The 107,870-nt window shown below is 66.8% G+C and carries 119 protein-coding genes, 2 tRNA genes and 6 pseudogenes (1 of these 127 running past the window's edge); 66 read left to right on the top strand and 61 right to left on the bottom strand.

The genetic code is table 11. From position 1 onward, the window contains the following. From HALKA_RS19070 to HALKA_RS0104455, 3 genes are all read left to right on the top strand, one after another. A partial coding sequence (locus HALKA_RS19070; RefSeq protein ID WP_044956617.1) for an IS66 family transposase occupies window positions 1-676 on the top strand: 676 nt, incomplete at its 5' end. Window positions 677-1,046: 370 nt separating this feature from the next. Beyond that, on the top strand, window positions 1,047-1,766 hold the full coding sequence (locus tag HALKA_RS0104450) for a type 1 glutamine amidotransferase (RefSeq protein ID WP_018256850.1): 720 nt from the start codon (window positions 1,047-1,049) through the stop codon (window positions 1,764-1,766). Window positions 1,767-1,879: 113 nt separating this feature from the next. Further along, window positions 1,880-3,106, top strand: a complete 1,227-nt coding sequence (locus HALKA_RS0104455) for an acyl-CoA dehydrogenase family protein (RefSeq protein ID WP_018256851.1) — start codon at window positions 1,880-1,882, stop codon at window positions 3,104-3,106. A 70-nt stretch (window positions 3,107-3,176) separates the two neighbouring features. Here HALKA_RS0104455 and HALKA_RS0104460 read toward each other — a convergent pair whose 3' ends face one another. The 3 genes from HALKA_RS0104460 to HALKA_RS0104470 form a co-directional block, all read right to left on the bottom strand. Continuing rightward, window positions 3,177-3,650: a cupin domain-containing protein gene (locus HALKA_RS0104460; protein WP_018256852.1), complete on the bottom strand. Its 474-nt coding sequence runs from the start codon at window positions 3,648-3,650 to the stop codon at window positions 3,177-3,179. 114 nt (window positions 3,651-3,764) lie between these two features. Next, window positions 3,765-3,929, bottom strand: a complete 165-nt coding sequence (locus tag HALKA_RS21285) for a DUF6757 family protein (protein WP_015762089.1) — start codon at window positions 3,927-3,929, stop codon at window positions 3,765-3,767. 45 nt (window positions 3,930-3,974) lie between these two features. Continuing rightward, on the bottom strand, window positions 3,975-4,760 hold the full coding sequence (locus tag HALKA_RS0104470; protein ID WP_018256853.1) for a PHP domain-containing protein: 786 nt from the start codon (window positions 4,758-4,760) through the stop codon (window positions 3,975-3,977). A 117-nt stretch (window positions 4,761-4,877) separates the two neighbouring features. Here HALKA_RS0104470 and HALKA_RS0104475 point away from each other — a divergent pair, with 117 nt between their 5' ends. Further along, window positions 4,878-5,165, top strand: coding sequence for a DUF5789 family protein (locus HALKA_RS0104475; RefSeq protein WP_018256854.1), 288 nt, complete (start codon window positions 4,878-4,880; stop codon window positions 5,163-5,165). A 257-nt stretch (window positions 5,166-5,422) separates the two neighbouring features. Here HALKA_RS0104475 and HALKA_RS0104480 read toward each other — a convergent pair whose 3' ends face one another. Next, window positions 5,423-5,695 carry a DUF7520 family protein gene (locus tag HALKA_RS0104480; protein WP_018256855.1) on the bottom strand — a complete coding sequence of 91 codons (273 nt, stop codon included), beginning with the start codon at window positions 5,693-5,695 and terminating at the stop codon, window positions 5,423-5,425. Window positions 5,696-5,863: 168 nt separating this feature from the next. Between HALKA_RS0104480 and HALKA_RS0104485 the strand changes: the two genes are divergently transcribed. From HALKA_RS0104485 to HALKA_RS0104495, 3 genes are read left to right on the top strand one after another with little or no spacing between them, the layout of a single operon-like run. After that, window positions 5,864-6,562 (top strand): DUF120 domain-containing protein, encoded by a 699-nt coding sequence (locus HALKA_RS0104485; protein ID WP_018256856.1) that lies wholly within the window; start codon window positions 5,864-5,866, stop codon window positions 6,560-6,562. Beyond that, window positions 6,546-7,214 (top strand): 3,4-dihydroxy-2-butanone-4-phosphate synthase, encoded by a 669-nt coding sequence (ribB, locus tag HALKA_RS0104490; protein ID WP_018256857.1) that lies wholly within the window; start codon window positions 6,546-6,548, stop codon window positions 7,212-7,214. Before HALKA_RS0104485 ends, ribB begins: the two co-directional genes overlap by 17 nt. A gap of 43 nt (window positions 7,215-7,257) precedes the next feature. Continuing rightward, the gene (locus HALKA_RS0104495; RefSeq protein WP_018256858.1) at window positions 7,258-7,500 is read left to right on the top strand and encodes a hypothetical protein; all 243 of its coding nucleotides are present in this window, start codon (window positions 7,258-7,260) and stop codon (window positions 7,498-7,500) included. Window positions 7,501-7,980: 480 nt separating this feature from the next. Here the strand turns inward: HALKA_RS0104495 and HALKA_RS0104500 are convergent, their stop codons facing one another. The 3 genes from HALKA_RS0104500 to HALKA_RS0104510 all read right to left on the bottom strand — a co-directional run bounded on the left by HALKA_RS0104500 (window position 7,981) and on the right by HALKA_RS0104510 (window position 9,540). Then, window positions 7,981-8,343, bottom strand: coding sequence for a NifU family protein (locus tag HALKA_RS0104500; protein WP_018256859.1), 363 nt, complete (start codon window positions 8,341-8,343; stop codon window positions 7,981-7,983). Window positions 8,344-8,435: 92 nt separating this feature from the next. Then, the gene (locus HALKA_RS0104505) at window positions 8,436-9,038 is read right to left on the bottom strand and encodes an IMP cyclohydrolase (RefSeq protein WP_018256860.1); all 603 of its coding nucleotides are present in this window, start codon (window positions 9,036-9,038) and stop codon (window positions 8,436-8,438) included. Between the two features lie 46 nt (window positions 9,039-9,084). After that, window positions 9,085-9,540 carry a hypothetical protein gene (locus tag HALKA_RS0104510; RefSeq protein WP_018256861.1) on the bottom strand — a complete coding sequence of 152 codons (456 nt, stop codon included), beginning with the start codon at window positions 9,538-9,540 and terminating at the stop codon, window positions 9,085-9,087. Window positions 9,541-9,688: 148 nt separating this feature from the next. Between HALKA_RS0104510 and HALKA_RS0104515 the strand changes: the two genes are divergently transcribed. The 3 genes and pseudogenes from HALKA_RS0104515 to HALKA_RS19075 all read left to right on the top strand — a co-directional run. After that, window positions 9,689-10,408, top strand: a complete 720-nt coding sequence (locus tag HALKA_RS0104515; RefSeq protein ID WP_018256862.1) for a profilin-fold protein — start codon at window positions 9,689-9,691, stop codon at window positions 10,406-10,408. An 86-nt stretch (window positions 10,409-10,494) separates the two neighbouring features. Then, a tRNA-Gln gene (locus HALKA_RS0104520) sits at window positions 10,495-10,567 on the top strand. 206 nt (window positions 10,568-10,773) lie between these two features. Next, window positions 10,774-10,998 (top strand): annotated as a pseudogene (locus tag HALKA_RS19075) (universal stress protein); the annotation flags it as partial. Here the strand turns inward: HALKA_RS19075 and HALKA_RS20195 are convergent. Both HALKA_RS20195 and HALKA_RS0104530 read right to left on the bottom strand, forming a co-directional pair. Then, window positions 10,988-11,309, bottom strand: a pseudogene (locus HALKA_RS20195) (inorganic phosphate transporter); the annotation flags it as partial. The pseudogenes HALKA_RS19075 and HALKA_RS20195 sit on opposite strands and share 11 nt — an antisense overlap. A gap of 76 nt (window positions 11,310-11,385) precedes the next feature. Continuing rightward, the gene (locus HALKA_RS0104530; RefSeq protein ID WP_018256864.1) at window positions 11,386-12,441 is read right to left on the bottom strand and encodes a phytoene/squalene synthase family protein; all 1,056 of its coding nucleotides are present in this window, start codon (window positions 12,439-12,441) and stop codon (window positions 11,386-11,388) included. Between the two features lie 206 nt (window positions 12,442-12,647). Here HALKA_RS0104530 and leuS point away from each other — a divergent pair, with 206 nt between their 5' ends. The 3 genes from leuS to HALKA_RS0104545 all read left to right on the top strand — a co-directional run bounded on the left by leuS (window position 12,648) and on the right by HALKA_RS0104545 (window position 16,248). Then, a complete protein-coding gene (gene leuS / locus HALKA_RS0104535) occupies window positions 12,648-15,407 on the top strand; it encodes a leucine--tRNA ligase (protein ID WP_026190150.1) in 2,760 nt (919 codons plus the stop codon). Window positions 15,408-15,473: 66 nt separating this feature from the next. After that, a complete protein-coding gene (locus tag HALKA_RS0104540) occupies window positions 15,474-15,752 on the top strand; it encodes a hypothetical protein (RefSeq protein WP_018256866.1) in 279 nt (92 codons plus the stop codon). Between the two features lie 43 nt (window positions 15,753-15,795). Continuing rightward, complete coding sequence (locus HALKA_RS0104545) at window positions 15,796-16,248, top strand: acyl-CoA thioesterase (RefSeq protein ID WP_018256867.1); 453 nt, start codon at window positions 15,796-15,798, stop codon at window positions 16,246-16,248. Between the two features lie 80 nt (window positions 16,249-16,328). Here HALKA_RS0104545 and HALKA_RS0104550 read toward each other — a convergent pair whose 3' ends face one another. Together HALKA_RS0104550 and HALKA_RS0104555 are read right to left on the bottom strand one after the other, a co-directional pair. Beyond that, window positions 16,329-16,742, bottom strand: coding sequence for a GIY-YIG nuclease family protein (locus tag HALKA_RS0104550; RefSeq protein ID WP_018256868.1), 414 nt, complete (start codon window positions 16,740-16,742; stop codon window positions 16,329-16,331). A gap of 13 nt (window positions 16,743-16,755) precedes the next feature. Beyond that, on the bottom strand, window positions 16,756-17,049 hold the full coding sequence (locus tag HALKA_RS0104555) for a hypothetical protein (RefSeq protein WP_018256869.1): 294 nt from the start codon (window positions 17,047-17,049) through the stop codon (window positions 16,756-16,758). 87 nt (window positions 17,050-17,136) lie between these two features. On the opposite strand from HALKA_RS0104555, the gene HALKA_RS19920 reads away from it, so the two are divergent. Continuing rightward, complete coding sequence (locus tag HALKA_RS19920; RefSeq protein ID WP_018256870.1) at window positions 17,137-17,595, top strand: methyltransferase domain-containing protein; 459 nt, start codon at window positions 17,137-17,139, stop codon at window positions 17,593-17,595. A gap of 320 nt (window positions 17,596-17,915) precedes the next feature. On the opposite strand, the gene HALKA_RS0104565 is transcribed toward HALKA_RS19920, so the two are convergent. Then, window positions 17,916-18,101: an RNA polymerase sigma factor sigma-70 region 4 domain-containing protein gene (locus HALKA_RS0104565; protein WP_155119360.1), complete on the bottom strand. Its 186-nt coding sequence runs from the start codon at window positions 18,099-18,101 to the stop codon at window positions 17,916-17,918. A gap of 225 nt (window positions 18,102-18,326) precedes the next feature. On the opposite strand from HALKA_RS0104565, the gene HALKA_RS0104570 reads away from it, so the two are divergent. From HALKA_RS0104570 to HALKA_RS0104585, 3 genes are all read left to right on the top strand, one after another. Further along, window positions 18,327-18,713, top strand: a complete 387-nt coding sequence (locus HALKA_RS0104570) for a hypothetical protein (RefSeq protein WP_018256872.1) — start codon at window positions 18,327-18,329, stop codon at window positions 18,711-18,713. Between the two features lie 130 nt (window positions 18,714-18,843). Continuing rightward, window positions 18,844-19,332 carry a hypothetical protein gene (locus tag HALKA_RS19085; RefSeq protein WP_018256874.1) on the top strand — a complete coding sequence of 163 codons (489 nt, stop codon included), beginning with the start codon at window positions 18,844-18,846 and terminating at the stop codon, window positions 19,330-19,332. Window positions 19,333-19,356: 24 nt separating this feature from the next. Continuing rightward, window positions 19,357-19,746: a DUF2237 family protein gene (locus tag HALKA_RS0104585; protein ID WP_018256875.1), complete on the top strand. Its 390-nt coding sequence runs from the start codon at window positions 19,357-19,359 to the stop codon at window positions 19,744-19,746. Between the two features lie 138 nt (window positions 19,747-19,884). Here the strand turns inward: HALKA_RS0104585 and HALKA_RS0104590 are convergent, their stop codons facing one another. Further along, window positions 19,885-20,490, bottom strand: coding sequence for a TetR/AcrR family transcriptional regulator (locus HALKA_RS0104590; RefSeq protein WP_018256876.1), 606 nt, complete (start codon window positions 20,488-20,490; stop codon window positions 19,885-19,887). Window positions 20,491-20,733: 243 nt separating this feature from the next. Here HALKA_RS0104590 and HALKA_RS21290 point away from each other — a divergent pair, with 243 nt between their 5' ends. Next, window positions 20,734-20,886 (top strand): hypothetical protein, encoded by a 153-nt coding sequence (locus HALKA_RS21290; protein WP_018256877.1) that lies wholly within the window; start codon window positions 20,734-20,736, stop codon window positions 20,884-20,886. Window positions 20,887-21,247: 361 nt separating this feature from the next. Further along, window positions 21,248-21,766 (top strand): Holliday junction resolvase Hjc, encoded by a 519-nt coding sequence (gene hjc / locus HALKA_RS20200; RefSeq protein WP_026190151.1) that lies wholly within the window; start codon window positions 21,248-21,250, stop codon window positions 21,764-21,766. A 768-nt stretch (window positions 21,767-22,534) separates the two neighbouring features. Here hjc and HALKA_RS21800 read toward each other — a convergent pair. Next, window positions 22,535-22,705 (bottom strand): polysaccharide deacetylase family protein, encoded by a 171-nt coding sequence (locus HALKA_RS21800; RefSeq protein ID WP_245545324.1) that lies wholly within the window; start codon window positions 22,703-22,705, stop codon window positions 22,535-22,537. A gap of 89 nt (window positions 22,706-22,794) precedes the next feature. On the opposite strand from HALKA_RS21800, the gene HALKA_RS0104610 reads away from it, so the two are divergent. Continuing rightward, window positions 22,795-23,445 carry a CRISPR-associated protein Cas4 gene (locus HALKA_RS0104610; RefSeq protein WP_018256879.1) on the top strand — a complete coding sequence of 217 codons (651 nt, stop codon included), beginning with the start codon at window positions 22,795-22,797 and terminating at the stop codon, window positions 23,443-23,445. A gap of 140 nt (window positions 23,446-23,585) precedes the next feature. On the opposite strand, the gene HALKA_RS0104615 is transcribed toward HALKA_RS0104610, so the two are convergent. Genes HALKA_RS0104615 through HALKA_RS0104625 form a run of 3 tightly spaced genes read right to left on the bottom strand, consistent with a single transcriptional unit; the run spans window position 23,586 to window position 24,989 of the window. Next, window positions 23,586-24,167, bottom strand: a complete 582-nt coding sequence (locus HALKA_RS0104615; protein ID WP_018256880.1) for an L-threonylcarbamoyladenylate synthase — start codon at window positions 24,165-24,167, stop codon at window positions 23,586-23,588. A gap of 43 nt (window positions 24,168-24,210) precedes the next feature. Further along, window positions 24,211-24,726: a redoxin domain-containing protein gene (locus tag HALKA_RS0104620; RefSeq protein ID WP_018256881.1), complete on the bottom strand. Its 516-nt coding sequence runs from the start codon at window positions 24,724-24,726 to the stop codon at window positions 24,211-24,213. After that, window positions 24,726-24,989 (bottom strand): glutathione S-transferase N-terminal domain-containing protein, encoded by a 264-nt coding sequence (locus tag HALKA_RS0104625; RefSeq protein WP_015761863.1) that lies wholly within the window; start codon window positions 24,987-24,989, stop codon window positions 24,726-24,728. Before HALKA_RS0104625 ends, HALKA_RS0104620 begins: the two co-directional genes overlap by 1 nt. 118 nt (window positions 24,990-25,107) lie before the next feature. On the opposite strand from HALKA_RS0104625, the gene HALKA_RS19090 reads away from it, so the two are divergent. Next, complete coding sequence (locus tag HALKA_RS19090) at window positions 25,108-26,520, top strand: hemolysin family protein (RefSeq protein WP_044956481.1); 1,413 nt, start codon at window positions 25,108-25,110, stop codon at window positions 26,518-26,520. A gap of 655 nt (window positions 26,521-27,175) precedes the next feature. On the opposite strand, the gene HALKA_RS0104635 is transcribed toward HALKA_RS19090, so the two are convergent. From HALKA_RS0104635 to HALKA_RS0104645, 3 genes are all read right to left on the bottom strand, one after another. Then, the gene (locus HALKA_RS0104635; RefSeq protein ID WP_018256883.1) at window positions 27,176-28,360 is read right to left on the bottom strand and encodes an inorganic phosphate transporter; all 1,185 of its coding nucleotides are present in this window, start codon (window positions 28,358-28,360) and stop codon (window positions 27,176-27,178) included. A 56-nt stretch (window positions 28,361-28,416) separates the two neighbouring features. Further along, the gene (locus tag HALKA_RS0104640; RefSeq protein WP_026190152.1) at window positions 28,417-29,802 is read right to left on the bottom strand and encodes a PKD domain-containing protein; all 1,386 of its coding nucleotides are present in this window, start codon (window positions 29,800-29,802) and stop codon (window positions 28,417-28,419) included. A gap of 546 nt (window positions 29,803-30,348) precedes the next feature. Further along, window positions 30,349-31,068, bottom strand: coding sequence for a DUF5828 family protein (locus tag HALKA_RS0104645; RefSeq protein WP_018256885.1), 720 nt, complete (start codon window positions 31,066-31,068; stop codon window positions 30,349-30,351). Window positions 31,069-31,284: 216 nt separating this feature from the next. On the opposite strand from HALKA_RS0104645, the gene HALKA_RS0104650 reads away from it, so the two are divergent. From HALKA_RS0104650 to upp, 5 genes are all read left to right on the top strand, one after another. Further along, window positions 31,285-32,346 (top strand): TAXI family TRAP transporter solute-binding subunit, encoded by a 1,062-nt coding sequence (locus HALKA_RS0104650; RefSeq protein ID WP_018256886.1) that lies wholly within the window; start codon window positions 31,285-31,287, stop codon window positions 32,344-32,346. 4 nt (window positions 32,347-32,350) lie between these two features. Continuing rightward, window positions 32,351-32,833 carry a DUF1850 domain-containing protein gene (locus HALKA_RS0104655; RefSeq protein WP_018256887.1) on the top strand — a complete coding sequence of 161 codons (483 nt, stop codon included), beginning with the start codon at window positions 32,351-32,353 and terminating at the stop codon, window positions 32,831-32,833. Then, window positions 32,830-35,517: a TRAP transporter permease gene (locus HALKA_RS0104660; RefSeq protein WP_018256888.1), complete on the top strand. Its 2,688-nt coding sequence runs from the start codon at window positions 32,830-32,832 to the stop codon at window positions 35,515-35,517. The genes HALKA_RS0104655 and HALKA_RS0104660 overlap by 4 nt, the downstream gene beginning before the upstream one ends. A gap of 127 nt (window positions 35,518-35,644) precedes the next feature. Beyond that, window positions 35,645-35,872, top strand: coding sequence for a hypothetical protein (locus HALKA_RS0104665; protein ID WP_018256889.1), 228 nt, complete (start codon window positions 35,645-35,647; stop codon window positions 35,870-35,872). A gap of 58 nt (window positions 35,873-35,930) precedes the next feature. Beyond that, the gene (gene upp / locus HALKA_RS0104670) at window positions 35,931-36,608 is read left to right on the top strand and encodes a uracil phosphoribosyltransferase (protein ID WP_018256890.1); all 678 of its coding nucleotides are present in this window, start codon (window positions 35,931-35,933) and stop codon (window positions 36,606-36,608) included. Between the two features lie 150 nt (window positions 36,609-36,758). Here upp and HALKA_RS0104675 read toward each other — a convergent pair whose 3' ends face one another. Genes HALKA_RS0104675 through hisB form a run of 4 tightly spaced genes read right to left on the bottom strand, consistent with a single transcriptional unit; the run spans window position 36,759 to window position 38,840 of the window. Then, on the bottom strand, window positions 36,759-37,370 hold the full coding sequence (locus HALKA_RS0104675) for an IMPACT family protein (protein ID WP_018256891.1): 612 nt from the start codon (window positions 37,368-37,370) through the stop codon (window positions 36,759-36,761). Window positions 37,371-37,416: 46 nt separating this feature from the next. Beyond that, window positions 37,417-37,728 carry a 2Fe-2S iron-sulfur cluster-binding protein gene (locus HALKA_RS0104680; protein WP_018256892.1) on the bottom strand — a complete coding sequence of 104 codons (312 nt, stop codon included), beginning with the start codon at window positions 37,726-37,728 and terminating at the stop codon, window positions 37,417-37,419. After that, a complete protein-coding gene (locus tag HALKA_RS0104685; RefSeq protein WP_018256893.1) occupies window positions 37,729-38,256 on the bottom strand; it encodes a TrpY family transcription regulator in 528 nt (175 codons plus the stop codon). Beyond that, window positions 38,253-38,840 carry an imidazoleglycerol-phosphate dehydratase HisB gene (hisB, locus tag HALKA_RS0104690; protein ID WP_018256894.1) on the bottom strand — a complete coding sequence of 196 codons (588 nt, stop codon included), beginning with the start codon at window positions 38,838-38,840 and terminating at the stop codon, window positions 38,253-38,255. Before hisB ends, HALKA_RS0104685 begins: the two co-directional genes overlap by 4 nt. Window positions 38,841-39,081: 241 nt before the next feature. Between hisB and HALKA_RS21295 the strand changes: the two genes are divergently transcribed. Continuing rightward, a complete protein-coding gene (locus HALKA_RS21295) occupies window positions 39,082-39,258 on the top strand; it encodes a hypothetical protein (RefSeq protein WP_018256895.1) in 177 nt (58 codons plus the stop codon). A 120-nt stretch (window positions 39,259-39,378) separates the two neighbouring features. On the opposite strand, the gene HALKA_RS0104700 is transcribed toward HALKA_RS21295, so the two are convergent. Next, window positions 39,379-40,590: an MFS transporter gene (locus tag HALKA_RS0104700; protein WP_018256896.1), complete on the bottom strand. Its 1,212-nt coding sequence runs from the start codon at window positions 40,588-40,590 to the stop codon at window positions 39,379-39,381. Between the two features lie 122 nt (window positions 40,591-40,712). Between HALKA_RS0104700 and HALKA_RS0104705 the strand changes: the two genes are divergently transcribed. After that, the gene (locus tag HALKA_RS0104705; RefSeq protein WP_018256897.1) at window positions 40,713-41,786 is read left to right on the top strand and encodes a TrmB family transcriptional regulator; all 1,074 of its coding nucleotides are present in this window, start codon (window positions 40,713-40,715) and stop codon (window positions 41,784-41,786) included. Window positions 41,787-41,810: 24 nt separating this feature from the next. On the opposite strand, the gene hisA is transcribed toward HALKA_RS0104705, so the two are convergent. Further along, window positions 41,811-42,533: a 1-(5-phosphoribosyl)-5-[(5-phosphoribosylamino)methylideneamino]imidazole-4-carboxamide isomerase gene (gene hisA, locus HALKA_RS0104710; RefSeq protein ID WP_018256898.1), complete on the bottom strand. Its 723-nt coding sequence runs from the start codon at window positions 42,531-42,533 to the stop codon at window positions 41,811-41,813. Between the two features lie 93 nt (window positions 42,534-42,626). Between hisA and HALKA_RS0104715 the strand changes: the two genes are divergently transcribed. The 6 genes from HALKA_RS0104715 (at window position 42,627) to HALKA_RS0104740 (ending at window position 47,734) form a co-directional block, all read left to right on the top strand. Beyond that, window positions 42,627-43,316 (top strand): hypothetical protein, encoded by a 690-nt coding sequence (locus tag HALKA_RS0104715; RefSeq protein WP_018256899.1) that lies wholly within the window; start codon window positions 42,627-42,629, stop codon window positions 43,314-43,316. Between the two features lie 78 nt (window positions 43,317-43,394). Continuing rightward, window positions 43,395-44,591, top strand: a complete 1,197-nt coding sequence (locus HALKA_RS0104720) for an inorganic phosphate transporter (RefSeq protein ID WP_018256900.1) — start codon at window positions 43,395-43,397, stop codon at window positions 44,589-44,591. Window positions 44,592-44,659: 68 nt separating this feature from the next. After that, entirely contained in the window at window positions 44,660-45,049 is a 390-nt protein-coding gene (gene fer, locus HALKA_RS0104725; protein ID WP_015761835.1) for a ferredoxin Fer, read from the top strand. 92 nt (window positions 45,050-45,141) lie between these two features. Further along, the gene (locus tag HALKA_RS0104730) at window positions 45,142-46,146 is read left to right on the top strand and encodes a prepilin peptidase (RefSeq protein ID WP_018256901.1); all 1,005 of its coding nucleotides are present in this window, start codon (window positions 45,142-45,144) and stop codon (window positions 46,144-46,146) included. A gap of 37 nt (window positions 46,147-46,183) precedes the next feature. Beyond that, window positions 46,184-46,549 carry a phosphoribosyl-AMP cyclohydrolase gene (hisI, locus tag HALKA_RS0104735; protein WP_015761833.1) on the top strand — a complete coding sequence of 122 codons (366 nt, stop codon included), beginning with the start codon at window positions 46,184-46,186 and terminating at the stop codon, window positions 46,547-46,549. After that, window positions 46,550-47,734 (top strand): DUF7118 family protein, encoded by a 1,185-nt coding sequence (locus HALKA_RS0104740; protein ID WP_018256902.1) that lies wholly within the window; start codon window positions 46,550-46,552, stop codon window positions 47,732-47,734. 4 nt (window positions 47,735-47,738) lie between these two features. On the opposite strand, the gene glmM is transcribed toward HALKA_RS0104740, so the two are convergent. Continuing rightward, window positions 47,739-49,103, bottom strand: coding sequence for a phosphoglucosamine mutase (gene glmM / locus HALKA_RS0104745; protein WP_026190154.1), 1,365 nt, complete (start codon window positions 49,101-49,103; stop codon window positions 47,739-47,741). A 123-nt stretch (window positions 49,104-49,226) separates the two neighbouring features. On the opposite strand from glmM, the pseudogene HALKA_RS22345 reads away from it, so the two are divergent. From HALKA_RS22345 to HALKA_RS0104770, 7 genes and pseudogenes are all read left to right on the top strand, one after another. Further along, window positions 49,227-49,418: pseudogene (locus HALKA_RS22345) on the top strand (PAS domain S-box protein); the annotation flags it as partial. Between the two features lie 109 nt (window positions 49,419-49,527). Continuing rightward, the gene (locus HALKA_RS21805; RefSeq protein WP_245545325.1) at window positions 49,528-49,965 is read left to right on the top strand and encodes a PAS domain-containing protein; all 438 of its coding nucleotides are present in this window, start codon (window positions 49,528-49,530) and stop codon (window positions 49,963-49,965) included. Continuing rightward, window positions 49,851-50,645 carry a sensor histidine kinase gene (locus HALKA_RS21810; protein ID WP_245545326.1) on the top strand — a complete coding sequence of 265 codons (795 nt, stop codon included), beginning with the start codon at window positions 49,851-49,853 and terminating at the stop codon, window positions 50,643-50,645. Before HALKA_RS21805 ends, HALKA_RS21810 begins: the two co-directional genes overlap by 115 nt. Window positions 50,646-50,710: 65 nt before the next feature. Then, a complete protein-coding gene (locus HALKA_RS0104755) occupies window positions 50,711-51,403 on the top strand; it encodes a phosphoribosyltransferase (RefSeq protein ID WP_018256905.1) in 693 nt (230 codons plus the stop codon). Between the two features lie 166 nt (window positions 51,404-51,569). After that, window positions 51,570-52,130: an orotate phosphoribosyltransferase gene (gene pyrE, locus HALKA_RS0104760; RefSeq protein ID WP_018256906.1), complete on the top strand. Its 561-nt coding sequence runs from the start codon at window positions 51,570-51,572 to the stop codon at window positions 52,128-52,130. 160 nt (window positions 52,131-52,290) lie between these two features. Continuing rightward, window positions 52,291-53,691, top strand: a complete 1,401-nt coding sequence (locus tag HALKA_RS0104765) for an NCS2 family permease (protein WP_018256907.1) — start codon at window positions 52,291-52,293, stop codon at window positions 53,689-53,691. A 75-nt stretch (window positions 53,692-53,766) separates the two neighbouring features. Further along, entirely contained in the window at window positions 53,767-54,021 is a 255-nt protein-coding gene (locus tag HALKA_RS0104770) for a glutathione S-transferase N-terminal domain-containing protein (protein WP_018256908.1), read from the top strand. 194 nt (window positions 54,022-54,215) lie between these two features. Here the strand turns inward: HALKA_RS0104770 and HALKA_RS0104775 are convergent, their stop codons facing one another. After that, a complete protein-coding gene (locus HALKA_RS0104775; protein ID WP_018256909.1) occupies window positions 54,216-55,184 on the bottom strand; it encodes a transcriptional regulator in 969 nt (322 codons plus the stop codon). 171 nt (window positions 55,185-55,355) lie between these two features. On the opposite strand from HALKA_RS0104775, the gene HALKA_RS0104780 reads away from it, so the two are divergent. After that, window positions 55,356-56,618 (top strand): tRNA(Ile)(2)-agmatinylcytidine synthase, encoded by a 1,263-nt coding sequence (locus HALKA_RS0104780; protein WP_018256910.1) that lies wholly within the window; start codon window positions 55,356-55,358, stop codon window positions 56,616-56,618. 33 nt (window positions 56,619-56,651) lie between these two features. Here the strand turns inward: HALKA_RS0104780 and HALKA_RS0104785 are convergent, their stop codons facing one another. After that, a complete protein-coding gene (locus HALKA_RS0104785; RefSeq protein ID WP_018256911.1) occupies window positions 56,652-57,434 on the bottom strand; it encodes a DUF7260 family protein in 783 nt (260 codons plus the stop codon). An 87-nt stretch (window positions 57,435-57,521) separates the two neighbouring features. After that, on the bottom strand, window positions 57,522-59,201 hold the full coding sequence (locus tag HALKA_RS0104790) for a glycoside hydrolase family 9 protein (protein ID WP_018256912.1): 1,680 nt from the start codon (window positions 59,199-59,201) through the stop codon (window positions 57,522-57,524). Window positions 59,202-59,342: 141 nt separating this feature from the next. Here HALKA_RS0104790 and HALKA_RS0104795 point away from each other — a divergent pair, with 141 nt between their 5' ends. After that, window positions 59,343-59,564, top strand: coding sequence for a DUF7511 domain-containing protein (locus HALKA_RS0104795; RefSeq protein WP_018256913.1), 222 nt, complete (start codon window positions 59,343-59,345; stop codon window positions 59,562-59,564). Here HALKA_RS0104795 and HALKA_RS0104800 read toward each other — a convergent pair. Next, a complete protein-coding gene (locus HALKA_RS0104800; protein WP_018256914.1) occupies window positions 59,561-60,637 on the bottom strand; it encodes a pyridoxal-phosphate dependent enzyme in 1,077 nt (358 codons plus the stop codon). The genes HALKA_RS0104795 and HALKA_RS0104800 overlap by 4 nt on opposite strands. Before the next feature lie 42 nt (window positions 60,638-60,679). Continuing rightward, a complete protein-coding gene (locus tag HALKA_RS0104805) occupies window positions 60,680-61,636 on the bottom strand; it encodes a succinylglutamate desuccinylase/aspartoacylase family protein (protein ID WP_018256915.1) in 957 nt (318 codons plus the stop codon). Window positions 61,637-61,758: 122 nt separating this feature from the next. On the opposite strand from HALKA_RS0104805, the gene HALKA_RS0104810 reads away from it, so the two are divergent. Further along, window positions 61,759-62,016, top strand: a complete 258-nt coding sequence (locus HALKA_RS0104810; RefSeq protein ID WP_018256916.1) for a DUF7536 family protein — start codon at window positions 61,759-61,761, stop codon at window positions 62,014-62,016. Here the strand turns inward: HALKA_RS0104810 and HALKA_RS0104815 are convergent. Continuing rightward, window positions 62,013-63,230: a potassium channel family protein gene (locus HALKA_RS0104815; protein WP_018256917.1), complete on the bottom strand. Its 1,218-nt coding sequence runs from the start codon at window positions 63,228-63,230 to the stop codon at window positions 62,013-62,015. The genes HALKA_RS0104810 and HALKA_RS0104815 overlap by 4 nt on opposite strands. A 223-nt stretch (window positions 63,231-63,453) precedes the next feature. Between HALKA_RS0104815 and citZ the strand changes: the two genes are divergently transcribed. Then, a complete protein-coding gene (gene citZ, locus HALKA_RS0104820; protein WP_018256918.1) occupies window positions 63,454-64,590 on the top strand; it encodes a citrate synthase in 1,137 nt (378 codons plus the stop codon). A gap of 212 nt (window positions 64,591-64,802) precedes the next feature. Here citZ and HALKA_RS0104825 read toward each other — a convergent pair. From HALKA_RS0104825 to ilvA, 4 genes are all read right to left on the bottom strand, one after another. Then, window positions 64,803-64,884: transfer RNA gene (locus tag HALKA_RS0104825), tRNA-Ser, on the bottom strand. Window positions 64,885-64,912: 28 nt separating this feature from the next. Beyond that, a complete protein-coding gene (locus HALKA_RS0104830) occupies window positions 64,913-65,137 on the bottom strand; it encodes a DUF7981 family protein (RefSeq protein ID WP_018256919.1) in 225 nt (74 codons plus the stop codon). 25 nt (window positions 65,138-65,162) lie between these two features. After that, window positions 65,163-65,540 (bottom strand): Rid family detoxifying hydrolase, encoded by a 378-nt coding sequence (locus tag HALKA_RS0104835; RefSeq protein WP_018256920.1) that lies wholly within the window; start codon window positions 65,538-65,540, stop codon window positions 65,163-65,165. 39 nt (window positions 65,541-65,579) lie between these two features. Beyond that, window positions 65,580-66,791, bottom strand: a complete 1,212-nt coding sequence (gene ilvA / locus HALKA_RS0104840) for a threonine ammonia-lyase (protein ID WP_018256921.1) — start codon at window positions 66,789-66,791, stop codon at window positions 65,580-65,582. 375 nt (window positions 66,792-67,166) lie between these two features. Here ilvA and HALKA_RS0104845 point away from each other — a divergent pair. The 4 genes and pseudogenes from HALKA_RS0104845 to HALKA_RS0104860 all read left to right on the top strand — a co-directional run. Continuing rightward, window positions 67,167-67,498: pseudogene (locus HALKA_RS0104845) on the top strand (NAD-binding protein); the annotation flags it as partial. A 285-nt stretch (window positions 67,499-67,783) separates the two neighbouring features. Next, the gene (locus tag HALKA_RS0104850) at window positions 67,784-68,062 is read left to right on the top strand and encodes a hypothetical protein (protein ID WP_018256922.1); all 279 of its coding nucleotides are present in this window, start codon (window positions 67,784-67,786) and stop codon (window positions 68,060-68,062) included. A gap of 87 nt (window positions 68,063-68,149) precedes the next feature. Then, complete coding sequence (locus tag HALKA_RS0104855) at window positions 68,150-68,542, top strand: DUF7383 domain-containing protein (protein ID WP_018256923.1); 393 nt, start codon at window positions 68,150-68,152, stop codon at window positions 68,540-68,542. 92 nt (window positions 68,543-68,634) lie between these two features. Continuing rightward, a complete protein-coding gene (locus HALKA_RS0104860) occupies window positions 68,635-68,847 on the top strand; it encodes a hypothetical protein (protein ID WP_018256924.1) in 213 nt (70 codons plus the stop codon). Here HALKA_RS0104860 and HALKA_RS0104865 read toward each other — a convergent pair. Then, entirely contained in the window at window positions 68,844-69,932 is a 1,089-nt protein-coding gene (locus HALKA_RS0104865; RefSeq protein WP_018256925.1) for a hypothetical protein, read from the bottom strand. The two genes, HALKA_RS0104860 and HALKA_RS0104865, sit on opposite strands and share 4 nt — an antisense overlap. Before the next feature lie 293 nt (window positions 69,933-70,225). Here HALKA_RS0104865 and thsB point away from each other — a divergent pair, with 293 nt between their 5' ends. Beyond that, window positions 70,226-71,899 carry a thermosome subunit beta gene (gene thsB / locus HALKA_RS0104870; protein WP_026190156.1) on the top strand — a complete coding sequence of 558 codons (1,674 nt, stop codon included), beginning with the start codon at window positions 70,226-70,228 and terminating at the stop codon, window positions 71,897-71,899. Window positions 71,900-72,353: 454 nt separating this feature from the next. Here the strand turns inward: thsB and HALKA_RS0104875 are convergent, their stop codons facing one another. The 3 genes from HALKA_RS0104875 to HALKA_RS0104885 all read right to left on the bottom strand — a co-directional run bounded on the left by HALKA_RS0104875 (window position 72,354) and on the right by HALKA_RS0104885 (window position 73,585). After that, window positions 72,354-72,578 carry a DUF8162 family protein gene (locus HALKA_RS0104875; RefSeq protein ID WP_018256926.1) on the bottom strand — a complete coding sequence of 75 codons (225 nt, stop codon included), beginning with the start codon at window positions 72,576-72,578 and terminating at the stop codon, window positions 72,354-72,356. Between the two features lie 54 nt (window positions 72,579-72,632). Beyond that, window positions 72,633-72,929 (bottom strand): DUF8162 family protein, encoded by a 297-nt coding sequence (locus HALKA_RS0104880; RefSeq protein WP_018256927.1) that lies wholly within the window; start codon window positions 72,927-72,929, stop codon window positions 72,633-72,635. Window positions 72,930-73,174: 245 nt separating this feature from the next. Continuing rightward, window positions 73,175-73,585, bottom strand: coding sequence for a universal stress protein (locus tag HALKA_RS0104885; protein WP_026190157.1), 411 nt, complete (start codon window positions 73,583-73,585; stop codon window positions 73,175-73,177). Between the two features lie 105 nt (window positions 73,586-73,690). On the opposite strand from HALKA_RS0104885, the gene HALKA_RS0104890 reads away from it, so the two are divergent. After that, window positions 73,691-74,683 (top strand): alanine dehydrogenase, encoded by a 993-nt coding sequence (locus HALKA_RS0104890; RefSeq protein ID WP_018256929.1) that lies wholly within the window; start codon window positions 73,691-73,693, stop codon window positions 74,681-74,683. Here the strand turns inward: HALKA_RS0104890 and HALKA_RS0104895 are convergent. Further along, window positions 74,673-74,852: a DUF7535 family protein gene (locus tag HALKA_RS0104895; RefSeq protein ID WP_015761954.1), complete on the bottom strand. Its 180-nt coding sequence runs from the start codon at window positions 74,850-74,852 to the stop codon at window positions 74,673-74,675. The genes HALKA_RS0104890 and HALKA_RS0104895 overlap by 11 nt on opposite strands. A gap of 106 nt (window positions 74,853-74,958) precedes the next feature. On the opposite strand from HALKA_RS0104895, the gene HALKA_RS0104900 reads away from it, so the two are divergent. Further along, the gene (locus tag HALKA_RS0104900) at window positions 74,959-75,543 is read left to right on the top strand and encodes a signal peptidase I (RefSeq protein ID WP_080505793.1); all 585 of its coding nucleotides are present in this window, start codon (window positions 74,959-74,961) and stop codon (window positions 75,541-75,543) included. A gap of 164 nt (window positions 75,544-75,707) precedes the next feature. Here the strand turns inward: HALKA_RS0104900 and HALKA_RS0104905 are convergent, their stop codons facing one another. Together HALKA_RS0104905 and HALKA_RS0104910 are read right to left on the bottom strand one after the other, a co-directional pair. After that, entirely contained in the window at window positions 75,708-76,163 is a 456-nt protein-coding gene (locus tag HALKA_RS0104905) for a peroxiredoxin (RefSeq protein ID WP_026190158.1), read from the bottom strand. Between the two features lie 2 nt (window positions 76,164-76,165). Beyond that, on the bottom strand, window positions 76,166-76,567 hold the full coding sequence (locus HALKA_RS0104910; RefSeq protein ID WP_015761957.1) for an Hsp20/alpha crystallin family protein: 402 nt from the start codon (window positions 76,565-76,567) through the stop codon (window positions 76,166-76,168). 197 nt (window positions 76,568-76,764) lie between these two features. Here HALKA_RS0104910 and HALKA_RS0104915 point away from each other — a divergent pair, with 197 nt between their 5' ends. Continuing rightward, on the top strand, window positions 76,765-80,400 hold the full coding sequence (locus tag HALKA_RS0104915; RefSeq protein ID WP_018256933.1) for a BamB-related PQQ repeat family beta-propellar protein: 3,636 nt from the start codon (window positions 76,765-76,767) through the stop codon (window positions 80,398-80,400). A 74-nt stretch (window positions 80,401-80,474) separates the two neighbouring features. Here the strand turns inward: HALKA_RS0104915 and pheA are convergent, their stop codons facing one another. The 3 genes from pheA to lpdA all read right to left on the bottom strand — a co-directional run bounded on the left by pheA (window position 80,475) and on the right by lpdA (window position 83,484). After that, complete coding sequence (gene pheA, locus HALKA_RS0104920; protein WP_018256934.1) at window positions 80,475-81,293, bottom strand: prephenate dehydratase; 819 nt, start codon at window positions 81,291-81,293, stop codon at window positions 80,475-80,477. Window positions 81,294-81,339: 46 nt separating this feature from the next. Further along, window positions 81,340-81,954: a hypothetical protein gene (locus HALKA_RS0104925; protein ID WP_018256935.1), complete on the bottom strand. Its 615-nt coding sequence runs from the start codon at window positions 81,952-81,954 to the stop codon at window positions 81,340-81,342. 111 nt (window positions 81,955-82,065) lie between these two features. Further along, window positions 82,066-83,484 (bottom strand): dihydrolipoyl dehydrogenase, encoded by a 1,419-nt coding sequence (gene lpdA, locus HALKA_RS0104930; RefSeq protein WP_018256936.1) that lies wholly within the window; start codon window positions 83,482-83,484, stop codon window positions 82,066-82,068. Window positions 83,485-83,615: 131 nt separating this feature from the next. Between lpdA and HALKA_RS0104935 the strand changes: the two genes are divergently transcribed. Further along, window positions 83,616-84,455, top strand: coding sequence for an alpha/beta fold hydrolase (locus HALKA_RS0104935; protein ID WP_018256937.1), 840 nt, complete (start codon window positions 83,616-83,618; stop codon window positions 84,453-84,455). Here the strand turns inward: HALKA_RS0104935 and HALKA_RS0104940 are convergent. Further along, window positions 84,452-85,009, bottom strand: a complete 558-nt coding sequence (locus HALKA_RS0104940) for a MaoC family dehydratase (protein WP_026190159.1) — start codon at window positions 85,007-85,009, stop codon at window positions 84,452-84,454. The two genes, HALKA_RS0104935 and HALKA_RS0104940, sit on opposite strands and share 4 nt — an antisense overlap. 271 nt (window positions 85,010-85,280) lie before the next feature. Between HALKA_RS0104940 and HALKA_RS0104945 the strand changes: the two genes are divergently transcribed. The 6 genes from HALKA_RS0104945 to priL all read left to right on the top strand — a co-directional run bounded on the left by HALKA_RS0104945 (window position 85,281) and on the right by priL (window position 90,088). Beyond that, a complete protein-coding gene (locus tag HALKA_RS0104945) occupies window positions 85,281-85,583 on the top strand; it encodes an AbrB/MazE/SpoVT family DNA-binding domain-containing protein (RefSeq protein ID WP_015761963.1) in 303 nt (100 codons plus the stop codon). Between the two features lie 3 nt (window positions 85,584-85,586). Further along, the gene (locus HALKA_RS0104950; RefSeq protein WP_018256939.1) at window positions 85,587-86,138 is read left to right on the top strand and encodes a hypothetical protein; all 552 of its coding nucleotides are present in this window, start codon (window positions 85,587-85,589) and stop codon (window positions 86,136-86,138) included. Between the two features lie 39 nt (window positions 86,139-86,177). Continuing rightward, window positions 86,178-86,723 carry a poly(R)-hydroxyalkanoic acid synthase subunit PhaE gene (locus HALKA_RS0104955; protein WP_018256940.1) on the top strand — a complete coding sequence of 182 codons (546 nt, stop codon included), beginning with the start codon at window positions 86,178-86,180 and terminating at the stop codon, window positions 86,721-86,723. A 3-nt stretch (window positions 86,724-86,726) separates the two neighbouring features. Beyond that, the gene (gene phaC / locus HALKA_RS0104960) at window positions 86,727-88,121 is read left to right on the top strand and encodes a class III poly(R)-hydroxyalkanoic acid synthase subunit PhaC (RefSeq protein WP_018256941.1); all 1,395 of its coding nucleotides are present in this window, start codon (window positions 86,727-86,729) and stop codon (window positions 88,119-88,121) included. Window positions 88,122-88,206: 85 nt separating this feature from the next. After that, window positions 88,207-88,947: a beta-ketoacyl-ACP reductase gene (locus HALKA_RS0104965; RefSeq protein ID WP_018256942.1), complete on the top strand. Its 741-nt coding sequence runs from the start codon at window positions 88,207-88,209 to the stop codon at window positions 88,945-88,947. A 55-nt stretch (window positions 88,948-89,002) separates the two neighbouring features. Beyond that, on the top strand, window positions 89,003-90,088 hold the full coding sequence (priL, locus tag HALKA_RS19100) for a DNA primase regulatory subunit PriL (protein WP_044956483.1): 1,086 nt from the start codon (window positions 89,003-89,005) through the stop codon (window positions 90,086-90,088). 18 nt (window positions 90,089-90,106) lie between these two features. Here the strand turns inward: priL and HALKA_RS0104980 are convergent, their stop codons facing one another. From HALKA_RS0104980 to HALKA_RS0104995, 4 genes and pseudogenes are all read right to left on the bottom strand, one after another. Continuing rightward, window positions 90,107-90,316: a DUF7472 family protein gene (locus HALKA_RS0104980; RefSeq protein WP_018256945.1), complete on the bottom strand. Its 210-nt coding sequence runs from the start codon at window positions 90,314-90,316 to the stop codon at window positions 90,107-90,109. A gap of 55 nt (window positions 90,317-90,371) precedes the next feature. Further along, a pseudogene (locus tag HALKA_RS19105) lies at window positions 90,372-91,004 on the bottom strand (maltose acetyltransferase domain-containing protein). Then, entirely contained in the window at window positions 91,004-91,180 is a 177-nt protein-coding gene (locus HALKA_RS0104990; protein ID WP_015761970.1) for a ribbon-helix-helix domain-containing protein, read from the bottom strand. Before HALKA_RS0104990 ends, HALKA_RS19105 begins: the two are co-directional and overlap by 1 nt. A 101-nt stretch (window positions 91,181-91,281) precedes the next feature. Then, a complete protein-coding gene (locus tag HALKA_RS0104995; RefSeq protein ID WP_018256947.1) occupies window positions 91,282-93,444 on the bottom strand; it encodes a twin-arginine translocase subunit TatC in 2,163 nt (720 codons plus the stop codon). A gap of 110 nt (window positions 93,445-93,554) precedes the next feature. Here HALKA_RS0104995 and HALKA_RS0105000 point away from each other — a divergent pair, with 110 nt between their 5' ends. Then, the gene (locus HALKA_RS0105000) at window positions 93,555-95,351 is read left to right on the top strand and encodes a twin-arginine translocase subunit TatC (RefSeq protein WP_018256948.1); all 1,797 of its coding nucleotides are present in this window, start codon (window positions 93,555-93,557) and stop codon (window positions 95,349-95,351) included. Here the strand turns inward: HALKA_RS0105000 and HALKA_RS0105005 are convergent. Together HALKA_RS0105005 and larE are read right to left on the bottom strand one after the other, a co-directional pair. Then, the gene (locus tag HALKA_RS0105005; protein ID WP_018256949.1) at window positions 95,348-96,328 is read right to left on the bottom strand and encodes a sensor histidine kinase; all 981 of its coding nucleotides are present in this window, start codon (window positions 96,326-96,328) and stop codon (window positions 95,348-95,350) included. The two genes, HALKA_RS0105000 and HALKA_RS0105005, sit on opposite strands and share 4 nt — an antisense overlap. A 171-nt stretch (window positions 96,329-96,499) precedes the next feature. Further along, window positions 96,500-97,369, bottom strand: coding sequence for an ATP-dependent sacrificial sulfur transferase LarE (gene larE / locus HALKA_RS0105010; RefSeq protein ID WP_018256950.1), 870 nt, complete (start codon window positions 97,367-97,369; stop codon window positions 96,500-96,502). 198 nt (window positions 97,370-97,567) lie between these two features. Between larE and HALKA_RS0105015 the strand changes: the two genes are divergently transcribed. Continuing rightward, the gene (locus tag HALKA_RS0105015) at window positions 97,568-98,317 is read left to right on the top strand and encodes a ribonuclease H-like domain-containing protein (protein ID WP_018256951.1); all 750 of its coding nucleotides are present in this window, start codon (window positions 97,568-97,570) and stop codon (window positions 98,315-98,317) included. A gap of 155 nt (window positions 98,318-98,472) precedes the next feature. On the opposite strand, the gene HALKA_RS0105020 is transcribed toward HALKA_RS0105015, so the two are convergent. Both HALKA_RS0105020 and HALKA_RS0105025 read right to left on the bottom strand, forming a co-directional pair. Next, window positions 98,473-99,108 (bottom strand): rhomboid family intramembrane serine protease, encoded by a 636-nt coding sequence (locus HALKA_RS0105020; protein ID WP_018256952.1) that lies wholly within the window; start codon window positions 99,106-99,108, stop codon window positions 98,473-98,475. Window positions 99,109-99,182: 74 nt separating this feature from the next. Beyond that, window positions 99,183-100,310: an ORC1-type DNA replication protein gene (locus tag HALKA_RS0105025; RefSeq protein ID WP_018256953.1), complete on the bottom strand. Its 1,128-nt coding sequence runs from the start codon at window positions 100,308-100,310 to the stop codon at window positions 99,183-99,185. Between the two features lie 132 nt (window positions 100,311-100,442). On the opposite strand from HALKA_RS0105025, the gene HALKA_RS19110 reads away from it, so the two are divergent. Both HALKA_RS19110 and HALKA_RS21580 read left to right on the top strand, forming a co-directional pair. Further along, entirely contained in the window at window positions 100,443-100,778 is a 336-nt protein-coding gene (locus HALKA_RS19110) for a DUF8059 family membrane protein (RefSeq protein ID WP_018256954.1), read from the top strand. Beyond that, complete coding sequence (locus HALKA_RS21580; RefSeq protein ID WP_018256955.1) at window positions 100,775-100,939, top strand: DUF8059 family membrane protein; 165 nt, start codon at window positions 100,775-100,777, stop codon at window positions 100,937-100,939. Before HALKA_RS19110 ends, HALKA_RS21580 begins: the two co-directional genes overlap by 4 nt. 70 nt (window positions 100,940-101,009) lie before the next feature. On the opposite strand, the gene HALKA_RS0105035 is transcribed toward HALKA_RS21580, so the two are convergent. Beyond that, complete coding sequence (locus tag HALKA_RS0105035) at window positions 101,010-101,426, bottom strand: plastocyanin/azurin family copper-binding protein (protein ID WP_018256956.1); 417 nt, start codon at window positions 101,424-101,426, stop codon at window positions 101,010-101,012. 37 nt (window positions 101,427-101,463) lie between these two features. Continuing rightward, window positions 101,464-103,530 carry a helix-hairpin-helix domain-containing protein gene (locus HALKA_RS0105040; protein WP_018256957.1) on the bottom strand — a complete coding sequence of 689 codons (2,067 nt, stop codon included), beginning with the start codon at window positions 103,528-103,530 and terminating at the stop codon, window positions 101,464-101,466. Between the two features lie 256 nt (window positions 103,531-103,786). On the opposite strand from HALKA_RS0105040, the gene HALKA_RS0105050 reads away from it, so the two are divergent. Continuing rightward, a complete protein-coding gene (locus HALKA_RS0105050; RefSeq protein ID WP_018256959.1) occupies window positions 103,787-105,331 on the top strand; it encodes a glutamate-cysteine ligase family protein in 1,545 nt (514 codons plus the stop codon). Here HALKA_RS0105050 and HALKA_RS19115 read toward each other — a convergent pair. Together HALKA_RS19115 and HALKA_RS0105060 are read right to left on the bottom strand one after the other, a co-directional pair. Further along, a pseudogene (locus HALKA_RS19115) lies at window positions 105,315-105,798 on the bottom strand (SLOG cluster 4 domain-containing protein). The gene HALKA_RS0105050 and the pseudogene HALKA_RS19115 sit on opposite strands and share 17 nt — an antisense overlap. Window positions 105,799-105,891: 93 nt before the next feature. Next, window positions 105,892-106,503: a cell division protein CdpA domain-containing protein gene (locus tag HALKA_RS0105060; protein WP_018256961.1), complete on the bottom strand. Its 612-nt coding sequence runs from the start codon at window positions 106,501-106,503 to the stop codon at window positions 105,892-105,894. 232 nt (window positions 106,504-106,735) lie between these two features. Here HALKA_RS0105060 and HALKA_RS0105065 point away from each other — a divergent pair, with 232 nt between their 5' ends. Then, window positions 106,736-107,671, top strand: coding sequence for a GIDE domain-containing protein (locus HALKA_RS0105065; RefSeq protein ID WP_018256962.1), 936 nt, complete (start codon window positions 106,736-106,738; stop codon window positions 107,669-107,671). Window positions 107,672-107,718: 47 nt separating this feature from the next. On the opposite strand, the gene HALKA_RS0105070 is transcribed toward HALKA_RS0105065, so the two are convergent. Next, window positions 107,719-107,870, bottom strand: partial view of a DNA polymerase sliding clamp gene (locus tag HALKA_RS0105070; RefSeq protein ID WP_018256963.1) — the 3' end only. 592 nt of this gene lie beyond the right edge of the window; 152 of the gene's 744 nt are visible here — the last part of the coding sequence; its start codon lies beyond the right edge, outside the window; it ends in the stop codon at window positions 107,719-107,721.

Below are 107,870 nucleotides of genomic sequence, written 5' to 3' on the forward strand. Positions count from 1 at the left end.
AGCGTGGATTTGGACGTTTCGGACAGGCAAGCACACGTTGTACGCGGTTAGACAGAGTCGTGAGAGTGATGTTCCCGCAGAAGTCCTCGGCGAGGACTTCGCGGGAACGGTCATCTGTGACGGATGGACGGCGTATCCAGCCTTCAGCAGTAATCTTCAGCGGTGCTGGGCACATCTTTTCCGGGAAGCCGAAGACGCTGCGAGTGACCACGAGGAGGCAGAACCGGTGTACCGATATCTCAAGCAGATGTTCGTCGGTCTCCAGTCGTGGCTGGAGACCGACCCGAGTCCTCGTGAACGAGCGCAGATGCATCGCTCATGCCAGAACGGACTCAGATCGCTCGTTGAGCGGTCAGTGACCACCGAATCAGTGGTAACACTGCTCGGGAAAATCGAAGGTGGGATCGACCACTGGCTCACCTTTGTGGGTGAGCCAGCGGTCTCCCCGACGAATAATACGGCTGAGAACGCACTTCGTGAACCTGTTGTTCTCCGGAAAATCATCGGCACGCTTCGGAATGACCGAGGAATGTTCGTTCACGAGACGGTCTTGTCCCTGCTGGCGACGTGGCGCCAGCAGGGACGCAATCCCTACCAAGAGCTTCGTCGAGTCGTCAGCAGCAATGAGATGATCTCACGCGCTCACGCTGTGCCGGCTGTTGAGACCTCCGGGTAAACACATACTATTGTTTATTTGTCCCTGGCTGTTGGGAGAGATGCCCGCCTGTATCTGACCGCAATCGTCCTGTCGTTGGTCGCCGTCGCACTGAGCTACGAGTATGTCATTGACGGCCACCAGACGACAGCATTCTTCGCGATCATCGGTGTCGGGGCGTTGCTCGCAGCGGTCGTCATCGCAGCCGTTTTTGTGGGAAATCGGTGATCGGACGGTACGGTGCGACATCTTGTCCCCGTCTGCGCATGGCTCGACGAGCAGACAGTCGGAGAGTGAAGTTTGTTTCACCGCCGTTGTCGCCGTCCACGAGGCCGGCAAATACGGCCACGTATCTGTACGCTTTTGTGGCTCGACCCGCTGAATAGGAGTGATGAGCCTCAGGATCGCCTTGCTGAACGCGGCCCACGACGGGGCGCTCAACCGCCGGAACTTCCGGCGGGAGCTAGACGCCGACCTCGTCGAGTACGACGTGACCGAACGCGAACTGCCAGACACCTTCGCGTTCGACGGCTGTATCCTCACCGGGTCCCGCGCCTCCGTCTACTGGGAGGAGCCCTGGATCGCGGACCTGACCTCGTGGGTCCGCGACGCGGTCGAGCGCGACGTGGCGTTCCTGGGCGTCTGTTTCGGCCACCAGCTGCTCGCACACGCCCTGGGCGGCGAGGTCGAGCCGATGGACGAGTACGAGATCGGCTATCGGACGGTCGAGCACGACAGTACCAGCGAACTGCTCGACGGCGTCGACGAGCGGTTCACCGTCTTTACGACCCACTCCGACCGCGTCGTCGAGCTGCCACCGGGAGCCGAGCAGTTCGCCGCCAACGACTACGGCATCCACGGGTTCCAGACCGAGGACGTGTTCTCGGTGCAGTTCCACCCCGAGTACGACACCGAGACGGCCCGCGAGGTCACCCGAGGCAAGGACGACCAGCTCTCCGAAGAACGGATACAGCAGGTCCTCGGCGGGATCACGCCCGAGAACTACGACGCCGCCTGCGAGGCAAAACGCCTCTTCGACAACTTCACGGAGTACCTCCGAGGGCGAGCCGCGACGGGGGAGTCCGGCGGCGTCGCGGCTGCAGACGACTGACGGCAGCAACACACTGGCAACGTGGACGAGCGCGATCGGCCCCATCGGCTCCGATCGCTACGGCTCTCCTCACCCCGGACCACACTTTTGCCCGCGCCACGCGTAGCCGTCGTATGCTCGACTATCTGGACCTGGAGAGCGACCTCGACGGCGAGGAGCGCCTGATCCGCGACACCGCCCGCGAGTTCGTCGACGAGCACGTTCGCCCCGAGATCGGCGAGTGGTTCGAGTCCGGGACCTCGCCCGACCACCTGTTCGAAGCGATGGGCGAACTGGACTTCTTCGCGCCGACGCTGTCGTGGGGAACGCTCCCGGGTGTGAGTCCCCGCTCGTACGGCCTGCTCATGCAGGAACTGGAGGCCGGCGACTCCGGCGTGCGCTCGATGGCCAGCGTCCAGGGCGCGCTCGTGATGTCTCCGATCCACGAGTTCGGCAGCGAGGCCCAGCGCGAGCGGTGGCTGCCCGACCTCGCCGCGGGCGACGCCGTCGGCTGTTTCGGCCTGACAGAGCCAGAGCACGGCTCTGACCCGGCGAGCATGGAGACGACTGCGATGCCCGACGGAGACGGCTATCGGCTCTCGGGAACGAAGACGTGGATCACGAACGCGCCGATCGCCGACGTGGCCGTGATCTGGTGCAAGATCGACGACGGGGACGCCGGGACCGACGACCCCGTTCGGGGCGTTCTCGTCGATCTGGACGGCGACGGCGTCTCGGAGGAGCAAGGCGAGTCCGAGCCGCGTCAGACCGACCGGTCTGGCGGCGTCGAGACCAGCGAGATCGACGGGAAGCTCTCGATGCGGGCCTCTTCGACCGGCGAGATCCACCTCCGGGACGCGTGGGTGCCAGAGGACGCCCTCCTGCCCGGCGTCGAGGGGATGAAAGGGCCGCTGTCATGTCTCACCGAAGCCCGCTACGGCATCGCGTGGGGCGCGGTCGGGGCCGCCCGAGACTGCTTCGAGGCGGCCCGCGAGTACGCCACCGATCGCGAGCAGTTCGGCGGTCCGATCGCCCGCTTCCAGCTCCAACAGGAGAAGCTCGCCGAGATGGCGACCCGCATTACGACCGCACAGCTGCTCGCCGACAGGCTGGCGACGCTGAAAGCGCGCGGCGATCTGCGCCCCCAGCAGGTGTCGATGGCGAAGCGAAACAACGTCCGGATGGCCCGCGAAGTCGCACAGACCGCCCGCGAGATACTGGGGGGCAACGGGATCACGACCGACTACCCGCCGATGCGCCACGCCGCAAACATGGAGACAGTCTACACCTACGAGGGGACTCACGACATCCACACGCTGATCCTCGGGGCCGACCTGACCGGCATCGACGCCTTCGAGTAGCTATAGTAACAATTGAAACGATTTACACACCGATCGCACTGCTGTCGTTCGATCGGGTGTGCATTGATTTTCAATGGCTACTATATTCGAATCGCCCGGTTCTGGCACCGCAGTCGACACACAGCGTCACGAGAGCGTCGTCGGCCCAGTCGACGGTCTGTTCGGTTCGCTCCCCGCAGTCGGGACACGCACGCACCATCTCCGTGTCGCCGCTGGCTTCGGGAGCACCGACGGCCAGTGCGACGACTCGCTCGTCGCCCGCGTTGCGCCCGAGCTGCCACTCGCCCGGTGCGAACCGGATCACCTCGTCGGGGCCGACCGCCACCGGCCCGTCCTCGGTCTCGAAGGTGGCGGTCCCCTGGAAGACGTAGAAGACCTCTTCCTGATCGCTGTGGCGGTGATAGCCGAAGCCGAAGCTGTCGCCGGGCGCGAGTTCGTAGTAGTTGAGAGCGACCTCGGCCGTCTCCAGCGCCGGGCCGAGCGCTCGCTTGACGGCCGCGGGACCGATCCGTGCCTCCACGTCGTCGATGCTGATCCGTTCCATACACGGGCTGGGACTGCCAGCCGAAAAAGTCCTCATACGGGCAGTCGTCGGAATGTAGCGGTGAACGTCTCCCCCGTGGCGACGGTCACCGGTAGGCGACGACGACGTTCCGCATCACTCCGTTCGGTCGATGTCGAGCTCCTCGTCGAGATCGCCGAGCCACTCGGTCTCTTCGAGTTCTTCGAGTTGCTCGCGGAAGTGAGTCTTGCAGACCCCCACAGAGATACCGTCTTTCTCGACTGCGATGTCCGCCTCACTCTCGCAGTAGTGACATTGCATACGACGTGGTTGGGTCCCTGTGACATTGAATGCTCCGTTCGCCGGTCACTCCGGCGACACGTCCAGGGCGTCCCGAACGCGCTCCCACTGGGCGCTGTCCAGACCGGCCAGGCCCAGCCGGTCGTCGTGCGCGTCGCTCCCGCCGGTCACCAGCAGGTCGTGGCGCTCGATGGCTCGGTCGACGGCAGACAGGTCGGGGTCGTCGGCGTAGGGGTAGGGACGTTCGACGGCGTCGAGCGTGTCACAGAGCGCGAGCGCGCTCTCGGGGTCGTCGTAGCGCAGCGGATGGGCCAGTCCCACGAGTCCGCACGCGTCGGCCAGTAACTCTCGGCCCCGCTCGAAAGAGGGGACTTCGCGGGAGACGTAACACGGACAGTCGTCGCCGATGAGGTGGGCGAACGCGCCGTCGACGTCGTAGTCGCTGACCTCCGCGATCGCGCGTGCGATGTGTGGCCGACCCAGTCCGGGCCGCGGTTCGATCGGCAGCGAAACGGACAGTCGCTCCTCGACGCAGTCGACGATAGCCGCCCCGCGCTCGGCCCGGTTTCGCTGGATGCGCTCGCACTCGGCGACCAGCGCGTCCGTCGGCGAGACGCCGTAGCCGAGCAGGTCGAGACGCTGCTGGCCGGCCTCGACCCGGAGTTCGATCCCGTGGACGACCGTGACCCCCTCGCGTGTCGTCACGGGGGCGTCGAGGTCGGGCGAGAGCCGGTCGTGATCTGTCACCGCGACGGCGTCGAGGCCGCCGCGCCGTGCGGCCGCCGGCACCTCGTCGAGGGACAGCGTCCCGTCGGAACGCTGCGTGTGGACGTGGAGGTCCGCGACAGTCATACCGGGGCGTGGTTCCCCGAACGCAAGCCGCTTCGGGTCGTGGCCCTTATACACATTAAGGAGTGTATTAATTATTAATAATGAAGGTTTATTATCGTTCATTAACTTTTCAGAGCCATGCGACTGTTCGACAGCGCAGACGAGATGTTCACGGCACAGAGCTACCCCGCGACGACGACCGATCTGATCGAATCACACGGTCACCTCACCCTGGAGTTGCCCAACGGCTCGGAGACGATCGCCGACGTGCTGGGCCGCCTGACCGAGGAGACCTACGACACCGAGAACGAGGCCAGACTGGCGGCCTACAGCGCCGTCAGCCAGAAGGGCATCGGTCGAAAGGGCTACTCCGACCGCGATCCGATCGCGATGGGCGAGGACGGCCCGGACCAGGTCTCCTTCTAGACCACCTTTTTTCGCTTCGGGTTTCCTCGTTCGCTTTGCTCACGGGTCGTCCCTCCCCGTTCGCCTCGAGGCCCGCCTTCGGTGCGCCTCGCACCGCTCGCTGTGGGACCCCTCGCGCAAAAACGTCCTCAGAGATCGAAGATCTCTGATGGGCTCACAAGAGCAAGCTCTTGGGAACGTGGGCGAAAAAGGCCGATAGCTCGGTCACGACTGGGACTGGACAACTCTCCAGTCTGGCAACGAAGCCACGGCCTCGCTCAGACGGACTCGATCTCGTCGTCGAACCGTTTGGTGTAGCGCATGACGACGTAGAAGATCCCGGACAGCGCGAGTACCGCACCGCCGCCGTAGCTGGCCATGTTGAGTGGCGTAGGGCGAAACTGGACGCCGAAGAGACCGACCGGGACGGCGGCGTCGTTGCTGATCACGAGACCGACGAAGGCACCGAAGCCGATCCCGAGTGCGAGAGCGCCGACGAACACCCAGGCGACGACGCGGCGGCCGGAGGTGGTCGATTCTGGTTCGCTCATGGTGGTGGCCGCCGAGGGTCCGACGGCGTTGTCGGTCGTTACGACTCGACGGACAAGTGGCTACCGGGAACGAGCGAGGACAACGCCGGTCCCGTTGCCTCCCGTTCCAGAATTGTGACGGATGCCACATTCGTTATCCTTTTCCCGCGATAGTGCCAACTCGTGCGTATGGCAGAGACAACGCGGGCCGTCGGCCACGACGAGCTGGCGACGCTGAAGTTGCTGGCCCTCGACGGCGCGATCGAAGGCGAGCGAAAGGAGTCCTGTTCGGCGCTCGCCGACCGGCTGGACGCCTCCAACCAGACCGCCTCGCGGCGGCTCCAGCGGCTGGAGGAAGCGGAGATGATCGATCGAGACATCGTGGGCGACGGACAGCTCATCCGGATCAGCGAGGTCGGCGAGCGGGCTCTCCAGCGAGAGTACGCCGACTACCGACGGATCTTCGAGGGAGCCGTCGGCGTCGATCTGGGCGGGATCGTCACCTCCGGCATGGGCGAGGGGCGACACTACATCACGCTGCCGGGATACATGGAGCAGTTCATCGACAAGCTCGGCTACGAGCCCTTCGCCGGGACGCTCAACGTCGACCTCGTCGAGGAGAGCGTCCGCAAGCGCGCGCGGCTGAGCGCCTTCGAGCCCGTCACGATCGAGGGCTGGGAGGACGAGGAGCGAACGTACGGCCCGGCGTACTGCTATCCGGCCTCCGTCGTCGCTGGGGACAGCGAGTACGAGCCCGCCCACGTCATCGCCCCCGAGCGAACCCACCACGGAGAGAGCCAACTGGAAGTGATCGCCCCGGAAAAACTCCGCGACGTGGTCGGCCTGGCCGACGGTGACGAGGTGACTGTCCATGTCTCGGAGCAGTGAGCAGGCAGCGACGGGTGCCGACGACGCCATCGCGGCCTTTGGCCGCGGCCAGCCGATACTGATCCACGACGCGGCCGACCGCGAGGGCGAGGTCGATCTGGTGTATCCGGCCGGCGCAGTGACGCCAGACGCCGTCGCCCGGCTGCGCAACGACGCCGGCGGACTGGTCTGTGTCGCGCTCTCCGATGGCGTCGCCGAGTCGTTCGGTCTCCCCTTCATGCAGGAGTCGCTCGACCACCCCAGTGCCGCCGATCACGAACTGGGGTACGACGAACGCTCGTCGTTCTCGCTGACGGTCAACCACCGCGACACCCACACCGGCATCACCGACGAGGACCGGTCGCTGACGATCACCGAACTCGCGGGGGCCGCGAGCGAGCCCGACGGAACGACCTTCTCCGAACAGTTCCGGTCGCCGGGCCACGTGACGCTGCTGCGCGGTGCGCCCGGACTGCTCTCGGACCGGCTGGGACACACCGAACTCGGGCTGGCCGTCGCCGCGGCGGCCGACCAGCCGCCGGCCGTCGTGGTCTGTGAGATGCTCGACGACGAGACCGGCGGCGCGCTCTCGCCCGCGGCGGCCCGGGCCTACGCCGAGCGCGAAGGGCTGGCCTACGTCGAGGGCAGCGCGCTCGTCGAGCGACTGGGATGAGAGAAGCGATACATTTGAGCCACCAGGCCGACTGGCTGGAACCGTGTCCGGAACACGACTCGCCGGAGTCGGCCCGAACAGTCGACGACTGCTGGTGATCGCCGGGTTCTGTCTCGGCATGGGCCTGGGTCCCTTCGTACTCACCGTCCTGACGACACCGGTCGGCTTCTTCCTGGGCGAAACCGTCGCATCGCTGTTCTGGCCGACGGTGCAGTTCCTCGGTGTCGTCTTCGCCGCGATCGCCCTCTCGACGATCGATCTCGATGCGACCAGTGAGACGCACTGACCGCGTCGTCGCCCACCCCGAACGAGGTTCCAACAACCGTCCGTATGAGTGGTAGTGTTCAGATAAGCAACTGCGTCAGTAGACTTGTAGACACCGAAAGCCCTCGGCCCGCTCGGCGGTTCTGTGGCGGATATCCTCACTACGCTCGGATAGTGCCGCCGCAGAACCGTCGACCGCGCCTCACCCTTTCATCCGCCAGGTATCGGCTATTTGATCGTCTGAGCCCTGGCAGATGAAAGGGCGAGTGCTGCGTAACGGCGGAGCCGTCACGTTATAGCCGGCCGGTGGAACCGGCCGGCCCTTGCGAGAACCCGGACCCCGCAAGCACCTACCGGAGCGCAGCGTGGGTCCTGGGACCGCAACTGTACGAGGGCTTTCGATACTTCACTTCCGCCACTCTCGATCTCTTATTTGAACACCGTCGGCTCCACGGCGCGGAGCCGTCGCTCACCGACGAGAAAAAACGGAGAAGCTTGGAGCTTAGAACGGCGCTTCGGGGCCTTCGTCGTCGCCGCCGATCTCGCCGCCCCGCGAGTCGCCGGGCATCGACGGGCTGGCACCGCCGGCCATGCCCTCACTGTCGTCCATGCCCGTGTTGGCGTGGACCGTGTCGATCTCGGGGATCTCCTTGGTCATGCGGGTCTTGATCGCCTGGATCGTCATCGGCGAGATCCCACAGCCAGAACAGGCACCGCCGAGCTGGATCGTGACAGTGCCTTCCTCGCGGTCGATGTTCTGGATCGCTGCCGAGCCGCCGTGCATCTGGATCTGCGGGAAGTTCCGGCGCAGGAAGTTCGTGATGCGCTCCTCGAGGTCGTCGCCGCTTTCGGTCTCCGTGCTCATAGTGTCTACACGTGGGTGCCCCGTCCGCTTAGACCTTTGGACTGACCCGTTCGGATTCGGGCCGAGAGCCGTAAAAAGCGGACTGGAGCGCCCTAGCCGTTGTAGATCGCGGTCTCGACGCCGCCATCAACGGTGACGCCGGCCGCACAGACGGCGTGTTCGAACTCGTGGCCGTAGACCTCGCGGGCGATCTCCTCGGCGCCGGTCGCTCCCAGGTCGAACGCCTCCGGGCTGTCCGTCTCGTAGGTCGCGACCAGCGTCGGCTCGGTGACCTCTTCGACCACCAGCGCGTCCCGGCGGACCGTCCCGATGACGCCGCCGTGGCCCTCGGCCCGCGTCGTGGGATCGTCGGGATCGACGCCGACGATCCCGGCGATGCGCGGGGTGTCGTAGTCGTCCTTCTCGAAGTCAAGCGCCAGCAGCGACTCGGCGAGGGCGTCCCGCGCGGGGTAGCCAAGCGAGAGCTTCTCTGCGATCGGGTCGACGTGAGAGCCGTTACCGACGACGACGCCCCGATCGGTCTCCCGCACGGCGTTGTACGAGATGTAGGGGTTGTCGGTCTCGGGAGCGTCTTCGGTCGGTCCGACCGTGATCGTGCCGTCACGGTCGAGGGCTTGCCTGTTCGGGAACGATCGCGACGAGACGCGGTACGCGCCGACCTGCGGGCCGACGACGACGAACCGTCCAACGTACATACCCGTTCGTTCGGCGGTCGAAGTAAGGAGGTGTCGATTTTGCCCGTCACCGACCGAACAGCCAGTGTCCGATCCCGAGGACGATACCGTAGAGGGCCAGTCCGGCCAGCAGCGTCGGATCGAACCACGGGAACGGCGGGGCGGTGGCTCCGACCACCCCGAGCCAGGCCGGGAGCGCGACCGCGGCGACGAGCCACAGCGCGACGCTGTATCCGATCCCGAGGACGACCGTCGTTGAGAGCGCCTGTCGCCCGACCGTCGTGCTAAAGAGGATGCCGGCCGCGGCGCTGGCAGCCACGAACACGAGCCAGCCCGCGGCCGCCCCGCTTGCCCAGAGCAGCGCCGAGAACGTCTCGGAGAGCACGGTCGGCGCGGTGAGTGTCAGAAACACGCCAGCACCCAGACCGCCGATCAGCCCGGCCGCCAGGCCGCGCACCCACGGCGAGGAGACGGTCGGCGTCCGGGTGCGGGCGGCGCTCGGGTTGGGTCTTTCCGATGCCATGGCCGTCACCAGACCGTGGCCGCCCCTATACGGCTCGATCGTTCACGCGATAACTCTGGCGTATCCGCTCTGCTACGACGGTACGCTCGCCTTTCGCTCCCGTCGGAAGTCACCGCCGTTATGTCGTTCGAACCCCTCGCTGTGGACGATGATCGAGGGGCTGGACGCCGACGTGGTCGGGACCGACGCGGCCGCCGCGCGCCGGGACGAGATCGTCACCGCGGTCACAGACCACGCGAGTGAGATCGCCCGCGAACTCGCCCGCCTCCAGGGCGGCGACTACGGACAGGCGACCTTCGAGACCGACGCCGCCTCCTGGACGCTGAAATACGAGGCCGGCGACGTGCAGTACCTCCGCTACGAACGGGGCGGTCGCGAGATCTACGTCGTCTCGACCCAGCAACCGCCCGAACCGTCCGCTCTGGCGACGGCGATGAGCGACTACGCCGCGTTCGTCGCCGCGTTCAACGACCACGTTCGCTCGCTCGACGGCGTCCTCGACGACGTTTCGACCGAGTTCCCCGAGATCGCCACCGTCGACGACGTGGTCGCTACCCGCCAGGCGATCCTCTCGGAGCTCCGGGAGGCCGCCGACGCCATGGCCCAGCAGCTCTACCGCTACAGCGGCGACAGCTACGGCACCTTCACGACCCGGATCGACGGCTCGCGCTGGGAACTCAACTGGGAGGAAGGGCGGGCGGACTATCTCCGGGTCGGCGGCGAGGGCGGCGTCTACCTCCTCTCGCAGTACCAGCCCCCGGACGCCCACGACCTGCGAGCCCACGCCGACGACGTGAGCGCGTTCGTCGCCGCCTACAACGACCACGTCCGGGATATCTCCGAGTCCCTGGAGACGGTGTCGCTGTAGCCCCCGGCAACCGGATGGCAGACGGTCACACGGAACCGTCTCGTCCGTAACACTGATATGCGACTGCCGGATACGATGGGGTACACAGTCCATTGGGGTAGTGGCCAATCCTGAAGCCTTCTGGGGGCTTCGACCCTGGTTCGAATCCAGGATGGACTATTCCTGGGGCTCGCAAACTCGCGAGCCGCGGAATCGCCGACAGAATGGATTCGAGCCCTGCAAGTCGCAGCGCGAACGTAGTGAGCGACCGTCTTGCTCCGGTTCGATATTCAGGATGGACTATTCCTGGGGCTCGCAAACTCGCCGACCTATTGCACCTGACACGAGCACCCACCTCTTTGATCCCGGCCGACGACGATTCCGGTATGCGACCCTCACACGTCCTCGTCCCCCTCGACGGCTCGCCGCTCTCGCAGGCGGCGCTGTCCCACGCGCTGGACGTTTTCGACTGTCCGATCACGGTGTTGAACGTCGTGACCCCGATCGACGGCGGGATGAGCGAGGGGGGTGTCCTGGCCGACGACGAACGCGGAGCCGAGGCCCGTACACACGCCGACGAGGTGATAGACGCCGCCAGAGAGCAGGCCGCCGGCACGGGATAGCCGCTGTAGACCCCGAAGACCATGAACGCGCTCGCGGTGAGCAGCCCCGCCGTCGCCGCAAGCGACGTGATCTGGACGCCGTCGATGAGCCCCGCGCCGACGGTCTCGGAGATCGCGCCGCCCTGTGTCAACGCTCCGAGGGCGGCGAGGATACCGATAAAGAAGGCCGCCCGCATCGTCGAGATGGCGTTGGCACCGATCGCTGGCGCGAACGGCGGCGAGTTGCTGTTCGCACCGAGGGCCCACGCCGTCACGAGGCTCGTCAGCGAGGCGAGGCCGACCAGCGACCAGAACCCGATCCCGGTCCTCGATTCCGGTCCATGCCGGCCGTTCGACGGGCACTGTCAAAAGCGTTCGCGCCAGGGTCGTCGGTCGCTACTGTTCGTGGTACGGACCGGCTCGCACCGTGGCTGCGAGATCGCGGACCTGGTCGCGGGTGAAGCCGTCCTCGGCCTCGGCGAGCAGCGCCTCGACCTCCTCGCGTTCGAGCTTGACCGCGTCGGGCTGTTCGACGGCGTCGACGGTCCGTTCGCGGAGTTCGCGGATCGTCCCGAGTGCCAGCAGGTAGGGCAGCGCCGTCGCCTCCAGGAGACCGCCGTTGTCTCCCTCCGGGACCGTCGAGAGGTACCGCTGGGCACCGTGTGCGTAGTCGGCGGCCTGGTCGACGACCCGGCCGACGACGCGGGCGACCGCGGTCGAGTGCTCGGGCTCGGCGACGGCCTCGTGGTCGAGGTCTTCCTCGGCGAGCCACTCGCCGGGCAGGTAGACGTTGTGCTCTTCGTCCCAGTCGGCGCGAACGTCCTTGGCGATGTTGACGAGCTGGAGCAGGAGTGCGAACGCGCGGGCGTCTTCGGGGTCCGGCGTGGGGTCGTCGGGGTCGGCTCGGGCGGCCTGGAGCTTCATGAACAGCTGGCCGACGGTGCCGGCGACGTACCAGCAGTACTCTTCGAGCTCGTCGAGCGTCTCCAGACGGAGGCCGCCGCTGTCCTCGTGGCGGCGCAGGATGTCCGCCATGCCCGTCGCCATCTCGCGGGTGATCGAGCGCATCCCGTCCTGGACGGGGTCGGGAAACGACCGCCAGAGGCGGACGATCCGGTCGGTCTGACCGAGGACGGCCCAGTCGTCGCCCCCGTCGGCCGGCGTCTCCGGCTCGACGGCCGAGAGAAAGTCCTCGACGGTCGTCCCCGAGTCTTCGGCCAGCATCGCGTCGAAGGTCTCTAAGAGCTCGGCGCGTCGGCCCATCGGGATCGTCGGCTCGTCCTCGATCGTGTCTGCGGTCCGGCAGAGGAGATAGCCGGTACAGACCCACTCCGTCATCGGCTCGTCCAGCAACTCGACACTCAGCGCGAACGTCCGGGAGACCGACTGGACGGCCTCGAACGCCCAGGTCCGATCGTCAGCCAGCGTCGCCTGCTGCGGCACTCCGGTCATTGTGAGTATACTCCGGCTCGGTGTACAAAAAAGGCCGCCCAACAGATGAGGCCAGCCCCGCGTTCGCCGTCGCCGACGCCGTGGTTCTACCCGAATCATTACGAAAGATCATGGGAGTTTCCGTTCGTCGACGACGACTCGATCGGCGTCACGCTCTCGCTGGCAGAACAGTGATGGTGCCACCCTCCCACTATCCGGGCACGACGATGTCGAACCGCTACAACCACGCCCGCGTCCAGGAGTACTGGCAACACGTCTGGGACCGCGAGGGCGTGTACGAACTCGACGACGACGCGATCGAGGGCGGCGCGGGGACCTACGTGCTGGGGATGTTCCCCTACACGTCGGGCTCGCTGCACATGGGCCACATCCGCAACTACGCGATCACCGACGCCGTCGCTCGCTACCGGCGGATGAACGGCGAGGACGTGCTCCACCCGATGGGGTGGGACGCCTTCGGGCTCCCGGCGGAGAACGCCGCCTACGAGCGCGGCACCGACCCGGAGTCGTGGACTCGAACGTGCATCGAGCAGATGCGCGACGAACTCGAACGGATGGGGTTTGGCTACGACTGGTCTCGCGAGATCACGACCTGTGACCCGGAGTACTACCGGTGGAACCAGTGGCTCTTCACTCGTTTCTACGAGAACGACCTCGTCGAGTACACCGGCGCGCAGGTCAACTGGTGCCCGGACTGCGAGACCGTCCTGGCCGACGCACAGGTCGACGAGGGCGACGGTCACGCCGACGTGCGCGACGACACGCCGGGACACGCCGACGGCGAGGGGGTCTGCTGGCGCTGTGGCACCGCGGTCGAGACCCGCGAACTCGACCAGTGGTTCTTCACGATCACCGACTACGCGGACGAACTCGCGGACGGCCTGGATGCCCTCGACGGGTGGCCCGAAAGCGTCCGCGAGATCCAGCGCAACTGGATCGGTCGCCGCGAGGGTGCCCAGATCACCTTCGAGATCGACGGCGATCCGATCGACGTGTTCACGACCCGGCCAGACACCGTCTTCGGGGCGACGTATCTGGCCCTCGCGCCGGGCCACGAGGTCGCCCGCGAACTCGCCCAGCTCACGTCCTCGGGAGCGAGCGAGGCGGTCGCCGACTTCCACGACCGCGCCGCGGACGGCCGAGCCGAGGGAACGGCCGGCGTCGACACCGGCCTCACCGCGACGAACCCGGTCACCGGCGAGGAGATCCCCGTCTACGTCGCCAGCTACGTCCTCTCAGACGTGGGGACGGGCGCGGTGATGGGCGTGCCGGCCCACGACGAGCGCGACCACGCCTTCGCCGCGGCACACGATCTCCCGGTCGAGCGAGTCGTCGCGCCCAACGACGGCGAACACGGAGACCGCAACGGCCAGCCCCTCCCGTACACCGACGAGGGGATGATCGTCGCCGACGGGGCCTACGAGGGGCTGGCGAGCGCGGCCGCCCGCGAGCGCTTGCTGGACCACGACGCCGTGACGGCGGCGACGACCTACCGGCTCCGGGACTGGCTCATCTCCCGGCAGCGCTACTGGGGGACGCCGATCCCGATGGTCCACTGCGAGGCGTGTGGCGCGGTGCCGGTGCCCGACGAGGACCTCCCCGTCGAACTCCCCGAGTTCGTCCAGACGACGGGGAACCCACTGGCCGCGAGCGACGAGTTCGTCCAGACGACCTGTCCCGACTGTGGCGGCCCCGCCGAACGCGAGACCGACACCATGGACACCTTCGTCGACTCCTCCTGGTACTTCCTGCGGTACCTGAACCCCGACCTCTCGACGGCTCCCTTCGAGAGCGAGGTCGCCGACGACTGGCTGCCGGTCGACGTGTACGTCGGCGGCGACGAGCACGCGGTGCTTCACCTGCTGTACATCCGCTTTTTCACCCGCGCGCTGGCGGACCTGGGTCTGCTCGATCGGCGCGAGCCCGTCGACCGGCTGGTCAACCAGGGAACGGTGTTGCACGGCGGCGAGAAGATGTCCAAGTCGAAGGGCAACGACGTGGCTCCCCACGAGTACGGCGCGGAGACCACGCGGCTGTTCGTCCTCTCGGCGGCACACCCCGGCCAGGACTTCGAGTGGACGGCGACGGACGTGAGCAACGCCTACGAGTTCCAGCAGGACGTGTACCGGATGGCGCTGTCGTTCGCCGACGGTGCCGGCGGTCGGACCGAGAGCAGACCGCACGACGCCTACCTCGAACGGGAGATCGATCGGACGATCGCCGCGGTCACCGACGAGTACGACCGCGTCCGCTTCCACCGGGTCGTCACCGAACTCCAGCAGTTCGCCCAGTTGCTGCGACGCTACCGCGAGTACGAGACCCCCTACCGCTTCGCGTACAGTCGGGGGCTGCGCGTGCTGGCGAAACTGCTCGCGCCGCTCGCCCCCTATCTGGCCGAGGAGCTGTGGTCCGCGCTGGACAGCGAGGGGCTGATCGCCGGTGGGGACTGGCCCGCGCCGCTGCACGACATCCCCGACTACCGCACCGAGCGCGAGCTCGTCCGGACGACGCTCGCGGACGTGCGCGAGATCACCGACGTGGTCGAGATCACCGATCCCGACGAGATCGAGCTCGTCGTCGCGCCCGACTGGAGCTATCGCGCCTACGAGATCGCTCGCGAGGTGAACCAGGAGCCAGACTCGACCGCGAGCGAGGGGAGCCGTCGCTCTCGGGACGGCAGTACACCCGCGGGACAGGCGGCAGACGGGGCGGTCGTCGGTCGTATCATGGACGCCGACGCCGTGCCCGGCACCGAGGCGGCGGCCGACTACGCGGCCGAGCTGGCCGACCGTTCGGGCGGGTTCGAGCCGGTGCTAGCTCCCGAGCGGGAGCTGACGGTGCTGGAACAGGCGTCGTGGCTGTTCGCCGAGGAGTTCGACGCGGACGTGGTCGTCAGGCGGGCCGAGCCCGACGGCGAGCAGGCCCACAGAGCCCGGCCGAACAAGCCCGCGATCCACATCACGTGATCGATCCGCAGCGGGACCCGGTCCTGTTGGTGTACCTATAAGACGCTGGCACTCCTCGGTTCTCGTATGGCATTCGACAACGTCACGCTGTTCGAGATCAACGTCGCGGACCCCCTGGGAGACGAGACCACCGACACCGAACCCGCGAGCGAGCCGGCCGAACCGGCCGCCGACTCGGCGACGGCGGACGCGGGCGGCAATTTAGCGCTGTGGTTCCTCGGGCTCGTCGCCGCTGTCGTGACGATCGGGCTGGCCGCACGCTGGCTCCGCCAGCGCCGGGGCGAGGGCGAGTCCGACTACGAGACCGAGGAGATCGAGCCCGGCGTCGAGCGCGTCGAGGCGTGACCGCGGCCGCGCCTTTTTCCCCGTCTCCCCCGAAGCGCCTCGCATGCCGACGCTGGCTTCGACCCATCTGACGAACCGCTACCGCGTCCAGCCCAACCACGCCAACAACTACGACACCGCACACGGAGGGATCGTGATGAAGTGGCTCGACGAGATCGGCGCGATGTCGGCGATGCGCTTTGCCGGCCACCCCTGCGTGACCGCCCGGATGGACGGCCTGAACTTCCGTCGCCCGATCCCCGTCGGCGACACCGCGCTCACGGAGGCGTACGTCTACGACTCCGGACGGACGAGCGTCCGCGTCCGCGTCCGCGCCGAACGCGAGAATCCGACGACCGGCAAGACGGAGGTCACGACCGAAGGCCACTTCGTCTTCGTCGCGCTCGACGACGGCGAGCCGACCGGTGTCCCCGAACTCACGGCCGAGACCGACGCCGAACGCGAACTGCGGGACGCGGCGCTCACCGACGCCGAGACCGACGGGAACGGTTCCTGATACTGCCGGCTGTCACCGTTTCACGATATTCCCGACCACGGTCTGTACAGACGGACAGCCGGCAGTATGACCGGCCAACGCTATCGGTTCGACCGGTGTGCTCGATCGACGGCGTCCAGGAGCGTCGTCCGATCGGGGTGGAAGGCGAGGTGGGACTCACAGTCGCAGTCGGAGCTCCCGAACTCGCGGACGCGGCTGCCGGCGACGGCGTCGGCGACCGCACACTCGATGTCGACGCCCGCCGAGCGGACGACGTGATCGAGCCGGGTCCCGGGCGCGCCCAGCAGGTAGTCGACGTGCCAGTGGCGCACGTCGTGGTCGCCCGCAGCGACGCGTTCGTGACGGTCGACGCGGCTGAAGCCGCCGCTGCCCAGCGCGCTCCCGGTGTAGGCGTACCATCCCGACGGGAACGACAGCGAACCGAGCGCGCCCACTTCGAGTGTGCCGTCCTCGGTCCGCTCGATCAGGAGCGTGTAAGTGCCGCCCTCACTCATCGCGGGACGACGCTCACGCGCCGATCTCGGGGTCCGCAGCGAAGCTGTCGAACCCTTCGAGCCGGTACTCTCGGGAGTCGGTGCAGTCGTCGTTCGCGGCCGCGAGGTGGCCCACCAGCCAGTCGTAGGCGTGGACGAACGCCTCGTCGGGCGCGTCGGCGAACTGCTGCTCGACGGCGTCGGCGGTCAGTTCCTCGTCGTACTCCTCGCGGAAGGCCGCGAGCTTCTCGGCGGCGGTCGCCGCGGTCGCTTCGTCTGCCCCTGCCGATTCGAACACTGCCTGCACGTCGTCGGCGAACTCGCTCATGCTCGAACGATGGCCGCCCGGCCCCGTATGCGTTCTGCTTCCGGCCGGTACCGACACCGTTTGTACGGGGCCGGACGAAGCGAATCTATGACAGACAACGAGTGGGACGGTGGACGATACGACGACGCGGCCGGCTTCGTGACCGACTACGGCGACAGCGTCGTCGACCTGCTCGACCCGCGACCCGGCGAGCGCATCCTCGATCTGGGCTGTGGAACGGGCCACCTCACGGCGACTGTCGCCGACGCGGTCGGCAGTGCGGGCGACGTACTGGGGATCGACGCGTCGGGCGCACAGACGACTACCGTTACTCTCCACCTTCCCCGAGAGGCATACCGCGACTTGGAAGGAGTAGTGAACGACCTACCCGCAGAGGAATACCGAGACCTTGAGACAGGAGATGCTCCCCACGGGAAGGTAGAGGAATATATCTACCGCGAATACATCTTGACTCGCCGGAATATGGCCGAGGAATTGACTGGCTCCACCGACGTGGAAGTAACTGGCTCCGGCGACCTTGTCGCAGAGTCAGACACTCTCCTGTAGGGTTCGAGCATCTTGGTTGTCCGGTTTCTCCCAAGAATCACCGGACGGGTGTGTGCTGTGAGTTATGCTCGGACTGCTTTGACATACTCCCCCTTCTTGGGGTTTGACTCATATGTCGAGTTTCTACGGTTCTGATTCAATATCTGGAATCGGCAGGGGCTTTCTCTTCTGTCGATTTTGACGACGTAACTTGGTTACTTTTTGTCTGAGATATACTGCTGAAGAGTTGCATTATTGTCTCTCTCAGTGGTCTTTTCGCGCTTTGCCTGCAACTGTGAAAGACGGAACCCTTCATCAAGCGACCGGCGTTCAATCCCGTATTATTTCATGTAGTAGCGGATGTTCTCTCTCGTAACCCCGAATAGGTCGCCTATCTCTTTCATACTCCAGCCAGCGTCCCAGTAGAGGACTTCCAAAACATCCGGGTTCTTATATGGGTCATCAATCTTTTCAAGTCCGGGGTAAATATCGTCTGCTTTTGGCCGCTCTCTATTTTGCTTGCCCATATCACACCTCATACGCCCGTATCACTTATTCGTTGCGGGAGAAATTCAGACATATACACCGTTCGATAACCCCGCAATCCTCAAAATTCGACTGTAGAGCGTTTCTTACAGCAAAAAGGAGCGGACGATGAGAGTGAGTTTGGTAAAATAGGTGGTACAGTCGGGGAGACGCAGTGCAGTATGGCCGCGAAAATTTTATAGGGATGGCAGAAATTAGTGTTTCACATGCCGTTTGAGACCTACCAAAAGGGGTCCAGTAGTAGTAGAGCGAGCAGTCAAAGACCGCAACTCTCGTTGCGAAAAAGCGGGACTATTGGCCTTAACGCCTCTGCGAGACAAAAGCATCTCGAAGGCTTCAATTACGCCCTAATGAAGTACGATGCCCCGAATGAACTAATTGGTATTGAACTATACGATGAAGAGGTTGACGGGGCGTATAAGATTCGAAAGTCAAAGAAAGAAAACCACGGCGCACAAATCAATTGTCGCGGTTTCACCGGGGAGTTCGGGCTAAGACCGGATAAAACGACCCGGTATCCGATAGAAAAAGCAGACAAGGGTAACATGCTCGTAGCGGATTTGAGTGAGGAACTAAAGACGATAGACGGATAACGACTATCAGAAACCTATTCTTAAATCAGTCGCCAGTCTTGGGGTCGGCGTTAGGGTCGAATCGGCGGCCAACTTCAACCGTGTCGTCCGTCGCCATGTCGAGATACGTTTCCGTCACGTCAACAGAGTGATGGCCCATCAAGTCACGAAGATGATCGACGACCAGGACGCCGTCTCCGAACGCGTCGCTGCGGCGCTGGCCCCCAACGGTCGCTACGTCGCGGAACTGGGCGCGAGCGGGAACGTCGCCGCCATCGTCGCGGCGGTCCGGACGGAACTCCGCAACCGGGGGTACGACGCCGCCGACCCCTGGTACTTCCCGACGATCGGCGAGCACGCGACGCTGCTTGAGCGCCACGGCTTCGCGGTGCGGTCGGCGACGGTGTTCGACCGGCCGACCGACCTCGACGGCCCGGACGGCCTGCGGGAGTGGCTGGCCGTGTTCGGCGATTCGCTGTTCGCACCGCTCTCGGAGGCCGAGCGGGCCGCCGTCGTCGCGGCCGTCGAGGATCGGCTCCGCCCGGAGCGGTACGACCCCGACACCGAGACCTGGACCGCGGACTACCGACGGCTCCGGTTCGTCGCGGTGCCAGACGAGTCCGTCTCTCGCCAGACCTAACCCACCGCCCGCCAATCTATCGGTATGAGCGAGACGAACGTGCTGGGCGAGCCACTCGAACCGTGCAGTACCGACCCGGAGACCGGCTTCGAGCGGGACGGCTGCTGTGGCGAGCACCCGCAGGATCGCGGCCGCCACGAACTATGTGCGGTGATGACCGACGAGTTCCTCCAGTTCAGCAAACGGCGGGGCAACGACCTGCTGACACCGCGACCGCAACTGGACTTTCCCGGTCTGAAACCCGGTGACCGCTGGTGTCTCTGTCTGGGGCGGTGGGTCGAGGCCCTCCAGGCGACGCGCCGCGAGCAACTCCCCGAGACGACGGTGCCGCCGGTGGTGCTCGACGCGACCAACGAGGCCGTCCTGGACACCGTCGAGCTGGCGACGCTAGAGGCTCACGCGTACGATCGGTGAGCGCCGTGCGCTCGACCCAGAAGGTATCGACGAGGTTGTACGGGACCTGCAACAGCTGGGTGAAGACGATCGGTCCGGCCAGCGCCACCAGCGGCCCGAGCAGTGATCCCTCTGTGAGGTCCCGGTCTGCCGTCTCGCTCACGCGGTCCGTCCCTCCAGGGTCTCACCGTCCGCCAGCAGTCCCCGGAGGAGGTGCTCCTCGATGCCCGCCAGCGCCGTCTCGGTCGGCGCGTCAGCGCCGAGGATCACGTCGTGTGACTGGGCTCCCTCGATCGCGGACCGGAACGCCGCGGCGAACCGCTCGGGATCCACGTCGTCGCGGAACTGGCCCTGCTCGATGCCGTCCCGGACGATATCGGCGATCAGCTCGCGGATGTGACGGTCGTTGCGGACCTGCTGGGCGCGCAGTGCCTCGTCGTAGGGTGCCTGTGCGCGCAGCCCCAGCAGCGCCATGTGCACGTCGTCGGGGCCCTCGCTGTCGTCTCCCTCGACGACGATCTCGGTCATGCGCAGCAGCTGGTCCATCGGCTCCGCGTCGCTGTCCTCGTCGAACTCCTCCAGAAAGTTCTCCAAGAGATGCTCCATGAACGAGACGATCAGGTCCTCTTTCGAGTCGTAGTGGTAGTGCAGCAGCGACTTGCTCTTCTCGAACTCGTCGGCGATCGACTGCATCGTCAGATCCGCATAGCCGTGCTTGCACAGAGCCGCAAACGTGGCCTCCATGATCTCGTCGTCAGTGGTCATTGTTGACTGACTATCCAGTCAGGGGGCAAGAAACTGTCGCTCCCGAACGCGCGTGAAATTAACCGTCGTCGTGGAGTGTACATGCGGTTCTACTCGAAGCTTACAGGATCGAGACTCAGACAAAACTCTACCTCTATTGAATATTCGGTCTGACAGATAGAGTACAGTATAAATTGAAAGAAAGAACTATACGATTGTCTATAATAAGTGCAATTTATAAACCTAAGATGTTAAAATGCAGATATGAAAGACGATACAAAACTCGGAATCGCGGTGAGTCTCTTTCTGGCGATTATAGCTAGTGGGATCCCAGGGAACGATTTTGCCGCGATTGGTATCGGACTAGCTGGTGGCTTCGTGCTGGCGCTGAGCATCTTCTACGAGGCCATGGTGTAGGTGATACTGCCGGCTGTCCGTCTGTACAGAACATTGCGACCCCGCGGTCGCGACTATCGTGACACAGTGACAGCCGGCAGTATGACTTCTGTTCGAGTATCCTATCGTCGCGCTTGGAACTCTGTCTCTGGCCCCTGCTGGAAAGATCACCTGCTTTCTTTTTTCGAGGATGTTGACTCTGATACGGACGGTTGTCGGACTGCCCCGGCGAGCGTCGCTACGGGGAAGACGCTCACCGGTAAGCAGCTACAACGCCCTGAATGAAAGCATATCTACATGCTACCAGCTTACGATGCGACTCCCGATTCCACTCGACGCGCCGAACGTGCGCTTAAATACGTCGAGGCCGACCGGTCGAGTAATGGTAGGCTCGAACGCCAAAGGGGACCGCCGCGAGCGCGAACTCGTCAACGCCTTGGACGAGGTGGGCTTCGCGGTGATGCGCGCGCCGGCCAGTGGCTCGGCGACCGAACGGGAACTGCCGGACGTGCTGGCCGGCGACGGCGAACGGTTCTACGCCGTCGAGGCGAAGTCGAGCGCGGGTGACCCGATCTACCTCGACGGCGAGGAGGTCGAAGCGCTGCTCTTTTTCGCCCGGAACTTCGGCGCGAAGCCCCGGATCGGCGTGCGATTCGACCGCGAGGACTGGTTTTTCTTCCACCCCGGCGACCTCTACACCACCGACGGCGGCAACTACCGCGTCAAGAAGGAGACGGCGCTCGCGGAGGGCACCGACTTCGAGGAGTTCGTGGGCCACAGCGAGAAGGTCACGCTGGCCGAGATCGGCGGCGAAGACGGCCCCGACCAGGCGACACTCGACATCCTGGCCGCGCTCGATCGGGGCGACCTCGGCGTCGAAGAGGCCGCGGAGATGCTATAGAGCCCGGAGAAAGTCGTCACCTCGATCCCGCGCTGGCGCGCGGCCTCGATGACGAACGCGACCCGCTCTGGCGGGACCGTCTCCCAGGCGGAGTGGCCCGCCAGAATGCCCAGTCCGCCCTGGGTCGCGACGCTGTCGAGGTACGTCTCGATCTCGGCGCGCCAGAGGTGACCGCGTTCGAGGTAGCACCGCTGGTAGCTCGTCGGCGCGGTGCCCGGCCGATTGGGCAGTGAGCGCACGGCGGCGTTGGGGAGCGCGTCGTAGGTCTCGGCGGCCAGCACCCACGCTCGCGGGTCGGCCGCGTCGTACGGGAAGACGAAGGCGTCGGGATCGTAGCCCAGTCGATCGAACGCCGAGCGCACGCCGACGATCTCGTCTCTGAGCGTCGCTTCTGTCGGGCGCAGGACCGCCTCCTCACCGTCGAACGCGGCGTCGATCTCGCGTTTGACGCCGAGGGTGACCGTCTGCTCGCCGACGGCGAGTGGCTCGCAAAGCGTCACTGCCGTCGTCTGGTCGCCGTCGGTCAGCTCGTAGCGATCGCCCGCGAGCACGCCGTGTTCCTCCCCCGGAAACACGTGGCCGGCGGCGACGGTGACTCGCTCCTCGCCCGGGGTCACGTCGGCCGCGAGGTGGTGGGCCTGGAGGAAGCGGTGGCGGCTCCCGTGCGAGCAGATCTCACAGCCGGCCTCGGCCAGCGCGGCGAGCTGATCGGGCGTGATACGGATTATTGTAGCGATTTACCGGTGATCGTCTACTCCGTGGCGACGATCACCGGTAAGCAACTACAATAAACCGTATGAGGTGGTCGTCGTCGCCCAGCCACTCGGGCACGACCGCCACCGCCGCGGGCGCGTCATGAGCGCGCAACGCGGGCAAGAGCTGTTCGTAGTCCGCCGCGTAGCCGTCGTCGAAGACGAGAACGGGCTGGCCGTCGGGCATGTCCCTTCGTTTCGAACTGTCGGGGATACGTGTTGCTCGCGAGCGGGTGCGCCACACGTTTATGACCCGTGACGGGGCCAGGGGCGTCCGTGCACACCTTCCGTGACCTGGCGACGGCGGCGTACTGTCCGCGAAAGCTCTACTACCGACGGCGCGACGGCGAGCCGACGATCCCCGACGGCGTCGACGACGTGCGACGGCTGGCCTTCGACTACGACACTCTCCGGTCGGTCGACGCGGCGCTGCTCGCCGCTCCCATCGAGGTCTCGCCCGGCACCTACCGCGAGCGGCTCGGGCGGCTCGCACGGCGGCTCGACTACTGGGACGCGCTCGTCGACCCGCCGCGACGCGACGCCCTCCTGACCGGTCGGGAGTGCCGCGGGATCGCCCACAAGGTGCTCGAAGCGCCGCTCGTCCCGTCGCTCGTCTTCGCCGGTGAGCCCCCCGACGAGGGCGTCTGGGAGCCCCAGACCGTCCGGCTCGTGGCCGCGGCCAAGGCCCTCGCCTGGGAGCACGAGACGACGGTCGAGCGGGCCGTCGCGGAGTATCCGGCCTACGGCGTCGTCCGCGAGATCGACCTGACGGTCAGGCGGAAAGCGGCCTACCGGAAGGCCGTCAGGACGGCCGAGACGATCGACGGCCCGCCCTCGCGTGTCGACAGCGACGCGAAGTGTGCCCCCTGCGAGTACCGCGAGACGTGTGGCACGACGACTCGCTCGCTGGCGAGCATGCTCTCGTAGGAGCCGGCGTCGGCAGACACGACGCCGGTCGAGCGGGACGCAACGGACGGCGCGCCACTCATACGGATTATTGTAGCGATTTACCGGTGATCGTCTACTCCGTGGCGACGATCACCGGTAAGCAACTACAATAAACCGTATCAGTGCTCGGCCAGCCACTCCCGGATCGCTTCGCAGTCGGCCCCTTCGCGGACGATCTCGTCGGCGGCCACGTCGACCACCGTCGACTCCGTGCCGGGCGTCCGGCCGCCGTCGAGGACCACTGCCGTGCCCTCTCTGACGGACTGCCCGATCTCCTCGACCGTCCGGGCGCTTGGCTCCCCGCTGACGTTGGCGCTGGTCGACGTGATCGGCGCGACGCGCTCCAGCAGCGCCAGTGCCCGTTCGTGGTCGGGCACGCGAATCCCCACGCGGTCTCGCCCGGCGGTCAGCACGTCGGGCACCGACGGCCGCCGCCTGGCCAGCACCGTCACCGGGCCCGGGAGGAAGGCCCGCATGAACGCCCGCTCGCGCTCGCTGGGTTCGGTGTAGTCGGTCGCCGCGTCGACGCTTGGCACCGCGAGCGAGACCGGCTTCGAGCGGTCTCGGCCCTTCACGTCGAACACGCGCTGAACGGCGTCGGGGTCGAGCGCGTCGCCGGCCAGCCCGTACACTGTCTCGGTGGGGTAGATCACCAGCTCACCGTCGTCGATCGCGTCGGCCGCGCGGTCGAGATCACTCATCACCCGAACGTGGGCCGGGCCGCGAAAAAGCGTGCTGGAACCGCTATCGGATGACCGCCTCGACGGCGTCGTAGTCCGGGAAGTCGGGCCACTCGGTGGCGACCCAGGCGTACTCGATCGTCCGGTCGCTGTCGAGGACGAACACGGCCGGCCGGGGCTCGGCCACGCCGCTCATCCCGTCGAGGTCGTTGACGATGCCGTACGCCTCGGCGACGCCGTTGGCAGGATCGGAGTACAGCCGGTAGTCGTCGCCCAGCGCTCGCTCGTCGAGCAGGCGCTTGTGGGCGTACGGCGTCGAGATCGACAGGCCGACGACGGTGGCGTCGGCGTGCCACTCGCGCTCGCGGATCTCGTTCCAGGCGTACGTCGCCGGGAAGGCCCCGTCCATGGAGTGACAGATCAGCACCGTCGGATCGTCGTCCTCGGCGACCAACTCTGACAGGGACACGTCCGCCCAGTACTCGTCGGTGACCAGCGGACGGGTGAAGTCGGGGGCTCGCTCGCCTACCTCGGGGTGGTCTGCGGGACCGAGATCGACCACGTCGAAATCGAGCTCCATCAGTCGTCCCCTCCCTCGCCGTAGGTTCGATCGAGGTAGTCGACGATGTTCGCGCTCTCTGCCATCGTCACGCCAGTCTGCTCGTCGACGATTGCCGGGACGGTTCGCTTCCCACACAGGCGCTTGACGGCGTCGCGCTCCGAGTGGAGCGGTTCGACGAACCGGGATTCGTAGTCGAGGCCGTACTCCTGGAGCCGACGGACGACCCGCTCACAGAACGGGCAGGCCTGGAGCCGATAGAGTGTGATGGCGGTGTCGCTCATACACCCGCTCGTAGGAGCGAGCGACCGGTAATTCTGTCGGGTGTGTGCATTCCGTGTCGCGTCGGCGGGGTACCCCATGGCAACGTTTAATTCACACCCTCTGCAAACTCAGACGTTGATGGCTCTTGACCCCCCTGTCGGAGTCGATTCACTGGTAGCCTTGCCACTACAGGTCGACATCTACGGTCCCGTCCAGCTGCCCGAGAACGTGTTTCTCGGGATCGGTGCGGGGATCATTCTCCTCTTGATCGGGCTGTCGGCGTTTTTCTCCTCGTCGGAGATCGCCATGTTCTCGCTGCCCAGCCACCGCGTCGAGGCCCTCGTCGAGGACGCCGTCCCCGGGTCGAAGACCCTCAAAGGGCTCAAAGAGGACCCACACCGGCTGCTGGTGACGATTCTGGTGGGGAACAACCTCGTCAACATCGCGATGTCCTCGATCGCGACGGGGCTGTTGACGTACTACCTCGGGAGCGGCCAGCAGGGCCTCGCAGTCGCGCTCTCGACGTTCGGGATCACCGCGATCGTCCTGCTGTTCGGCGAGAGCGCGCCCAAGAGCTACGCCGTCGAGAACACGGAGTCGTGGGCGCTGCGGATCGCCAAGCCGCTGAAGCTCTCCGAGAAGGTCCTGTTGCCCCTGATCGTCCTGTTCGACTATCTCACCCGGATCGTCAACAAGGTCACCGGCGGCCGCTCGGCCATCGAGACCTCGTACGTCACGCGCGAGGAGATCCAGGACATCATCGAGACCGGCGAGCGCGAGGGCGTCCTCGACGAGGAGGAACGCGAGATGCTCCAGCGGACGCTGCGGTTCAACAACACGATCGCCAAGGAAGTGATGACGCCGCGACTGGACATGGAAGCCATCTCGAAGGACGCCTCCGTCGAGGAGGCGATCCAGCAGTGCGTCCAGAGCGGCCACGCCCGCGTGCCGGTGTACGAGGGGAGTCTCGACAATGTCATCGGCATCGCACACCTGCGGGACCTGGTCCGGGATCGGGACTACAGCGACGTAGAGACCGCACTCGCGGACCTCATCGAACCGACGCTGCACGTTCCCGAGTCGAAAAACGTCGACGACCTCCTGACGGAGATGCGCCGCGAACGGCTCCACATGGTCATCGTCATCGACGAGTTCGGCACCACCGAGGGACTGGTGACGATGGAGGACCTCACCGAGGAGATCGTCGGCGAGATCCTCGAAGGCGAGGAAGAAGAGCCGATCGAGTTCGTCGGCGACGGCGAGGTCGTCGTCAAAGGCGAGGTCAACATCGAGGAGGTCAACGAGGCCATGGACCTCGAACTGCCCGAGGGCGAGGAGTTCGAGACCATCGCCGGCTTCATCTTCAACCGCGCGGGCCGCCTCGTCGAGGAGGGCGAACGCATCGAGTTCGACAGCGTCGAGATCGTCGTCGAGCGGGTCGAGAACACCCGCATCATGAAGGCGCGGCTGTTACGGATCGAGCCCGAAGACGGCGAGAACGGCGAGACCGAGAGCGACGGCGACACGTCCACACAAACGCCGACCGAGTGATACGCGACGGTGTCGACACTCACCAGATCGACTGTCCGTCGCCGAGAGACTCCGTCCGTCGCCGCTCGACTCTGGTCGTCCAGAAATCGCCGATTCGACCGGCGAGGAAAGGCTCTCGAACACCCTCACACAGTGTGGTCGGCGTGCGGTCGACTGGAGCCGTCTACACTGTCTCTGTCCCCGGACGCCCTCGGACCGACGCTTTCGGTACTGGTCGACGTGCTGTCTCATACGGAAAGTTGTAGTTACTTACCGGTGAGCGTCGCCACGGGGTAGACGCTCACCGGTACATTCCGACAACCGTCCGTATCAGACCTGCCGGTCGAAAAGATGTCACATGTGAGTTGCTGTGGTGTGTCTCTGGACGTGTTCTAGCAGAAATAAGGAATATATTGCTGCATGGCCGAAGAATCATATATACAGTCGACAACCGTTTGGTTGATATGGCAATTCACTCCCCAGACCAGTGCGACGATACTGTCCCGATCGGCACGCGAACGCGAGTGGCCGACGACGATATGAGTGACACTGACCGCTCTTCGGACGGGTTGGTCGGCGCTACGGAGTGTGATCCGACGCCGATCGTTCCGCACACTCGGGTACCGAGATAAGTTGGCGAGATCGGCCGAGACCGCCGTGTCGTCGTCGGCGTGGGCTACAGGATGGCTACGGCGCTGAAGATACCGTAGCCGAGCCCGAGCGCCAGTCCCAGCGAGGCGATCCAGGCCAGCACCGTCTTGCCCATCTTCTCGCCGCTGACCGACCCGCCACCGGCGGCCGCGCCGCTCCCGATGATCGAGAAGACGATGATCTCGTTGAACGACACCGGGAGCCCGAAGAAGACGGCCGTCTGTGCGATCATGAACGAGGGGATCAGCGCCGCGATCGACCGGCGCGGCCCCAGCGAGGAGTAGTCCTGCGAGAGGGCCTTGATCATCCGGGGTGCACCGGTCCAGGAGCCCGCGAGCAGGCCGATCCCGCCGCCAAGCAGCACCGCGGTGATCGGGACGGTGAACGTATCCAGCAGCGGCAACAGCGGTCCGATCGCCAGCCCGACCTGACTGCCGCCGGCCGAGAAGGCGACGAGCCCGCCCATCACCAGCAGGAATCGCCGCTGTGCCCGCTCGCCGTGTTCGCGGATATCGTACCACACCAGCGTGGCGACCAGGAGTCCGAGCACGAGCGAGACCAGCGCCCGGCCGCCGGTTCCGCCCTCGAACGTGCGCGCGAGGGCGACCGAGAGGGCACCCGGGCCGCCGTCGGGTCCGAGGCCCGTGAACTCGACGTTCGCCAGTAACACGCCGACCAGTCCGGCCAGCCCACCGATCGAGAGACGCTCGCGGACGTTCTCTGCGCGGAGCAAGCGGGCCGTGGCGTAGGCGACGCCGCTGCCGACGAACGGTGTGCCGACCCAGAGAGCGACGATCTGCTGGTACTTCGGCCACGCGGGCTGGCCCCCCATCGCCAGCCCGACGCCGACGACCGCACCGGTGACGGTAAAGGCCGTCGCGATCGGGTAGCCGGCGAAGACGCCGATGGCGACCAGCACCGCCGCAGTCAGCAGTGCGATCGTCGCGGCGATCGCCGAGAGGCCGCCACCGTCGGGAAAGAGAACGAGCCCGCTCCCGACCGTCTCTGTGACGTTGGCTCCCTGTAACACCGCCCCGAGCAGACCCAGAATCCCGACGAAGAAGCCGGCACGCATCACCGAGATAGCGTTGGCCCCGACCGCCGGTGCGAACGGCGTCGAGCCGGACGATCCCGCGCCGATCGCCCAGGCCATGAACAGACTCGCTGCGGCGGCGATCACGAGCGTCCCGAGCGTACTCCCAGCGACCATCTGTCACCGGGTTTTGCCGGCCACCGTATTAGGCTGTCGGCTGGCGAGAGACGGCTTCAGTTGCTCTCGCTCTCGACGGGGTAGAGGGCGTCGGAGTGGCCGTAGTCGCTGGTGTCTCGGTGCAGCGCCCACATGCTGACGTTTCCGATGCCCTGCTGTTTCGCGTAGTTGGCGACGTTCTGGGTGTCGCTGACCGACCACTCGGACTCGTTGACGTTGGGAAGGAACCCGAGCTTCGCGCGCCGCTGTGCCTCGCTCTTGTCGGGATAGACGGTGCTCATCCAGTCGACGGTGCCCTCGACGGCCGATTTGACCCGCTCGGGGGACGTGTCCACGTCGGTCCAGTCCATCGTCATGACGTTGATGTACTCCAGCTCGACGCCCTTCTCCAGCGCGTCGGTGATCATGTCTTTCCCGGGACAGTGGTCGGCGTTGACGATCCCGGAGGGCCTGGCGGCCACCGTGTACGTGACTTTCACGTCCGGCCGCTCGGACTGGATCTGTGCGAGCGCCTCGTTGCGCATCTCGTAGTAGGTGCCGTCACGACCGGGCTCGTCGTAGTTCTCGTCGTCGATGTCGATGTGAGTCACGCCGAGCGTGTCGATGACGGTCTCGTAGGCGCTTTTGACCTCCGAGACGCTGCTCGCGTCCCTGGCGACGATCCGGCCGTCCCAGCCGCCCATGGCGACCCACACGTCGTAGCCCTCGTCTTGCAGCGTGCTGACCTTGTCGGCGTGGTCCGAGAGCGGCCGGTCGCCGTCCGCGGTGAGCCACGCGGGAGTGACCGTCCCGTCGTCGGTGCCGTCGCCGACGAAGGAGAGGACGACGCGGTCGGTGCTCGCGTTCCGCGTGTCACCCAGGATGTCGCCCCACGTGCCGAGATACGGGGAGAAGATGGCGTCACTGTTGCCGCCCGACGAGGAGCTGACAGAGATCACCGTCGTCGCGCTGTCGGTGGCTCCGTCGTCGTCGGTGACGGTGAGCGTGACGGTGTAGTCCCCGGCCGAGTCGTAGCTGTGACTCGTCGTCGCCCCGGTCGCCGTCGTCCCGTCGCCCAACTCCCACTCGTAGCTGGCGATCGACCCGTCGGCGTCGGACGATCCCGATCCGTCGAGGTCGACGGTCGTTCCGGGCTCGACCGTGGTCGCGGACGCGCTGACCGACGCCGTCGGTCCCTCGTTGCCCGTCCCGCCGTCGCCGCCACAGGAGCCTTCGAGCGTCCAGACGGCTTTACTCTCTTCGGGGGCAGAGCCCCGAGTCCACCACTCGGCGGTCCATAGAGACCCCTCGTAGGTCACCTGATCGCCGCCGTTGTAGGTCGCGTCCGGGTCCCACTCGGCAACGTTGCCACAGTCCGTCGCGGCCACGGTCGTGCCAGCGCCAGCCGCGAGGACGAACGTACTCGATACCGCTCGAATGAACTCTCTACGTGAATTGTTCATGGTTGTCACTCTCGGAGGCAGTCGTTTGGCCCCAACCCCACGCGTCCCATGCCAGTGGTGTGTCGGACGACCCCGGGCGCTCGACAGCCCGACGGTCGCCGCCGCGAACCGGGAAGAGCCGAACCTCCGTCGGAGACGTTGTGAGAATCCCACATAAGTCCTTCATAATTTTACACAGTCGTTCGGGAAGTACGGAACTGTTACCGAAGTGTCCCGCTTCGAATTAACGAAATTCATCTACTAATACAAAACGACTTACAGCAGACACTCACCACTCTCGTGTTTTCATTATAGAGAAACAACTCCGGGGGTGATTCTGGGGTGTGCGATTCGGTACCGCGATTCTTCCAGAAATAGTGGTCGTAATCTGGGTCCGCAGTCGCTCTCTCTCCGGAAATTCTCTGCTGCTTGGTCCCGTTTCTCACGGCGTCGGTTCGTCTCCCGCCTCTCCGACGCCAGACCGAAGTTTCGCTCGGCTGCCCTCGCTCAGTTCGTTTTGGCGTCTCCCGGACACGAACCCGAAATTAAACGCCGACAGAGCAGCGTTTAGTTCGTCTTCGCATCCGTCTCCTCGTCGCCCGTCTCTTCCTCGCTCACCTCGACGCCCTCCGCCGTGGCGGCGGCCTCGACTTCCTTCTCGGTGTTGACGTGCCACCGGTCGACGTCGCTGTCGAAGTCCGCCAGGCGGTTGGAGACTCGCTCCTTGAGGTCGTCGTCGTTGACGTTGATCTCGAAGACGTACTCGGGGCGGTCGTCGCCGTTGACCCGCTGGAGGTTCGCGCTCACGAGCGCGTTGTCGAAGTAGTACGGTGCGATCTGGGTCATCACGTTCTTGTAGACGGTGTCTTCGACCGTCCGCAGGGCCTTGCGGCTGGCCGAGTCCGCCGCGCGGGCGACGTAGTCTAAGCTCTCGCCCCACGACTCGACGGCCTCGTCGGGCTCGTCGAGGTTCTCGTAGGAGTCTGCGAGCTTCTCGCCGGCCGTCCGGAGGTCGTCGTCCGGGTCTTTCCCGGCCTGTTCGCCTTTGCCCTCGTCGACGCGGGCCTGTTCGGCGGTCTTCTCGTTGACGTCCTCGTCGAGTCGCTCGTGGCTCTTCGGTCGCCACTCGTCGAACTCTTCGAGGGCGTCGCCGTCGACTGGCTGGTCGACGCGCTCGTCGGTCGCCAACTCTCGCAGCGCCTGTACGATCCGCTCGCCGTGTTCGACGATGTTGACCCAGCCACCGCGGCGCTTGAAGCCTGAAACGCTCTCTTCTATGTCTTCCATGGTCGATTAGAACAGCTAGTGGACGTGGTGTCCATCCGTTGATGCTGGCGGGTTTTGTCGCTACACCACTATAAGCTTTCGTCGGATGCGTGGTACCGACCGACACGGACGGCCCCGTTCCCGACGATCGCAGCGACCTCTCGCTCCGGTCTAGGATCCGCTTACCGGCCGTTTCGAGTCTCATAACGAAATGTCGTCCGGTGGTACGACCGGTCTATGGGCGATCACACCAGACGACGATTCATCCGCGCGACCGGACTCGTGAGCGTCACCGCACTCGCCGGCTGTGCCGGCGACGGCGGCGGCGGTGCGGAGGACTCACCGACCGAGACGGAGATGGACGAGGGTGGCGACGAGACGGAGGGTGACACGGACGAGACGGCCACCGACACCGAATCGTCTGACGGCGGCGACGGCCAGGCCGACACCCGCCTCTCGTGGCACGCCGGCGGGACCGGCGGCACCTACTTCCCGCTCTCGAACGAGTTCAAGACGGTCGTCGAGGACAACACCGACTTCACGCTGAACGTCCAGTCGACGGGGGCCAGCGTCGAGAACGTCGGCAGCCTCGCCAACGGGAACGCCGACTTCGCGCTGATCCAAAACGACATCGCGTACTTCGCGAAGAACGGCACCGGCATCGACGCGTTCCAGGACAACGCCATCGAGAACCTGCGCGGCGTCGCGACGCTGTACCCCGAGACGATCACGGTCGTGACCCTCGCCGACACCGGCATCTCGCAGCTGTCTGACCTCTCGGGAGCGACGATCAACACGGGCGATCTGGGCAGCGGCACGCAGGTCAACGCCAACCAGATCCTCGAAGCCGTCGGCGTCACCGACTTCGAGGAGCAAAACGCCTCGTTCTCGCAGGCGGCCGACCAGCTCCGGAACGGCGACATCGACGCCGCCTTCGTCGTCGGGGGCTGGCCGGTCGGGGCGATCGAGGATCTGGCGACGACCAACGACATCGCGATCGTCCCCATCGACGGCGACAACCGCACGGCGGTCACGGACGCGGCGTCGTGGTTCGCCGACGACACCATCCCGGGCGGGACGTACTCGGGCGTCTCCGAAGACGTGGCGACGGTCGCCGTCCAGGCGATGATCGCGACCAACGCCGACGTGCCCGAAGCGACGGTCGAGACGGTGACGGCGGCGATCTTCGACAACGTCGACGCGCTGACGATCAAGACGGAGTTCATCGGCGTCGACTCGGCGCAGGACGGGATGTCGATCGAGCTCCACCCCGGCGCGGCGGCCTACTTCGACGCCTGATCCGATGGGGTGGCTCCGTTCCGGACTGGTCGCCGCGGTCCTCGTGACGGCGGCCGTCGGCGTCTCGCTGCCGGCCCAGCAGACGCTGGTCGTCTCGTCGGTCGATTCGGGCGACGTGCTCCTCCGGACGCCGGTCGAGGAGGACGCGCGCGTCGCGCTGGCGTACACCCACAGCGTCGAGCGCACGCGCGTCGTCGACACCTATCGGGTCCGTGACGGACAGTTAGAGATGACCCGGATGACCTTCGAATCGTACGGCTGGGGACTGCCGGCCGACGCCAACGTCACGCGGGCGAACGGTTCGTTCGTCTACGATCCGCCGGGGACGTTCGAGACGATCACGGTCAAGCCGGGCCGGATCGCCGGCCACCGCCTCCACGTCGGCGACCGGCGCTACGACCTAGTGAACCGTTCGAACGCACGCGCCGTCCGCATCACCGTCGAGCGCCGGCCGGCGCTGGCGGTGGCGATCGACCACGTCACATGACTCCTCGCATCACCGACACCGATGTCGCGGCCGACGACTTGCTCCAGGAGATCGAACGCAAACGCTCGCTGCGGCGGGTGGCCAGCGTCGTCGTCTCGATCGTCGGCGTCCTCTTTTCGGCCTACCAGATGTGGTTCGCCGCCCGCGGGTTCGTCTTCGCCGTCGAGTTGCCCGTCCTCGGCGAGGTCGAACTCGCCTCCCTGCAGCTGTTGCAGATCAACGCCGTTCACGTCGGTTTCGCGCTCGTGCTGACGTTCCTGCTGTACCCCGGGAGCACGGGCGACGGGCGATTCGCGCGGGCCTGCAGCGGACTCCGAGCGCGGACGGCCGCTCGGCTCGGCCCCGACAGCCCGCTCGTCTCGGCGATGGACGCGACCGGTGACGGACTGGCCTGGCTGTTCGTCGATTCCGACCTCGATCGCGTGACGCCGTCGGATCTCCTCCTGATCGCCGTCACGGTGCTGTCGAGCGCGTACTTCGTCACCGACTTCCGGGAGATCCAGCGCATGCGCGCGCTGGGGCTGCCAGCCGGTCGGCCGATCCAGGAGGTGTTCACGTTCCTCGACCCGGTTGCCGGCCTGCTCGGCCCGCTGACGGACGTGTCCTACGCGTTCGTCCTGGGCGTCGTCGGCGTCTTGCTCGTCCTGGAGGCGACGCGGCGAGCGATCAGTCTCTATCTCGTCTTCATCGTGGGCGCGTTCATCGTCTACGCCCGCTTCGGCGTGTTGATCCCACAGGACGCGGCCTACGTCGGCGTCCTCTCGATCCCGGAGCTGACCTGGCCCTCGATCGTCCAGAACCTCTGGTACAACACGGAGAACGGCGTCTTCGGTATTCCGGTGACGGTCTCGGTGCAGTTCATCTACATCTTCATCCTCTTTGGCGCGTTCCTGGAGATGTCCGGCGCGGGCCAGTGGTTCATCGATCTCGCGTACGCGGCGACGGGCACGCGCAAGGGCGGGCCAGCGAAGGCGTCGATCCTCGCGAGTGGTTTTATGGGGACGATCTCCGGCTCCTCGATCGCGAACACGGTCACGACCGGCGCGTTCACGATCCCGCTGATGAAACGGTCGGGCTACTCCCCGGAGTTCGCCGGTGGCGTGGAGTCTTCGGCCTCCTCGGGCGGTCAGATCCTCCCGCCGGTGATGGGTGCCGCGGCCTTCCTGATCGTCCAGTACACCGCGACGCCCTTCGCCGACGTGATCGTCGCCGCCGCGATCCCGGCCGTCGTCTTCTTTTTCGGCGTCTGGGTGATAGTCCACTTCGAGGCCTCGCGGCTGGGTATCGGGGGGCTCGATCCCGACTCGGTCGTCGACATCCGGCGACACCTCTGGACGGGCTGGTTCTACCTCGTCCCCGTCTTCCTCCTGCTGTACTACCTCATCGGCGCTCGGCTCTCGGTCGCGCGCTCGGCGTGGTTCACGCTCGTGGCCATCGTCGCGCTGATCACGCTCGTCGCGGCCTACAGCGACGAGACGCGGGGGCGACTCGTCGCCCTCCTCCTGGCGCTCGGCCTGGGGCAGTTCCTCGCACAGTGGTCGACCGGCGCGCCCCTCGTCGCCGCACTGAGCGGCGGCGGTCCGGGCGGGCTATCGATCGGTGGGGCCGCCGCGGCGACGCTTGGCACCGTGGGCCGACTGGCGATCGCGGCGGGCGTCCTGACACTGCTCTCGAAGCCGCGCCTGACCGCGTCGTGGCTCGCGCTCGATCCCGCGGTCGACGAGGCCGCCGACGGGCTCTCGACGGCCGTCGGTCGCCCGGCGGCGGGCGACAACGGGCTCGTTCGGCTCGGTACCTTCGTGCTCAAGTCGATGGACAGCGGTGCCCGGACCGCGGTCCCGGTCGTCGTCGCGGTCGCGGCCGCGGGCATCATTCCCGGCGTGATCAGCGTCTCCGGGCTGGGGCCGAACCTGGTCGCGCTCATCCGCTCGCTGGCCGGGGGCTCGCTGGTCCTCCTGCTGGTCATCACCGCCATCGCGTCGATCATCCTCGGGATGGGGATGCCGACGACGGTCACCTACATCATCCTCGTGTCGATGCTGGGGCCCGCGCTCGTGACCTTCGGTATCCCCGAACTCGCCGCGCACCTGTTCATCCTCTATTTCGGCGTCATCGCCGACATCACGCCGCCGGTGGCCGTCGCCGCCTACGCGGCCTCGGGCATCGCGAAGTCGGACCCCTTCCAGACGGGCATCGAGGCGTTCTCGCTGTCGCTCAACAAGGCGATCGTCCCCTTCGCGTTCGTGCTGGTCCCCGGCATCGTCCTGCTCCGCGAGAAGGACGACGCGGCGGAGCTGCCCCTGGGCGAGCAGTTTCGCGTCGCCACCCCGGCCGATCTGCTGGATCTGGGCTGGTCGCTCCCGGAGGTGTTCGTCCCCGTCGTCGGCGTCTTCCTCGGCGTCGTCGCGCTGGCCGGCACCGTCATCGGCTTCGTCTACGCGCCCCTCGACCGCCGGGAACGGGCCGGGCTGGCGGTCAGCTCGCTCCTGTTGATGGCTCCCGGGCTCCCGGTGTCGGCCGGCTACGACGTGACGGCGCTGCTGGGGCTCGGCGGCGGCTCGGTCTCTCTGACCGCCGACCTGCTGCTCCGGGCCGTCGGGCTCGCGATGCTGGTCGCGCTGCTGGCGAAGAACCGGCGGGCGGCCCCCCGCGGCGATTCCGGAGCGACCGCCGACGCCGCGTAGCCCGGCCTGGTAGGTCGAGCGTAGGACCGTCTCTCGGCCTGCCACCCGTCCTTACCGTCGGATAAGAGCGAACTGTTCCCGATTCGAGTCGCATAACGAAATGGGTCCCACCCCCAGGACCGGGTGCATGGACGACAGCACTCGACGACAGTTCGTCAGGGCGACAGCACTCACGAGCATCGGCCTGCTGGCCGGCTGTAGCGACGGCGGCGGTGGCGGTGCCGTCGGTACCGACGAGGACGACGGCGCGGACGACGGGACGGACGACGGCGAAGCCGAGACGGAGACGCCCGAGAGCGGACAGGAGGAGACGGAGGCCGACCTGTCGTTCTCGCCGCGGGCCGGCGACGCGTAGGTCGCCGCTCCGGCGCGATCGATCAACAGTTAAGCGCCGCCCGCTCGTGCCTCCGCGCATGGCTATCGAGGATCGTGGCGAGGCGAAGGTGATCACCCACGCACTGGCACGTGACGAACTGTCGCGGCTCCGTGACGTCGAGACCGAACAGGTCGAGTTCCGGAAGGGGCTCGTCCGCCTCGGTCGGATCTGTGGCTACGAGATCATCGACGGCCGCATGGAGACCGAGTACGTCGCCGTCCAGACGCCCCTGACGGACACGATGGGCGAGCGCGTCAAGGGGCTCGACGACGTGGTGATCGTCAACGTTCTGCGGGCGGCCACGCCGTTCGTCGAGGGACTGCTCAAGGCCTTTCCGCGGGCCCGGCAGGGGGTCATCTCGGCCAGCCGGGACGAGAGCGCCGGGATGGCAGACGACGGCTCGTTCCCCATCTCGATCGACTACGTGAAGCTGCCGGAGATCCGCGCGACAGACACCGTCGTCGTCGCCGACCCGATGCTCGCGACGGGCTCGACCATGGCCGCGGTCCTCGAAGCGATCCGCTCGCAGGGGCCCGACCCCGAGCAGTTGCTCGTGCTCTCTGCGGTGGCCGCGCCGCCGGGGCTGGTCCGTCTGAACGAGTCCGACCCCGGCGCGGAACTGCTGACGGTCGCGATCGACGACGAACTCGACGACGACGGCTACATCGTCCCCGGCCTGGGCGACGCCGGCGACAGGGCGTTCCGAACTGATTAAGTTCCGGGACGGTCGACGGATGGATATCACCGGTTCGTTCGACGATCCACGAACCCCTTCTCTTCGGGTGGAAATCCGCAACACTGCGGTCCAGTACGAGTTCCAGTGGAACTTCGAACGGACGATCGAACCCGTTCTCGGCCCGGAAATCTATTCGTCTGACGAACCGATCCGTGCCCGACCGCTGGTCGCGCTGGCGATGCGCTCACGGAGGGTGTCGGCCTCCGCGACCGGGACCCGCAGGTCGAACGTCACCGTCGCCTCGTAGCTGGCGTCGAACTCGACGCCGGTGCTCTCGACGATGCCACGCACCGTTCCCGAGTCGTCGTAGTCGACCGTCACCGTCAGCCGCTCGTGGGGTCGCTCGGTCGTGATGCCGGCGTCGTCGACAGCGTCCTTGACGGCCCGCGAGTACGCTCTGGCGAGGCCGCCCACGCCGAGGTTCGTGCCGCCGTAGTAGCGGGTGACGACGGCGGCGACGTTCTCGATTTCGCGTTGCTGGAGGACGTTGAGCGCGGGCTTGCCGGCGCTGCCGGACGGCTCGCCGTCGTCGCTCGAATACTCGCGCAGGGGGTCGGCCCGCACCCGGTAGGCCGGGACGTTGTGGGTCGCGTCGGCGTACTCTCCGCTCACGGCGTCGACGAACGCCTCCGCCTCGTCGACGGTGTGGGCCGGGCGCACCCGGCCGATGAACTCAGAGCCCTGCACCTCGAAGGCCGCCTCCCCCCGGCCCGCGACGGTGTCGTACGCCTCGTCGGTCACAGCGACTGTTGTGCCGGAGCGGGCATACGGCTTGTCCTTCGGACGGTCACTCTCGCCGGCCCCAGACCCGCTTCTCGGGAATCCGGACCGCCATTCCGTCCTCGACCCGGAGCTGGCAGGACAGTCGCGGGTAGCCGAAACGGTCGGCCAGCCGATCGTGCCAGTGGTCGGCCTCGGGAGGCGTTTCGAGTCGAACGCCACAGGTCGCACACAGTCCGCGCCCGCCGCAGTTGGCGACGGCCAGGCGGCTGTGGGGCGACAGGTCGTGTTCCACCAGCACGTCCCGCAACACGCGCCCGGCCTCGCAGTCGATCTCTCGGACCGCGCCGTCGGGCGTCTCGACGGTGATCGTGGCCATCTATTGCAACTCGATCCGGCGGACGAACGGCAGCGATTTGATGTCGGTGATCAACTCGCCGGGGAAGGCCTCGTCGGTGATGACATAGAGGCGCGGGTCGTCGGTGAACTCCGGATCTTCGGAGATTACCTGCCGGATCGTGATATCGTGGTCCGAGATGGCGTCGGTGACGGCCGCGACGATGCCGCTCTCCTCGGCGTTGCTGACAGCGACGGTCAGCACGGTCAGATCCAGCACCGGAGCCAGGTCCATCAGGCTCGGGATCGCCGAGATGTTCTGGAAGATGCGCGTGAGCTGTTCGTCTTCGAGGATCGCGCTCGTCGTGGCGTTGACGACCCGGCGGTCCACGTCGACCTCGCGGGCGACCTCCGTGTTCGGAATCTCGATGCCGCCGGAGACGACCCGCCCCTCGTCGCTGACCGAGAAGCCCCGTTCGAGCAGCAGGCGAATCACCTGCTGTTGGCCGGGCGAGTCCGAGAACTTCTCCATGATCGTGTCGAACGTCGCTCCACCGGTGTCGCTGCTCATAGCTCGCCTTTCGTGCTGGCCACGTCCGACCGGCGCTCGTCGATCCGGGTGGCGTCGTCCAGCGCCCGCGCCAGTCCCTTGAACAGCGCCTCGATCTCGTGGTGAGCGTTCTCGCCGTCGACCTCGACGTGCAGCGTCAGCCCGGCGTTGGTCGCGAGCGACCGACAGAAGTGCTTGGCCATGTGGCTGGTCAGCCCGCCGACCCGTCCCTGCGAGAACTCGCCGTCGAACGCGAAGTAGGGCCGGCCGGACACGTCGACCACGACCCCGGCGACGGCCTCGTCCAGCGGGACCCGGCGGTCGGCGAAGCGCCGGATGCCGCGTTTCTCGCCCAGCGCTTCCGCGAGGGCCTCGCCCAGCGTGATCGCCACGTCCTCGACGGTGTGGTGGTCGTCGATCTCTAAGTCGCCGTCACAGTTGACGGTCAGGTCGAACAGGCCGTGGGTGGAAAACGAGTCCAGCATGTGATCGAAGAAGCCGACGCCGGTGTCGACTGTCGACTCCCCGTCGCCGTCGACGTCCAGCGTCACCTCGATGTCGGTCTCTGCCGTCTCGCGGGTGACGGCCGCGGTGCGGTCGGTCATACGCCAGTAGTGTCGGGCCGGCTATTTGGCGGTTGCGCCCCGCGATGGGTCGTGCTCAGAGAAGCCGCTGCATTTTCTGCGTTGCAGACACCGAAAGCCCTCGACACGCTCTTCAGTGCTTTAGACTGCCTGCACCGATCTCTTCTCTGAACACCGACCGCCGATAGCGGACTACACCCACGGAACGGCGTCAGACGGCTGTCTGCCGGGTGCTTATCCCGATCTTCGACGAGTGGTCCGTATGGACGACGCGAAAGTACAGGTCGCCGCGTCGGCGGTCATGCTGGCGGGCGCGCTCCTCTTTCACACGATGGCGACGGACATCGTCGGCGCGCTGCTGGTCGCAGGCGGGGCCTACGCGCTGATCCTCGCGAAGTTCGTCCAGTCCGAGGGGGCGGCGGCGCGGTCCTCGCGGTAGGACGGCGTCGTCCGCGCCCGGCAGCCCCAGCGGCGACGTTCATACTGCCGGCTGGAACTCCGTACGGCATTTCGCGACACCGTGGTCACGGATGTCTTGCAACGGTGACAGCCGACGGTATCAGTCGGCCACGGAGAGGCCCGCCCGTTCGCGCCGTTGCTCGGCCACTCGCGCGAGGAGTACCACGGCGAGGGCGGCCACGAGGGGCACGAGCAGGAGTCGCATGGCCGCGCCGAGGTCCGAGCCGCTGATGACCCACCCCATCACGGCGGGCGCGATGCCGACGCCCAGCGACGAGGAGATGGCGGCGACGGCGGTCACGGGGCCGCTGTGTCGGGGGACGGCGTCGGTGGCGTAGGAGACGAGCATCGGGAAGATGCCGGAGATGAGCGCGCCGATGACGACGACGCCGGGGAGGAGCCACAGCCCCGTCGCGAGGACGAACGTCGCGTAGAACGTCGGGACCAGGAGCGCGAGGATTCCGGTGAGGATCTTGAGGTAGCCCACTCGCTCCGAGAGGCGGCCATAGAGGAGGCGACCGGGGACGTAGCCGGCGATCATCACCGACAGCGACAGCGACGACAGCGCCGCCGCCGAGAGGCCGAGGCCGGCGACGCCGGTCGGCACGACGCTGTCCACGTAGGTCGGTAACCAGAGGAAGAGCCCGCCCTCGACGCCGGTCCCCAGAAACATCACCACGATCATCGCGGCGATCTCGGGCCTGCGAAGCAGCGCCAGCAGTTCCCGGCGGTCGAACGGCTCCTCGGTCCCCGTCGCCGCGGGAGCGTCGAGCCGCCAGACGACGACGGCGAGCAGTGCCATCCCGACGGCCAGCCCGTAGTACGCCAGCCGCCAGTCGGCCACTGCGAGGACGGCGACGACCCCGATCGGTCCGACCATCGCACCGGCGGCCCAGGTCATGTCGTAGTAGCTGTACATCCGGCCGCGGCTCTCCGGGTAGAAGTGGCTGAGTATCGGCCGGTTCAGCCCTCTGAGCACACCGTTCATCGTTCCGCGCACGAGCGTGCCGACGAGAAACACCGCCAGCAGCGGAGCCGCACCCATCGCCAGCAGCGAGAGCGCGCTGCCCAGCAGCCCGCCCACGATCAACCGGTGGGGCTTCAGGTGGCCGGCTCCGAAGCCGACGATCGAGACGACGACCAGGTAGCCGGCGGTGCCGGCGGTGCTGATCAGACCGACCTGCCACGCGGGCGCGTCGAAGGTGGTCCGCAGCTCTGGGATCACCGGCCCACGGATCATCATGATCGCGCCGGTCAGCGCCATCGTCGCGAACAGGGCCGCCGTCCAGAGCCGGCGGTTCGACCCGGTCACGCTTCACCTGCCGTCCGGTGGTCCGGGGCCAGAGCGCCAGCGCGCGCGACACCTGCGGTCATAGTCGAAGCGTGGTGATCCGACGAGAAAAGTTTTTCTAATAGTATAAGAAAAGTCTTCGCATGGGTGAAAGCCAGATCAGGGAGACGCTGTCGGCCTTCGGACTCTCGACGAAGGAGGTCGACGCCTACCTGGTAATTCTACAGCGGGGGGAAGCGACGACCCGGGCCGTCTCGGAGGCCGCGGGCGTCTCACAGAGCTACGTCTACGAGATCGCGACCGCGCTGGCCGAACGCGGACTGGTCATCGTCGACGAGAGCGCGACGCCGACGAAGCTCCGCGCCCGACCACCGGAAGAGGCCGTCGACGCGCTGACGATGCACCTCTCGGAGTTCGAGACCGCCGTCGAGAGCGTGTACGATCAGCCGGCCGAGACAGCGGCGGGGTTCGAGGTCGTCCACGCCAGCCAGACCGTCGAGCGCCGCCTCGAACGCCAACTGGCGCGTGCGGAGCGAGAGGTCTTCGCGATCGTCCCGTCGAACGCCTTTCCCGCCGTCGCCGACGCGCTCGCCGACGCCCGGGAGCGGGGACTGACCGTCTACTGTCTGCTGGCCGGCGAGTCCGGGGAGTCGCACGTCGCCGAGATGGACGACCCCGGCCGGTACGCACACGTCGTCCGGAGCTGGGACGGCCGCCCGCCGCTGTTCGTCGTTCGGGACGCGCTGGGGGGCGTGCTGGCTTCGCACGGGATGCTCACCAGTCGCCACGGTCGGGGCTACGCGCTCGCGTTCAACCAGAACGAGGTCGCCTCTGGCTTTTTCGGCAACTACGTCAGCAACGTCTGGCCCATGGGCGAACAGCGCTTCGTCGCCGAACCTCCGGCGCTGCCGGCGACCTTCGAGCTGTTTCGCTCAGGCGTGACGGCAGCGGCCCTCCACACGACGGCGGGCCACGACGTCGTCGCCGACCTCGACGTGGTCGCCACCACCGGCGAGACGGCCCGCCAGTTCGAGGGCGTCCCGATCCGCGAGGTGCGCCAGAACCTCGTCGAACCGGTGAACAACGCCTTCCCCATCGAGAACTCGCTGGTCGTCGAGACCGACGACGGACTGATCAGCGTCGGCGGCCAGGCCTGCGGTCTGGGGCCGTACTACGAGGAGTACGCCGCCCGCGAAGTGACGATCAGGGATGCCTGACACTGCCGGCGGTACGAGCGGCCGTCACTCGACTGCCGCCATCGCTTCTTCGAGCGTGAACGCGCCCTCGTAGAGCGCGCTGCCGACGACGACGGCGGCCGCGCCCGCGTCCCGGAGCGCTCGCACGTCCTCGACGGTCGCGACGCCGCCGCTGGCGATCACGGGGATCTCGACGGCGTCGACGACGCGCCGGACCGGCTCCGTGCGGACCCCCTCCAGTTGCCCCTCGACGTCCACGTCGGTGAAGAGAATCCCGCCGGCACCGAGCTCCGCGTAGCGGCTCGCGGCCTCGGCCGGGTCCAGCCCGGTCCCCTCGGTCCACCCCGAGACGACCACTTCGCCGTCCTTGGCGTCGAGGCTCACGAGGACGCTCTCGGGGTGTTCCTCGCTGATCTCGGCGACGATGTCGGGGTTCTCGACGGCCGCGGTGCCGAGGATGACCCGGTCGACGCCCCGGTCGAGCAGGTCGATCGCGTCCTCGGCCGTCCGAATGCCCCCGCCCAACTGCACGTCCGTGTCGACGGCGTCGAGGACGGCGTCGATCGCGTCGGCGTTCGCTCGTTCGCCCTCGAAGGCACCGTCGAGGTCGACCAGGTGCAGCGTCGTCGCGCCCGCTTCGATCCACCGTCGGGCGGCCGCGACGGGCTCGCCGTAGCGCTTGCCGGTCCCGCGTTCCCCACCGACCAGCTGGACCACCTGCCCGTCCTGCATGTCCACCGCCGGGATCACCGCAAATTCCGGAAACATACGCGTCAGTCTGCCGGCGATCGCTGAAAGGGTATCGGTGTCCCGGCCGTCGCGTTCCGAACCCTTATGCGCACGTCCACTCGATAGGGAGGCATGTCACGATCTTCCGGTCCCGGGCTGCTCGCTCGGTTTCAGGCAGCCGTCCTCGACGAGTCGTCGGCGTACCGACAGTTTGCCCGTGCGACCGGCGTCGCGACCGCCGGACTGGCCGGTGCCTACGCCCTGCTCGTCTTCGGGGTCGTCGACCTCGGTGCCGCCGTCGTCTCGACGTTCGAGATCGCCGTCGGGATCGCGGTCACGCTGTTCGTCCTGATGGGTATCGTCCAGTTCGTCGTCATCGCGCGGGCCTACGAGTACGGCACCGAGACGGTCGCCGAGACCGCCGAGCAACTCGAACAGGCCGCCGAGGAAGTCGAGACCGTCGCCGACGAACTCGACGAGACGGCCGCGACCGTCGAGGACGCCGCCACCGACGTCGAGACCGCGGCCAAGGAGGTCGACGAGGCGAGCGAACAGGTCGAGGGGGCGACCGAGCAGGTCGCCGACGCGGACCCCGACACCGCCGACGACGCCGCCGAGCGGGTCGGTGAAGCGACCGAACGCGTCGACGAGGCCACGGCGAAAGCCGACGAAGCCACCGAGAAGGCCGACGAGGCCCGCACGAAGACCGGGACGGCAAAGGAGGTCGCAGACGATGTCAAAGAGACCGTCGAGCGCGAACGCGAGGTCCTGCCGGAAAAAGAGCGGACGGCGGGCGACGACGGGGACGACAGCGAGACGTGAGCGTGTGACACGTGAGTGCTGAACACCCGCGAAAGCGGGTGTCGGTACCCTTTAACGGCCCTGGGACGTGCCACGGATATGGTCGAAGTACTGTTTCTGGTCGGTATTCTCGTCGCGATCTTCGTCGGGTTCAACATCGGTGGGTCCTCGACTGGTGTCGCCTTCGGCCCAGCGGTCGGTGCTGGGACGCTCTCGAAGTTCGGAGCCGCCGCTCTGATGACGATTTTCGCCCTCGCAGGCGGCCACTTCGTCGGCCGGGAAGTCGTCAAGACGCTGGGCAGCGGGATCGTCTCCTCGGAGTTCACGATGCTCGTCAGCATCGTCGTGCTCTTTTTTATCGGGTTCGCGCTCTTCCTCTCGAACGTCGTCGGCGTCCCCGCCTCCACGTCGATGACGGCCGTCGGCGCGATGGCGGGGCTGGGGATCGCCCAGGGGACGCTCAACTGGGAGGCGATGGGAGAGATCGTCTCCTGGTGGCTGGTCTCGCCGGTGATCGCGTTCTGGGTCAGTGGCGTCATCGGCCGGTACTTTTACCCGGCGCTGGTCGAGCGCTTCGCGATCCCACAGACCGACGGCTCGCTGCTCGCCCTCGATCGGTCGGGGTCGGTCCCGCGGCCGGTGCTGGGCGAGAACACCACGCGCCGGGAACTGATCGGGACGCTCCTGGTGGTCGGTATCGGCTGTTACATGGCCTTCGCCGCGGGTGCCTCGAACATCGCCAACGCGGTCGCACCGCTGGTCGGCAACGAGTCCCTGGAGATGACGCCCGCCATCCTGCTGGGCGGCGGCGCGATCGGGCTCGGGGCGTTCACGATCGCCCGGCGGACGATGGACACCGTCGGCAACGATCTCACCGATCTCCCGCTGCTGGCGGCGCTACTGGTCGCGGCCGTCAGCTCCACTATCGTCACCTTCCTCTCGGCGCTGGGGGTGCCGGCGAGTTTCGTCATCATCGCCACCATGAGCATCGTCGGGCTCGGCTGGGGCCGCGCCACCCGGACGACGACGATCTCGGACACGGTCAAAGGCGAGACGCCGGAGGTGTCGGTCGGCGCACTCACTGCCGACGCGCCCGACGCGCCGACCGTCGGCGGTCAGGCCGGCACGCCGAGCGAAAAGCACAAACAGCCGATCGGCGAGCCCGAGGACATCCCGAAGGCGGGTGACCTGTTCGAGCCGGAGACGACCGCGAGAGTGATCCTCACACAAAACTTCGTTCCCGCGGTCGCGACGCTCGCGGCCTATCTGGTGTTCAAGTTCGTCCCGATTTTTTGACCGAATTCCGGCGGCCGCTCGGGCGGAACAGCAAAGTCTAACAGTGCGGGGGGCCAACCAAACAGGTGATGCCCACAGTTGAGTACCTCAACTACGAAGTAGTGGACGACAAAGGCTGGGACATGTACGACGACGGCGTCTTCGAAGACGCCGCCGACGCCGACCTCTCGGACGAGGACTACGGCACGCTCGAAGTCAACGAGGGCGAGTACATCCTCGAAGCCGCCGAAGCCCAGGGCTACGACTGGCCCTTCTCGTGTCGCGCCGGTGCCTGTGCCAACTGCGCAGCTATCGTCGTCGAAGGCGAGATCGACATGGACATGCAGCAGATCCTCTCCGACGAGGAAGTCGAGGAGAAGAACGTCCGTCTGACCTGCATCGGCAGCCCCGACGCCGACGAGGTCAAGATCGTGTACAACGCGAAGCACCTCGACTACCTGCAGAACCGCGTCATCTGAGGACCTGCTGTTCTCGGCCACGGATGGCCTGGGGGTAACGGCCCCGCTTTCTCCCCGCAAGTGATATCTTCGTGGGCCGATATCCACCGCTCGTGTTATCCTCGACGTTCGACAGTCTGGTTACCGTCCCCGGAATCGGGGTGGCGGCACCGGCCTCGGATCTCCTCCGACTCGTCGCGATCCCCGTCTTCGGGTGGGCGGCCTATCGCGACGTCAAGACCCGGCGGGTCCCGACCAGAGCCTGGTTCCCGCTGGCGGCGCTGGCGATCGCGTTGCTCGTCTGGGACGGCTACGGTGCGTACGTCGGCGGCGACCGACTGTTCTTCGTCCAGGCGGCGATCAGCCTCGGGTTCATCGTCCCGCTGGTGACGGCGTTCTGGTACATGGGTAGCTTCGGCGGGGCCGACACGAAGGCGTTCTACGTGCTGGCGCTGCTCTTTCCCGCGTACCCGATCTACTACCTGCCGACGACGACGATCCCGACCTTCCAGCCCGCGATCGGCGTGTTCTCGCTGACGATCCTCTCGAACACGGTCGTCGCGGGGGCGCTGTATCCGGTCGGCGTCGCCGCCTCGAACCTCGCTCGCGGTCGCGTCGGGCTCCCGATGGTGATCGGCAAGCCCGTCGCGACGCCGGAGCTGATCGAGGAGTACGGGCTCTTGCTGGAGACGCCCGACGGCTTCACTCGCCGGGGGCTCGACCTCGACGCCCTCCGGATGTACCTGCGCTGGCGGGACTGCACCCTGGCCGAGCTGCGCGCCGATCCGGCGGCCCACCGGGACCCCGACAGCCTGCCGCAGGTCCCCGGCGAGGTCGGGGACGGGAACATTCGGACCGACGGCGGCACGGCACCCGCCCCATCGCTCGCCGACTACGACGACCCCTGGGGGGCGGAGGCGTTCCTCGACGACGTCGACGGAGCGTACGGCACCACGCCCGAGGGGCTGTGCGACGGTCTCGACGTGATCGCCGCCGAGGACGAGGTGTGGATCTCGCCGGGAATCCCGTTCCTCGTGCCGACGTTCGCCGGACTCGTCCTCTCGATTACCTACGGCGACGTGCTGGTGTCGCTGCTCAGGACGCTGGGGCTCGGCTAGCAGAAGACCTATGCGGCGGACACGCCTTCGCCCGCTCATGAGCGACGGCGAACTCGCCTTCGACGAACAGGACCTCCTACCGGCGGTCGCACAGGACGCCGACACCGGCGAGGTCGTGATGCTCGCGTACGTCTCCGAGGCGGCTCTGGAACGCTCTCGGGAGACGGGCTACGCCCACTACTACTCGCGCAGCCGCGACGAGCTCTGGAAGAAGGGCGGGACCAGCGGCCACACGCAGGAAATCGAGGAGATCCGAATGGACTGTGACGGAGACGCGATCCTCTATCTGATCGACCAGGAGGGCGGTGCCTGTCACACCGGCTACCGCTCCTGTTTCCACCGTACGGTCGACGGCGAGGTCGTCGGCGAGCAGGTGTTCGATCCCGACGACGTCTACGAGTAGATGGCCGACGCTGACGCGGTCACGCGACTCCGGCAAGCCGACGCCGACCGGCGGGCGGCCCGCGAGCGCGTCGAGAGCGTCGGCGCTGAACGAAGTGAAGGGGCGACAGAAGTGCGCGCGGTGAACGAAGAGAGCCGCACGCCGGCCGGCGAGGACGCGCTCCGGGCCCTCCGGACGGCCTGCGAGGAGCTTCGCGCGCTGCTGACGGAGTACGAGGGTCGGGCGACCGGTGACGGCGACTTCGCGGCCTTCATCGAGTTCCAGGATCGGATCGCCCACTTCACGAACGACCTCGACGAGGAACTGCCAGAGCGGACCGTCTTCGAGGAGATCGACGAGCGCCTCCAGCAGCGCCGCCTCACCGAGGACGACTTCGCGGCCGTCCGCGAGCGCATCGACGCCGCCGAGGAGACGGCCGACCCCCTCGTCGAGTGGGAGGACGCCCGCGAGCGCTACCGGGAGGCCAGACGCGCCGCGCGGCGCCGCCTCGACACCGTCGCGGACCGGATCGACGACCGCGAGCGCCTGCTCGAACTGGGCGAGGCCGACCTCGACGCGCCGACGGAGCGGCTCCGCGACCCCATCGAGCGCTACGACGATGCCGTCGCCGACGCGTTCGACGCCGTCCGATCGAACGCGTCGGCCCGCGAGGTACTCGACTTCGTCGAGACGACGGCGCTGTACCCGCTGGTCCCGTTTCGCGAACCGCCCGAGGACCTGCTGGCGTACGTCCGCGGCCACGAGGCGGGCACCGATCCGATCCCGCAGCTGCTCGCGTACGCGGAGTACTCGCGGTCGAAGCTGGACCACTACGTCGCAGAGCCGGCCACGCTCAAGCGCGCTGTCGGGACGAACCAGACGTACCTGCAGCGCCTCGACGCCGACCCCCTGACCGTCGGCTGGCCCCCGCCTGCGGCGGACACGCTGCGCTGGCAGTGCAACGAACGGATCTCGGTCGTCGCCCGGTTCGCCCCGGACGTGGTGAGCGACCTGCGGGCCGTCCGGGCGCTCACTCGCCGGTCGGAGTACGATCGGCTGCGAGACAGCGCGGTCGCTCGCGAGCGTCTGACCGACGCGGAGCGAGAACGGCTCCGGACGGGCGCGGTCGCGGACGAACTCGCCGACCTGCGGGCCGAACGCGACGCGCTCCGTGACGCGCTCGACGAGCTGTCGGAGCTGGCGTGATCGCTCACCCGTCTTCGCGGACTCGATCGATCGGGTCGGCGAAGGTCGATAGCAGCTCGTCTGCCCGCTGCTGGGTGTGGGCCTCGGCGTAGATCCGGACGACGGGCTCGGTGCCCGAGGGACGGGCCAGCACCCACCCGTCGCCGTACTTCAGCCGGTAGCCGTCGGTCGTGTCGAGGTCCGCGACGGCCTCGGTGGCGGCCGCTTCGACGGCGTCGAGCATCGCTGCGCGCTCTGTCTCGTCTTCGTACTCGACGGCCGCGCGGACGTTGACGTAGTCGTCGAAGCGGGCGGCGATCTCGCTGGCGGGTTCCTCGGCGACGAGTTCGAGGAACTTCCCGGCGGTGTAGGCCCCGTCGCGGGCGATCCGGTAGCCCGGGAAGATGATGCCGCCGTTGCCCTCGCCCGCGACGCTGACGGTCTCACCTGCCGCCCGGAGCTGCTGGATCCGCGTGATGAGGTACGTCGAGCCGATCCGGGTCAGCGTCAGCTCGGCGTCGGCGGCCTCGACGACGTCGACGAGACGCTGTGAGGCGTTGACCGCCGAGACGACGGTGTCGCCGGGTTCGACGGTCGCCTCGACGAGCGCCGCGAGTGCGGCGTCGCCGTTGATCGTCGTCCCGGTCTCGTCGACGAACACCGCACGGTCGGCGTCGCCGTCGTGTGCGATGCCGAGATCGGCGTCGGTCGTGCGGACGTACTCTCGCAGGTCGGCGAGGTGCGGGTCGATCGGTTCCGGGTCGCGACCGGGGAAGTGGCCGTCGGGCTGGGCGTTGACGGTGTGGACGGTACAGCCGAGCTCTCGCAGGAACGTCGGGCTCGTGTGACAGCCGGCTCCGTGGCCCGGGTCCACGACCACGGTCAGATCCGCCGCCGCGATCGCCGTCCGGTCGACGGCGTCGAGGACTTCAGTAATGTAGTCGTCGCCGGCTCCGTCGATCGCCCTCGTCCGGCCCAGCCCGTCCCACCGGACGGTGTCGAACTCCGTGGCTTCGAGGCGGTCCTCGATGTCGTCGAGGACGGTCCTGTCGAGTTCGACCCCGTCCGCGCCGATCAGCTTGACGCCGTTGTACGCTGGCGGGTTGTGCGAGGCGGTGATCATCATGCCGGGGACGCCGTGACGGGCACAGTAGGCCTGTAGCCCGGGCGTCGACACTTCTCCGAGCAGGTCGACGGCGTGGCCGGTGCTGGCCAGCCCGCTGGCCGCGGCGTCCGCGAGCATCTCCCCGCTGGTTCGCGTGTCTCGCGCCAGCGCGATTCGGTCGGCGTCCCACACCGAACCGGTCGCCTGTGCGATCTGTAGGACGTACGCCGGTGTCACCTCCTCGTTTGCCACACCTCTGACGCCGCTGGACCCGAAGACGTGCATCTCACTGGGCACTCGTGTGCCGACCGGCTTAGGGCTACCGTCTCCGTCGTTTTCGACGCCCGCTACCCGACACATGTGAACGACCACCATCTTTTTGCCTGCACGCGGTGTATACACGCTGATATGAACCGTCCGGTCGACCGGGTGCTCCTCGACTACGCGCAGGACAAGATCGCCGTCGTCGACCGGGACGGGACCTACCAGTACCTCAATCGAGCGGCGAAGTCGATCCTCGGGTACGATCCCGACGAGCTGGTCGGCGAAAACGCCTTCGAGTTCATGCACCCGTCCGATCGGGACCACGTCCGGACCCGCTTCGAGGAGACGATCGGCGTCGACGACGAGTTCGTCGACGTGACCGCCGAGTACCGCCGAGTACCGCCACCGCCAGCGCGAGGGGGGCTGGGTGTGGCTGGAGAGTCGGATGTCCAACCTGACGGACTCGGAACTGGGCGGCTACGTCGTCAGTTCGCGGGACATCTCGGACCGGGTCGCCGCCGAACGCGAGCGCGACGAGACCGAGACCCGACTCCGGGAGCTGGCGGCCAACACCGACGACGTGCTCTGGATGTTCAGCGGGGACTGGTCGGAGCTGCTCTTTCTCAACCCCGCCTACGAGTCCGTCTACGGCGGCTCGGTCGACGCCATCGAGGCGGATACGGACGCGTTTATGGACTGTGTCTATCCCGACGACGTGCCCGCCGTCGAGCGCTCGATGGCGGCGCTCTCCCGTGCGAATCGGTCGACATGGAGTACCGGGTCAACCCGGGTGAGAACTACAACCGCTGGGTGTGGGTCCAGGCGGAACCGATCGTCGAGGACGGGGAAGTCGTCCGCATCGTCGGGTTCACCAGAGACGTGACCGATCGCAACCGCCGGGAGCGCCAGCTCGCCGTCGTCGACAACCTCCTGCGCCACAACATTCGCAACGACATGACGACCATCCTCGGGCAGGCGGAGCTGATCGCCGACGACCCCGAGGTCGACGCCCCGGAGCGGGCCGCAGTCATCCGACGGGTCGGCGAGGCGCTCCTCCAGACGACCGAAAAACAGCGCGAGACGATCCACCTCTTTCGGTCGCCCGCCTGCCCGACGACCGTCGATATGACCGAGGCCGTCGACGCCGCGCTCGCGAGCGTCCGCGTTCGCTACCCGGCAGCCACCGTCGAGACGACACTCGCCGACGGACTGGTCGCGAGCGCGCTCGCGGAAGTCGAAGTCGCGCTCTCGGAGCTGATCGAGAACGCCGTCAAACACGCCCAGAGCGACGCGCCGACCGTCCGGATCACCGGCACCGTTCGCGACGACGAGATCGTGATCGTGATCGACGACGACTGCCCGCCCCTGCCGGAGTTCGAGTACCGCGTGCTGACCGGCGACAAACCGATGAGCGACGTGTACCACAGTACCGGGCTGGGACTGTGGCTGGTCTACTGGATCGTCGATCTCTCGGACGGCCGCATCGAGTTCACCACCAACGACGAGACGGGCAACACGATCACCGTCGTCCTGCCGCGTGCGGCCGCTCCAGCGCCGGAGTGACACGTATCGAGCGGAATCCCACCCGTTGCAATCGGCTTAAGGTCGCCCGCACACGCAGGTCGTGTATGAGCGATCTCCCCGAGGAGTTCTCGTGTACCATCACCAACTGGGAGTACATCTACGACCTGTGTCGCCGCGTCGCCAACGACGTGAAGGCCGCCGACTTCGAGCCCGACGTGGTCGTCGCGCTGGCCCGCGGGGGCTGGTTCGGCGGGCGCTGTCTCTGTGACTTCCTCGGACTGGACGACCTGACGAGTCTGAAGGTCGAACACTACGTCGGCACGGCCCAGTCCGGCGAGGAGGCACAGATCAAGTACCCGATGCCGGACGACTCCGTCGCCGGCAAGGACGTGCTGGTCGTCGACGACATCGCCGACACCGGCAAGTCGATCCAGACCGCCGCCGACTACGTCCGCGAGGCCGACCCCGCCAGCGTCCGCACGGCCACGCTCCAGCTGCTCGACACCAGCGAACACGAACCCGACTTCGTCGGCGAACGCCTCGAAGAGTGGACCTGGGTCGTCTACCCCTGGAACTTCGTCGAGGACATGATCGAACTCCTCTCGGGGCTGATGGACAAGAGCGACCAGCGAGTCCACGACGAGGACGACCTCCGGCACCTGTTTCGGGAGTATCACGGCGTCGAACGCATCCAGATGGAGATCGCTCAGCCCGACCGTCTCGACGAGGTGCTCACAGAGATGGAACGACGCGACGTGATCGAGTGGGCCGACGGCGGCTGGCGACTCGTCGACTGATACGGTTTATTGTAGTTGCTTACCGGTGATCGTCGCCACGGAGTAGACGATCACCGGTAAATCGCTACAATAATCCGTATGATACCTCCCGGGTCACTCGCTGGTCCTCCCCCGGACGGTCGCACCGTTTCAACGCCTTTTACCGGCCACACCGCAGACTGGCGGTATGGCCAACGACGCACTCATCACCGCGCTGCGGGACGCTGACGCCGTCAAGTACGGCGAGTTCGAGCTCTCACACGGCGGGACCAGCGACTACTACGTCGACAAGTACGTCTTCGAGACGAACCCGGAGTGCCTGGCACTGATCGGCGAGGCCTTCGCCGAGACGCTCGCCGGGGCCGACTGGTACGCCGACGACACCACGCTCGCGGGCGTCGCACTGGGTGCGGTCCCGCTGGTGGCAGTCACCAGCGTCGAGACGGACACGCCGTACGTCATCGCGCGCAAGCAACAGAAGGAGTACGGCACCGCCAACCTCATCGAGGGCGACCTCGCCGAGGGCGAAGAGGTCGTGATCCTCGAAGACATCGCGACGACCGGCCAGAGCGCCGTCGACGCCGCCGAGGCACTGCGTGAGGCGGGTGCGACGGTCTCGCGAGTGCTCGTCGTCGTCGACCGCGAAGAGGGTGCCCGCGAGAACCTCGCCGAGCACGACCTCGAACTGTCCTCGCTCGTGACGGCGTCGGATCTGCTGGCCGACCGGCCCGACGACGCTGCCGAGTGATACGGATTATTGTAGCGATTTACCGGTGATCGTCGCCACGGAGTAGACGATCACCGGTAAGCAACTACAATAAACCGTATGAGCGTCTAATTATCAAAAATACAACTGGCCGCCGCCGTTCTCGTCACGTTTAACAGCGACAAGACTGAGTGACAGGTAGATGGGCGTATTCGAACGATTCTTCGGACTTGACGAACACGACACCGACGTTCGGACGGAGGTACTGGCCGGGATCACGACGTTCCTGACGATGAGTTACATCGTCGTCGTCAACCCCGCGATCCTCACGGCGTTCCCGGACGACGGTGTCCCGGGCGGGATCGCTATCGACGGGTTCACGCCGGGCGAAGTGTTCCAGATGCTCGCGGTCGTGACGATCGTCACCTCCGCGATCGCGATGTTCGTGATGGCGTTCTACGCGAACAGGCCCTTCGGCCTCGCGCCAGGACTCGGACTCAACGCCTTCTTCGCGATCACCGTCATCGGCGTTCTGGGCGTTCCCTGGGAGACTGCACTCGCCGCGATCGTCGTCGAGGGGGTCGTCTTCATCGTCCTCACGGCTATCGGCGCACGGGAGTACGTGATCAAACTGTTTCCCGAACCAGTCAAGTTCGCGGTCGGGACTGGTCTCGGACTCTTCCTCGCGATCATCGGCCTCCAGGCGATGGGGATCGTCGTCGACGACCCGGCGACGCTGGTAGCACTCGGCAGCATCGCCAGTAATCCCGTCGCGATCCTCTCGGTCGCCGGTCTGTTCCTGACGTTCGTCCTCTACGCGGCGCGGATCCGCGGTGCGATCGTCCTCGGGATCCTCACGACGACGCTCGTCGGCTGGGGACTGACCGCCGCCGGCGTCTTCTCCCGGGGCGTGCTCACACCCGAGTCGATCCCCCAGGCACAGTACAACATCGCGCCGCTGGTGGGGGCGTTCGTCGGCGGCTTCGGCGACGTAGAGGCCTTTTCCTTCGCGTTGATCGTGTTCACGTTCTTCTTCGTGGACTTCTTCGACACGGCCGGGACGCTCGTCGGCGTGGGCCAGGCCGGTGGCTTCCTCGACGAGAACGGTGACTTCCCCGACATCGACAAACCGCTGATGGCCGACGCCGTCGGGACGACGATCGGCGGGATGCTCGGCACCTCGACGGTGACGACGTACATCGAGTCCGCGACCGGTGTCGAGGAGGGCGGTCGGACCGGCCTGACGGCGCTCGTCATCGCCGTCCTCTTCCTCGCCTCGCTCGTCGTCGTGCCGCTGGCGGCGGCGATCCCGCAGTACGCCTCCCACATCGCCCTGGTCGTCGTCGCCGTGTTGCTGATGCGCAACGTCGTCGACATCCAGTGGGACGACTTCGCACACTCGGTGCCGGCCGCGCTCACCATCATCGTCATGCCCTTCACCTACTCGATCGCCTACGGGATCGCCGCCGGGATCGTCTCCTACCCGATCGTCAAGACCGGACAGGGGGAGTTTGACGACGTGCTGGTCGGTCAGTGGCTCCTCGCCGCCGCCTTCATCGTCTACTTCGTCGTCCGAACCAGCGGGATCCTCACGAGTCTCTGAGGTCGATCTGCTGGTGTGTCCGGACGCCACACACCACCGTGGTGCTGATATACCGCGAGCGTCTACTATCTCTCGATGACGAACCTCGAACTGTACGAGCTGGAAGGCTGCCCGTACTGCGCGAAAGTGATCGACAAGCTCGACGAACTCGATCTCGACTACGAGTCCCACATGGTCCCGCGCTCCCACGACGAGCGCACCGAAGTCGAGGAAGTGTCGGGCCAGACCGGCGTCCCGGTCCTCGTCGACCCCGACAACGGCGTCGAAGGAATGGCCGAGTCCGACGACATCGTCGAGTACCTCGACGAGACGTACGGAACCGTAGCGTAAGGGTTCTCTTCGTCCACGAGCGAAGCGAGTGGGCGGTCTTTTCGCCCACGTTTTGCGACGAGTGGTTCGGGAACGGAGAGACCGAACCCGAGGAGGAAACGGTGGGTCTGACATCGTCGAGTACCTCGACGAGACGTATGGCAGCGGCGCGCCCTAACTTCCGTCCTGCTCGGAGCAGTGACGAGCGGCCTTTGTCACGCGACTTCTTCGGGATCCTCGCCCCGTTCCATGATCAGGTCTCGCAGGTCGTCGGCGTCGTCGATGGCCTCCATCTCGCTTTGCTCGATGATGGCGGTGCCGTCGACGGACTCCCGTTTGAGTTCGTCGACCACGTAGATCGAGCGGGTCCGGGTGACCTCGCCGACCGAGGACATGATCCGGGCACGCTTCTCGGCGGTCTTGGTGAACTCCGAGCGGCCGGTCAGGACCTGTTGGCGCTCGTGCTCGTTCTCGGAGACGGTCTTGAACGGCGCTCGGTCCGTCGGGTGGACCTCGAAGCCGATCCGGGTAAAGACCGTCACGAGCGACTCGTCTTCGGGAGCCACCTCCGGATCTTCCGGCGTCTCCTCTTCGTCGCGAACTTTCTCGGCCCCGTCGAGGACGCTGACGGGCGACGTGAGCGGCGCGTCGAACAGCTCTTCGAGTTCTGCGGCCACGTCGACGGAGGCGTCCATCCCGTCTTCGTACTTCGAGACGGTCCGACGGGAGACGCCCAGTTCCTTTGCGAGTCGCCCCAGCGACCAGTCCCGGTCCTCGCGAGCGTCCGCGAGGATCTCGCTGTCGATGTTGACGTACAGCCCGCCCGGCGCGGCGTAGATCAGCGGCGGGACCTCCTCGACGAACAGGTCCATCGCCGTGTCCGGCGACAGCACCGGGACGCCGTGTCTGAAGTAGACGACGCCGGGTTTGAGCTCTTCGTCGCGGGTCCGGAGCCCGACGACCATCGGCGTCGCGTTCAGGTAGGTGCCCAGGCGTCGCATCTCCGCGCCGGTCATGGCGTCGAACGCGTCGATGTTGCCCAGGATCTTCACCAGCAACACGTCCTCACCGCGCCGCGCTGCAACGTCGAAGCTCTTCGGCCGAATCGCACACCGGTCGCTGACGAGGAAGCCAGCGTCTCCCAGCATCGCCGTGACGTTCTCGACCAGTGCCGACCGTGACATAGTACGTCGTCCCTCTCTATAACACAAGATATTCGCCGCATATATGGGTTGTGCCGGGATAGGACGGCTGTATCTCCAATTCTCGTCTATTCGACGACAGGTACGCGCAGACGGTTCCCGCTGGGCAGCCCAGTCGAAACGCCGAAACCGTCCCGCAGCGTAGCCGACGGCGTGACGGTCATCGGCCTCGACGACACCGACTCCCGCACCGAGGGGATGTGTACGACGTTCGCAGCCACGCGGCTGGCCGAGCGCATCGAGGCCGCGGGCGGGTCGGTCCAGCGGACGCTCCTGGTCCGACTCGACCCCGCCGTCGAGCACAAGACCCGCGGCAACGCCGCGCTGGCGGTCCACTGCGACGTGTCCGCCGATCGCGCACTCGATCTCGGGGCCGACGCGCTCGCCATGGCGGCCGACGATCCCCGGACGAACCCCGGACTGGTCGTCGCGAACTGTGATCCGACGGCCGTCCCCGAGGCCGTCGCCGACCACGCCCGGGCCGCCGTCCGCGAGTTGCTCGACATCGAGACCGCCCGCCGACGGATCGCCGACGCCGGCTTCGAGTCGACGACCGTCGGCAACGGTCGCGGTCTGATCGGCGCGCTCGCCGCGGTCGGTGCCTGGCGGGCCTTCGGGGACTGGACGTACGAGCACATCGCCTACCGCGAGCGCGACCGCTGGGGAACCGAGCGCTCCGTCGACACCGACTCCGTCTTCGCCGCCGCCGACCGCCGCTACCCGACGGTCTGGGACACCGTCGACCACGCGTCGGGGTATCCCGTCTGTGTCCCCCGGACGCCCTGTCCGGTTCTCTACGGCATCCGCGGCGACGAGCCAGACGCCTGTCGCAGCGTCGCGGCGGCGATCGACGGCGAACCCGTCGATCGAACCCGGACCTTCCACACGAACCAGGGGACCGACGCCCACCTCCAGTCGGCTCCCCTGGACGCACTGACTGACGGCAGTGCCTACCGGACCGACGGGACCGTCGCCGAGCCACCGGAAACGCGGGAAGGCGGCCACGTCTTCTTCACACTGGCCGACGGGGACGCGGCGGTCGAGTGCGCCGCCTTCGAGCCGACCAAGCGCTTCCGGGACCGGGTCCGGGCGCTCCGTCCCGGCGACGTGCTGACGGTCTGTGGCGAGGTCGGCGACGACACGCTCAAACTGGAGAAGTTCGCGCTGCGTGACCCCGTCCAGACGGAACTGGTCACGCCGGAGTGTCCGGCGTGCGGTCGGTCGATGAGCAGCGCCGGGCGCGATCAGGGCTACCGCTGTCGAGACTGTGACACCAACCGCGACGGCAAGGTCGAGCGCCCGCTGGAGCGCGACATCGAGCCCGGCTGGTACGAGGTCCCGCCGGTGGCGCGGCGTCACGTCGCCAAACCGCTCGTCCGCGGCGGCTTCGACGGGCCGTGCCACCCCGAGCGGTGAGTCGCCGGCCCCTCTCGGGCAGGTCGAGCGGCGTCACGACGTGGCGGCCGGCAGCGTGAGACACCGCCGACGCTGGTGTCGGATCGTCTCGATGCAGTCGGCGGCGTCGGCCAGCACCGGACACGTCGCCGTACACTCCGCGTAGAGGAACTGGACGAGGGTCTCACCGGAGATGCCGACCAGCTGTGCGGTCGAACGGCCGTGGAGCAGCTCCTGTCTGGTCTCGGCCACGTCCTCACAGACCGCTTCGAGCGACTGCAACTGTTCGTCGATCCCACTGCGGTCCGGGCTGTCCGTCGTCGTGAGCCGTGTCCCGAGCTCGGCCGCTCGCGATTCGCAGTCGTCGAGCCGGTCGCGAGCCCGACACAGGGAGTCCCGTTCGGTCCGGAGCGTCTCCAGGTACGTCGTCCGCTCTTCGATCGCCTGCTCGGTGGCCGCCAGCAGGGCGTCGTGGACCGGCGGCGTCACCCGCCCAGTCTCGAACACCTGGACGGCGACTTCGGTCCCCACCTCCGCCTCGAAGTTCTGCCGTAACGTCTCCCCGTACTCGGCCTCGAAGTGTGACACCGACAGGACCGTCTCGTCGTAGGCCTGCCGGACCGCGCGTGCCGCGGCGTCCGGCGGTGGGGCCGTTTCCAGAGCGACGACGCCACCGCCGCCCGCTTGGACGCCGTGGTCTCTCGGACTCGTCGGATCGAGCGTCCGGACGCGGGACCGGAACCGCTCGAACGCGGACCGTTCGTCGCTCGCGTAGGTCACTTCCCGGTCGAGCAGTTCGAGCGCGTGCTCGATCCGGGACTGGCGTGTCTCTGGCATGGTTCGGGTGGCCGCTTCGCTCGTAGCGGTGGCGACGGAACGGGGGATGTAGGCGGTTGCTATGTGTCCTATATACCGCTCCCTACGCTACAGCGAGCTGACCGCCAGGAACAGCCAGGCCGAGTGGGGGATCCACTGCTCGGCCCAGCGCCAGCGGTGCGCGTGGTCGTCGCCCCAGGGCTCGGGACAGTAGGCGATGTCGCCCTCGTTCTCGAAGCCGGCCGTGATGCCGTTCTGGACGCCGCCGGGGACGTTGCGGAACGCGCGGTGGTAGGTCGGCTCCGGCGCGCCGACGCCGTGGACCATGCAGACGCCGAAGGGGTTCGACCCGAGGATCCAGTCGAGCTGGGCCTGAGCGAACCGATCGAGGCGCTCGCCCAGTTCCGCGTCGAGCTGTGCCCGCGACCGCGCGGCCGCGGTCGCCAGCGAGGCGATCCGGGCGTTCTCGCCCTGCCACCAGTAGCCGGTCTCGTTCTCGTGGGGCATGAAGAACGACGCGCGCGGCTCGTCCTCGTCGACCGGTCTGGCGTACTGGCGCGGGTAGTCGAAGGGGTTGGCGACCTCGTCGCCGATCGCCGTCTGGAAGTCCCAGAAGCGCTCGATCGCGTTCGCGACGGCGTCGTCCAGGGGCCCGTCGGCGTCGACCGCCCGGTAGCGCAACAGCGCGACGATCGGCAGTCCCTCGTCGGACGCGTGATAGAAGGGCCGATCGCCGTCGTCCGCACGCCACCACCCGTCGTAGCGGTCGTCGCCGGTCTGGCGGTCGAGCAGCGACCGGGCGCGCTCTCTGGCGGCCGTCCGGAACCGCTCGCCGTCCGTCGCGGCGGCCAGTTCCGTGGCGGCGAGCAACGCGCAGTAGTCGTCGATGACGTTCTCGGTCCCGTCGTCGAGGTACTCCGTGTTGTGGGCCTGCAGGTGATCGAACCCCTCGACTGCGGCCTCGCGGTAGGTCTCGCAGTCGAACGCTCCGGGGCCGTCGACCTGGCTGGCACGAGCCAGCGCGGCGATGGCGACCCCTCCGCCCTGGCGGTATCCGGCCTCGTAGTCGATCGTCTTGTGTCCCTCTTCGGTCTCGTAGGCGCAGATCTCCCGGCGGTCCACGTCCTTGGACCACTGGTCGAAGACGGTCATGTAGAAGTAGCCCGCGTCGTCCTGCATCCGGACGAGGAAGTCCGCGCCGTGGTGGATCTCCTCGCGCAGTCGCGCGTCGAGTTCCCCGCCCAGCCTGTGGTCGCCGTCGTGTAGTCTGTCACGGGCGTCGGCCAGTCCCCAGGCGACGATCGGGACCTGCTGTGGGTTGAAGTAGTTGGCGTAGCTGAGGTGGCTCAGATACTTGCTCATGTCGCCCGAGGCGTCGTACCAGCCGCCGCGTACGTCGACCGTCCCCTCGCGGTCGCCCACGAACGGCACCGATCGGTCGGCCCGGTCGTACTCGCCGCTGGCACGCTGGGTCTTGCAGTAGTACAGCAGATCGGAGAGGAGCGTCTCCTTGTGGAGGTCCTCGCCGATCTCGAAGCGCCGCGAGTGGGCCTCGCCGGCCCGGAGCGCGTACTCGCCGGGCTCGGTGAGCGAGGAGAACTCCAGCGTCCAGAAGACCCACTCTCCCCAGTCGGCGACGCCGCCGACGAACTCCGGCGTCCCCTCGAAGACGACGCTGTCCCCGTCGTGCAACACGAAGCCATCGAGGTCGTGGCGCTCTGTCGCGCGACAGACCGCTCGTTTCGGGCCATCGGTCTCGTAACCGAGTTGGTTGACCAGAATCTCCATCGTCCGTCTATTCGCGTCCGCCCGCTTAGCTTTAGGGTCTACTTACGGCCGCCCGGAGGCCCCCGACTGCCTGCGATTACCGTCTCCGACGTTCCGGTAGCCGCTCTGTAACAATACCGGTCGGGGACCAACAGTGGCGCTATGAGCCAGCCATCGTCGGGCGAGCCCGATCCGTCGATCGCCCCGGAACCGCTCCCCCAGGAGGAGTTCCCCAGCGAACAGCTGTCTGCCGTCGTCGAGGAGCGTGCGGACGACTCGGAGCGGTGTATCCTCTATCCCGAGAACATCGACCCCGTCGACGCCGAGACCCACTGGCTCGCGGTCGACGCCGAGTTCGCCGTCGACGTCGCCGACTGCCGCTAGTAATTCTGTCCCGACAGGACGACCACCACGTCCTCCTCGGCCGCGATCGTCCCCGCCGCTCGAAACCGCTCCAGCCCGGCCACCGCAGTCGCGCAGGTCGGCTCGACCTGATACCCGGCTCGCGCGAGGCGGTCGTGGGCTCGCTCGGTGGCCGCGGCGTCGACGGCGACGGCGGTGCCGCCCGTCGCGGCGAGGGCGTCGAGCAACTGATCGCCCCGCGCCGGCCTGTGGATCTGGATGCCGTCGGCGACCTCGTTGGCGTCGTCGGCCCCGCCGTCACTGGCCGGCCGGCCGGCGGCGATCGGCGCGTAGCCACTGGCCTGTGCGCCCAGCAGGCGTGGCACCCGCTCGGTCCAGCCGGCGGCTCGCAGCGCCCGGAAGCCGCGATAGGCTCCGAGCAACAGCGTCCCGTGACCGACCGGGACGACGACCGCGTCCGGCACGTCCCAGCCGCGCTGTGCGGCCACCTCCAGCGCCCAGGTCATCGTCCCGGCGAAGAAGGCGGGCTGCCAGGCGTGGCTGGCGTACCAGGCGTCCCCGTCGAGCGCGTCGTGGCAGGCGTCGGTCACGTCCCCGCGAGTGCCCTTGATCCGGACCACGTCCGCGCCGGTCCGCTCGATCTTCCGGAGCTTCGTCGGCTTGGCGTCGGCCGGGACGTAGATCTCGGCGTCGATCCCCGCTCGCGCCGCGTAGGTCGCGATCGCCAGTCCGGCGTTGCCAGAGGAGTCCTCGACCACCCGCTCGACGCCCAGCGCGTCGGCCTGGGAGAGCGTGACGGTCGCCCCGCGGTCCTTGAAACTCCCCGTCGGAAAGACGGAGTCGAGCTTGAGCTGGGCGTCGAACGCCGCGTCGTCGATCAGCGGCGTCCACCCCTCGCCCAGCGAGACGCGACGCTCGACGGGGAGGAACGGTTCGAAGCTCCAGAGCCCGCGATCGCGGTCCAGCGTCGTCGGGTCCGGCGGGCTATCGGCGTCGGGCAGCGGTCGCCGAGCGTAGTCCAGGGCGTGGCCACAGGCACAGCGCCAGGGGCCGTCGGGTCCGTACTCGCGGCCACAGGCTTCGCAGTGGTACATGGTCGTGGTGTCGGGTCGCCGGTACGGAAATCTGTCGCCCGGCTACACCGAGTCGATGTCGGTGCCCACCGAACAGACGTACTCGCCGGTCGCGACCTGGGGGAGGCGTCGAGCCCGCCAGAAGATCCCGCTGGAGCGGGCGGTGACCACGTCTTTCTGCTGGCCGAACACGTCGGTGATCGTGTACAGCGTGTCTCCGCGTGTGACACGGTCGCCGAGTTGCTTCTGGAAGTCGACGAGACCGCCCGCCGGGGAGCCGTACTGGTCGAACCCCCGAGCGCGGGTCTGGGCCTCGAAGCTGTGAGACTCCGCGAGGAACCCGTAGTACCGCAACACGTTGTACACGCCCTCGACGCCCAGCTGGATCGACTGCTCGTCCCAGCCGACACAGCCGCCCAGCTCGGGATCGATCGTCGGCACGCCCTCGTCCGGTGCGGCCCGCGCGAGCTGGCCGTCCGGGCCCTTCTGGTCGAGGATGTACCCACAGCCAAACACCTTCGCCAGTTCGAGACACTCGTCGTGGAGACGGTGACGCGTGCCACAGCGGACGCGACACTCGTCGATCATCTGTGAGGTCGACCCCTGGTGGAGATCGACCACGAGATCCGCCCGCGTGGCGGCGTCGAACGTCGCCGCTGCGATCCGCTCCGAGGACGTGCCCTCGTCGTTGCCCGGGTACGCCCGGTTCATCTTCGTGTCGTCGATCGGGTTCCGGTGCTCTGCCACCTGGAAGGCGTGGTAGTTGACGATCCCGACGACCAGAATCGTTCCGGAGATCTCGGCGGGATCGAGCCGTGGGACGACCCGCTGGACGACGCCGACGCCGTTGAGTTCGTCGCCGTCGCTCGCGGCCTGGAGGTACAGCGTCTTGCCGTCGTCGGCCCCGTTGACGACGGCGACCGGCAGCCCGACCTCGCTTCCGTCCCGTGCTTCGCCGACTGCCAGCCGTCCCGTGTCCGTCTCGCCCGGCTGGGCCGTCGCCGTCCCGAGGGTAACCATTTGAACGACTTTGGACGGCCGGGACTTTTACTGGTTCGGATTCGCGCCGTAGCGAACCCGCTCGCGGTCGCGGGCTGGCCGGAACCGACGGCTCCTTATTCGGGCCGTCCCAAGGACTCGCCGTGTCAGAGAGTCAGCCCGACACCGGCCCCGGCGCGCTCGTGGCAGCGCTGAACGTCCCGACTCACGCCAAGCGCGGCTTCTTCCTGGCGGGGCTGCTCACAGCGGCGGTCTTCGCCTTCTTCGTCGTCATCCCCGGAGCCCAGCGGCCGGCGGTGCTGTACGCCGGGCTGGCGTTCGTCCTGTTCGTCTCGCTGGGCGGGCTCATCACTGCGGTGTTCGTCGCCGGCTCGGCGATCCGCCAGATCCGGTCGCTCTAGTCGCGCTGGCCGGCCAGCGCCCCGAACCGCTGGGCACCGCTGCGCGTCCCCTTCGCGATCAGTACGTCGCCGGCTTCGAGCGTCGTCTCCGGCCCCGGCGACACCTCCCAGTCGCCCCCCTCGCGGCCGGTCCGGTCGCTCGCGCCAGCGTGGCGAACGGCGATGATCCGCATTCCCGTCTCCGTCTTGACCTGCCGTCGTCCGATCGTGGTGCCGTCGAGGGCACTGTCGGCCGCGACCGGGACGCTGACGATCACCTCGTCGGACTCTCGGACCGCCTCGGCGACGACCGGATGTGTCGAGAGGCCACGCAGGACGCCCTCGCTGATCTCCAGTGCGGCGTCGGAGATCACCTCCGTCGCCCGAGCCAGGTGGACGAGCCCGCGCAGCGAGATCGGGTCGTCGTGGCGACCGGCCGCCTGGAGCGTCCAGGCCTCGAACCGGGACTGGAGGGCGTCGACCTCGGCTTCGAGTTCGACGACCTCCTCGGCCAGATCCGTGTCGTCGAACAGCACCGCGCCGTAGGCCAGATCGACGGCCAGCTCGCCCATGTCCTTCATCAGCACGATCGAGTCGACGGCCCGCTCCAGGTCCTCGATGTCGCTCTCGGGCGGTGCCGGTGGCTCGTAGCCCTCGGCGGTCGCGTCCCGATACACCGCGCCGATCCCGTCGTCCGGGCCGCGAAAGAGCACCACGTCGCCGGCCGCGACGGTCGTCTCGGCGTCGGGGTTGAGGAGCCAGTCGCCGGCCCGCCGGACCGCGATGGCGCGGACGCCGGTCTCCGTTTCGAGGTTGAGCTCGCCCAGCGTCTCGTCGGCGAGGCGCGACCCCGGCGCGACGGTCGCACGGACGATCGTCTCGACGGCCTCCGGGAGCGTGGCCCGCATCGCCTCCGGCAGGCCGATGTCTTCGAGCACGACCTTGGCGATGTCGCCGGCCGCGTCGGAGATCTTCTCCGCGGCTCCGACCATCCCCAGCACGGGAGCCAGCGCCTCGGCGTCTTCCGTGTTCCGGGCGGCCATGAGCAGACTCATGCGGGCGCGCAGCTGCAACACGTCCATCTGCTCTTCGAGTTCGAGCACTTCCGCGGCGACCTCGTCGCTGCCCAGCAACACCGCCGAGTACGAGAGGTCGATCAACAGCTCGGCGGTGTCTTTCATCTCGGCCAGCACCGCCTTGACGCTGACCGGCTCGTAGGCCACCTCGGTCGACATGTCTCCACCTGCGCGGGGGGCGGGCAAAAGCTATTCGCCGTGGCGGCCTCGCCGAGTCGCCCGCTCCGAACCACCGTTCTGTCGAACTCTGTCCGGTGGTCGGCACGATCGTCCACTGTCGACCCGATCGATGGCTAAACGTTCAAAAATCTCCCCCACAGACCGGGGCAAGCGACGCACAGAAAGACAATGTTTTTCCCGGCAGGTAAAAAACTCTCTGCGTATGTCCGACGACCTCAAGCAAGGTCTGGAGGGTGTCCTCGTTACCGAGTCGGAGCTCAGCAAGATCGACGGTGACGCGGGCAAACTCGTCTATCGTGGCTACACGATCGAGGACCTGGCGACCGGCGCAAGCTTCGAGGAGGTCCTGTATCTCCTCTGGCACGGTCACCTCCCGAACGCAGCGGAGCTCGACGAGTTCACCGACGCGATGGTCGAGGAGCGATACGTCGACGACGACGTCATGCAGACCGTCGAGCAGCTCGCCGACGCCGACGAGAACCCGATGGCCGCGCTCCGAACGGCGGTCTCGATGCTGTCCTCGCACGATCCCGACGCCGAGATCGACCCGACCGACCTCGACGCCAACCTCCGGAAAGGTCGCCGGATCACCGCCAAGATCCCGACCGTGCTGGCTGCCTTCGCCCGGTTCCGTGACGGACAGGACGCCGTCGAACCGCGTGAAGACCTCTCGCACGCCGCGAACTTCCTCTACATGCTCAACGGCGAGGCACCGGACGAGGTGCTCGCCGAGACGTTCGACATGGCGCTCGTGCTCCACGCCGACCACGGCATCAACGCCTCGACGTTCTCGGCCATGGTCACGACCTCGACGCTGTCGGACCTCCACAGCGCGATCACCTCCGCGATCGGCACGCTGAAGGGATCGCTCCACGGCGGCGCGAACCAGGACGTCATGGAGATGCTCAAGGAGGTCGACGACGCCCAGCGGGACCCGATCGACTGGGTGAAGACGGCACTCGACGAGGGACGGCGCGTCTCCGGCTTCGGCCACCGCGTCTACAACGTCAAGGACCCCCGTGCGAAGATCCTCAGCCAGCGCTCGAAGGAACTGGGGGAGGCCGCCGGCTCGCTCAAGTGGTACGAGATGTCCACCGCCATCGAGGACTACCTCAAAGAACAGAAGGGTCTGGCCCCGAACGTCGACTTCTACTCGGCCTCGACGTACTACCAGATGGGAATCCCAATCGACATCTACACGCCCATCTTCGCGATGTCCCGCGTCGGCGGCTGGACGGCCCACGTCCTCGAACAGTACGAGAACAACCGTCTGATCCGGCCCCGCGCTCGCTACGTCGGCCCGACGGATCAGACGTTCGTCCCCCTCGACGAGCGATAGACGGGCGTTCGGTTTTTCCCCACGTTTCGACAGTCGCCGCTCGCGAGCTTGCTCGCGGCAGAATCACGCCAGGACTGGGATTTGAACCCAGAGGAAGACGGTCCGGGCATGCGGCCTCACTTCGCTCGGCCGTTCCGGGGCTGCGACTTCCAGGGGTTCAAATCCTCTCGATGGGAGAGTCGCCGCTCGCGAGTTTGCTCGCGGCAGAATCACGCCAGGACTGGGATTTGAACCCAGAATCCCGAAAGGGAACACGCTTTCCAGGCGTGCGCCATACCGTTCGGCCATCCTGGCACGCATCGAAACGTCGGCGGGCGGGTGATTAAGGGCTTTCGTTCTCGGCTGGCCGACGCCGGGCGTCGAGGAGTCGGTCGCGGGCGACGGTCGTCACCGTCGTGGTGGTGACGCCGACCACCAGGGCGACGCCGGCCTTGACGCCGACGGTCACCGTGGCGGCGGCGAGCAGCTCGTAGCCCTGGACGAGTACGAGAAAGGACAGCGTTCCGACGACCCCCCACAGCAGGCTCTCTCTGGTGCGATCGTCCATACTGACGCTGTGGGCCGGTCAGCCTTCACTTCGTCGCAATCGCCTCGATCTCGACGCCGACGCCCTTCGGGAGTTCGTCGACGCCGACGGCGCTGCGGGCCGGCGGCTCGCTCTCGAAGAAGCTCTCGTAGGCATCGTCCATCGCCTCGAAGTCGTCGATGTCGTCGAGGTACACCGTCACCTTCAGGACGTTGTCCAGGCTCGTGCCCGACGACTCCAGGATGGCCGCGACGTTTTCGAGGGCCTGCTGGGCCTGTACGTCGATGGCGGCCTCGTCGAGCAGGTCGCCCTCGGGAGTCAGCGGGATCTGTCCGGCCGTAAAAACGAGGTCGTCGGTCGTCGTGGCCTGACTGTACGCTCCGACCGCGGCGGGGGCGGCGTCGGTACTGACAATCCGTTTCATACGTCAACGCGCGACCGGCGAGGGCATAAATGTGGGGCGCTACACCAGGACTTCGACCTCGAAGCCCGCGTCTTCGAGCCGATCGAGCAGCTCCGCGACGTGGTCCGGCCCCCGCGTCTCCAGGTCCAACTCGACCTCGGCGTCGTTCATGGCGATGTCCCGCGAGGTCCGGTCGTGCTCGATGCCGTAGACGTTGACCTGGGCCGCCGACAGCACCTCGACCAGTTCCTCCAGCGAGCCCGGCCGATCCTCCAGGACGGTCCTGATCTTGCAGTACCGGCCGGTCTCGACCAGCCCTCGCATGATGACGTTCGTCAGCGTGTTCAGGTCGATGTTGCCCCCACAGAGCGTCGGGACGATCGTCTCGTCGTCCTCGTAGTCGAACTTCCCTTCGAGCAGGGCCGCAAGCGGGACCGCGCCCGCTCCCTCGACCAGCGTCTTCGACCGCTCCAGCAGCGTCGTCAGCGCGACGGCGATCTCCGGATCGGTGACGGTGACGACCTCGTCGACGCGCTCTTCGATCACCTCGAACGTCCGGTCGCCGACGGTCCGGGTCGCGATCCCGTCGGCGATCGTCTGGACCGAATCGCGTTCGATCCGGTGGCCCTTCTCCAGGGACTCGGCGACGCTGGACGCCCCGTCTGCCTGCACGCCGATCACGCGCACGTCGTCGTCCTGGCCCTTCAATGCCGTCGCGATCCCGCTGATGAGGCCGCCGCCGCCGATGGGGACGACGACGGTGTCGACGCCGGGCAGGTCCTCGTAGATCTCCAGTCCGATCGTCCCCTGGCCGGCCATCACCATCTCGTCGTCGAAGGCGTGGACGTAGGTCCGACCGGACTCGCGCTCGATCTCGTGGGCCTTCTGGGCGGCCGCGTCGTAGTCTCGTCCGTGGAGGACCACGCGACCGCCGTAGTTCTCGGTGGCCTGGACCTTCGAGACGGGGGCGCGTTCGGGCATGACGATCGTCGAATCGACGCCGATCCGGGTCGCCGCCAGCGCCACGCCCTGGGCGTGGTTGCCCGCGCTGGCGGTGACGACGCCCGCCTCGCGTTCTGCCTCCGACAGTGTCGCGATCCGGTTGGTCGCGCCGCGGATCTTGAACGAGCCGGTCCGCTGGAACAGTTCGAGCTTGAGGTGTACGTCTGCGCCCGTCATCGACGAGAAGGTGTGCGAGTAGTCGAGCGGGGTGTGTCGAGCCGTCTCGGCGACGCGATCGCGGGCGGCAAGCACGTCATCGAAAGCGAGCATACCGGCAGTTACACCCCGGTGCTTGTTACTGTTGGCGCGACAACCGTCGCTGGGCGACGTTCGGGAAAGGGGAACGAAATGGATGGTGCCCACCACCGATGGAGGGTGTGCGAGTGGTTCAAGGACACGAGATGAGTTAAAAGCGATGAAAGCGGAGTGAAAGTGTAACCGCACGACATGGGCCGGACCGAACGATCGTCTGACGCGCGGCTGCCGGCACGCCGCCTGGTACAGGGAGAACCGTTTTTATCGAGGTCGATAAGCTGGAGTAGATGGACACCTGGAAGCGACGGACTGCGCTGTACGTCGTCGGGCTGATCGCCGTCATGCTGGGCTTTACGCTCGTCTACGACTACGGCGTGAGCGCGTTCGACGGTCGGGGACGCGACCGAACCGGACGAACTCCGGGCCGCCGGCATCGCGGACGCTCGCACCGCGTACTCGCGCTGTCCGACGACACCGACACCGAGTTCGCCACGCTCGTGGTCGGCGACCTCAATCCCGACGTGGAGATCGTCGCCCGTGCCGAACAGACGCTCGGACAGGCGCGCGTCCGGGCGCGGACGGACTGTACTGCCGTCGCGGTCGAACGCAACGGCGACGTGATCACCGACGCTGGCCCGGACGTACACGTGGCGGAGGGCGACGCCCTCGTCGTCGCCGGTACCGACGACAGCGTCGACCGGTTCCGCGCGGTCTTCGACTGATACTGCCGGCTGTCACTGTTTCAAGATATTCGCGACAACGGGGTCGCGAAATGCTATACAGACTTACAGCCGGCAGTATGATACGGAGCGTGCGGTGTTCCGGTGAGCTGATACGGAAAGTTGTAGGTCTTTACCAAATCGACCGCACGCTGTCATGCGGTCGACTGGGTAAACGCCTACAACCGTCCGTATGACGGCGGCCACCTCCGCGGGGGAGCGATGTCACCACTTCCAAGGCGGTCGTTTCACAGCCCTTTCGGTCCCTGGTCTCGTGTCTGCCGACAGATGCATCCCTCTCGTGTGGTCGCCCTGTGTTTCCTGGGGGTCAGTCTCCTCCTGGTCGCACAGCTCGGCGTCGTCTCCCCGTTCACGCTGACGCTGCCAACCGTCGTGCAGTCGATCGGTGCCGCCATGCTCATGCTGGGGAGCCTCTACGGACTGGTGCGCTACGAGGAGAACCCGATCGTCACCGAGTACGGCCCGGAAGCGTACCTCCTGATCGGTACGAGCCTGTTCCTGTTCGTGGCGCTGGCGCTGTCGATCGCGCTCTCGCTCGGTGTGTGACCGGTCCAGACGCGCCCCTCGGGAGCCTCGTGAGGGGCGACGACAGTGGCCCCGACAGCTAAGGGCACGCCGGGCGAGGCATCGACTATGACCGACTACCGCGCGAACTACGCGATGGTGTCCTTGCAGGAACAGCTGGGGCCGGACCCGAACGCGCTCGACGTACCGTGGGCGACGTTCTCGGCCGACGAGAGCGACGTACAAACCTTCGACGTGCCGACGGCCGATCCCGTCGAGCCGTACGTCCAGATGCAGGTCTACGACGTGGGCAGCTACGACCACGAGCTGTTGATCAACGGCCAGGCGCTGTCTGGCTTCGACCTCCCGACGGGACAGGGCTGGCAGTACTGGATGGACACCGTCACGTCGGCTCGTCTGCACGAGGGCGAGAACACCCTCCAGTTCCAGCGCGATACGGCGACCGACGACAGCTTCGTCGTCGGGACGGTGACGGTCAACTGGAAGGAACCGACGGCATAGCAGAACACAGCGTCCCCTCGTCGGAAACGACGTGCGATTTTGTTCGACAAGTATCCATATCCCTACGGCACAAGAACAGCACGGTGAGTGCCATGACAATCCAATCGACGATCGTCTCTCTGGGGCTGCTGCTGTTGGCGCTGCCGTTCCTCATTTTTCCGAGAGAATGCGCGAAACTCAGATACCGCCACGCGGAGGACCCGGTACCGAGGAACGCGGCACTGTGGGAGGCGAGGATCCTGGGCTTCCTACTGGCTGGCGTCGCAGTTGCCCTCTGGATTTTCTGGACGTTCGATTTCGTCTAATCTCCCGACTCTTTTCTGCGTCTTCCCGACGAAGAATCAGGGAGGGATGTCGTCCAGAAAACCTCGTCGCCATTTGTCTCGTGTGCCTCTGCCACTACCTGCTGATCGTCCGAATCGACCTTCTTGATTCCGTACTTTTCACGCTGTTCCTGGGTCATCTCAGTTGGATCACTCGTCTCCGGTACGTCTCTGTTCCCAGCCGACTGGGCTGAAGCTGCAGACCCAACGTCAAGTACGACACTGTCGGTGAAAGCCGTCCCGTTGAGCTTCACTTCTGGTTCCATGTTCCAGGGGAGATGGTCACTGATCCTGTCCCACAGTTCGGCTTTGACTTCGAACTCGATACCGGCCTTTCCAGGATCATGGACGACCTCGAACTGTTGGGTGAACCCGATAGAAGACTCTCCAGGATGACCGTATCCATTCTTCGTGAAATATCGGACCCCTCCGTGCTCTATCGTGTCGTCACCTGCTGCTGGTTCTAGTTCTTCGGCGAAGTCGTCGATGGAAAGGAGTACCGCGGCGGCGACCCCTGCAGGGGGGTTAAAATAACCAACCGCGGCTGGAACTGCGATATCGATTCCCAACTCCGTTCCTGGAGGGAAATCCAGTTCACCACCAGAACTTTCGAAACTGGTAATGGCTCGCCGTTGTTGCGTGAAATCGACGTACCAGTTATCGTCGCCACGGAAGTTCTCGTACTGATCCTCGGTGAACTTCGCTTCAAATCCGACTCCGTCGATGGTGTTCATCCCTTCGTCGTCTTCGGTATTTATCGTCCCCCCGATTCCTGTCAGGATCAGACTGTGCTCCCAGCCGTCAACCGTCAAATCCGAGCCATAATAGCCGAGAGTTGCGGTGATGATGGTTTCTCGATTGGGGTTTAAGTTCCCAGAGAAGGTCTCCCGGCCAGAGTTCGTTTCGTCATCGGTAAAGTCCTGAAATCCAACCTCTTGGGTCGAAACAGTCTGGTTCCCTTTCTCACTCCTTGCAGCACCGATACCCAGAGGATGTGATCCTCCTGATATGGCACTTCCCGTGACACCAGTTGCTGCCAACGTCTTGATCAGGTTTCTCCGTCGCATGCACTTATTTGCCAGTATAGTATTACAAAAAACATTTATATTTTATATATATAGGAAGAACCACTGAACACATTTCGAGGAGCTTATCGACAGTTGCGTGGTCTTCTCTGGTATTGGTGGTATATAAACAGTGCTCGAAAGCCAGTTTCTTTGTGTCAATCTCTCTCACAGATATCTGCATATCGGGCCGCTGTACTGCGTACTCTTGCCGAATTTCGTTTACGGGCCTGGTCTTACCTGCCAGTAGAAAACCATATCTTTATATAGAATCACATTCAATCTTTCGTACGCTTATGAGTCAGCGACAAATGCAGGGTCAGCCGATGATCATTCTGGGAGAGGACTCCCAGCGGATGAAGGACAAGGACGCACAGAGCCACAACATCTCGGCGGCCCGCGCGGTCGCGGAGTCGGTCCGATCGACACTCGGTCCGAAGGGGATGGACAAGATGCTCGTCTCCTCGCTCGGTGACGTGACCGTCACGAACGACGGCGTCACCATCCTCACGGAGATGGACATCGACAACCCGACCGCCGAGATGATCGTCGAGGTCGCCGAGGCCCAGGAAGACGAGGCCGGCGACGGCACGACGACCGCCGTCTCCATCGCGGGCGAACTGCTGAAAAACGCCGAGGAGCTCCTCGAACAGGACATTCACCCGACGGCGATCATCAAGGGCTTCGACCTCGCGTCGACGGAAGCTAAGAACCAGATCGGCGAGATCGCCACGTCCGTCGACCCCGACGACGAGGAACTGCTCAAGAAGCTCGCCGAGACCTCGATGACGGGGAAGGGCGCGGAGCTCAACAAGGAGCTGCTCGCCCAGCTCATCGTCGACGCGGTCAACGCCGTCACCGTCGAGGCCGCGGACGGCTCGGTCATCGCCGACCTGGAGTTCCTCAACATCGAGACCCAGACCGGTCGTGCGGTCTCGGACTCGGAGCTCATCGAGGGCGCGGTCGTCGACAAGGATCCCGTCCACGAGGAGATGCCGACCACCGTCGACGACGCCGACGTGCTCCTGCTCGACACGCCGATCGAGCTCGACGAGACCGAAGTCGACGCCCAGCTCTCTGTCGACGACCCGAGCCAGCTCCAGAACTTCCTCGACAAGGAAGAACAGCAGCTCGAAGAGATGGTCGACGCCATCGCCGCGACCGGCGCGAACGTCGTCTTCTGCCAGAAGGGCATCGACGACATGGCCCAGCACTACCTCGCCAAGGAGGGCATTCTCGCCGTCCGACGGGCCAAGAAGTCCGACATCGAGTTCCTCCGAGAGGTGCTCGGAGCGAACATCGTCTCCGACGTACACAACGCCACTGCCGACGACCTCGGCCACGGCTCCGTCCGCCGGGACACCGAGGAAGAGCTCTTCTACGTCGAAGGCGCGGGCGAGGACGCACACGGCGTCACGCTCCTCCTGCGTGCCTCCACTGACCACGTCGTCGACGAACTCGAACGCGGCGTCCAGGACGCACTCGACGTGGTCGCCTCGACCGTCGCGGACGGCCAGATCCTCGCCGGTGGCGGCGCGCCCGAGGTCGAACTCGCCAGCCGCCTGCGCGACTACGCGGACGGCGTCGAAGGCCGCGAACAGCTGGCCGTCGAGGCCTTCGCCGACGCGCTGGAACTCATCCCGCGCACGCTCGCCGAGAACGCGGGACTGGACTCCATCGACTCGCTGGTCGACCTGCGCGCCGCCCACGAGGGCGGCGACGTACAGGCCGGCCTCGACGTGTACAGCGGTGACGTGGTCAACACGCTCGACGAGGGCGTCGTCGAGCCGGCCCACGCGAAGCGACAGGCGATCTCGTCGGCTGCCGAGGCGGCGAACCTCGTGCTCAAAATCGACGACATCATCGCCGCTGGCGACCTCTCGACCAGTGGCGGCGACGAGGAAGGCGGTCCCGGCGGCGCGCCCGGCGGCATGGGCGGTATGGGCGGCGGCATGGGCGGCATGATGTAAGCGAGGGTTTGAGCAACGCGAAAACCCTCGATGTTGCAAGCGGGCCTTCGGCCCGCGAGCCGAGGAGCGGCGAGCGCAGCGAGGCGCTCCGAACTGCCGAGCGGGAGCGAACGGAGTGAACGACACGCGAGGCAAGCCCACTTTTTGCTACAGTCGCGGCCTAACGGCCGCCCGTTCGCAAAAACTTGGGAAAAAGCGCGTCGGGCTCCAGTCGCGGCGCGTCCGCGCCGCGGTAGTCACTCGCCCCGACCGGTCCCTTCGCGACCGGAGAACCGGTCGACCTGCCGGGTCCTTCGGACCGCTCGGTCGCCCAGACGCTCGTCGTCTTTTCACGTTCACTCTCTCGGCCGCGGTCGCGAAGACGGTGCTGTACTACGTCTGGGAACGGCTGTAGAGTAGCATCGAGTGCGGGCTGGCCGAACCGGAGTGACCGATCGAGAGTGACCCTTTTCCGTCAGGTGGGGAGTGCGAAGACGACTCCGAGCAACACGAGCGGAACGGCGAACACCAGCGAGTACCAGACGCCGCCGACTGCCAGCAACAGCCACGTCGACGCCCCGTAGCCGGTGGGGTCCCAGTCCAGTCCCGCTCGTGGGAGCCCGAGCGCGGCGACGGACGGGAGGCCGACGGCGTAGCCGATCGTTCCGACGACCGCGACGTCGATCAGGCTGTTGCTCATACTGCCGGCTGTAACTTCGTGAAGATCTTCGCCACCCCGGGGTGGCGAAATCGTTCACAGATTTACAGCCGGTAGTATCAGCTGTGCGCCCGTCTGGGGGTCGTTCGACGCACCGCTCGCGAACACGGCGAGGAGTCCGCCGACGAACGGAAGCGACCCACAGAGGCCGGCGAGGACGTACGACGGGAGCACCGACCTCGTGGGTGGGAGCGTCCGGAACAGCGAGCGAACGCGCTTCGCGACGAGAAAGGGCGTCCAGAGGACGGTCGCGACGACGCCCGGTGCCAACAGCGTGGCGACGAGGCCGAGCCAGTCGGCGATCTGTGTCGACAGCGATTGGAGGGGGACCATACTGGGGTGTGTGTGACGACGAATAACTATTTTCCGTCTCCTCGTGGCCCGGACGCGTCGGGCCGGTCGTCGGCCGGTTCGGTCTCACTCGGCCACACCGCGGCGAGGAATCGGCGTGCCCCGATCGGTCCCGGCTACGCGTCGACGGCTTCGACCTTCGAACCGCCACAACTGCGACACGTCGCGATCTCGGTTCCGGGGTCGTCGTCGTACTCTTCGCCACAGGACGGACACCGATGGGTCGGCTACTCTCGTTGCTTGAGCCCGCCGGTGATCGTCACTGGGATCGCCGCGTCGAGCGTCACGGCCTGGCTCACACTGCCAAAGAGCAGCGAGCCCAGCGGCGACCGCTTTCGACCGCCGAGGACGATCTGGTCGGCACCGATCCGACTGGCCGCGTCGAGGATCTCGCTCGCCGGATCGCCGCTGGTGCTCATCGTCTCGACGGTGATCCCGCGGTCGCGGAACCACTCCTGGACGCTGCGACCGGCCGTGATCTGCGTCGGCGACGTGTTCTCGGCGACGCTCTCGTCGTCGAAGACGTGCAACAGCGTCACCGTGATCTGGTCGCGAGCATCCGGTAACTCGCTGACGGCCCGGGCTTGCCCCATCGCGCGCTCCTCGTCACTGTCGATCGGCATGAGTACATTGTACATCGGTACCACACCTCGAAAAATCGAGGTCGGACGAGCGTATAGTAAGTCGTTCCGTACCGCCGGACTCGCCCAGCGACTAAGTGAGCGGGGAGCGCAGACACACGTATGCAGACCTTACTGCTCGGACCAGATGCCGTCGACGAACACACGCCGCTCGCGGACGTGATTGCCGCCGTCTCCGACGCGTTCGGTGCGTACGCACGCGGCGACGTCGTCATGCCGGCCAAGTCCTACGTCGATCTCCCCCAGTACAACGGCGACTTTCGTTCCATGCCGGCCTACGTCGCCGCCGACGAGTGGGACGCCGCGGCGCTCAAGTGGGTCAACGTCCACCCGGACAATCCCGACTCGTACGATCTCCCGACGGTACTGGGGACGCTGATCTACTCCGATCCCCGCAACGGCTTCCCGCTCGCCGTGATGGACGGGACGCTCCTCACCCAGAAGCGGACCGGCGCGGCGTCGGCGGTCGCGACCGACCTCCTCGCGGTCCCCGACGCCTCGTCGATGGGGCTGGTCGGCGCGGGCGTGCAGGCCTACACCCAGCTCGAAGCCATCGCCCAGGTCCGTGACATCGAGACGGTCGTCGTCGCCGATCAGGACGAGGCGGCGGTGCAGGCGTTCGTCGATCACTTCTCGGACCGCTTCGACGTGCGCGGCGGGACGATCGAGGAGGCCGCCGCCTGCGACGTGCTCTCGACGGTGACGCCCGTCTCGGAGCCGATCATCCACGCCGTCGGCGACCGGACCCACGTCAACGCGATCGGAGCCGACGCCGCCGGGAAACACGAGATCGCCGACGAGGTGTTGCTCGACGCGACGATCGTGATCGACGACTACGAGCAGTGTACTCACTCGGGCGAGATCAACGTCCCCTGGAGCGAGGGGCGACTGGACGACGACGACATCCACGCGGAACTCGGTGATCTCGTCGTCGGCGATCGACCCGGTCGAGACGGGATCGACGGCGTGACCGTCTTCGACTCGACCGGGCTGGCGATCCAGGACGTGGCCTGTGCCCACGTCGCCTACGAGAACGCCAGTGACGGGGGATCGGGGACCGACTTCGAACTCGTCGGGACCGACCTCAGTTCGTGAGCTTGTCGACCAGCCAGATCAGTGCGAGGATCGGCAACACCGGGAGCATGACGACGAGCATGCCGGCGAAGATGAGCCAGCCGATCGCGTTCATCTGACTGTCGTCGCTCTCGTTGGCCAGTGGCGTGACCGTCCGGAGTCCGGAGCCGCCGTCGGTTTCTGCTGCCATGTCTCGACGTTCGACGCCTGCGTTGATAATGCTCTCGGGTTCTATCGACGACACGCCGCCAGTCCGTGGTAATCACTCACAAACAATTATGTAGTTTCGACCACATATGTACGGTGTGAGTGATCGACATCCGAGCCACGGTCGCGGTCCCGCGCGTCCTCCCGAATCTCGGTCGCCGGTCCCCGGCTCGCGCGTGGTCTGGCGGGCGGTCGCCCTCTTGCTCGCCGCGTTCGTCCTCGTGAGCGTGTTCGGACAGATCGCCCCGATCAGCTACGTCAACAGCGGGAGCATGGCTCCGGCGCTGTCGACCGGTGACGGGTTCGTCGCGGTGCCGGCGGCCGTCGCCGACGATCCAGAACCCGGCGACGTGATCGTCTATCGCTCTCAGGAGATCGAGGCCGGCGGACTGGTCACCCACCGGATCGTCGCCCGGACCGACGAGGGGTTCGTGACGAAAGGCGACGCGAACCCCGTCACCGACCAGCAGGCCGGCGAACCGCCGGTTTCGCGCGATCGCATCGTCGCGCAGGTGTTCGCGGTCGACGGGCGCGTGGTCTCGCTGTCGGGTCTCGGGACCGTCTCGATGACGATTCGCAGCGCCGTCCGGGCGAGTCCCCTCGGCCTCCCGCCAGCGTCGATGGAACTGCTGGTGCTTGCCGCCGGTGCGGTGTTGTTCTGGCGCGGGCGGTGATATAGTAACGATTGAAACAATTTACACACCGATCGCACTGCCATCGTGCGATCAGGTGTGCATTGATTTTCAATGGCTCCTACACTGTCGGCTATACGTCTGTACAGCATTTCGCGACCCCGTGGTCGCGAATCTCTCGAAACAGTGACAGCCGGCAGTATGAGTCACTCGGCGGGGTCGACGAGGCCGAGCTCGGCCAGATCCCGGAGCACGTCCAGAGCGTGGCCGTCCGGCCGGACGCCCTCGTAGAGGCCGACGACGCGCCCCGCGGCGATGACGAACGTCGTCCGGGCCACGCGCCCGTCGTCGAGGGCGACGCCGAAGGCGTCGGCGATCTCGCCGTCGGGATCGGCCAGCAGGTCGAACGCGAGGTCGTGGTCCTCGGCGAACGCGCGGTGGCCGTCAACGTCGTCGGTCGAGACGCCGTAGACGGGGATTCCGGCGTCTCGATAGGTGTCGTAGTGGTCGTCGAACTGGCGGGCCTGGGTCGTCCAGCCGGCGGCGTCGTCTCGCGGGTAGCAATAAAGCACCGTCGCACCGCCGAAGTCGGGCTCGACGCGCTCGCCCCACTGGTTCCGGGCGTTGATCGCCGGGGCGTCCGAGCCCGTGTCGAGCACCATCGTCACTCCACCGTGATCGACGTGCCGCCGTCGCTGGACTGCTTGCCCAGCTCGACGGTCAACACGCCGTCGTCGTAGCTGGCGGTCGTCGCCTCGGGAGCGACGGCCTCCGGGAGGCGGACCGTCCGACGGGCGGCCTGCCGGGGTCGTTCCCGCTTCACGTAGCGACCGTCTCGGTCGGGCTCGTCGTCGGCCGCACTGATCGTCAGCAGCGTGTCGTCTTCGAGGGTCACGTCGATGGCGTCGCTGGACCGGCCCGGGAGGTCGGCGCGGACGACGATCTCCTCGCCCGTATCGAGCACGTCGACGGGAACGCCCGTGCGCTCGGTGCCGAACTGCTCGCTCACGAGGTCGAAGGCCCGTTCCAGCTCTTCGAAGGGATCTGTCGGTGTCGAGTCGTCCATATCGGTCCATCGACGGGCGTGAAAGTAAAGACCGTCGCCGGTCGTCCCGGCGGTGTTCAGATAAGCAGCAGCGCTGACCGAGTTGTAGACGTCGAAAGCCCTCGTCGCGTCGTCGACCGACTCCGACTCGCCCTATTGCTCTCCCCGATTGATGGGTAAATTTTTGTCTCCCGGTGATCTACTGTGCCGTATTTCCGATGAAACGGCGCGACCTACTCAAAACGGCTGCAGCAGCTGGAACTGGGCTGGCCGGTATCCGGTGTGTGGGGTCGGTCGCCGCGGCGGAGGGCCGCACGGTTGCGTGGCGGTTCGAAACTGAAAATCGAGCTGCTGGGTCGCCGACGGTCGTCGATGGTGTCGCATACGTCCCCGACGTGAAGGGGCGGATTTACGCGCTCGACGCGAAATCCGGCGAAGAACGGTGGCGAACTCGGGTCGCTGCGGGGCTCTGTGCAGCGCTGATCGTCCAGGACGGTCGAATATACGCCTACGGGGGCACTGACCGGGACGACAACGGCGTGTTCGCCCTCGATGCGGAGACCGGTGACGTACACTGGTCGCGGTCTGATGTCGGCAGGTCCGACCCGTACGGCGCGGCGACTATCGATGCGCACTCGGTCTACGTTCCCCATGGGATCCACGACGATTCGTCGAGGAATGCGCTCTACGCGCTCGATCGGGAGACCGGCGAGACACGGTGGGAGATCGAGAATTCCGGTTCACCGTTCTCCAACGTCACACCGTACCGCGACACTGTGTACACCGGCACGCTCGATCGTGGTCTCCTCGCGCTCGATCGAGAGACTGGGGAGATGCGGTGGCGTGCTCCCGAAGTCAAGTACTCACCAGCATCGGCTCCGATGGTGATGGACGGGGCCGTCTACGCCGGGACTCGAGACGGCGTCTACCGCTTTGATCGGACGAGCGGCGAACAGCAGTGGCACGCCGACGACCGTGGCTATCTTTTCTTGACCGGACACGATACGACGCTCTACGCGGGGGCCGGCGACGGTTTCGCTGCTATCGACGCCGCAACTGGAGAACGGCAGTGGCACAACAGTGGCGGTGACGCGTACGCCAATGGACCCCCGACCGTTGGTGGTGGTGTCGTCTTCTATGCCACTGGCCACTGGCAAAACGAGACTTCGAGTGTTACCGCCGCCGATGCCGAGACCGGCAAGACGCTGTGGGAGGACTGGTCGTACGCCTGGGGCTTCTACGAACCCGTCGTCGTCGACGGCCTGCTGTACACGAGCCAGGTCCGACCGGGCGGTCGTACGGAAGCGTCCGTCTACGCCTTCGAAGCGGGCACGGAAGACAGCAGTGTCGACACGAAAAATGTCCGGGCGATCGGCCCCCACGTGAGTGGATCCACGGGCGGTTCGAACGGCTCCTGTGCCCGGATCGATCCCGAGTCGGTCCGGATCGATCCCTACCCCGTCGAAGCCGGCGACCGGGTCGACGTCAGTGCCGTCGCTACCGACGCGACCGAAATAACGGTACGGGCGACGTACGTCGATTCGGACGGCACGGAGCGAACCGTCGAGCGCGAGATGCAGAAGATCGGCCCGGTCGACGGTGAGAGCGGCGACGGGTGGTCGACCCGGGACCGACTGCCGCCGGTGGAAACTGTCGGTACCTGGGTCGACATCGAGATCACAGCAGAGAACGACGACGGCTGTGGGCAAACTGTCCGGGCCGTAGAAAGCGAGTACCGGCGGGAGCGGATCGATCTGGGCTACTACGTGTTCAACGAGCTGATGGACGTCGCCGTGGCTGTCGGTCGGTTTCCGGACGGCGACGGGCCGCCCGCCGACCTGGATCTGGCACAGTGGGCGCACGATCGTGAGCGCGACCTCAATCGTCACTACGGCTCGGGACGAGTGTCGATGGGAGCAGTCGGATTCGACCTATCGTTCGCCGGGGCCGACGCGGACGGCGAACCGACGGTGTACGAACTGCCCGAGGCGCGCAGCGACTACGACGGCGGCGTCGTTCGCTCCGACGCCCGCTGGCATTTCATGCAAGAGCTCGACGCGGCGGTCGATGCGGCCCTCTCCGGCGACGACTACGACTTCTGGGTCGGGACTCACGTCGGGAAACCGCTGAACGACGAGGCGCTCGGCGAGTACTACCCGTTTCCGGACGGGCGGGCGTACTGCTCGCACCTCGGCGATCCGGTGATCGAACACGACGTCTGGGCCCACGAACTCGCCCACGGATACGGAATTCGCGACTTCTACGACATCGGCATCGACTGGTCTGGGCTCTGCAAGATGGGGAACACGGACCGCGCCGTCGACGGCGTGCCGGAAGTGCCGCCGTTCTCGACAGCGAGCCGGATCGCGCCGGCGCTCGGACTGCAGACGAACGCCCTCTCGGACAAGAGCCGCGAACTCCGGGACTGGCTCTCGACGGACGTCACTCCGATGCAGGAGGTCGAATCGTTCGAACCGACCGTGCCGTCGCTCCAGTCGCTCGAGTACGAGCAGTCCCTCCCCGTGTTGCGGAAGCACCGGACAGGTCGACCGAACGCGACGTACCTCGTCGAATCCCGTCCTTACTTCGATCCCGACGAGACCCCTCGATGGCACCGGAGCCACGGTGCCGCCGTCGTCTACAAGCGCAAGCAGCCGGTTACCGACGCCGGCAGTCTCCACGTCGTCGGCGGTCTGCCCGGCGCTGCACTCACCGCGGTGGGCGATCAGGTGATGGACAAGATCGGGCTGCTCAATCCCGGCGAAGTCACCTTCGAACTGACGGCGATGGCGAACACCGATACCGCTCGCGACGAGTTCACGACGACGGTCGCCGCCAGCCGCGGGAGCGGCGAGCCCGACACGGAGACGATGGCTGTCGTCGGTCGTGTCGAGATACCGGACGGCGTCGACCCGCGGTCGGGCAAGGCGTCGAGAATAACGCCGCCGGCGGTCGATCTCGTCGCCGAAGACGACGCGGGGAACCGCGTCGGCGTCACCGAGGACGGCACCTACGTCAACGAGATTCCGGGCGCCAGAGCGTCGGGCAAGTGCGTCCGCGACACGGAGTGGATCTCGGTCCCGGCTGGGGCGGACGTCGAGTTCTCCGTCTCCAGTGCGGATGTCGAACAGTTCGTCGCCGACCTCGAGGCGGTAGGCCGGCTCGCCCCCGCGGGTGCCACCGACGACGACCGGCCGACGGCCGACGAACTCCGCGAACAGATGTCTGTCGAGGTGGAGTCGTCCATGACGCGCTACGGCGCCGACCCGGAACTCACCACCAGAGACGGCGAGACCTGGGTAGAAGGCGCGACGGTCCGGGCCGACCGGGCGACAGTGGAGCCCGGTACCGACGTGGACCCGGCGCCGGGGCCGGACGACGGCATCGACGTCGCGTCTGTCGATGTCAACGGGACGGTCGACGAGGAGTCCGTCACCGTCGTGAACCGAGGCGACACCGCTCTCGGTCTCGGTGGGTGGACGCTGTCGAACGGTGACGGTGCGAGCTACACCGTTCCGGACGGAACCGAACTCGAGCCAGGCGAGACAGTGACTGTTCACTCGAGAGCGGGCGGGGACAGCGCTGGTAGACTGTTCTGGGGGGCCGAGGATCAAATCTGGAGCGAGGACGGCGGGCACGTCGACATCACGGACGCCGACGGCGACGAACGCCTCTCGGTCGCGTACGACGCCCGCGGTGTGCTCCACTACGCGGAACCCCGGAACGCGTTACGAGCCGACGGCTCGCTCTGGAGCGATATCGGCGAGGCGGCGCCGGTCGCCGCCGGAATCGGTACGGTCGGCCTGGGGGCGCTCTATCTCGCCTACCGATTGACTGTGGGTGACGACGACTGAGGGGGTTCGGGTGTCCGAGTGCTCGTCTGGTGGCCGTGCCAACGCCTCGTGCGACGACACCCTCCGGCCATCCCTCAGTTCAGGACGGTCTCGGAATCGTACGAGCCCAGTCGCTTTACCCATCCCTTCTCGGCGATGGCTTCGATGTCTGCCAGTGCCTTCTGGGTCCGTTCCTCGTAGAGGCCGGCCTCCACGTCGACGTGGAAGACGTAGTCGCCCAGCCGCTCGCCGCTGGGGCGAGACTCCACCCGAGTGAGATTGATGTTGCGGTCGGCGAACGGCTCCAGCATCTCCAGTAGCAGTCCGGGGTAGTCGACGTTGGGGTAGACGAGCAGCGAGGACTTCGAGCCCGCGTCGGACCGCTCGGCGAGCGGCGCGACGACCACGAAGCGCGTGGCGTTCGAGGACTGGTCCTGGATGTCTTCGGCCAGCACCTGCAGGTCGGTGCCCTCGCCGCCGTTGTCCGGGTGGCCGATGCCGGCGACCGACGGGTCGTCGCGGGCGCGCTCGACGCCGCGAGCGGTGGAGGCGACGGCCTCCAGCTCGGCGTCGGGGTAGTTGGCGTCGAGGTAGGACCGACACTGGGCCAGCGCCTGGGCGTGGCTGGCGACCAGTTCGAAGTCGCCGCGCTGGGCCAGCAGCGCGTGACGGATCGGCGTGATGATCTCCTTGACGACGGCGACCTCGTAGCCCGCGAAGGCGTCGAGGCTCTCCGTGACCGATCCCTCGATGCTGTTCTCGACGGCGACGACGCCGCGATCCGCCTCGCCGCCCGCGACCGCCTCGACGATGGCGGTCGGCGACTCTCGGAACTCGATCTCGTCGTCGTCGGCGACCGAGCGGGCTGCCCGGTGCGAGTAGGTTCCGGCCGGCCCCAGCGTGAGCATCTTCATACCAGCCGGTACAGCGCTCGACGTGAAAAGAATCGTGGTCGCGCGGCTACAGTCGCCGGAAGCGACGGTCGACGTACCAGTGTGCCACGAGGACGACGGCGCTGGCAGACAGCGCCCCGATGCCGACGGAGCCAAGCGACAGCCCGTACACCGAGCCAGCGAGGGGATTCTGTCCCATGGTCGCCACGTAGGACCCGACGGCGTCGCCGCCGAACAGCCCCATGGCGATCGAGCCGGTCGTGATCGCGATCGCGAACCCGCCCATCGCGAGGCTGACGCCACCGGCGAAGTCCTCGACGGTGAGGACCTGGTAGGCCTGTTGTTCGGTCAGGGGCGCGTGCTCGACGCGGTACAGCGCCGCCCCGACGAGCAAGGCGGCCGAAAAAAGCACCATCGTCCCGCCGAACGCGCCAAGCAGCGCGACTCTCGGCGTCGCGGTCATCGGGTCGGTCGTCGTCAGATAGCCGGCGACGCTGTCGGGATAGAGCCAGTAGAGCGGCACGGTCGCGGCAAGCACCGCGAGCAAGAGTCCCTGGACGCGCAGCTTCCGGGGGATCGGCTGTGTGAAAAGCGAGTCCCGCAGAACGCGCACCCGCTCGTAGGCCGAATCCGAGAGGACGGCGTCGGTGATTCCGTCGCTGCGCTGTTGTTCGGGTGACATCTGTCGTCTCGTTAGGCATGCCTTTCTTAATCTCAGACTTAACGCTTTCCCTTCAATATTCGCCGGTTGTTGCCGAAAGAATACGGGTACAGGCCAGTTGCCGTGGGTTCGTTACCGCGTGTGGATCGCTGCACCCTGTGCGTCCAGCGCGGCCTCGTGGACGGCCTCGGAAAGCGTCGGGTGGGTGTGGATCGTGCCGGCGATGTCTTCGAGCGTCGCGCCCATCTCGATCGCCAGGCCGACCTCGGCGATGGACTCGGAGGCCTCCGGGCCGACGATCTGTGCGCCCAGGACGAAGCCGGTCTCGTCGTCGGCGACGATCCGGACGAACCCCGCTTTCTCGTCGACCGTCAGCGCGCGGCCGTTGGCCCGCATCGGCATCTGGCCGACGACGGGGTCGAACCCGGCGTCGGCGGCTTCCGCTTCGGTCATGCCGACGGTCCCGATCTCCGGTTCGGTAAAGACCGCGGCCGGAATCGCCTGGTGGTCCAGTGCGGCCGGCTCGCCCGCGACGACCTCGGCGGCGACCTCGCCCTCGGCCATCGCCTTGTGGGCCAGCATCGGCTCGCCGGCCACGTCGCCGACGGCGAAGACGTGCTCGGCGTCGGTCCGGGCCTGCTCGTCCGTCGCCAGGAACCCGTCCTCGTCGGGTTCGATGCCAAGTTCGTCCAGTCCCAGCCCGTCCGTGACCGCCTGGCGACCGACCGCGACGAGTGCCTTCTCGGCGTCGAACCGCGTCAGGTCGCCGTCTTCGTCCTCCGTGTGGACGACGATCTCCTCGCCCGCCTGCTCCCAGCTGTCGGCGGCCTCGCCGAAGTAGAAGTCGACACCGATCTCCTCGGCCCGTTCCCGGACCAGCGTGGCGATATCGTCCTCGAAGCCCGGCAGCGCCTCGTCCAGCATCTCGACGACGGTCACCTCGCTGCCGAGCTTCTGGAACACCGTCGACAGCTCCATGCCGATGTAGCCCGCGCCGACGACCAGGAGCCGCTCGGGCAGCGACTCCAGTGCGAGTGCCTCCTTCGAGGAGAAGATCGGCTCGGCGTCGAACTCGAAGCCGGGGACCTGGATCGGGCGGCTCCCCGTGGCGACGATCGCGTGCTCGAACTCGACGGACTCCGAGCCCTGTCCGTCGCCGCCGTGGGCGATCCGGGCGGTGTGCTCGCCGGTAAACGTCGCCTCGCCCTCGATCAGTTCCACGCCGGCCGACTTCGCCAGCGACTCGACGCCCCGCGTCAGCCGGGTGACGACGCCGTCTTTCCACTCGACCATCCCGGACAGGTCGACCGCCGGGTCGGCGTAGACGCCCATCTCCTCGGCCTGGCCGGCCCGGTGGGCCACGTCTGCCCCCGAGATCAGCGCCTTCGAGGGGATACAGCCGTGGTTGAGGCAGGTCCCTCCGTAGGCGTCTCGCTCGACGAGTGTGGTGTCGACGCCGAGCTGAGCGGCCCGGATGGCGGCCACGTATCCGCCCGGTCCGCCGCCGACGACCAGCAGTTCCGTTCCTGTCGTTACGTCTCCGACGACCATACCGACGCCTCGCACGGCCGCCTGAAAAAGACGACTGTCCCCGGCCGGCCGTCGGCCGCCTCGCTGGCGTCGACGGCCGTCGCTGTCAGCAGTCCGAAGCCTCATGTCTCTCAGTCCCCGACTCCGAGGCGATGAACGAGTCGATCGAGCCGAACGCCACGACGCTGTCGGTCGACGGCGACGACGTCACCGTCCGATATCTCACTGCCGGTGACGGACCGCCACTGCTCTTCTTGCACGGGATCGGCCTCGACGCGGCGGCGGTGTCCGGCCGGTACGCGCTGCCCGCACTGGCCGAGGAGTACACCGTCTACGCGCTCGACTTCCCGGGCCACGGCGAGAGCGAGAAGCCCCGCCGAACGTATACGACGGACTACTACGTAGACACACTGTCGGCGTTCGTCGACGAACTCGGTCTCGCCGGCGCGAGCGTCGTCGGCGTGTCGATGGGCGGTGCGGTCGCGCTCGGCCACGCGCTCGACGGCGGTCGCCCCGAGCGGCTGGTGCTCGTCGACAGCTACGGCCTCGGTGCCGACGCGTACTGGCGGACCGGTGCCAGTCTCGCCCTCCGGGTCCCGTTCGCGGACAGCCTGCTGTGGGGGAGCATGGCAACGCGGGCGGCGGTCCGGACCAGCCTCCGGACGATGTCCGGGGCGACTCTGCCGGACGAACTGGTCGACGACGTGTACGAGACGATCTCACCGGCGACCATGCGGACGCTCCGGAGCTGGCAGCGCCACGAGTTCCAGGCCGACGGTCTCCGGACCGACTACACGGAACGGCTCTCGGAGCTCGACGTTCCGACGCTGCTCGTCCACGGCTCGGCGGACCCGCTGCTCCCGGTGTCGTGGTCGCAACGAGCGAGTGAGCTACTGCCGGACGGGCAGTTCCTGGCGGCCGAGGGCTGTGGGCACTGGCCACACAGGGAACGACCCGAGCGGTTCAATCGGGCGGTAACGGCGTTTCTCTAGCTCTCGTCGGGCATCTCGTCGATGAGGACGACGGCCTCGCCGTCGATGACCACGTCGCCGTCGTCGACGACGCGGGTCGTCAGGCGGTACTGGTCGTCGCCCAGGTCCTCGACGATCTCGATTTCGGCCGTCAGGCGGTCGTCGATGCGGACCGGATTGTGAAACTCCAGATCCTGCGAGAGATAGATCGTCAGCCCCGGCAGCCGCGCGAGGGCGGCGCTGATGAGTCCGCCGACGAGCGTGCCGTGGGCGATCCGGCCGCGGAATCGGGTCTGCTCGGCGAAGTCGTCGTCGAGGTGGAGGGGGTTCGTGTCGCCGCTGGCGGCCGCGAACTGCTTGACGTCGTTGTCGGAGATCCGCTTCGTGAACTCGACGCGATCACCGACCCCGAGCCGGTCGGGGTTGTCGGCGCTCAGTTCGACGTGCCACTCGGGGAGGTCCTCGTCGGCCTCGATGCGTTCTGCCGGGAGCGGCTTGCTGTCCCCGTCGTCGTCCGGTCGGACGCCGAACGCCGCGAACGCTGCCCGATTGGCCGCCACCACGCTGTTGAACATGTGTGAGGACGTTTCTGTCCACGTGTCCAACAGCGGGTTGTCGTGAGATTCAGAACTCATTGCTGGGAGAGCATTAGTTCCTCCGATATTAAAGGGTGATGGTAGTCGCTGTTCGTCGCTCAGACGCCTCCTACCGCTCGACAACGGCGCATTTCCGCCTGCGAACCTCCGTCTCGTTGCCAGATCGATTGCCAGCTGATGACATCTGATGGTATTCAGTGGTGATAGACGGAAGCTTTATGTCGTTGAAAGGAATAGAGTGTAGTACCCGATGACCGACGAGAACGATGTCACGATGTGGCCCCCGATGTTCAAGGGGATGCAGGAAGCGAGCGAGCAGGCGATCGAATCCCAGCAAGAGATGCTCCAGCAGATGATGTCTGCCGGCAGCAGCATGCCCGGCTTCGACATGAACCAGCTCGGTGCGATGAGCCAGATGGCGACGTTCAAGACCCGCGTCCAGAGCGGCGGACGCATCTCCATTCCCGACGCCGAGCGAGAGGCCCTCGACATCGAGGAAGGCGACATCGTCCAGACAGTCGTTCTCCCGGTCAAGCGGAACCGCACGGAGTAACCTATGAGCCAGTACACAACCCCAGTCACCACGGCGTTCGAGATGCAGCGCGCGACGATCGAGCAGAGCCAGAAGGCGCTCAAACAGAGCATCGAGTTCCAGAAGAACATGAACGAGGCCATGCTCGGCAGCCTCGACAGCCAGGAGTCGGCACAGCGACGCGGCGTCGAACTCGCACAGACGGCCGTCCACAACTACCTCGACACCGTCGAGTCGACAGTTCCCGGCGTCGCCCCCACCGTCGAGGAGATCCGAAAGACCGTCGACGAGCAGTACGAGTTCCTGCTGGAGAACCACGCCGAGGTCTTCGAGAACGTCGAAGCGGAGTTCCACGAGAGCGCGGAGACCTACGACGAGATGACCGGCGACGTCGTCGCGGCGCTCGACGAGCAGATCGACCTGCTCGTCGAGGCCCACGAGGACCTCGAAGACCAGTCCGTCGAGGCTGTCGAGCAGTGGGGCGACCAGCTCGAAGACCTCCAGGACCAGGTCGAAGAGGTCCAAGAGCAGGTCCGCGAAGTCCAGGAACAGGCCGCCGACGCCGTCGAGGCCTAAACCGTCGCACCCTTTTGTTCTGCACATTAACAACTTACTATGAGTGATACGAACCAGATGCAAGACGAGTGGACGGAGATGGTCGAACAGATGAACGAGGCCGTCTCCGAGTCGGTCGAACAGAACATGAAGGCACAGGCCGCCTTCGTCGAGTCGTGGGCCGACGCGGTCGAGGACTCGATCCCCGAGGAGGAAAACGTCACAGAGGGCATCCAGGGGTACAACCAGGCCTACGAGGAGTGGATGAACGCCGCCGAGAAGATGCTCGAACGCACCGGCGACGCCGCCCAGGGCGAGGACGTGGACCCGACGGAGTTCCGCGACATCTGGCTCTCGTCGGCCAACGACGCGTTCAAACACGTGATGGGCACGTCCGCGTTCGCCGCCGCGAACGGCCAGCTCGTCGAGACCATGATGGAGATGCGCCAGCAGGCCGACGACGTGGCTCAGGACTCGATCGCCCAGATGGGCTTCTCGACGCGTGAGGACGTCGAAGAAGTCGGCGAACGGCTCGTCGAGCTGGAGCGTCGCCAGCACGAGGTCGAACAGAAACTCGACCGCATCCTCGACCACCTCGAGGAGTAACACATGACGCCCGCAAATCCCTTCACGGCAGCACTCGACTGGCAGCGCCAGTCCCTGGAGGCGATGACGGAGGCCACCGACCAGGCCAGCGTCGCGCCCGAACGCATCGAGACGATGCAGTCCGTCGAGGTCGGCGAGACACCCAGCGACGTGGTGTACGAGGAGAACAAGCTCCAACTGCTACACTACGACGCCGAGGCCGCCGGGATCGATGTCCCCGAGGAGGACAGAGAGGCGGTCCCGATCCTCATCATCTACGCGCTGATCAACCGCCCGTACATCCTCGATCTGCAAGAAGAGCGCTCGGTCGTGCGCCGCTTGCTGGAGGCGGGCCACGACGTGTATCTCATCGACTGGAACGAGCCCTCTCGGCTCGACCAACATCTGACGCTCGACGACTACGTCAACCGCTACATCGAGAACTGCGTCGACGAGGTCTGTGAGCGCTCGGGCCAGGACGCGATCAACGTCCTGGGCTACTGTATGGGCGGAACGATGTCGGCCATCTACACGGCGCTGAACCCCGAGAAGGTCAACGCGCTGGGACTGATGGCCGCGGGACTCTGTTTCGATCACACCGGCGGCGTCCTCGAAGAGTGGGGCTCCGACGAGTACTACGATCCCGAGGACGTGACCGAGACGTTCGGCAACGTCCCCTCGGAGATGCTCGACGTGGGCTTTGCCCTGATGGACCCCGTCGACAACTACGTCTCGAAGTACATCCGCCTGGCCGAGAACATCGAGAACGAGGGGTTCGTCCGGAACTTCGGCCGGATGGAGCAGTGGCTCTCCGACGGCGTCGACGTGGCCGGCGAGGCCTACGTCGAGTTCCTGGAGAAGATCTACCAGAACAACGAGCTGTACAACAACGAGCTGGAGATCGGCGGCGAACACGTCGACCTCGACGCGATCGACATGCCGATGCTCCAGTTGATGGGCGAGTACGACCACCTCATCCCGCCGGAGGCCTCCAAGCCGTTCAACGAGGTCGTCGGCTCCGAGGACGTGACCACGATGGAGTTCTCGACGGGCCACATCGGCCTCTCGGTCTCGTCGAGCACCCACGAGAACCTCTGGCCCGACGTGTGTGACTGGTACAAGGAACGCAACCGACAGGCCGAAGCGTCGGACGACGACAGCGACGAGGCCGTCCCGATCGACGTGGAGTCGCCGGCAGACGACGCCGCCGAGAGCGACGACGGGGAAGCGGCCCACGAGAGTGCCGCGGACGCTCCCGATGTGGCGTCTGTCGACGGGATCGGTCCGACCTACGCAGACCGCCTGCGCGAGGCCGGCATCGAGACCGTCGACGACCTCGCAGCGCACGACGCGGCCGAACTGGCCGAGATCGCCGAAACGACCGAGTCTCGGGTCCGAGACTGGCTCGACCAGCTGTAGCCGGACGCCTCGACCGGAGCATCACTTTCCTTCGTAGGTATCATCTGGCAGACCGCTTTTCACGGCTGAGTGTGAACTGGATGATATGCTCGACGTACAGACCTGTCTGGTGACCGGCTCCTCTCGCGGGATCGGACGCGGGATCGCCACGGACGTGGCGGCCCACGGAGCGACCGTGGTCGTCAACTACCGCTCCTCGGAACGAGCGGCCGAGGCGGTCGTCGACGAGATCGAGGCCGACGGCGGCGAGGCGGTCGCTGTTCGGGGAGACGTGTCGTCGTACGACGCCGTCGAACGGCTGCACACGAGGATCCACGACGCCGTCGGCCCGGTCGACGTGGTCGTCAACAACGCCGGGATCACGGTCGACCGGACCTTCGGGGAGATGACCCGCGAGGACTGGGAGGCCGTCATCGACGTGAACCTCGGGGGCGTGTTCAACGTCAGCCACTGCTTCTACGACGACATCCGCGAGGCCGAGGACGGCCGTCTGATCAACGTCTCCTCTGTCGTCGGCCAGCAGGGCAACTACGGGCAGGCCAACTACGCGGCGGCCAAGTCCGGCCTGTTCGGGTTCACCCGGACGCTGGCCCTGGAGATGGCAGCCACCGGATCGACGGCCAACTGCGTCGCGCCGGGGTTCGTCGCGACGGACATGCTCGACGAGGTCCCCCAGCGCGTCCAGGAGCGGCTCCTCCAGCGGATTCCGCTGGATCGGTTCGCGACGATCGAGGACATCGCCCCCGTCGTGCGCTTCCTCGCCAGCCCGGAGTCGCGCTACATGACCGGGCAGGTGATCGGCGTCAACGGCGGGATGGACTGGTAGCACCTCGACGGAACGATCACCGAATTTATTCGCCCCCGCGTGATAGGGACGGGCGATGCAACCGCTCCACGCGCGCTACCCGTTCCTGCAGTCTGCTCGCGACGCCGTCGAGGAAGCGGCGGTCGACCTGGGCGAGGTCGTCGCCACCGACGAGGTCGTCGTCGAGCGCGCCCGCGAGCGCGTCGAGTGGGCGATCACCGACGGGAGCGTGGGCGATCCCCACCGACGCACGCGCGTGGAACTGCTGTCGTATCCGGTCGCGCGCGTGCTCGTTTCGCTCGTGGACACGCCGGTCTGTACGCGCAAGTACGCACAGGCCGAGGCCGAGGCCGCTCGCGAGCGGTTCGTCGAGGAGTTTACCGCCGACGACTCCTTTAGCTACGGCGACAGCGAGTCGTTGTCGCTGTCGGCGCTGCTCGCGGAGTTCGACCTCACCGCCGCCGTCCACGAGACCGCGGACCGCTACCGGATCGACGTGGGGACGTACCTCGAACTGGCGGCCGACCAGTGGGGCGACGAGTGGCGACTGGTCAACCGGGCGCTGACCGACGGCGAGGTGCCGGTGACGACCGAGGAGCTCCACACGCTGCTCAAGCAGGCGATCCGTCACCGGATCGACGACGGCCTGCCCTTCGAGGTGCCGGACGCCATCGCGGACGAACTCGACGCGGAAGTCGAGTCGATCCAGACGACGCTGTCGGATCTCGATCTGACTCGCGAGATCGACACGGTCGTTCCCGACCTGTTCCCGCCCTGCATGCAGCATCTCCTCGACGCGGTCCAGAAGGGCGAGCACCTGGAGCACCACTCGCGGTTCGCTCTGGCGGCCTTCCTGACCTCGATCGGGATGACGACCGACGAGATCGTCGAGCTGTTCCAGGTCAACCCCGGCTTCGGCGAGGAAGCGACGCGCTATCAGGTCGATCACATCCGCGGTGACACGAGTCCCACGGAGTACTCGACGCCCTCGTGTGCGACGATGCAGTCCTACGGCGACTGCAAGGGGAAAGACGACATCTGCGAGGACGAGATCAACGAGTCACATCCGCTGAACTACTACGAATACCGGCTCGACGAGACCGACGACGAGGAGGTCGAAGACTGGCGCGAGAACGAGGACGAAGACGACAGTGAGGCCTGACGACGCGTCCGACGACGTTCAGAACTCCCGCCGCTCCAGGAAGAGGCCGGCCGCCAGCATGACCACGACGAACGCCGCGATGGCTGCCACGAGCGCGATGCCACCCTCCTGCGTGAGGTCGCCGTTCGTTCCGTAGTTCGTACTCACGACGACCGTACCGGCGATGAACAGCAAGACGGCGACGGCCGACAGCGCGATCTGCGTGACCGTCTCCCGATCGAGGGACATGCTCGTCCGTATCCCCGGGGCCGGCAAAAGCGCTTCGAAGCCCGCGCCCCCCGGCTCACAGCTCCTTGACGACCGTCGCCGGATTGCCGGCCACGACCACGTCTGACGGTACGTCGTCGGTGACGACGGCTCCGGCGGCCACGACCGCGCGGTCCCCGACGCTCACTCCCGGCGTCAGGACGGCCCGGCCGCCCATCCAGACGTGATCGCCGACGGTCACGGGCTCACCCATCTCCAGTCCGGCAGCACGTTCCTCGGCGTCGAGTGGATGCGTCGCCGTGTAGACGTGGACCCCGGGACCGAGCGGACAGTGCTCGCCGAACGTGATCTCACACACGTCCAGGAAGACGCAGTCGAACTTCGCGTAGAAGCCGTCGCCGACGTGGACGTTGCAGCCGTATCACAGCGCAGCGGTGGCTCGACCGTCGCCTCGCCGACCGTCCCGAACAGCTCGTCGAGTAGTTCCCGACGGCGTTCCCGTACGTCGGGCGGCGTCTCGTTGTACGCACTGGTCAGTTCGTCGGCTCGGCTGCGTCCGGCGACTATAGTAACAATTGAAACGATTTACACACCGATCGCACTGCAGTCGTGCGATCGGGTGTGCATTGATTTTCAATGGCTACTATAGCTCCGGATCGCTGGGATCGTAGGCGTCCCCGGCGAGCATCTTCTCTAACTCCGACGGCATCAGTACTCGTCGTCCAGTCGACCCTCTCGCTCGTCGATCTCGTCTAAGATGTCCAGCGTCTTGCGAACGGACGCCCGGATCGCCTCGCTGCGGTTGACGAACTTCCCCTCGTCGCCGACGTGCTTGTCCAGGTCGTCCAGTAGCTCCGCGGGCACTTCCACGCTGATCTTGGGCATAGCTAGGGTAGGGACGCCGCCGCACATAAAAACAGGTTTCCGGTCCGGCCCACCACGAGCGTGTCGAGCGTCCCGCGTCGGCGATCATACTGCCGGCAGTGTCAGTCTGCCGGCTCAGCACCCTCGGGTGCCCGTCTGCCACCGAGGGTGTAGAGCCACAGCACCCCGAGACCGACGAGGAAGGCGATCGTCACCGGAATCGAGACGAGGAACATCGTGAAGATGCCCTTCGGCGAGAACAGGGCTCCGGCGACGAACACCCCGAGCGTGACGGTTCGCCAGCGGTCCTGGACCGACTGGAAGGTGATGATGTTCCCGCGGTGGAACAGCAACATCGTCACCGGAATCTCGAACAACAGTCCGATCCCGACCGTCAGCGCGAGCACGAGCCAGCCGAACTTGGCGACGCGGTAGGAGATGATCATCCCCGACTGGAGCACGTCGAAGGCCAGCCAGGAGATCACCGTCGGTGCGACGTAGGTGAACCCGACGAGGCTCCCGCCGACCATCGACGCGATGACGGTCCCGCTCCAGATCCCGAGCACGCCACGCTGACCGCCGACGAAGCCCCGCTCTTTCAGCGCCGGCCAGGCGAAGTAGACGATCAGCGGTAACACCGACACCGCGCCCAGGATCGCGGAGAACTTCACGATGAAGATCAGGTGCTCGACCGGGTGGAGGTTGACGAACGTCACGTCGGCCCGCATCGACGGCGGGAGGTTGCTGACGAACGTGTTCCGGATGTCGCCGATGCCACCGGAGTACAGGAAGACGAAGGCGGCCCCGGAGATCGCCATGAACGTGCCGACGAACCAGATCGCCTTCGAGGTCAGCGAGTCGAGGATGAAGGCGATGTCGTGGTAGTAGCCGCCGATGTCGTCCTCGGTGGTCTCCTCCTCGGTGAAGGCGTTCATCACGCCGGCCGTCGTCGAGGTGACCACGTCGGCGTCGTCCTCGCCGTCGTCCTCGGCCGCCTCGCCCGTGCCCGCCATCGTGTCCTGGGCGAAGTCCCAGCGGCCCAGGATCGCCTCGGCCTTGTCCGGGTTCCCGTCGTCCATCGCCGACTGGGCCAGTTCGAGCGCCTCCTGCTCTTCCATCTCCTGGAACCGCTGGACCGGGGCGCTCCGGACGGCACCGGCGCTCAGCGGTTCGATGTCGATAGCCGTCGGATCGCCGTAGTTGCCCGCCTCGGCGGCCGCCACGTCGAGGGCCTGGATCATGTAGTAGTACAGGACGACGACCGCGGCCACCAGTCCGAACACGGCCGCGATGGCGATCGCGGTCGTCTCCGTTCCCAGTCCGAGCAGGTCCGGGCGTGCGATGTCGCCCGTGAGCCGGTCGGAGGGGAACCACGCCGCGAACGCCCGGATGTACTGGAACGCGGGCGTCGCCAGCAGGTAGTACACCGCGCCGCCGGCCACGACCGCCCCGGCGGCGAGCTTGTTCCAGCGCGTGCGCGCGACGTTGGCGGTACCGACCTCCTCGCCGGCCCGCTTTGTCAACACCAGTATCTTCGAGATGCCGAGGCTGACGACGTACAGCCCGACGAGCGGCAGCGCCCACATCACCTGCGTGAACGGGTCCGGCGGCGAGAACAGCGCACCGAACCCGAAGATCAGGACCACCGCGACCCGCCAGCGGTCGCGGAACGTCTCGTAGGGGACGATGCCGGTGTAGCTCAGCGAACTCATAAACAGCGGGAGCTGGGCCGCCAATCCGAACGAGAAGCCAAGCAGCGCGACGAACCCGACCCACTTCGTGATCGAGTAGTCCGGCCGGAAGCCGGCGGCGTCGGCGTTTTCGGCCAGGAAGTCGAACATCAGCGGGAAAAAGAGGTTATAGGAGTAGAGGATCCCGCCGACGAACAGACCAATCGCGATCAACAGCAGACTCCAGAGCTTCCACAGTGGCACCCTGTCGGCGGGCCACAGATCGCGTTCGCGCAGCGCGTCGCGGCTGTAGTAGATCAGGAAGGGGAGCGCGAGGAGAATGCCGATGACCGCCCCGATTTTCACCTGCAAGAGGATCACGTCGAAGGGCGTGACGGCGACGATGTCGGCCTCTTCGGCGGTCCGTTCGATCATGTCCGCCTTCAGCCGATCCCACAGGAACTCCTGGAGCGCGTAGATCGTTCCGACGAGGCCGACGACCCAGACGATGAACACCTTCTGGAGGTGTTTTTGCGCGGCCCTGAGCATCGAGCCCACCGTCTCGCGGCCGCTCTGAACAGACTGCATCGTGTCTTCGTCGAGCCCCGTAGACATCTGGTCGGAGACTTGCCGACTCTGCGTTATCAATTTGTTCATCGCGCGAACGCTCCCGCCGGGACTGCGAAAAGAAAGTTTACAACAACGAGCAGCCAAGGGGGCCACAGATGGGCGACCGCGACGGCGACGACGAGCGAGCCAGCGAGGAGCCGGGCGACTCCCACTCGGAGGAGTCCCCGGCCGACGAGCAGCAGGTACCCTCGTCGACCGCCGTCGACGCGAAAGCCGACGACGCGTCCGACGCGACGGAGGACTCGGTGGAGGACTCGGCGGACGACCCGGAAGACGAAGACGGAGCCCCCGACTCGGACGACGATCCACAGGAGTGGTGGAAAGACCACGACCCAGAGAACGAAGTCGACGAGTCCGGCGACGACGAGGAGCTGTCGCCGGCCGCCCGCCGAGATCAGACGCAGGCACGCGGCGACGCCCGCCGGGCCGACGAGGCCGACGATTCGTCGGACGCCGACGATTCCGAGGACAGTGGGGCGGACGCAGACGACTCGTCGGACGCCGACGACGGTGATGCCGACGACTCGGAGGAGCCAAAACAGGTCCACGCTCCCGGACCGACGCCGAAGGGGGGCGGTACTGCCGCCAGTGCGACGGCGCGGCCGACGCGCGATCGTGAACCGCCGTCGCCGCCGGACGACGTCGGGCAGTCGACGGCTCCCGACGACGAGGAGATGCCCCTGACCGAACACGTCGAGGAGATGGCGTTGCGGTTCCTGGCGGTCGGACTCGTCATGTTCGGCGTCGCCGGGATCGTCGTGTTCTACGCCAACGACCTGATCAACTTCCTGTGGTACTCGTTCCTGGGCGACGCGGCGCTCTGTCCCGGCCCGGACTGCGGCGTCAAGCCCCGCGTCTACCACCCGCTCTCGCTGGTGCTCGCGCGCCTGAAGGTGTCGACGCTGGTCGGGCTGATCATCGCGCTCCCGGTCGGCGTCTACCAGACCTATCGGTTCATGCGCCCCGGCCTCTACCCTCGCGAGCGACGCTACTACCTCGCGGCCGTGCCCACGAGCCTCGTACTGGCCGTCGTCGGCGTCGGATTCGCGTACTTCGCCGTGCTTCCCTCGCTCTTTGCTTACTTCACCGAGTACAGCGAACAGGCGGCGACGACGGCGTTCGGACTGACCGAGACGTTCAACCTCATGGTCCTGATGCTCGGGTTCTTCGCGCTGGTCTTCCAGATCCCGCTGCTGGTGATGCTGGCGATCATGATGGGCGTGACGACTCGCCAGTGGCTCGAAGACCGCCGGCTGTACTTCTGGGGTGGCTTCGCCGCCGTCGCCTTCCTCTTTAGCCCGGACCCGACCGGGATGGCACCGCTGATCGTCGCGGTGACGATGATCGTCCTGTTCGAGGGGACGCTGACCCTGCTTCGCTGGACCGGCACCGGGTCACCGATCCCGACGGCCGAGGAGGCCGCCGACCGCCGGCCGGCCGCCTACCTCGCCGCGGCGCTGGGCGGGTACGTCGCCAGCAGCGGCCCGATCCCGCCGGGCTACTACGACGCGCTGCCACAGGTCGTGATCGACCAACTCGCGAGTTCGGGTGGGCCGATCGCGACCCCGGCGATCATCGCGGGCGCGCTGATCGCGCTGTTCGAGATCGGAGCCTTCCTGCTCCGGCGCTACGGCCGCTCGCGGCGGGCGCTCAAGGCACGGCTCGCGGTCGAAGACGCCCGGATTCCCGTCTGGCTCGGTGCGGTCGTCGTCGGCTACTTCGGGAGCCCGACGCCGACGCTCGTCACCGCCGCTCGCGATCTGGCCCTGTCGCCGACGCGGGCGGCGCTGGTCGGTGTCGGACTGGTGGTCCTGTACGAACTGTTCGTCGCCGTGCTTCGCTGGCGTGAGGGCGACGACGACGCCCAGACGCCGACGACGGACGAGGCCTAGGCGTCTTCGAGCGACGAGATTCCGGACACTTCGAACCGCGTCCCGGACGATTCTCCCGCCGACTGCTGATCCGTGACCGCGATCGACCAGCCGTGTGCGTCGACGATCTCGGCGACGATCGCCAGCCCGAAGCCTGTCCCCTCGTCGCTCGTCGTGTACCCCCGCTCGAAGATCCGGTCGCGATCGGCCGGGCCGATCCCGTCGCCGTCGTCTGCGACGTAGAAGCCGTCGCCCTCGGGGAGGAGCCCGACCGTGACGGTCACGTCGTCTGCGGCGTGGTCGACGGCGTTGACGAAGAGATTCGAGAGCAACCGGTCGAGCCGTCCGGGCGTGGTGGTGAGAGTCGCGTCGGCACGGACCCGAAGTCGTGCCCCGCCGGTGTCGATGCCCCGCCAGGCGTCTTCACACACAGACGCTAGCGACACCCGCTGGGGCTCGTCGACGGTGTCGCCCTGTCGCGCCAGGGTCAGGAGGTCGTCGATCAGGCGTTGCATCCGCTCGTGAGCGTCTGCGAGCCGATCGAGGTGGGACTCGTCGCCGGTCTCTCTGTACAGTTCGAGCTGCGTGATCGCGAGCTGGATCGGCGTCTGGAGGTCGTGTGAGATGCTGCTGGTGAGCGTGTCGAGCCGCTCGCTCTGGCGTCGCAGTTCTCCACGGCCGTCGACCGCTTCGGGACTGCCGTCGACGAGCGCGTCGACGTGGTCGGCGAGCGCCGCCGTGGGATCTCCGTCGACGGCGACGCGCTCGTCGACGACGCCGTCCGGGAGGTCGCTGGTCTCGGCGGCCAGCACCGTCACTGGGGCGTCTGCCAGGCGTGTCGCGTCTACTTCGCCGACGGGATCGACGACCACGACGGACGTACGGGGGTCGTCGAGAACGCGTTCGTCGGGTGTCTCCACTGCGAGCACCGACCCGGTGACGGCACGCTCGAAGGCGAGACCTCGCTCCTGTGGACCGACGTAGACGACCGGGGGCATATCCTGTCCGAGGTGACGCCGGTGTTAAATGATTGGTGTTTTAATCTCGTATTTCTCTTGTAGGAAATATAAACATCTCGGCGGGGCCGTCTCACACTGTCGGCTGTATCTATCTGTGACCGGTTTCGCCGTCTCGGGGTGAACCTCGTCACGAAGTGACGACTACCGCTCTCACTCCCCGGTCGGGTACTCCGTCGAGAACACGTCTTCGACGACGGCGTCGTCCTCGGGCTCGTCGTCGGGACTCACGCTCCCGGTCTGGTAGCCGTGGAGATCCAGCGTCACGTGGTCGAAGCCGAGATCAGCGACGTGGTCGCGGGCGGCCCGGACGAAGTCGAGATCCAGCGCCACGTCGAGTTCGTCGTCGCCGACCTCGATGCGAGCGAGCCCGTCGTGGTCGCGCACGCGGAACTGCTCGAAACCCCACGTCCGCAGGAGCTGCTCGGCCTTTTCGACGCGAGAGAGCCGGTCCTCGGTCACTTCCAGTCCCGTGGGGATACGGGAGGAGAGACAGGCCATCGAGGGCTTGTCGGCAACGGACAGGTCGTACTCGCGAGCGATCTCGCGGACCTCTTCTTTGGTGATGTCGTGTTCCAGCAGCGGCGAGTAGGCGTTCAGTTCCTCGACGGCCCGGAGGCCGGGACGGTGTCCCTCGCCCGGGTCCGAGGCGTTGGTGCCGTCACAGACCACGTCGATGCCCAGCCGGCGGGCCTCGTCGTACATCGCCGAGAGGCGCATCGAACGGCAGTGATAGCACCGTTCGTCGTCGTTGGCGACGAACGCCTCGCTGTCGAGTTCGCTGAACTCGACGATCTCGTGGCGGATGCCGATCTCGTCGGCGACGCGGTTGGCGTCGACAAGCTCGGCTTCGGGGAGCGTCTCGCTCTTTGCGGTACAGGCGACGGCGTCGTCGCCCAGCGCGTCGTGGGCGAGTGCAGCGACGACGCTGGAGTCGACGCCACCCGAGAAGGCGATCAGGACGCCCTCTCGGTCGGCCAGATCGGCCCGTGCGGCGTCGAGCTTGGTCTCGACGGCAGTCATGCACTGTCGTTCGGTGCGGACGGGCAAAAGCCCGTTGCGTTAGCCGTTCACAGGGTCGATCGCTGACACGATCGAAGGCGGCTCCGCCGACGCTTCGGTGGGACCCTCACGGCGGCGGGTGAGACGCTCGCCTCGGTCGCCGGGACGCCGACCGACCGGACCGACTCATTTATGAGCGACCACACCGCCTAGGGGAGCGTGCGCGTCGAGAACAGTTTCATCGGGGTCCGCGGTGTCGGCGAGCAGACCGAACGCACTCTGTGGGAGTCCGGAATCACCCACTGGGACGACTTCGAGCCGAGCGCCGTCGGACAGAAGACCGGCGAACGCATCGAGACGTTCATCGACGAGGGTCGGGGGCGACTGGCCGACGACGACGTGGCGTACTTCGACGAGCAGTTCCCCTCTGGGGAGCAGTGGCGTGTCTACGAGACCTTCGCCGACCGGGCCTGTTTCTTCGACATCGAGACCACCGGGTTAGACCAGCACCGCAATCAGGTGACGACGGTGAGTTTCCACCGGGACGGCGACACCGAGACGCTCGTGGCCGGCGACGACCTGACTGCCGAGGCGCTGTCTGCGACGGTCGGCGACGCCGACCTGCTGGTGACGTTCAACGGCAAGCGCTTCGACGTGCCCTTCCTCGAAGCCAACTTCGACGTGGATCTGGACCTGCCCCACCTCGACCTGCTGTACACCTGCAAGCAACTGGGCCTCAGCGGCGGGCTCAAACAGATCGAGCGGGACATCGGCATCGAGCGTGACCGACCCGACATCTCCGGCGAGGACGCCGTCCGCCTGTGGAGAGAACACGAGCGCGGCGAGGACGGATCGTTGGAGACGCTGATCAGCTACAACCGCGAGGACGCCGTCAACCTCCGGACGCTGGCCGACCGGGTGACGACCCGCCTCGACGAGCGAGTGTTCGTCGACCCGGCCAGCCAGTAGCGCCACCCCCTCTATTTCGAGTGCAGCACCCATCGACACAAATCGAGTGCCATCTGTCTCTGCGGGGATGGTGGACTTGTCCAGTCGACGCCCTCTCGTACCTGACTCACAGGCGTCTCATACTGTGGCTGTACTCCGTACAACAGCCGGCAGTATCACGCTGGCTCTGGCTGGGCTCTCTTCTGGCGCGGGCGCAACACGTGGACGCGGCCGGCTACCAGCCCCAGCAACAGACCGGTGAAGTGCGCGACGAGCGCGACCTGTGGCCGGGCCGTGGCCAGCGTGACGACGACCGCGATCGCCGCGAAGGCCGCCAGTTGCAGTCGCGGGCTGAGCTGAATCGTACCGACGACGCGATCCGTGAGTCGGTTGCTGGTCAGCAGGTACCCAGCCAGTGCGAAGATCGCCCCGCTCCCGCCCAGTACGCTCACCTGGCCCGCGCCGCCAAGCACCGCGCCCACCAGCGGCGCGAGCCACACCTCGGCGAGCCCCGAGAGCGCCCCCGTCACCACGAAGAAGGCGTGAAAGCGGGCCGGCGTCGTCTGGCGTTCCAGCAAGATTCCGACGACCGCCAGCGCGACCGCGTTCGCGACCAGGTGCGAGACGCCGCTGTGGGCGTAGACGCTCGTCACGACCGTCCACGGGTCGTGGGTCACCGGCGTCGTCAGCACGAACAGCGACTGCATCGCGGCGCGGCCAGCGACCAGCGACACGAGTTCCTGACAGAGAAACACCGCGAGGAACGCGGCCAGGGTCATCATCGTCGGACTCCCCAGAAGTCGTCGTCGCATTACAGTTCGTACGGACTGTTGGCACAAAAAATCGCGGTCTGGTCGGGGGTCGTCCCAGACGTACAGCCGCGGTATCAGAGCCGTTCGAGGACGGCCTCGGGATCGTACTGCAGGGTGAGTTCCCGCGAGCGCCCGCGGCCGTCGACGTTGGTGTAGGTGGCCTCGATGACGCCCAGCTGGTCGAGCTTGTTGATGATCTCGGAGTAGCGGGTGTAGCCCAGGTCGGTCTGGTCGTTGAAGGCGTCGTAGATCTCGCCGGCTCGCTGGCCGTCGTGTTGGGCGATCACCTCCGCGAGTGCGGCCTCCGACTCCGACAGCTCCCGCAGGCGTCGCGAGAGGTGGACGTACTTGGACTTGTCGTAGGCGTCTTCCACGTCCTCGCGCTCGACGGTGCGGGACGCTCGCATCTCCGCGTTCATCCCCGCTCGCCGGAGCAGGTCGATTCCCACACGGAGGTCCCCGCCCTGCTTGGCGGTGAGTTCGGCCACGCGGTCGAGCACCGTCGTGTCGACGACGCCGTCGTGGAACCCCCGGTCGGCCCGCTCTCGCAGGATGCCGACGATCTCGGGCTCGTCGTACCTGTTGAAGTAGATCTCTTCTGGCCGGAAGACGCTCTGGACGCGCGTATCGAGCGCGTCGATCACGTCTAGATCGAGGTCCGAGGAGATGCAGATGACGCCGATCTTGGCCCCAGAGTGAGCCTCGTGGGCGCGCAACAGCGAGTACAGCGTGTCGCTGGCTTCGGACTCGTAGAAGAGGTAGTTCACGTCGTCGAGTGCCACCACCAGCACCTCCTCGCGCTCGACGAGGCGGTCGGTGATCTGGGAGAACAGCTTCTTGAACGAGAGGCCCGAGGAGGGAGGTTCGTAGTCGAAGATCTCGGCGAACAGTCGCGAGAAGACGGCGTAGCGCGTCGAATCGACCTGACAGTTGACCCGCACCGCCTGCACGTCGGTCTGGGCGGTGAGTTCGTCGAAGAGGATCTGGGTCGCCGTCGTCTTGCCGGTGCCGGGCGGTCCGCGAGCGATGACGTTCAGCGGGCGAGAGCCACGCACGGCGGGCCTGAGCGCGTACTTCAGGTTCTCCATCTGGCTCTCTCGGTGTTCGAACGTCTGGGGGACGTAGTCGATCTCGAAGACGTGTTCGTCCCGAAAGACCGACTCGTCCCAGGAGAGCATCCCCTCCTCCGGGTCGTCGCTCATCACTCTCACCGCGGTCCGCGCGCCACTTAACGATTCCCCAGGGTGGCGAAACTGTAACTGCGGCGCTCCTCCCGGTATATTTTGGGGCGGTAGCCAACAGTTATCTTCGACCGTGTTGGTTACCATCCCGAAATGACTCGGCTACTCAAGATGTCGGGCTTTCTCGGCCTGGCGGCGATGATGTTGGTGGGACTGTATCAGGCAACACTCGTAGCGGGCGGGTCGGCCGCGCCGGGATGGATGGTCGGCGGGCATGCCCACCTGGGCGTGCTCTCGATCTTGGCGATCGTCGTCGGTTTCACCGTCGACGTGCTCGGACTGACCGGACGACTCCGACAGGCCGTTTCCGGCCTGTTCGTCGTCGATCAGTGGGGCGTCTCTCTGATACAGACGGTTGTAGGCGTTTACCCAGTCGACCGCACGACGGCGTGCGATCGATCTGGTAAAGACCTACAACTTTCCGTATGACGGTGTGGGTCGTGGTGCTCGTCGAGTTCCCGCCGCTGCACGCCACGACCTTCCTCTGGGGGTCGGCACTGATCGTCTCGATGCTCCTGATGGCCTGGCAGACGGCGACCACCGACGCGACCTTCGACGTGTCGGGGACCGCCGCGCCGGCCGACGACTGACGACGGCCGTTTTCGCGGTCGGTCGACGACTCGCAGACTGTGTGTATGAGGAGATAGTCGTGTCGCCGCGCTACTCCTCGACGACGACCGTCCCGACCATTCCGTTGGCGACGTGGGGCGTGCAGATGTAGTCGTACGTGCCCGGAACCTCGAAGGTGTGCTCGAAAGTCTCGCCTTCCCGGAGGGTCTCGTAGCTGTTGCCCGCCTCGTAGCTGGCGAACGGGTCGGCACCCTCGGGAAGCGAGGCGCTGTCCCACCCGTCGGGCCGACAGCTGACGTTGTGGTTCGGGCTCTGGAACCGCCAGGTGACCGTCGTGCCCGCCGAGACGGTCAGCGGGTCGGGCTGGAAGACGTACCTGCCGTTCGGGCCGACCAGCACCTCGTCGTCGCCGGGCGTGGCCGTTTCCGAGTCGCCGCTGCTGGCACAGCCGGCCAGAGCGCCGGTCGCGGTCACGCCGGTCACGCGGAGGAACGTGCGTCGTCGCATTGTCGAACCACAGTGACGGAGGACCAAAGAGGATTCGCTACTCGAACTTCCCGAGTAAGTCGCCGTAAAAGTCGCTCTCGGCGTCGTCTGCCAGCTTCTCGACGATCAGCTCCGGCGTCGACCGGGCGAGCTGGCCCTTCACGGGCGAGCGATTGACCCGGAGTTCGCCGTCGACCAGTCCCTCGGCCTGAATGCCGTCGACGGTGAGATCGGCGTCGGCGGCGTCGGTGATGTCGCCCGCGAGGTGAGAGACGAACACGCCCGTCGCGTCGCGCTCTGCCAGCGCTTCGAGGATGCCGGCGACGATCGTCGCCGCCGCGCCGGGTTCCGTGATCGACTCCAGCTCGTCGACCAGCACCATCACGCGGTCGGCGCGAGTGGCTTCCGGACTCTCGTCGACGCCCGCTACCAGCGCGCCGAAATCGCGCAGCGTCGCCTCGAAGGCCCCCGCGTCCAGCGTCCCCTGGGTCTTGGCGTGGTAGTGGAGTTCTCGCACCCGGCCGATGCGGGCGGATTCCGCGGGGACGGGCAGGCCCATGTGGGCAAGCGTCGTCACCAGCGCCACCAGGTCCAGCGTCGAGGTCTTCCCGCCGCTGTTGACCCCCGACAGTAGCGCCACGCCGTCGACGCGGTAGTCGACCGGCTCGACGGCTTCGAAGGGCACGTCCAGCAGCGGCGAGCGCCCGCCCTCGATGGCGAAGCCGGGATCGTCCGCGCCGTCTCGGGACTCGCTTCCGTCCGACCGCTCCGAGGTGCTCCGCCCCTCGGGCTCTACCCCGCCGACCACGGGCATCGTACAGTCGAAGTCGGCGGCGAACCGGGCGATCGCGAGCTCGACGTCCAGTTCGAGCGCGGTCTCGACGAGGCTCTCGGCGGCCCCGCGCATCTCGGCGAGGTCGTCGGCCAGCTCTCGTTTCAGTCGCGTGGCGCGCTGGTCCCGTGCGGCGGTCAGCTCCTCGCGCAGGCGCGAGACGGCCTCCTCGTTGTGTTCGACGGGGTAGGTCGGGTCGTCGGGGAAGGCCCGCCGTGCGACCGCCTCGGTGTCTGTCAGCCCCAGCGTCTCGATCAGGCGGTCGCGAGCCTTCGAGATGGCGGCATCGTACTCGTCGGCCAGCTCTCTGGAGAGCAGCGAGTCCACCCCGGCCCCTCGCTCGACGAGCGAGAGCAGGTCCGTCCCCTCGATGGTCACGTCTCGCTCTTCGATGGCCGCCCGGAGGTGGTCGTTGGCGGCGGATTCGGCCGTCGAGACCGCCGCATCGAGATCGTCGACGGCGACGGTCAGGCGATCGAGTTCGTCGTCGCCCCGCACGCTGCCGTCTTCGGCGAGCCGGTCCAGCGCGCTCTCCAGGGCGTCCAGATCACAGGGGGAATCGAGGTCGGCCACGCGGTGTACCGCGACGGCCGCCCGGATTCGGTCCCGGTTGCGCGTGAAAAACGCCAGCGGGCGCTCGGGGACCACGTCGGCCGGGTTCTCCAGTGCGTCGGGCTGGACGCGCACGTCGCCCTCCACGTCGAGGCCGGCGAAGGACTCGTCGAGGGCGACGACAGTCGCGTAGCTGCGACCCAGCTCTGCGAGCTGTCTGGCGTCGTCGACCACCTCGACGGTGACCTCCGGGATCACCGCCTGTGCCTCGGCGTAGCGCTCGGCGTCGGTCGTCGCCAGACACCGGTCTCGGACGCGCACGTCGCTCGGGTCGGCGAGCGGTTCGACGCCCGTCAGGGCTTCGAGGACGGCGTCGTCCGGCTCTCGCTCCATCGCCGCTCGGGCTCGCTCCCGGACGCCCTCGATGCGTTCGGGGACGCGGCTGGGATAGATCGTCTCCAGGCGCTTCCGGGCGTAGTCGGTGACGGTCCGGTCCTGTATCAGTCCCAGCGCATCGCGGTAAATCTCGCGTGCGCGACTGGTCGCGGCCCACCCGCCGGGGTCGTCGTGTTCGTCTCGGATGGCCGCTCGCGCGATCCGGGCGGCCCGTCCCTCGCTGATCCCCGGGGCCTGGGCCAGCGTCGCCACGTCGCCCTCGCGCAGCGCCCGCTCGGGGTCGTCGAGTTCGGCCAGTGCCGCCGCCGTCTTCTCCCCAACGCCGGAGACCGATTCGAGCTCCATCTACCCGATTGCTGCACCCCGGCGGAAAAAAGTCTCCCGCTCGTCGCGATCCCAACGGATTTGCCGACAGCGGTCGACCGAGCGGACATGACGGAGTATCTCGTCGCCACGTCGTCCGTCCACGTCACGGCCGCTGCCGCCGACTACCTCCGGGAGCGCCTCGATCCGGCGACCGACGAGGTCGTCGTCCCGCTGCCCGAACGCTGAGGGATGTCGGGACGCCCCTTTTAACACTGGGGACGGAGAAGGCGCTTGCATGTCCGCCTCGGAACTGGCCCAACGAGTGCGAGAGGCGCTGTCGGTCGACGGCGACGAGTTCGAGGCTCGCGCCGCCGAAGAGGCTGAGTGGCTCAAAACGGAGGTCCGCGACGGCACCTTCGACAACACCGAAGCGATCGTCGGACTGGAGCTGGAGCTGTATGCCGTCGACGACCGGACCGACGCCCTCCAGCGCGTGCCCAGAAACCTCCTGGAGCTGATCGGCTTCGAGAAGGAGCTGGGGCTGCACAACGCCGAGATGCAGACCAGTCCCCAACCGCTCAACGAACACGGACTGGAGGCCCAGCTCGCGGAGCTGCGGGCCAACCTCGCGCCCGCGCTCGAACAGACGCACACGGAGAACATCCAGCTGGTCTCCGACGGGATGTGGACGGTCCCGCCCAACGGCGAGACCGCGAGTGGCTACCTCTGTGACTCCGTCGAGGAGCAGGGGATCCGCATCGCGACCAACATGTCCGCCGCGGTGCGCTACCACGCGATGGCGAACACGGACTACCCCTCCGGGATGGCTCTGGACGCGCCCAACGTCTCGCTGCAGGCCGACACCGTGATGCCCGAGAGCCTCATCACTTCGATTCAGCCCCACTACCAGATCCCGCACGCGCCGGATCTCCCGGAGTACTTCCGGTACGCGCTGCGAATCGCCGGCCCGCTGGTCGCGCTGGGCGTCAACTCGCCGTTCTTCCCGCCGGAGCTCTACGACGACGTGCCCGACAGCCAGATCCTCGACGAGGCCCACATGGAACACCGGATCGGGGTCTTCGAGTCCGTGCTGAATCCGCGGGAGGGCGAACGGGCGAGCCGCGATGGTGCCGGGGCCGACGCCGACCCGAAAGTCTGCTTTCCGCGGGACTTCGAGACCGTCGAGGCCGCCATCGACGACGTGGTCGCCGACACGACGATCGTCCCCATGGCGGCCTCCACGGGCGAGCGCTTCGACGACGCCTTCGCACACCTTCGACACAAACACGGCTCGTACTGGCGGTGGGTTCGGCCGGTGTTCGACGGCCCGACGCGGTCGGCCGCCAACGCCCGCATCGAGTTTCGGCCCCTGCCCGGGCAACCGACCGTCAGCGACGCCGTCGCCTTCCAGGCCGTGTTTGCCGGCCTGATGAAGAGCCTCCTCCGGCTGGAACACCCCGTGCGCTCGCTGGAGTGGGAGGCGGCCGAGGCGAACTTCTACGGGGCCGCTCGCGACGGGCTGCGGGCCGACTTCGAGTGGATCACCGCCGACGGCACCGAGACCAGCGCCGTCGACGAGATCTACGGCGAGCTGTTCGAACTCGCCCGCGAGGGACTGGAGGGTCGCGGGCTCTCGACGGAGCAGGCCCTCGGGTACATCCAGCCGCTCAAGGAGCGCGTCGACCGGCGGCTCACTCCCGCCCGCTGGAAACACGAACAGGTCCAGACGGCCGTCGACGAGGGCGTCCCGCTGGCGGAGGCGATCTGGGGGATGCAGTCGCGCTACGTCGACCGCCAGTCCGAGACCCTGCTTGACGGGAGCTTCACCGACTGGCTATAGCCGAGGCCACGTAGTCGACGGCGGCCTCGGGGGTCGCGACGTGTTCGATCCCGTCGAGGCTCTCGATCCGGTGTGTTCCCAGCCCCGCGATGGGGCGGTCGAAGACGTGGCCGTACCCCAGCTCCGAGAGCGTCCCGCCACCGCCGTCGATCGCGATCACCGCGTCGCCGTTCATCACGACGGCCGCGTTGCGTGCGTGGCCCAGCCCCGTCGCGATCGCCGTATCAACGTACTCGTTGGCCGCCGCTCGGCGCTCGCCCGGCAGAATACCGATCGTGTGACCGCCAGCGCCGGGGCTCGCCGTCGACTCGCGCCCGTCCCGTGCGCCCCGACACACTGCCTCCATCACGCCACCCAGTCCACCGCAGACGACCGCGTGGCCTCATTCGGCGACCCACTCACCCACTCGCCGGGCCAGTTCGTCCTCCTCGCTCGATACCGGAACCGCCGATCACAGACACGCGCAGACCCGACGGTCGGGCGGGCTCACACTTCAGCACCGGCTCCGGTCTCGTTCAGAAATGGTGCTCGCCGCGGTGGCGACTCGCTCTGGATCCGCGCTACTCGTCGACTCGCTCTTCGAGTTCCCGGATGACCTGCTCGGTCTCGCCGCCGTCGCCCCGGACGACCTGCTTGTACTCCGAGTACTCCTGGCGAGAGAGCTCTACCGTCCTGGTCTCGCCCTCCCGCCGCAGTTCGAGCCGCACGGTGCCGTGTGGGTTGTTGCGGATCCGGTAGCCGGCGACGGCTGTGAAGACGAACCAGAACGCCAGCGACCCCCCGAGGAAGTACACCGTCGTGGTCGGGAAGGCCAGCGACTGGGCGGTCCCGGTCCACCGGGGCGGGTAGGCGTAGGCGAACAGGCCGACACCGACGACACAGAGGAGCGTGCCCGCGAGCACACCGACGCGCTCGCGGCGCGTGGCCGGCAGGACGACGACGACCGACGCGAGCGACGCCGGGACTCCCAGGCCTGCGAGGACGCCGGCCAGCGACTGGGCCTCGGTCGCGCTGTCGGCTCCCAGTAGCGTCCCGAGCGGCGTCGTCACGATGAGGATGCCGACGACGACGGCGAGCACGCCGACCGCGAACAGCACGACGCCCGCGTAGACGCGTCTCGGATCGCGCCCGTTCCAGCGGGAACCGCCGTAGGCGTCGCCGAGACTCTCCATACGCGGCTACTCGTGGTCGTCGTACAAAAGGGTCCGTCAGACGGTCGCAAGACGGGGCGGGCTCGCCCTCGCGGTTCGCGTGTCGCGTTGCTCCCGCTCACGGTTCCGAGGGCTCGCTGGGCTCGCCCTCGCGGTCCGCGTGTCGCGGTGCTCCCGCTCACAGTTCCGAGGACTCGCTTCGTTCGCCCTCGCTGTCCGCAGCGGTTAGGTACTCCCCGCCGGAACCCCCGCTATGGCCGATCCGTTCGGACTCTTTCTGGGTTTCGTAGCACTCCTTGCCGTTGCCTTCCTCGCGGTGTACGCCTACTACGAGAGTGCCGGCGCACCGGCACCCGTCCGCACCCGCCACGGACTGACGCCGGGGCGGTCGGCGGTCGCCGTCGCTGTCGGCGTCGGCCTCGCCGTTCTGGTCGTCGCCGTCGGCGGGCGGGTCTCGTTCGAGGCGGTGTTGGCCAGCCGACGGTACGCCCTCCGAGTCGGTCTCTGGGTGGTCGTCGTCGTCGGAGCCTGCGAGGCAGTGGCCGGGGGCTACGGCTTCGCCCGCCGGTGGTTGCGGTGTCGACCCGACCGGGTCGACGCCACGGGGCGGGTCGAGGCGGGGACGACAGCGGTGTCCGGCACGGTGACCGACGACTACGCCGCCGCTGCTCCGGTGACCGGCCGTACCGCGGTCTGCTGGTCGTGGTCCGTCTCGGTCACCGGGCCGGGGCTGCGACGCTACGACGAGGACGATCCCCACCGGACCGTCGACGGCGGCACCGGCGGCTGTCCCTTCGTCCTCGACGACGGGACGGGGCCGCTGTGTGTCGATCCCACGGACGCGACGCTCGCCGTCGACGGTGAGCGGTCGGTCGTCCGGCGACCAGACAGTGCGCCGCCCGACGGCTTCGTCGACCCCGCACCCAGCGTCGAAGCCGATTACGCAGACCGGCCACGCGAGTACACCGAGGCGGTGCTCCGGCCCGGAGAGACCGCGACCGTCTGGGGTGCGGTGGTGAGCGACGACGACGGACCGGTCCTCCGTGGTCCCCGGACCACGATCGTCGCCGGGTCGCCGGCCGGCGTCGCGCGGCGGTACCGCCGCCGGGCCGCTGGCTACGCTCTCGCCGGGATCGCGGGCGGGGCCGTCGGCGTCCTCGGCCTGCTCTGGAGCGTCGGCGGGCTCTGAGAGCGGCCGCTCGGACGGACGCTCGGAAAGACAGCGGCGAAAAGCGTCTATTCGCTCTGGATGCGCGGCGCGAGCATGTAGGTGACCGATCCCTGTCCCTCGGCGAAGTCGAAGTGCATCTTGACGGGGAACTCGTCGCCCAGTTCCATCCGGACCTCGGCGTCTTTCGGGATCGCCTTGTTCATGTTCTGCAGGTAGT

Origin of the sequence: Halomicrobium katesii DSM 19301 (genome assembly GCF_000379085.1) — an archaeon.
Taxonomy (GTDB): domain Archaea; phylum Halobacteriota; class Halobacteria; order Halobacteriales; family Haloarculaceae; genus Halomicrobium; species Halomicrobium katesii.

Coding starts and splice junctions, on each gene's coding strand:
- HALKA_RS0104450 (WP_018256850.1), top strand. CDS start 1,047: ATGAGCCTCAGGATCGCCTTGCTGAACGCGGCCCACGACGGGGCGCTC.
- HALKA_RS0104455 (WP_018256851.1), top strand. CDS start 1,880: ATGCTCGACTATCTGGACCTGGAGAGCGACCTCGACGGCGAGGAGCGC.
- HALKA_RS0104460 (WP_018256852.1), bottom strand. CDS start 3,650: ATGGAACGGATCAGCATCGACGACGTGGAGGCACGGATCGGTCCCGCG.
- HALKA_RS21285 (WP_015762089.1), bottom strand. CDS start 3,929: ATGCAATGTCACTACTGCGAGAGTGAGGCGGACATCGCAGTCGAGAAA.
- HALKA_RS0104470 (WP_018256853.1), bottom strand. CDS start 4,760: ATGACTGTCGCGGACCTCCACGTCCACACGCAGCGTTCCGACGGGACG.
- HALKA_RS0104475 (WP_018256854.1), top strand. CDS start 4,878: ATGCGACTGTTCGACAGCGCAGACGAGATGTTCACGGCACAGAGCTAC.
- HALKA_RS0104480 (WP_018256855.1), bottom strand. CDS start 5,695: ATGAGCGAACCAGAATCGACCACCTCCGGCCGCCGCGTCGTCGCCTGG.
- HALKA_RS0104485 (WP_018256856.1), top strand. CDS start 5,864: ATGGCAGAGACAACGCGGGCCGTCGGCCACGACGAGCTGGCGACGCTG.
- ribB (WP_018256857.1), top strand. CDS start 6,546: ATGTCTCGGAGCAGTGAGCAGGCAGCGACGGGTGCCGACGACGCCATC.
- HALKA_RS0104500 (WP_018256859.1), bottom strand. CDS start 8,343: ATGAGCACGGAGACCGAAAGCGGCGACGACCTCGAGGAGCGCATCACG.
- HALKA_RS0104505 (WP_018256860.1), bottom strand. CDS start 9,038: ATGTACGTTGGACGGTTCGTCGTCGTCGGCCCGCAGGTCGGCGCGTAC.
- HALKA_RS0104510 (WP_018256861.1), bottom strand. CDS start 9,540: ATGGCATCGGAAAGACCCAACCCGAGCGCCGCCCGCACCCGGACGCCG.
- HALKA_RS0104515 (WP_018256862.1), top strand. CDS start 9,689: ATGATCGAGGGGCTGGACGCCGACGTGGTCGGGACCGACGCGGCCGCC.
- HALKA_RS0104530 (WP_018256864.1), bottom strand. CDS start 12,441: ATGACCGGAGTGCCGCAGCAGGCGACGCTGGCTGACGATCGGACCTGG.
- leuS (WP_026190150.1), top strand. CDS start 12,648: ATGTCGAACCGCTACAACCACGCCCGCGTCCAGGAGTACTGGCAACAC.
- HALKA_RS0104540 (WP_018256866.1), top strand. CDS start 15,474: ATGGCATTCGACAACGTCACGCTGTTCGAGATCAACGTCGCGGACCCC.
- HALKA_RS0104545 (WP_018256867.1), top strand. CDS start 15,796: ATGCCGACGCTGGCTTCGACCCATCTGACGAACCGCTACCGCGTCCAG.
- HALKA_RS0104550 (WP_018256868.1), bottom strand. CDS start 16,742: ATGAGTGAGGGCGGCACTTACACGCTCCTGATCGAGCGGACCGAGGAC.
- HALKA_RS0104555 (WP_018256869.1), bottom strand. CDS start 17,049: ATGAGCGAGTTCGCCGACGACGTGCAGGCAGTGTTCGAATCGGCAGGG.
- HALKA_RS19920 (WP_018256870.1), top strand. CDS start 17,137: ATGACAGACAACGAGTGGGACGGTGGACGATACGACGACGCGGCCGGC.
- HALKA_RS0104565 (WP_155119360.1), bottom strand. CDS start 18,101: ATGGGCAAGCAAAATAGAGAGCGGCCAAAAGCAGACGATATTTACCCC.
- HALKA_RS0104570 (WP_018256872.1), top strand. CDS start 18,327: ATGCCGTTTGAGACCTACCAAAAGGGGTCCAGTAGTAGTAGAGCGAGC.
- HALKA_RS19085 (WP_018256874.1), top strand. CDS start 18,844: ATGGCCCATCAAGTCACGAAGATGATCGACGACCAGGACGCCGTCTCC.
- HALKA_RS0104585 (WP_018256875.1), top strand. CDS start 19,357: ATGAGCGAGACGAACGTGCTGGGCGAGCCACTCGAACCGTGCAGTACC.
- HALKA_RS0104590 (WP_018256876.1), bottom strand. CDS start 20,490: ATGACCACTGACGACGAGATCATGGAGGCCACGTTTGCGGCTCTGTGC.
- HALKA_RS21290 (WP_018256877.1), top strand. CDS start 20,734: ATGAAAGACGATACAAAACTCGGAATCGCGGTGAGTCTCTTTCTGGCG.
- hjc (WP_026190151.1), top strand. CDS start 21,248: ATGGTAGGCTCGAACGCCAAAGGGGACCGCCGCGAGCGCGAACTCGTC.
- HALKA_RS21800 (WP_245545324.1), bottom strand. CDS start 22,705: ATGCCCGACGGCCAGCCCGTTCTCGTCTTCGACGACGGCTACGCGGCG.
- HALKA_RS0104615 (WP_018256880.1), bottom strand. CDS start 24,167: ATGAGTGATCTCGACCGCGCGGCCGACGCGATCGACGACGGTGAGCTG.
- HALKA_RS0104620 (WP_018256881.1), bottom strand. CDS start 24,726: ATGGAGCTCGATTTCGACGTGGTCGATCTCGGTCCCGCAGACCACCCC.
- HALKA_RS0104625 (WP_015761863.1), bottom strand. CDS start 24,989: ATGAGCGACACCGCCATCACACTCTATCGGCTCCAGGCCTGCCCGTTC.
- HALKA_RS19090 (WP_044956481.1), top strand. CDS start 25,108: ATGGCTCTTGACCCCCCTGTCGGAGTCGATTCACTGGTAGCCTTGCCA.
- HALKA_RS0104635 (WP_018256883.1), bottom strand. CDS start 28,360: ATGGTCGCTGGGAGTACGCTCGGGACGCTCGTGATCGCCGCCGCAGCG.
- HALKA_RS0104640 (WP_026190152.1), bottom strand. CDS start 29,802: ATGAACAATTCACGTAGAGAGTTCATTCGAGCGGTATCGAGTACGTTC.
- HALKA_RS0104645 (WP_018256885.1), bottom strand. CDS start 31,068: ATGGAAGACATAGAAGAGAGCGTTTCAGGCTTCAAGCGCCGCGGTGGC.
- HALKA_RS0104650 (WP_018256886.1), top strand. CDS start 31,285: ATGGGCGATCACACCAGACGACGATTCATCCGCGCGACCGGACTCGTG.
- HALKA_RS0104655 (WP_018256887.1), top strand. CDS start 32,351: ATGGGGTGGCTCCGTTCCGGACTGGTCGCCGCGGTCCTCGTGACGGCG.
- HALKA_RS0104660 (WP_018256888.1), top strand. CDS start 32,830: ATGACTCCTCGCATCACCGACACCGATGTCGCGGCCGACGACTTGCTC.
- HALKA_RS0104665 (WP_018256889.1), top strand. CDS start 35,645: ATGGACGACAGCACTCGACGACAGTTCGTCAGGGCGACAGCACTCACG.
- upp (WP_018256890.1), top strand. CDS start 35,931: ATGGCTATCGAGGATCGTGGCGAGGCGAAGGTGATCACCCACGCACTG.
- HALKA_RS0104680 (WP_018256892.1), bottom strand. CDS start 37,728: ATGGCCACGATCACCGTCGAGACGCCCGACGGCGCGGTCCGAGAGATC.
- HALKA_RS0104685 (WP_018256893.1), bottom strand. CDS start 38,256: ATGAGCAGCGACACCGGTGGAGCGACGTTCGACACGATCATGGAGAAG.
- hisB (WP_018256894.1), bottom strand. CDS start 38,840: ATGACCGACCGCACCGCGGCCGTCACCCGCGAGACGGCAGAGACCGAC.
- HALKA_RS21295 (WP_018256895.1), top strand. CDS start 39,082: ATGGACGACGCGAAAGTACAGGTCGCCGCGTCGGCGGTCATGCTGGCG.
- HALKA_RS0104705 (WP_018256897.1), top strand. CDS start 40,713: ATGGGTGAAAGCCAGATCAGGGAGACGCTGTCGGCCTTCGGACTCTCG.
- hisA (WP_018256898.1), bottom strand. CDS start 42,533: ATGTTTCCGGAATTTGCGGTGATCCCGGCGGTGGACATGCAGGACGGG.
- HALKA_RS0104715 (WP_018256899.1), top strand. CDS start 42,627: ATGTCACGATCTTCCGGTCCCGGGCTGCTCGCTCGGTTTCAGGCAGCC.
- HALKA_RS0104720 (WP_018256900.1), top strand. CDS start 43,395: ATGGTCGAAGTACTGTTTCTGGTCGGTATTCTCGTCGCGATCTTCGTC.
- fer (WP_015761835.1), top strand. CDS start 44,660: ATGCCCACAGTTGAGTACCTCAACTACGAAGTAGTGGACGACAAAGGC.
- hisI (WP_015761833.1), top strand. CDS start 46,184: ATGAGCGACGGCGAACTCGCCTTCGACGAACAGGACCTCCTACCGGCG.
- HALKA_RS0104740 (WP_018256902.1), top strand. CDS start 46,550: ATGGCCGACGCTGACGCGGTCACGCGACTCCGGCAAGCCGACGCCGAC.
- glmM (WP_026190154.1), bottom strand. CDS start 49,103: ATGCACGTCTTCGGGTCCAGCGGCGTCAGAGGTGTGGCAAACGAGGAG.
- HALKA_RS21805 (WP_245545325.1), top strand. CDS start 49,528: ATGTCCAACCTGACGGACTCGGAACTGGGCGGCTACGTCGTCAGTTCG.
- HALKA_RS21810 (WP_245545326.1), top strand. CDS start 49,851: ATGGAGTACCGGGTCAACCCGGGTGAGAACTACAACCGCTGGGTGTGG.
- HALKA_RS0104755 (WP_018256905.1), top strand. CDS start 50,711: ATGAGCGATCTCCCCGAGGAGTTCTCGTGTACCATCACCAACTGGGAG.
- pyrE (WP_018256906.1), top strand. CDS start 51,570: ATGGCCAACGACGCACTCATCACCGCGCTGCGGGACGCTGACGCCGTC.
- HALKA_RS0104765 (WP_018256907.1), top strand. CDS start 52,291: ATGGGCGTATTCGAACGATTCTTCGGACTTGACGAACACGACACCGAC.
- HALKA_RS0104770 (WP_018256908.1), top strand. CDS start 53,767: ATGACGAACCTCGAACTGTACGAGCTGGAAGGCTGCCCGTACTGCGCG.
- HALKA_RS0104775 (WP_018256909.1), bottom strand. CDS start 55,184: ATGTCACGGTCGGCACTGGTCGAGAACGTCACGGCGATGCTGGGAGAC.
- HALKA_RS0104785 (WP_018256911.1), bottom strand. CDS start 57,434: ATGCCAGAGACACGCCAGTCCCGGATCGAGCACGCGCTCGAACTGCTC.
- HALKA_RS0104790 (WP_018256912.1), bottom strand. CDS start 59,201: ATGGAGATTCTGGTCAACCAACTCGGTTACGAGACCGATGGCCCGAAA.
- HALKA_RS0104795 (WP_018256913.1), top strand. CDS start 59,343: ATGAGCCAGCCATCGTCGGGCGAGCCCGATCCGTCGATCGCCCCGGAA.
- HALKA_RS0104800 (WP_018256914.1), bottom strand. CDS start 60,637: ATGTACCACTGCGAAGCCTGTGGCCGCGAGTACGGACCCGACGGCCCC.
- HALKA_RS0104805 (WP_018256915.1), bottom strand. CDS start 61,636: ATGGTTACCCTCGGGACGGCGACGGCCCAGCCGGGCGAGACGGACACG.
- HALKA_RS0104815 (WP_018256917.1), bottom strand. CDS start 63,230: ATGTCGACCGAGGTGGCCTACGAGCCGGTCAGCGTCAAGGCGGTGCTG.
- citZ (WP_018256918.1), top strand. CDS start 63,454: ATGTCCGACGACCTCAAGCAAGGTCTGGAGGGTGTCCTCGTTACCGAG.
- HALKA_RS0104830 (WP_018256919.1), bottom strand. CDS start 65,137: ATGGACGATCGCACCAGAGAGAGCCTGCTGTGGGGGGTCGTCGGAACG.
- HALKA_RS0104835 (WP_018256920.1), bottom strand. CDS start 65,540: ATGAAACGGATTGTCAGTACCGACGCCGCCCCCGCCGCGGTCGGAGCG.
- ilvA (WP_018256921.1), bottom strand. CDS start 66,791: ATGCTCGCTTTCGATGACGTGCTTGCCGCCCGCGATCGCGTCGCCGAG.
- HALKA_RS0104850 (WP_018256922.1), top strand. CDS start 67,784: ATGCATCCCTCTCGTGTGGTCGCCCTGTGTTTCCTGGGGGTCAGTCTC.
- HALKA_RS0104855 (WP_018256923.1), top strand. CDS start 68,150: ATGACCGACTACCGCGCGAACTACGCGATGGTGTCCTTGCAGGAACAG.
- HALKA_RS0104860 (WP_018256924.1), top strand. CDS start 68,635: ATGACAATCCAATCGACGATCGTCTCTCTGGGGCTGCTGCTGTTGGCG.
- HALKA_RS0104865 (WP_018256925.1), bottom strand. CDS start 69,932: ATGCGACGGAGAAACCTGATCAAGACGTTGGCAGCAACTGGTGTCACG.
- thsB (WP_026190156.1), top strand. CDS start 70,226: ATGAGTCAGCGACAAATGCAGGGTCAGCCGATGATCATTCTGGGAGAG.
- HALKA_RS0104875 (WP_018256926.1), bottom strand. CDS start 72,578: ATGAGCAACAGCCTGATCGACGTCGCGGTCGTCGGAACGATCGGCTAC.
- HALKA_RS0104880 (WP_018256927.1), bottom strand. CDS start 72,929: ATGGTCCCCCTCCAATCGCTGTCGACACAGATCGCCGACTGGCTCGGC.
- HALKA_RS0104885 (WP_026190157.1), bottom strand. CDS start 73,585: ATGTACAATGTACTCATGCCGATCGACAGTGACGAGGAGCGCGCGATG.
- HALKA_RS0104890 (WP_018256929.1), top strand. CDS start 73,691: ATGCAGACCTTACTGCTCGGACCAGATGCCGTCGACGAACACACGCCG.
- HALKA_RS0104895 (WP_015761954.1), bottom strand. CDS start 74,852: ATGGCAGCAGAAACCGACGGCGGCTCCGGACTCCGGACGGTCACGCCA.
- HALKA_RS0104900 (WP_080505793.1), top strand. CDS start 74,959: ATGTACGGTGTGAGTGATCGACATCCGAGCCACGGTCGCGGTCCCGCG.
- HALKA_RS0104905 (WP_026190158.1), bottom strand. CDS start 76,163: ATGGTGCTCGACACGGGCTCGGACGCCCCGGCGATCAACGCCCGGAAC.
- HALKA_RS0104910 (WP_015761957.1), bottom strand. CDS start 76,567: ATGGACGACTCGACACCGACAGATCCCTTCGAAGAGCTGGAACGGGCC.
- HALKA_RS0104915 (WP_018256933.1), top strand. CDS start 76,765: ATGAAACGGCGCGACCTACTCAAAACGGCTGCAGCAGCTGGAACTGGG.
- pheA (WP_018256934.1), bottom strand. CDS start 81,293: ATGAAGATGCTCACGCTGGGGCCGGCCGGAACCTACTCGCACCGGGCA.
- HALKA_RS0104925 (WP_018256935.1), bottom strand. CDS start 81,954: ATGTCACCCGAACAACAGCGCAGCGACGGAATCACCGACGCCGTCCTC.
- lpdA (WP_018256936.1), bottom strand. CDS start 83,484: ATGGTCGTCGGAGACGTAACGACAGGAACGGAACTGCTGGTCGTCGGC.
- HALKA_RS0104935 (WP_018256937.1), top strand. CDS start 83,616: ATGAACGAGTCGATCGAGCCGAACGCCACGACGCTGTCGGTCGACGGC.
- HALKA_RS0104940 (WP_026190159.1), bottom strand. CDS start 85,009: ATGTTCAACAGCGTGGTGGCGGCCAATCGGGCAGCGTTCGCGGCGTTC.
- HALKA_RS0104945 (WP_015761963.1), top strand. CDS start 85,281: ATGACCGACGAGAACGATGTCACGATGTGGCCCCCGATGTTCAAGGGG.
- HALKA_RS0104950 (WP_018256939.1), top strand. CDS start 85,587: ATGAGCCAGTACACAACCCCAGTCACCACGGCGTTCGAGATGCAGCGC.
- HALKA_RS0104955 (WP_018256940.1), top strand. CDS start 86,178: ATGAGTGATACGAACCAGATGCAAGACGAGTGGACGGAGATGGTCGAA.
- phaC (WP_018256941.1), top strand. CDS start 86,727: ATGACGCCCGCAAATCCCTTCACGGCAGCACTCGACTGGCAGCGCCAG.
- HALKA_RS0104965 (WP_018256942.1), top strand. CDS start 88,207: ATGCTCGACGTACAGACCTGTCTGGTGACCGGCTCCTCTCGCGGGATC.
- priL (WP_044956483.1), top strand. CDS start 89,003: ATGCAACCGCTCCACGCGCGCTACCCGTTCCTGCAGTCTGCTCGCGAC.
- HALKA_RS0104980 (WP_018256945.1), bottom strand. CDS start 90,316: ATGTCCCTCGATCGGGAGACGGTCACGCAGATCGCGCTGTCGGCCGTC.
- HALKA_RS0104990 (WP_015761970.1), bottom strand. CDS start 91,180: ATGCCCAAGATCAGCGTGGAAGTGCCCGCGGAGCTACTGGACGACCTG.
- HALKA_RS0104995 (WP_018256947.1), bottom strand. CDS start 93,444: ATGTCTACGGGGCTCGACGAAGACACGATGCAGTCTGTTCAGAGCGGC.
- HALKA_RS0105000 (WP_018256948.1), top strand. CDS start 93,555: ATGGGCGACCGCGACGGCGACGACGAGCGAGCCAGCGAGGAGCCGGGC.
- HALKA_RS0105005 (WP_018256949.1), bottom strand. CDS start 96,328: ATGCCCCCGGTCGTCTACGTCGGTCCACAGGAGCGAGGTCTCGCCTTC.
- larE (WP_018256950.1), bottom strand. CDS start 97,369: ATGACTGCCGTCGAGACCAAGCTCGACGCCGCACGGGCCGATCTGGCC.
- HALKA_RS0105020 (WP_018256952.1), bottom strand. CDS start 99,108: ATGCGACGACGACTTCTGGGGAGTCCGACGATGATGACCCTGGCCGCG.
- HALKA_RS0105025 (WP_018256953.1), bottom strand. CDS start 100,310: ATGAGCGACGACCCGGAGGAGGGGATGCTCTCCTGGGACGAGTCGGTC.
- HALKA_RS19110 (WP_018256954.1), top strand. CDS start 100,443: ATGACTCGGCTACTCAAGATGTCGGGCTTTCTCGGCCTGGCGGCGATG.
- HALKA_RS21580 (WP_018256955.1), top strand. CDS start 100,775: ATGACGGTGTGGGTCGTGGTGCTCGTCGAGTTCCCGCCGCTGCACGCC.
- HALKA_RS0105035 (WP_018256956.1), bottom strand. CDS start 101,426: ATGCGACGACGCACGTTCCTCCGCGTGACCGGCGTGACCGCGACCGGC.
- HALKA_RS0105040 (WP_018256957.1), bottom strand. CDS start 103,530: ATGGAGCTCGAATCGGTCTCCGGCGTTGGGGAGAAGACGGCGGCGGCA.
- HALKA_RS0105050 (WP_018256959.1), top strand. CDS start 103,787: ATGTCCGCCTCGGAACTGGCCCAACGAGTGCGAGAGGCGCTGTCGGTC.
- HALKA_RS0105060 (WP_018256961.1), bottom strand. CDS start 106,503: ATGGAGAGTCTCGGCGACGCCTACGGCGGTTCCCGCTGGAACGGGCGC.
- HALKA_RS0105065 (WP_018256962.1), top strand. CDS start 106,736: ATGGCCGATCCGTTCGGACTCTTTCTGGGTTTCGTAGCACTCCTTGCC.